Origin of the sequence: Pseudomonas fragi, from assembly GCF_002269505.1 — a bacterium.
In the GTDB taxonomy this organism is placed as follows: domain Bacteria; phylum Pseudomonadota; class Gammaproteobacteria; order Pseudomonadales; family Pseudomonadaceae; genus Aquipseudomonas; species Aquipseudomonas fragi_D.
Window position 1 is genome coordinate 170,909 of the sequence record NZ_NQKQ01000002.1, and the last position, 112,736, is coordinate 283,644.

Below are 112,736 nucleotides of genomic sequence, written 5' to 3' on the forward strand. Positions count from 1 at the left end.
GCAAGGTGGCGGTGTTGATGCTGCAGCCCTGGATGCCGCGCTGGCCCTGACTGTGCCATTTGTAGAGCAGGGTATCTGAGGTCCAGAACGCGCCGTTGTCTAGTAACGGCGCGTCGTTTGAATGATAAATGGGCGCCCTTTATGGGCTGAGGCTGCTTTGAAATGGCTTTGATCGTACAGAAATTCGGAGGCACCTCGGTCGGCACTGTCGAGAGAATCGAGCAGGTCGCCGATAAAGTTAAGAAGTTCCGCGAAGCCGGCAATGATCTGGTGATCGTGCTATCGGCCATGAGCGGCGAAACCAACCGCCTGATCGACCTGGCCAAGCAGATCAGCGATCAGCCGTTGCCGCGCGAGCTGGATATGATTGTATCCACGGGTGAGCAGGTGACCATTGGTCTGCTGTCCATGGCGCTGAACAAGCGCGGTGTGCCGGCGGTGTCCTACACCGGCAGCCAGGTGCGCATCCTCACGGACAGTTCGCACACCAAGGCCCGTATCCTGAAGATTGACGATCAGAAGATTCGCGCTGACCTCAAGGCCGGGCGTGTGGTTGTGGTTGCAGGTTTTCAGGGCGTTGATGAGTTCGGCAATATCACCACGCTGGGCCGTGGCGGCTCCGACACCACGGGTGTGGCGCTGGCAGCGGCCCTCAAGGCCGATGAATGCCAGATCTACACCGATGTCGATGGCGTTTACACCACCGATCCGCGGGTAGTAGCCAAAGCACAGCGTCTGGAAAAGATCACCTTCGAAGAAATGCTGGAAATGGCCAGCCTGGGCTCCAAGGTGTTGCAGATCCGCGCAGTTGAGTTCGCAGGCAAGTACAACGTTCCGCTGCGCGTTTTGCACAGCTTCAAGGAGGGTCCAGGCACCCTCATTACTATTGATGAAGAGGAATCCATGGAACAGCCGATCATTTCTGGTATCGCGTTCAATCGCGACGAAGCCAAGCTGACCATCCGTGGCGTGCCGGACACCCCGGGGGTGGCGTTCAAGATTCTGGGCCCGATCAGCGCGGCCAACATCGAAGTCGATATGATCGTGCAGAACGTTGCGCACGATAACACTACCGACTTCACCTTCACGGTGCACCGCAATGACTACAGCGCGGCGCAAAGCGTGCTGGAAAACACTGCCCGCGAAATCGGTGCACGTGAAGTGGTGGGCGACACCAACATTGCCAAGGTTTCGATTGTCGGTGTGGGCATGCGCTCGCATGCAGGCGTTGCCAGCCGCATGTTTGAATCGCTGGCCAAAGAGAACATCAACATCCTGATGATCTCGACCTCCGAAATCAAAGTCTCGGTGGTTATCGAAGAGAAATACCTGGAGCTGGCCGTGCGTTCCCTGCACACCGCTTTTGATCTGGATGCACCAGCCCGCCAGGGCGAGTAAAACGTTGTGCCAGGGGCGCGGTTGATCCGCGCCCTTTGTTTTTTTGGGCTTGTGTGGGCGTACGTCGCCATGCGGGTCAATACTAAGGAGCTGCGGGCTATAGCTATTTAGCTAGTAGTCCCAAGCCCCTTTTTTTTGCAGACTGATATCCCTGAAATGAAAGTGTGAGGAGAAACGTATGCTGATTCTGACTCGCCGTTGTGCGGAAAGCCTGATCATAGGCGATGGCGAAATTACCGTGACCGTTCTCGGCGTCAAAGGCAACCAGGTGCGCATTGGTGTGAATGCTCCCAAGGAAGTGGCTGTGCACCGTGAAGAGATCTACCTGCGGATCAAGAATGAAAAGGGCGAAGAACCAAGTCTCTAATTTTATTTAAGTTTTTAGTTGCATGCGGGGAAAAGGCTGGTTATTATACGCCCCGTGTTGCGGAGAGGTGGCCGAGTGGCCGAAGGCGCTCCCCTGCTAAGGGAGTACATCTCAAAAGGGTGTCGGGGGTTCGAATCCCCCCTTCTCCGCCATTATTCAGATAGCACGTTGGATCTGGAAGATTTCGATAAGTTGTTGAAATTATTGAAAAAAATCTTGCCAGAGAGATTCAACGGTCTATAATGCGCCGCTTCAAATGCACTCGTAGCTCAGCTGGATAGAGTACTCGGCTACGAACCGAGCGGTCACAGGTTCGAATCCTGTCGAGTGCACCATTTAAGAGTCAATGGCTTCGGCGATTAACTTGGCTTCAACCAGGGTGGTCTGGTCTACCAAACACAACTTGCACTCGTAGCTCAGCTGGATAGAGTACTCGGCTACGAACCGAGCGGTCACAGGTTCGAATCCTGTCGAGTGCACCATTTAAGAGTTAATGGCTTCGGCGATTAACTTGGCTTCAGCCAGGGTGGTCTGGTCTACCAAACACAACTTGCACTCGTAGCTCAGCTGGATAGAGTACTCGGCTACGAACCGAGCGGTCACAGGTTCGAATCCTGTCGAGTGCACCAAACACCAAAAAGCCTGCACCTTGTGCGGGCTTTTTGCTGTCTGCGATTTGACGATTGCTGTCATGCTGGCGACTTCTCTTGTGGTTATTCTGGTTTTTGCGGTGTATGTGATCGCAGCCTTCGTTCCTTGACAGCGACTACGGGTTGAGTTTCATCTTTGAGTTGTGTCCTGCGACCCTCATTCTGCGTCGCACAAGCAGTGCGCAGGCGCCGTCTGGCGGTGCCTCGCAAGCTTTTGTTATTGCCAAGATTTTTGCGTCATTAATTTTCAAGCCGTGTATGATTGCGCCCGTCAGCCCCGCCGGGGCTTGTGGAATACCTCCATGGACTTACCCAGTAGAAACTCAGCATCCCGTTTTTCCAATCATGAATTGACTGATTGATCCTTCCGGCGTGCCCTGCTGCTGGGAGTGGAGTTCGCCTATGACCGAAGTTGAAGTAAAGAAAACCCAAGAAAGCCTGCAAAGCCGCCTTGCTCAAGTTATTGAGCTGCTTAATCGCCAGCGTGTGGTCGAAGACCTGACACATCGTCAGGAAGGCCATCACCACGACCGGGTCGAGAACCTGGTCCATCGGCAGAACCTTGTTGAGCTCCAGCGCAAGCTGGAAGACCTGCACTCCGCAGACGTTGCCTATATCCTCGAAGCATTGCCCCTGGACGACCGCCTGACGGTCTGGCAGCTGGTCAAGGCTGATCGTGATGGCGACATTCTGCTTGAAGTATCCGATTCGGTCCGTGAAACCCTGATCGCCGACATGGACGATCACGAGCTCCTGGCAGCTGCCAAGGAGATGGATGCCGACGAACTTGCTGACCTGGCCCCTGAGCTGCCGCGAGACGTCGTCCATGAGCTGATGGAGACCCTGGATGGCCAGCAGCGTGAGCGCGTCCGCTCCGCACTGTCCTATAACGAGGATCAGGTCGGCGCCCTGATGGACTTCGAGATGGTGACCATCCGTGAGGACGTCAGCCTTGAAGTCGTACTGCGTTACCTGCGCCGCCTCAAGGAACTGCCAGGGCATACCGACAAGCTGTTTGTGGTCGATTACGACGGCGCCCTGAAGGGCGTGTTGCCGATCAAGCGTTTGCTGGTCAACGACCCTGAAAAGCAAGTGTCAGAAGTGATGGCCAACGACCCGGTGAGTTTTCACCCGGACGAAGATGCCTACGATGCTGCTCAGGCATTTGAACGTTATGACTTGATTTCGGCCCCCGTAGTCGACAAGAACGGCAAGCTGATCGGCCGTCTGACTATTGATGAAATGGTCGACCTGATTCGTGAAGAGAGCGAAAACGAAGTTCTCAACATGGCCGGTCTGCGTGAAGAAGAAGACATCTTCGCCTCGGTGTGGAAATCCTTGCGTAACCGCTGGGCCTGGCTGGCCGTCAACCTGGTGACGGCATTTATTGCTTCGCGGGTGATTGGCCTGTTCGAGGGCTCGATTGAAAAGCTGGTGGCTCTGGCCGCGCTGATGCCTATTGTGGCCGGTATTGGCGGTAACTCCGGCAACCAGACCATCACCATGATCGTACGCGCCATGGCCCTGGATCAGGTCAACACCGGGAGCACTTCGCGCCTGATGCGCAAGGAGCTGGCCGTAGGCCTGATCAATGGTCTGGTGTGGGGCGGGGTGATCGGCGTGGTCGCGTACCTGTTGTACGGCAGTTGGTCGCTGGGTGTGGTGATGACTGCGGCCATGACCCTCAACCTGCTGCTGGCAGCGTTGATGGGGGTATTGATCCCCATGACACTGGCTCGACTGGGCCGTGACCCGGCCATGGGTGCAAGCGTGATGATCACCGCCATGACCGACAGTGGCGGGTTCTTTATCTTCCTGGGGCTGGCGACCATCTTCCTGCTCTGATTATCGTGTAACGGGCGCGAACAGCGCCCATAAAAAAAGCCAGCATCCGCTGGCTTTTTTTATGCCTGAGATAAATCAGGATTATTCAGAGGCTGCTTCAGCGTCGTGAGCAATCAGGGATACCAGGGCGTTTTGCTGGCGGTGGGACAACTGGCGAAAGCGTTGCAGCAGCTCACGCTCATGCAGGGAAAGCTCGGGGCTGTCCAGGCGCATGCTGAGTTCGTCACCCAGTACACCTTCCTGGATAAGGCTTTGCTCAAGACGAGCAATGATTTCAGAGTTCATGCTGCGGTGATGGTTGCGAGCCACTTCGGCGATGCGCTCGCGCATTCCGTCTGGCAGGCGAACGACGAACTTGTCAGCCGTGCGGCTGGAGTAAATAGCCTGTTTCAATGGGCGCATTTTAGTTAACCGGTTAGTTCAGGGGAGCGGTTCTCGGGAATTGGCCGCAGGATGTGCTTAAGACCGTCCTTATAGCCAAATGTTCAACCTGAATTGTTAAGAGGCGCGCATCATGCCTCAAATCTGCCACTTCCCTGGCGTCAATTCTGTGACAAATATTGAACCGGATAAAGGCGTTATGCCAGCAGTGATTATCAAAAATATGCATTGGTTTTGATAGCGAAGAGTTTCACCGTTCATCCAAAAGGGCCTGGGCCCTTACCGGTTCACGGTTTTAGCGCAGCTGCGGGTCAAATTTGAACCTGCGCCCGATGATCAGGGCTACCAGCCAGCAAGCGAAAAACACAGCCGCAGCAATCAAGGGCAGATTGCCAAATTCGTTACTGGTGAATACATCCAGGGCAAGGCTCGATAGCGCCAGCATTAACAGACCCAAAGCTATTTTCGACATGATTTGCTACCCATCTCTCAATGTGCTTTTAAAAGAGCCAGCGTTCAGCCGCAGGGGCCCTGTCGGCGACGGGCTGATTGGTGGTCAGGTGAGGTATGACACTACCGGTTGCCTTCATTACCGCGACCTGTAGTAGCGGCTTCTTGTAGAAAGTAGCTGTCATTTCAACAGGCTGCTCGACCGAAACGGGTTCGGGTTGAAAGTGAAAAACCAGCAATACGGCCAGTGCAAGGGTGTTTAACAGTAGTAGCGTGCTGTTCATGGCGGTCATCTCTGAGAGCATGGACGGGATACTGTTGGTAGAGCAGTCTTCGTGCCAACTGTAATAAGGCAAAAAACCCATATAAAACAGCTAGTTGAGCCCTATATTCAAGAGGGTTTAATTGCATTATGCAATGATGGCTTTTTGATGTAGTGCAAATTGCACGATGGCAGCCTGAGCCTTGGCTGTGCTGCCAAGACAGTTGCAGCCCCGTGTTGCTGGTCAATGGCTATAAAAATCCTTTTCGGACATTGTCTTACGTTTAAAAAGACCACTCACGACATGACAAATAACGGCGTGCCCGTTACCATGCTTGCCGTTATTTGTCTCAGTAGCTCAATTGGATAGAGCATCCCCCTCCTAAGGGGAAGGTTGCAGGTTCGAACCCCGCCTGGGACACCAGATACGCAAAGGCCCCGCACTGTTGATCAGGCGGGGCCTTTTTTGTGGCTATCAATTACCCATTCAAGCCTGACCCAGCAGCCCGCGCTCCGCCAGGTTCTTCATCAGTGCACCGACCCCAAACGCCCATTGTGGCGCCTGGTCGCTGCCGGTCACGCGGTTGTGCAGGGCGCCCAGCGTCGGTGACGCAATGCTGACCACGTCATCCGCTTTGTGGGTAAAGCCCTGGCCCGGCTGGTCGCGATCTTCGGTGGGGGCGAACAGGGTGCCCAGAAACAGGACAAAACCGTCCGGGTACTGGTGGTTGGCGTTGAGCGTCTGCGCGGCGAGGTCCGCCGGGTCACGGCTTATCTGGTTCATCGAGCTTTTGCCGTTCAGTACATAGCCGTCGGTGCCTTCCACGCGCAAGGTCACTTCGCAGTGGCGTACGTCGTCGAGGCTGAAGTGTTCGTCAAACAGGCGGATAAACGGCCCCAGCGCGCACGATGCGTTGTTGTCCTTGGCCTTGCTCAGCAGCAGGGCGCTGCGCCCCTCGAAGTCGCGCAGGTTGACGTCGTTGCCCAGGGTCGCGCCGTGAATCCGCCCCTGGCTGTCGACGGCCAGCACCACTTCCGGCTCCGGGTTGTTCCAGCTTGAACCCGGGTGAATGCCGATGGCGTTGCCACTGCCCACGGCGGCCAGGATCGGAGCCTTGGTGAAGATTTCCGCGTCCGGGCCGATGCCGACTTCCAGGTATTGCGACCACATGTTCTGTTCGATCAATACCTGTTTCAGGCGCATCGCTTCAGGCGAGCCGGGGCGCAGGTCACGCAGGTTGTCGCCGATGACGTCTTGTACCAGCGCACGGACTTTCTGGGCGCGAAGGGCGTCGCCGCCGGCTTTTTCTTCAATCACCCGTTCGATCATGCTGGCGGCAAAGGTCACGCCCGCGGCCTTGATCACTTGCAGGTCGGCAGGGGCCAGCAGCCAGGGTTTGGCCATGTCGCGCTGCTCGCCGCTGTTGGCAAGCAATGCGTTAATCGTGCCCAGCGAAGTGCCCCTGATTTCGCGCACGGCTTGCAACGGGTTGTCGCTATCGAGCAGCAGGCTCAGGGTGGGGAAAAGGGCGGTGCAGTCGATGACTTCGCCGTCACGAATCACCACCACGGCCGGGCCGCCACGTTCGCCGGGCAACCACACGCGACCGACCAGGGTGGCGCGCTGCCAGTCATCGGGCAGGGTGTTTTCTATGGTCAGATTTAGCGTTTGCATAAGCGAGATCCTTGAAAAGAGTGCTTGGTGGGAGCGAGCCTGCTCGCGATCGAGTCAGCGCAGGTTGCCTGACCATCCGCAGCGTCTGCTTCGCGAGCAGGCTCGCTCCCACAGGTCATGTGCCCTGGTGTTTAGTGAGAGTGGCGCGGCGGGCCGTTTTCCGGGATTACGCGCCAGTACAGGGTGGCCGGTTCGAGGCAGCCGCCGGTGGAGAGTTGGCCGACCAGTTGGCGATACAGTTCCTGCCACGGGGTTTGTGACGGGGCCAGCGGTGGCAGCGGTTCCTGGCGACGTTCGTTGAGCACGCTTTCGTCCACCAGCAGGTTGACGCTGCGTGCGTTGAGGTCGACGCGCAGACGATCGCCGGTGCGCAGTAGCGACAGGCCACCGCCTACAGCGGATTCCGGGGACATGTTGAGAATCGACGGGCTGGCCGAGGTGCCGCTTTGACGGCCATCGCCCATGCACGGCAGGGAGTCGATGCCGGCCTTGATCAGGTTGGACGGCGGCGCCATGTTCACCACCTCGCCACTGCCCGGGAAGCCCACAGTGCCGCAGCCGCGAATCACCAGGATGCAGCGCTCGTCGATGTCCAGTGTCGGGTCGTTGATTCGCGCCGTGTAGTCTTCCGGGCCTTCGAACACAATGGCCCGCGCTTCAAAGCTGTTGGGTTGCAACGGGTCGCTGAGGTAGGTCTTGCGAAAGGCTTCGCCCACCACCGACATTTTCATGATGGCACTGTCGAAGAAGTTGCCGCTGAGTACGATAAAACCGGCTCGGTGCATCAGCGGGTCTTCGTAGGAGCGGATCACGTCGCGGTCGCCGGTGACGCAGTCGGCAACCACTTCACCCATGTTGCGGCCACTGACCGTGAGGCAGTCGCGGTGCAGGCGACCGACCTTGTCCAGCTCATGCATCACCGCCGGTACGCCACCGGCGCGGTGGAAGCTTTCGCCCAGGTACTCGCCGGCAGGCATGCAGTTGACCAGCAAGGGCACGTCTTCGCCCACGCGCTGCCAGTCTTCCAGTGACAGCTCGATACCGCTGTGACGGGCGATGGCAATCAGGTGGGGCGGGCAGTTGGTGGACGCGCCCAGCGCCGAGGCGACGGCGATGGCGTTTTCAAACGCCGCGTGGGTCATGATGTGCGACGGGCGTACGTCTTCGCGCACCAGATCGACGATGCGCATGCCGGTGGCATAGGCCATTTGCCCGCGCTCGCGGTACGGCGCCGGGATGCTCGCGCAACCGGGCAGGGACATGCCCAGAGCCTCGGCCAGTGCGTTCATGGAAAGCGCGGTGCCCATGGTGTTGCAGTGGCCCACGGACGGTGATGAAGCCGTGGTCAGGGTCATGAAACCTTCGTAGTCGATCTCGCCAGCACTGAGCAGATTGCGCGCATGCCACAGCACGGTGCCCGAACCGATGCGCTGGCCTTTGTGCCAGCCGTCGAGCATCGGCCCGCCGGACAACACGATGGAAGGCAGGTCAGTGGTGGCCGCCGCCATCAGGCAGGCCGGGGTGGTTTTGTCGCAACCGGTGGTCAGTACCACGCCGTCCAGCGGGTAGCCGTGCAGCACTTCGACCAGGCCCAGGTAGGCCAGGTTGCGGTCGAGGGCGGCGGTGGGGCGGCGCGACTGCTCGGCGATCGGGTGAACCGGAAACTCCATCGGAATGCCCCCCGCGTCACGGATGCCGTCCTTGACCCGCTTGGCCAGCTCGATGTGATGGCGGTTGCAGGGGGTCAGGTCGCTGCCGGTCTGGGCGATGCCGATAATCGGTCGCCCCGATTGCAGTTCGGCACGGGTCAGGCCCTGGTTCATGTAGCGTTCCACGTACAGCGCGGTGAGGTCGGCGTGGCTTGGATCGTCGAACCACAGCTGGCTGCGCAGGCGGCGTGGGGTTGAATCGGTCATGGCAGGCTCCAGCAGATTATTCGGGCAATGGGTTGTTGCGGCGCAGCTGGCGGATCAATCCGGCATGGTCGAGTTCGCCGTCACCGGCTTCGACCATCGCTGCAAACAGGCTGTCTACCAGGCTGCCGACGGGCAGGTTCAGGCCCAATTTTTGTGCCTGGGCGATGGCGGTGCGGGTGTCCTTGAGTTGCCATTTGGCCGGGCCACCGGGAGTGAAATCATTGTTGAGCATGCGTTGGCCGTGCTGGCGCCAGATCGGCGAGTCGACAAAACCGCCCATCAGTGCCTCGTGGACTTTTGTCGGGTCGGCGCCACCGCGTTCAGCCAGCAGCAGACCCTCGGCGACGGTGGCGATGGTGCTGGCAACGATCAGCTGGTTGACCAGCTTGGACAGCTCGCCGGTGCCTGCCGGGCCGACATGCACCGGGCGGCCCATGGCGGCCAGTACTTCGCGGCCCTGCTCAAAGGCGACCACTTCGCCACCCACCATGATTGCCAGGCTGGCTTCCCGCGCCCCGCGCTCGCCCCCCGACACCGGGGCGTCGAGGTAGCGCAGGCCGCGCCCGGCGCACAGGCTGGCCTGTGCGGCGGCGGTATCCACCGGGATCGAGCTCATCACGATGACCAGCGCACCGGGTGCCAGGGCCAGGGCGGCGCCGTTTTCGCCAAACAGTACCTCGTCACACGTGGGACCATCGCTGAGCATGCAGATCAGCACCTGGGCGCCTTGCGCGGCGGCAGCCGGTGTTGGCAGAACCCGGGCGCCCTGTGCACTCAGCTCCTGAGCTTTGGCGAGTGAACGGTTCCATGCACGTACTGCAAAGCCTGCGTTCAGCAGGTTACGGGCCATGGGCTGACCCATGATCCCGGTACCGATAAAGGCTACGGTTGGCAGGCTCATGCTTTACCTCCAGCGGCAGGGGCCAGTGCGGCACCAATCTGCGATTCTTTATTGCGCGGCATCAGCACCATGCCCAGGCCTCCCAGGCCAACCAGTGCGGCAATCACCAGGAAGCCCGGCGTATAGCTGCCAGTCACGGTGAACAGGTAGCCGGTCAGGTAAGGGCCGATAAAACCGCTGAGGTTGCCGATGGAGTTGATCAGGCCAATGCCCACGGCCGCGCCGACGCCGGTCAGCACTTGCCCGGGGACTGCCCAGAACACGTTGATCGCGCTATACACACCCATCGCCAGCAAGATAAAACCGATAACGATGATCCACGGCTGGTTGAGCCACAGCGCCACGGCAATCGACACCGCCGCGAGCATGGCGGCACCGCCGGCATGCCAGTGACGTTCCTGCAGACGGTCAGAGCGACGGCTCCACCAGATCATCGCCACTGCTGCCACCGCGTAGGGGATAGCGGTGATCAGGCCGTTTTGCATCAGGCCGATTTCCAGGCCGAAGGTACCGCGGAACGATGCCAGAACCGTTGGCATAAAGAAGTTCATCGCGTTGGAGCCCGAGGTGATGCCGAAATACACCAGCGCCAGCAGCCACACCTGACGGTTGCACAACGCTTTGCGGATCATCTGGCCCTTGGTCGGTTGTACCCCCACCAACAGCGGTTTATTGCGTTCTTCCTGGGCCAGGGTATTGATCAGCCAGGTGCGCTGTTTGTCGGTCAGCCAGTGAGCATCGGCCGGGTGGTCAGTGAGGTAGAAGTAACACACCACACCGAGGATCACCGCGGGTACGGCTTCGACGATATACATCAGGCGCCAGCCGACAAAACCCCAGGCATCGCCCATCTCCATCAGGCCAACCGACAGCGGTGCACCGATGATTTGTGCGATGGGAACGCCCAGATAAAAGCTGGCGATCATGCGCGCGCGGTAACGGCTCGGGAACCACAGCGACAGCAGATAGATCACCCCCGGGAAGAACCCGGCTTCGGCAATACCCAGCAGCACGCGCAGGGAGATGAAGTGTATCGGCGTCTGCAGGAAGCCCATGGCGCCGGCGATGATGCCCCAGGTCACCATGATTCGTGCGATCCATACGCGGGCGCCGTAGCGGTGCAGCAAAATGTTGCTTGGCACTTCGAACATGAAATAGCCGAGGAAGAAAATACCCGCGCCCAGGCCATAGATGGTCTGACTGATGCCGATATCCTCGTTCATGCGCAGAGCAGCGAAACCGACGTTGTTGCGGTCCAGAAAGGCGACCACAAACAGCAGGACCAGAAAGGGAATCATGCGCCTGGTCACGCGCTTGATCGTTTGTTGTTCGATGTCGGAGACATCGGGAAGTGGCGTTGTGGTCATATCGCTCGGCCTCAGTTTTTATTGTTGTGTAGTCGCTGCCGCAGGCTGCGAAGGGTTGCGCAGCAACCCGTTTTCTTGAAATCGCCACAACCCTTATCGCAGCCTGCGGCAGCGACTACAGGTTGCGAATTTAGCCGGCAGTATCCTCGATATGCGCCCGTACGATGGCGTCGAAATCCGCATCGGCGGTAAAGCCCAGGGCGCGGGCGCGCGGTGCTTCTACCTTGCTCGGCCAGCTCTCGACGATACGCTGGATGGTCGCGTCCGGCTCCCAGCGAATCAGTTTGACCACGTCATCACCGGCCACCCGTTGCAGCGCCGCAACCATGTCGGCCACGGTGGTGGTCACGCCCGGCAGCGGGATGATGCGCTGGTTGCCCAGGGTGTCTGGCGACAGGGTCATGCCCAGCAGCATCGATTCAACAATGCGCCGCGGCGAGGTGAGGTAAACCCGGGTGTCCGGGCGCACCGGGCACACGGCAGGCAGGCCTACCAGTGGCTCGCGGATGATCGAACTGAAGAAGGTCGAAGCCGCCTTGTTCGGCTTGCCGGGGCGCACGGCCACCGTTGGCAGGCGCAGCACGCGGCCGTCGACAAAGCCTTTGCGCGCATAGTCGGCGACCAGCAATTCGCCCACGGCTTTTTGCATGCCGTAGGACGATTGCGGGGTAAGTACGGTGTTGTCATCAACTACTGGCGGCAGGGCACCGCCGAATACCGCAAAACCGCTGGCATAGACGAAGCGCGGTGCGTTGCCTTGTTTGCGCAGGGTTTCGAGCAACAGCATAAGGCCGTGCAGGTTGACCTGCATGCCCAGGTCAAAGTCGGCCTCGGCTGCCGAGCTGACCACCGCTGCCAGATGCCACACCAGATCCACGCCATCGGTGACGCGGGCGATAACATCCGGGTCGGCCACATCACCGGTCACCAGTTCGATGCGCGGGTCGCTCGGCACATCTTCGCCGGCAAAGGCGTCAAACAGCACGATACGTTCAATGGTGCGGGGCGCCTGGCCTTCGAAGGTCAGGGTGTTCATGTCGAGCAGGCGCTGGGCCAGTTGTTTACCGATAAAGCCGGTGCCGCCAGTGATCAGAATGCGCATGTGTAGCTCCGTTTCTTATAGTTGTTTGAGCGTTGTATCAGTCAGCCTGCACGGTGAGCTGGCGCTGTTCGCCAAGGCCGCTGATGCCCAAATTCATGACCTGGCCAGCGCGCAGATAGATCGGTGTCGGCTTGATGCCCAGGCCTACACCCGGTGGCGTGCCGGTGGAAATCACGTCGCCCGGTTGCAGCGACATGCAGCGGCTCAGATAGGCAATCAGGGCCGGGATCTGGAACACCATGGTGCGCGTGTTGCCGTTCTGGTAGCGCTGTCCGTCGACCTCAAGCCAAAGGTCGAGCTGGTGCGGGTCGCTGATCTCATCGCGGGTCACCAGCCACGGGCCTAGGGGGCCGAAAGTGTCAAAGCCCTTGCCCTTGTCCCAGGTGCCGCCGCGTTCGATCTGCCATTCGCGTTCGGATACGTCGTTGATCACGCAGTAACCGGCCACGTGCTCCAGGGCGTTGTGCTCATCGATATTGCGTCCACCTTTGCCGATGACCACGCCCAGCTCGACTTCCCAGTCGGTCTTGGTCGAGTCGCGGGGGATTTCGACGTTATCGTTGGGGCCGCAGATGGCGCTGGTCCACTTGCTGAATACCACCGGCTCCGACGGTACGGCCAGGCCGGACTCAGCGGCATGGTCGGCGTAGTTCAGGCCGATGCAGATAAACTTGCCGACCTGGCCGACACACGCGCCGATGCGCGGTGAACCGCTGACCAGCGGCAGAGTGGCGGGGTCGATTTTGCTCAGTGTTGCCAGGCTTGCGGCTGACAGCGCAGCGCCTGCGACATCGGCGATATGCGCCGACAAATCGCGGATATTGCCTTGGGCATCTAGCAGACCGGGTTTTTCCTGACCTTTATCGCCGTAGCGCAGCAGTTTCATAAAAGCTCCTTTGGTGCATGGAAATAAATCTAGCGTGGGAGCGAGCCTGCTCGCGATTGCATCACTGCGGTGCCGCTTAAACACCCAGGTGCCTGCATCGCGAGCAGGCTCGCTCCCACAGGGTTTCCCACAAAATGCTTAGTTGCTCATCCCGCCATCAATCACCTGGACGGTGCCGGTGGTGTAGCTGCTGGCATCGCTGGCCAGGTACAGCGCCAGTTGGGCGATTTCTTCAGCGCTGCCGATGCGGCCCATGGGCTGGCGGTCAACAAAGGCCTGGTACACCTGGGCCTCGGAACGCCCTTGCTCAAGGGCCTGTTCGGCGATGCGCTGGCGCAGTGAAGGGGAGTCCACGGTGCCCGGGCAAATGGCGTTGCAGCGGATACCCTGGCGCACATAATCGGCGGCTACTGATTTGGTCAGGCCGATCACGGCGGCCTTGCTGGCGGTATAGGCGAATCGGTTGGGTACGCCTTTGACGCTGGAGGCCACCGAGGCCATGTTGATGATCGAGCCGCCACCGTTGTCCAGCATGCCCGGCAAAAAAGCGCGGATCATGCGGTACATGGCGGTCACGTTAAGGTCGAAAGAGAATTGCCAGGCCTGCTCGTCGCATTCGAGCAGGGCACCGCTGTGGACGAAGCCCGCGCAGTTGAACAGCACGTCGACGTTGCCGACCTGCTGGCGGATGGTGTCGATGGCGGATGCTTGAGTCACGTCCAGGGTCAGGGCCTGGATACCGGGAATGTCGTGCAAGGCTTCAATATGCAGGTCGGTGGCAATGACCTGCGCGCCGGCATCACGAAAGGCCAGTACCGAGGCGCGGCCTATGCCTTGCGCTGCAGCGGTGATCAGAACGCGTTTGTTGGCTAGGTTCATGACTGAAGTCCGTTGTTATTATTTGGCGCAACCACTGCACACTAATATTGCGCTGCGATAATCGCCAATGAGATATTCTCAGGACTTAATAACCGGGGGTTATCGGATGGCGGATGTCGGATTCAATCAGCTATGCAACTGGCTGCGCTTTCGCCATTTGGTGCTTGTCGACACCTTGGCGCGCACCCAAAACATGCATGCCACCGCGCAGGAAATGAGCATCAGCCAGCCAGCCGTGAGCAAGATGTTGCGCGAGATCGAGCACCAGCTGGGCTTTGAAGTTTTTGCCCGTTTGCCGCGCAGCATGACCCTTACCGACCTGGGCAGCCATGTGGCCCGTTTCGCCCAGATCGCCTTGAACGACACCGGTCAGTTTGTCAACCAGATCAACCATCTGCGCCAGGGCGGGCATGGCCTGATCAAGGTCGGCACTATCTATGCGGCCACGGCCCTGGCCGTGCCTGCTGCCATTGTGCGGGTCAAGCAGGACTGGCCGTTGCTCACCGTGCAAGTGCTCGAAGGCACCAGCGCCAACATGCTGACCCTGCTCGAACACAAAGAGCTGGACTTGGTGGTGGCCCGGTTTACCCTCGATCGTCATCGTGAGTTGTTCGAGTTCCAGGCGCTGGCGCCGGAGCCGTTGTGCCTGGTCACGGGCAGTCAGCATCCGCTGGCCGGGGCCAGTGAAGTGCCGCTCGCGGATCTGGGCAGTTGGCCGTGGGTGATCTACCCGACGGGCACGCCGATGCGCGCACGGGTGGAAAAAGCCTTTGTTGAAGCAGGCATGCAGACCCCGGAAAACACCGTAGAAACCGTGTCCCTGCAGACCACCATGCAACTGCTGCAAACCACGCCATCGGTGGCGATGCTGGCCGAGTCGATGGTCGAACCGGAAATCCAGGCTGGCCGGCTGACCCGGCTGACCTTGCCGTTTCCCCTGGTGCTGGCTGACTACGGGGTGATTACTCGGCGTAACGACGTCCCTCAGTGGTCGGCAAAAGCCTTTATCGATGCCCTGTTAAGTGGTCCCGATGCCCTGCGCGGCGCTCGCCAGACGCCTTGATAACGCAGGGTTATTAACTGATGGAATGATGTAATTGGGCACAGCTCAAACCGCCCTCTAAAGTGAGCGTCGCCCCACCTGTCGGGTAGGGGTGCAACCGCTCATGAGAGGCGCGTATGAGAACAATAAAAAGCTACAAGACGCTGACGATCTTCTTCCTGTTCCTGATTGGCGTGGTCAACTACCTTGACCGCAGTGCCTTATCCATCGCCAACACCACCATCCAGAAAGACCTGGCCATCAGCCCTATGCAAATGGGGGTGATGCTCTCGGCGTTTTCCGTGGCCTACGCTTTCTCACAACTGCCCCTGGGTGCCTTGATCGACAAGCTGGGCAGCAAACTGGCGCTGGGCGGGTCGCTGGTGGTGTGGTCAGTGGCGCAAGCAGCCTTCGGCCTGTTCAGCAGTTACGGTCATCTGGTCGGGCTGAGGGTGTTGCTGGGCATTGGCGAGGCGCCGGTGTTTCCTTCGGCAGCCAAGGCGTTGTCCGAGTGGTTTGATACCCAGGAGCGCGGCACGGCCACCGGCTGGGTGTGGTCTTCGACCTGTATCGGACCGTGCCTGGCACCGCCTTTGCTGACCGTGTTCATGGTGCATCTGGGTTGGCGCGGAATGTTTATCCTCACGGGCGTGATGGGCCTGCTACTGGCGGTGTGCTGGTTCAAATTCTACAAAAGCAAGGCGCAATACATGGCCGAGACCGGCCGTGCGGAGCCAGTGCCGGTGCAACAGGTCAAGGCGGTGAAAGTGCGCTGGACCTCGTTGTTCAAGGACCGCAACACCTGGGGCGCGTTTCTCGGCTTTATGGGCGTGATCTACATGATCTGGCTCAACCTCACCTGGTTGCCCGGTTATTTTGAGCGCGAGCACGGTCTGGATCTGTACCGCACGGCCTGGGTTGTATCGCTGGCTTATCTGTTCGGCGCACTGGGTACTATCGTTGCCGGTAAATGCTGCGACCGGCTGGTGGCACGGGGCATGCGGGTGCTTGCCAGCCGTAAAATGATGGTGATTCTGGGGCTGCTGGGCGGGGCGCTGTTTACCCTGATCGTGGCCTTTACCACCAACGTGGTGGCCTGTGTGATTCTGCTGTGCCTGACCATGTTCTTTATCAATATTTCCAGTGCAACGGCGTGGATGATCGTCAACACCATCGTGCCGTCGGAGCGGGTGGCATCGTTTGGCTCGATCCAGAACTTTGGCGGTTACCTGGCGGGCTCCATTGCGCCGATCCTGACTGGCTTCAGCGTGCAGCAAAGCGGTTCGTTTTCTTCGGCATTCGTGATCAGTGCGGTAGTGGCTGCGTGTTCGGCGTTCGCCTATTTCGCCCTGCTCAAGGAGCCGGGCGGTGAACCTGTTCCCATGGCTGAAGCGTATCTGTAGTCGCTGAGGAGCGTAGCGAGGCTGCGAAAAGTGCCGCAGGAGCTTCAAGAGGCCGGGCCTGCTGCGCAGTCCATCGCAGCCTCGCTACGCTCCTTAGCGACTACAGATCCTGCGAGAAATCACAACCACGATTCGCTGATCCGCCGGTCCAGCTCTTCCCAGTCGGCCATGCCCAGCACCCGGGTGGTGTTGAGGCCGCGCAGGTAGCCGCGCAGTTGCTGGGCGCTGGCCTGGATGTCGGCGGCCGGGGTGTTTTCGCTGTGCAGCGTCTCTTCGTAGAGGCTCAGGTATTCGTTTACGCGGTCGCGGTACTCGGGCAGTACCGCTTCACGGATCAGGTCGAAGGTGCGCAGTTTTTGATTGGTATTCACGGGTCACCCTTTGTGAGTTTACGGGCTGTTGTTTTGATTCCAACTGTTGCCCAATGTAGCTCACATGTGACCCGTGTTAATACCTCTGCGGCGTCAGTGTGGCGCAGGTGCAGGTGCCGGCAGTTTGCCCGGCTCGTGTCCGGCCCTGGCCGAGCGAACCAGCATCAGCGCACCCAACAATGCCATGCCCGCCAGAAAGTACATGCCCGCATGCGGGTTGTTGAAGTAGCCCTCGGCCCAGGTCTTGACGGTTGGCGCGAGAAAACCCCCGAGGTTGCCCAGGGCGCCGATCACGGCAATGCCACTGGCCGCCGCCGCGCCACCCAAAAAGCGCGTAGGGAGGGTCCAGAACAACGGTTGCACGGTGATAAAACCGGCCGCGGCCACGCAGAACGCCACAATCACCAGCACCAGATTGCCACTTAAGGTCGAGCCGATCATGCCCACTGCCGCCATTGCCAACATCAACGCGGCGTAACGGGTTTGCTGGCCCTTGCGGTCGGCATGGCGGGTCACCAGGTACAGCATGCACACGGTGGCAATCCATGGAATGGAGGTCAGTGCGCCGACCTTCAGGCCAATGCCGGTACCCAGCAGTTCGGCGATGCGCGTCGGCAGGTAGAACAGCACGCCATACACGCTGACCTGAATGGTGAAGTAGATCAGGGTGAAGTACAGCACCACCGGGTTGAACATCGCTGCACGCCACGACGACGGGCCTTTGTTGGCTTTTTGCAGTTGCTCTTTTTCCAGCTCGTGCTCGATCGCGGCCTTTTCTTCGGTGTTCAGCCACTTGGCATCCCGGGGTTTGTCGGTCAGATAGAAGAACGCGAACACGCCAATGATCGACGCCGCCAGACCTTCAGTGACAAACATCCACTGCCAGCCGGTAAGGCCGAATTGCGCGCTTTCCAGCAACCAGCCCGACACCGGCCCGCCCACCATCAGCGATACCGGTACGCCGAAATAGTAGATGCCATAGGCCGAGCCGCGCTGGTTCTGCGGGAACCAGTAAGTCAGGTACAACACCACCCCCGGCGACAGCCCGGCTTCGGCAACGCCCAGCAGAAAACGCAGGATGTAGAAGCTGGTTTCGTCGTGGGCAAACATCATCGCCGCCGACACCAGGCCCCAGGTCACCATGATCCGGCTCAGCCAGATTCGGGCGCCGATCTTGTGCAGCATCAGGTTGCTCGGTACTTCAAACACCGCATAGCCGATAAAGAAAATCCCCGCACCCAGGGCAAAGGCTGCGTTGCTCAGGCCGGTGTCCGCCTGGAGGGCGTGCTTGGCAAAACCGATATTGGAGCGGTCGATGATCGCCATCGCGAACATCAGGGCGACAAAGGGCAGGATGCGCCAGCGGATCTTGCTGAGCGCCTGGTGCAGTGCGGGGTTAGTCATGGGGGGCTCCGTTATTTTTTTTGTGGAGTTCAGCAATCAGATTTTTTTCAGGGCAGCACGGGCATAGGCTGCGACGATCACAAAGCAGCCCATCGGCAACAGGTAGGCCACGGCGGTGGAGGTGTGGTCGGCCACCAGGCCCATCACATAGGGCAACAGCGCACCGCCCACAATGGCCATGATCATGAAGGAGCTACCGCGCTTGGTATGCGGGCCGAGATTTTTCACGCCCATGGCAAACAGGGTGGGGAACATGATCGACATAAAAAAGAACGTCGCCACCAGTGCGACCACCGACACGCCTGCAACCCCCAGCACCACCACCGCGCACAGCGCCACGTTGATCAGCGCGTAGATCAGCAACAGGCGCTGGGCATTGACGCGGCCCATCAGCCAGGTACTGAAGAAGCGCCCGAACATAAAACTGAGCATGGCCACCGAGAGCAGATACGCCGCTTGCTGGCTGCTCATCTGCGCCCAGTGCTCGGTCACGTAGTTGATAAAAAACGCGCCCACGCCGACCTGCGCGCCCACATAAAAGAACTGGGTAATCACCCCGGTGACGAACTCGCGGTGCTGCCACAGGGTCTTGTGGTCGTGCTGTTGGGCCTGCACCTCTTGCTCGCGCAGATCGGGCAGCGGGGTGCGGGCGATCAGGATCGCCACCAGCAACACCAATGCGGCAATCACCAGATAAGTCATTTGCAGTGATTGTGTGGTGTCGGTGCTGTTGGCGCCGCTGAAGAACAAGGCGCCGCCAATCAAGGGCCCGAAAAACTGCCCCAGACCGTTGAACGACTGCGCCAGGTTCAAGCGCCGCTCGGCACCTGCGGGCTCACCCAGCACGGTGGCGTAGGGGTTGGCGGCGGTTTCCAGGCAACCCAGGCCGCAGGCGATCACAAACAGCGCGAACAGGAAAAACTGAAAACTTTGCGCTGCAGCGGCGGGCATAAACAGCAGCGCGCCAGTGGCGTAGAGGCACAGGCCCAGCAGAATGCCGGCCTTGTAGCCGTACTTGTCCATCAGCAAACCGGCGGGCAGGGCGATCAGAAAATACGCCCCGAAGTAGGCGCTTTGCAGCAAACCCGACTGCGCCTTGCTGACATGCAGGGTTTCCTGGAAGTGCTTGTTGAGGACGTCGAGCAGGCCATAGGACAGGCCCCAGAGAAAGAACAGGCAGGTGACCAGGATCAGTGCCCAGCGGTAGGACGTAACCGCCCGGGTAAAGGACGGTGCTGCAACGTTCGGGTGCTTGAGTGACATGACGCATCTCCTTTTTATTGTTGTTGGTTCGGCGTTGCGGTTTGCGTGGATCTACACCCTGTGGGAGCGAGCCTGCTCGCGATGCAGGCGGCTCGGTTTGCCTGACCACCGCGGTGATGCCATCGCGAGCAGGCTCGCTCCCACAGGGTCAGGGAGAATCGTTCAGGCTGAAAATCTGTACCATTGGCGCCCATTTTTCACCGGGCAAGGTCCAGGGCGTGGGCTGCTGGAAACGCCACATCAGTGCTTCCCATTCCTGCACCTTGGGGTCGCTGGCGCTGGCCCGTGCAAAAGCCTCGGTGCTGAAGCCGGGAGCGGTGTCCATTACCATGAACAGCCGCGTGCCCAGCCGCCAGATCTGCATGTCGAGCACGCCGTGCCGGCGCAAATGGGCGCTGATCTGCGGCCAGATCTGTTGGTGCAAACACTCGTACTCGGCAATCAATGCCGGGTCGTCCTTCAAGTCCAAAGCCAGGCACTGGCGGTTCATGTCAGTGCCCGGTCCAGATGGGTGTAGCCACCGTCCACCACCAGCCATTGCCCGGTGGTGTGGGAGGCACGCGGCGAGAGCAAAAACAGCACGCTGTCGGCAATTTCTGTGGCGGTGGTCATGCGCTGGCCCAGGGGGATTTTTTCGACAATGCTCGCCAGCTTGGCCTGCGGGTCGGTAAAGGTGTCGATCCAGCGCTCGTACAGCGGCGTCATGACTTCAGCGGGAACCACCGCATTGACCCGGATGCCGTCGCCCAGCAATGAAGTGGCCCATTCACGGGTCAACGACAGTTGCGCGCCCTTGGCCGCGGTGTAGCCGCTGGTGCCGCCTTGCCCGGTGAGGGCGGTCTTGGAGCTGATGTTGACGATGGCGCCGCGAGTGGCCTTGAGCGCCTCTACGCACAGGTGGGTCATCAGGTAGTAATGGATCAGGTTTTTTTCCAGCGATTCGACAAAGGCCGAACGCCCGGCATCAAGGCCCACGCCATCGTTGACTCCGGCGTTGTTGACCAGCCCGTCGATGCGCCCGAAGCGTTGCAGCACGCTGGCGACGGCTGCACGGCAGGCGTCTTCGTCGCGCAGTTCGACCTGCATGAACAGGCTGCGTGAACCGCGCTGGTCCAGTTGCCGCGCCAGATCATCGGACAGCGGGCTGTGGCCGAAAATGACCGGGATCGCGCCTTCATCGGCCAGCCCCAGGGTGATGGCCGCGCCAATCCCCGAGCCGCCGCCGGTGACGATAAACACCTTGTCTTGCAGCTGCAGATTCATTGCGTTGCTCCGTTTATGTTGTAGACACGGCATGCCGTTCCTCCCCAGATGGCCGCTTGTTGCGTCGGGCCAAGCGTGGAGGTCAGGCTGTCGAGCAAAGTGCAGGTGGCGCTGTAGTCGCTGGCCAGCAGGCACACCGGCCAGTCGGAGCCGAACATCAGGCGTTCGGGGCCGAACAGCTCCAGTGCGACGTGCAGATAGGGTGTCAGTTGCGCACTCTGCCAGTCGTGCCAATGGGCTTCGGTGATCAGCCCCGACAGCTTGCAACTCACGTGGGGCAGGGCAGCCAGCGGTGCAAGTTGGCGGGCCCAGGCTTTCAGGTCTGCGGCCTGGACGTCGGGTTTGCCCAAGTGGTCGAGCACCAGATGGTGGCGGTCATGCTGTTGGCACAGCTCGGTGACCGCGCCCAGATCCCGGGCCTTGACCAGTACTTCATAGACCAGCCCCCGGCGCTGCAGGGTGGCGAGGCCGCGCTGGAATTCGGGTTTTTGCATAAAGTCGGCAGGCGAGCTTTCGTCTTGCAGTTGATGACGAAAGCCACGCAACATCGGCGCCTGCGCCCAGCGCTCAAGCGAAGGCTCAAGGTCGCGGGCACACAGGTCGACCCAACCCACCACGGCGCGAATCCACGGGTAATGCTGCGCCAGTTGCAACAACTGATCGGTTTCGCTGGCACAGGCGCGGGCCTGCACGGCGATGCAACCGTCGAATCCTCCAGCATCGAGCAAGGGCCGCAGATCATCGGGGCTAAAGTCCTGGCGCAAATCGCTCATGTCGCGGCCTATCCACGGATAGGCCGCGGCGTCATAGCGCCAGAAGTGCTGGTGTGCATCCAGCCGAAGTGAGTGTGGGGACGACATTGTTGTTGTACTCCGTCCGTTTGCTTAACCCCGGTAGCGGTACTGCTCGCGGGAGGCGGCTTTCATCTGGATCGAGAACCCCGGCGCCTGCGGTGGCATATAGGCCGCGTTGCGAATCACGCAGGGGTCTTCGAAGTGCTCATGCAGATGGTCGACAAACTCCACCACCCGACCTTCGTGAGTCCCGGCAATGCACAGGTAGTCGATCATCGACAGGTGCTGCACGTATTCGCACAAGCCTACGCCGCCTGCATGCGGGCACACCGGCAGGTTGTACTTGGCGGCCATCAGCATCACGGCCAGCACTTCGTTGACCCCACCGAGACGGCAGGCGTCGATCTGCACCACGTCGATGGCTTCACGCATGATCAGTTGCTTGAACACGATACGGTTCTGGCACATTTCGCCGGTCGCGACCTTGACCGGGGCAACACCAAGGCGGATTTTACGATGCCCTTCGACATCGTCCGGGCTGGTCGGCTCTTCGATAAACCACGGCTTGGCAAATGACAGTTCACGCACCCAGTCGATGGCCGCATTGACTTCCCATACCTGGTTGGCGTCGATCATCAGCTTGCGGTTCGGGCCGATCACTTCGCGGGCGATACGCACGCGGCGGATATCGTCTTGCAGGTCGTGGCCAACTTTCAATTTGATATGGGAGAAGCCTGCATCCACCGCTTCCTGGCACAGACGGCGCAGTTTGTCATCGGCATAACCGAGCCACCCGGCGGAGGTGGTGTAGCAGGGGTAGCCTTGGGCTTCGAGCAACGCCAGGCGTTCGGCCTTGCCGTGGGCGCGTTCGCGCAGCAGGGTCAGTGCTTCGGCCGGTGTGATGCAGTCAGTGATGTAGCGAAAATCAATGCAGCGCACCAGTTCTTCGGGGCTCATGTCGGCCACCAGGCGCCATACCGGCTTGCCCGCGGCCTTGGCCCACAGGTCCCAGGCGGCGTTGACCACTGCACCGGTGGCCAGGTGAATGGCGCCCTTGTCCGGGCCGATCCAGCGCAGCTGGCTGTCGCTGGTCACGTGGCGCCAGAAGCGGCCCATGTCTTCGGCGATCCACTCCAGCTTCAAACCCACCAGCAGGCTGGACAGGGCCTTGATCGAAGCGCAGCAGATTTCGTTGCCACGGCCGATGGTGAAGGTCAGGCCATGGCCTTCGAGGTTGGGGGTGTCGGTTTCGAGGATGACATAGGCCGCCGAGTAGTCCGGGTCCGGGTTCATCGCGTCAGAGCCGTCGAGGGATTGCGAGGTGGGGAAGCGAATGTCTTCAACCCGTACGGCAGTAATAGTGGTCATGGTGCAGCTCCCTGTCAGTCGGCATTCACGGTGCGTTGCTGTTGTTCGCCCAGCCCGCTGATGCCCAGGCGCATGGTCTGGCCGGCACGCAGATATACAGGTGCGGGCTTGATACCCAGGCCGACGCCCGGCGGGGTGCCGGTGGAAATCACATCCCCCGGTTGCAGGCTCATGAACTGGCTGAGGTAGCTGATGATTTTCGGGATCTGGAAAATCATCGTGCGGGTGTTGCCGTTCTGGTAGCGATGGCCGTCCACTTCTAGCCACAGGTCGAGCTGGTGCGGATCGGCGATTTCGTCGCGGGTGACTAGCCACGGGCCCAGCGGGCCGAAGGTGTCGCAGCCTTTGCCTTTGTCCCAGGTGCCGCCCAGTTCCAGCTGGAACTCGCGCTCGGAAACGTCATTGATCACGCAGTAGCCGGCCACATGCTCAAGAGCTTCGCTTTCGCTGATATAGCGACCGCCTTTGCCGATGACCACGCCCAGTTCGACTTCCCAGTCGGTTTTGCGCGAATTGCGCGGGATTTCAACGTTGTCGTTGGGGCCGACAATGGCGCTGGTCCATTTGCTGAACACCACAGGCTCGGCGGGGATGGCGGCGCCGGTTTCGGCAGCATGGTCGGCGTAGTTCAGGCCGATGCAGATAAATTTGCCGACCTGACCGACGCAGGCGCCGATACGAGGTGAGCCCTCAACCAGTGGCAGGGTCGACGGGTCGATATCTTGCAGGCGGGCAATGTTTTCGGGGCTCAGGGTTTGGCCTGCGATGTCTGCGACCACTGCCGACAAATCACGCAGTTGGCCGTTGTTGTCGAGCAGGGCAGGGCGTTCCTGGCCTTTGTCACCGTAGCGCAGCAGTTTCATAAACAATCCTTTTAGGAGGCGAGGTCAAAAGCGATGGAGTCAGTTGCTCCAGCCGCCATCAATGATTTGTGCCGTGCCGGTGGTGAAACCGCTGGCACTTGAGCCCAGGTACAGCGCCAGCTGGGCGATTTCTTCGGCGGTGCCGATGCGGCCCATGGGCTGGCGTGCGGCAAAGGCGGCGTACACCTCGTCGACGCTGCGGCCTTCGCGTTCGGCCTGTTCACGGATACGCTGGCGCAGCGAAGGGGAGTCGACGGTGCCGGGGCAGATGGCGTTGCAGCGGATGTTCTGGCTGACGAAATCAGCCGCCACCGAACGGGTCAGGCCGATCACCGCGCCCTTGCTGGCGCAGTAGGCAAAACGGTTGGGCACGCCTTTGACGCTGGAGGCCACTGAGGCCATGTTGATGATCGAACCGCCGCCGTTGCCCAGCATGCCCGGCAAGAAAGCGCGGATCATGCGGTACATGGCGGTCACGTTGAGGTCCAGGGCGAAGCTCCAGTCCTTCTCTTCGCATTCCAGAATAGTGCCGCTGTGTACCACGCCGGCGCAGTTGAACAGCACATCCAGTGGGCCAAGTTGAGTGGCCAGGCGCTCGATGGCGGCGGCGTCGGTGACGTTGAGAACATGTTTGTGCGCGCCTTCAAGGGCGTCGAGGGCACTGGCATTGATGTCGGCGGCGAAGACTTCGGCACCGGCGGCGAGGTATGCCTGGACGGTGGCCTGGCCAATCCCCTGCGCAGCGGCAGTGATCAGCACACGTTTGCCGGAAAGATCCATGGGTGCTCCGTTACGATGTCATTGTTTTTATAGTTGGCCCAATGGTCAGGCCATTAAAGGCGTAGCAAATGGCAAAACGACACAAGTTCAGGGATAAGGTTTGCTATGATCGCTTTACCGTATCCATCCAATGGTCAGGCCATTGGGCCTTTTGTAGCATGCACCTTAGCCTTCAACAAGCGTCTTTTTTTGCCCCAAGTGCTTGTCGAATGCTGTCCAAACCAGAGCTTATTTCCTGATGCCATTTCAAGTTATTGATAACCAACGGCTTTATCGGCAAATCGCTGATCAGCTACGCGCCTTGATCGACAGCGGTGAATTCCCGCCGGGCAGCCGCTTGCCGGCTGAGCGTGAACTGGCCAAGTTGCTGGGGGTCAGTCGCGCCTCGGTGCGTGAGGCGATGATTGCGCTGGAAGTCATAGGGCTGGTGGATGTGCGCGTCGGTAACGGGGTGCTGGTCTGTGAGCCGCCGGTGCAAGCGGTGTCAGATGAACCGGTAATGGCCCAGGCCACGCGCAACCAGTGGAAAGAACTGGACCCTGAGCTGAACCTTGAAATCGACTTCAATGCCGAAATTCCACCGTTCGCGCTGTTACAGGCCCGCCGCCTGATAGAGCCCGAAGCGGCTGCACTGGCGGCGATCAATGCCAGTGACGAAGAGTTGGCGGGCATCCGCGAGGCTTTTGAGCGCAACGTCCAGGACAATCGCGAAGGCTCGCACACCCACCCCGGCGACCGCCTGTTCCATATCCGCATTGCCCAGGCCTCGGACAACCCGGCCTATGCCCTGATGATCCAGCACCTGCTGGGCCATCGTTACGGCAGCATGTTCCAGCGTCTGCAAAACCACTACACCCCGCAGGACATGACCCACCGCTCGGAAGATGAACACCGCCGTGTCCTGCAAGCGCTGGAGCAGCACGATGCGCCCGCCGCACGGCAGGCAATGGCCGAGCATCTGGATGAAGTGATCCGTATCTTCAGCCGCAGCGCGCGTTGATCTTCAGTAGCCCGGCGGGTGGAAATGGGATTAGTCCTACATTTATGGGGATTTTCCCTAGGTGAAAACCTTGCAGCTCTCGAGATAATGGACCTACACCGTTTCTCGATGGGCCATCGTAATGTCCGGAAATCCCCTGCGTATCCTGATTCTCGAAGATGACAGCTTCCAGCGTGCCGTGGCGGTGCGCATGTTGCGTTCTCTGGGTTGTCATGAAGTATTCGAGGCCAGTGACGGCAGCCAGGCGCTGGCGGTTCTTCAGCAAGTGGGGGCTGTGGATATCGCCGTGTGCGATTTGCAGATGGAGGGCATGGACGGCCTTGCGTTTTTGCGCCGTGTGGGCCGGTCGGGGCAAGTCCGGTCGATCATTGTCAGCAGTGCGCTGTCAGCCGATTTGCTGACTGCCGCGCACCAGCTCATTGCCCTGTTGGGGCTTGAGTTGCTGGGCGATGTCGGAAAACCGTTATATGCCGATGTGCTGCAGCCTCTGTTGCACAAGTATCAAAGCATCTGCACGTTCGAGCCTGTGCCGGGCAACACACAGTCACTGGCCTGCGAGGACGAGGTCCGTCAGGCCCTGGCCCTGCAGCAATTGCACGCCTGGTATCAACCCAAGTTAAATCTGCAAACCGGTGAGGTGTGCGGTGTCGAGGTGCTCAGCCGCTGGTTGCATCCCGACAAGGGCGTGTTGCCGCCCGCGTTGTATATCCCGGTGCTTGAGCGTTGCGGGTTGATGGACGAGTTGTTGTTTGCCCAACTCGATCAGGCGTTGAGCCTGCAAGAACAAGCCCGGACTCGGGGTTACCCGTTGAACATGGCGTTCAACCTGCAAGCGGCGCAACTGGCCAACAGTCAGCTGACTTACACCCTCAAGGGGATTCTGACCCGTCATGTCACGCCGGGCTCCAGGTTGACCTTTGAACTGACTGAAACCGGCCTGCTACAAGCGCCGGCAGCCAGCCTGGAAAACCTGGTGCGCCTGCGCATGATGGGTTGCCGGCTATCAATTGACGATTTTGGTGCCGGATTTTCTTCACTGCAACGCCTGTGTCAGTTGCCGTTCAACGAAATCAAACTGGACGGCGAATTTGCCCGCAACCTGGAGCATGAACCGCGTTGCGCAGCTGTGATCGCCAGCTCTCTGGCCCTGGGTAAAGCCTTGGGTATGTCGGTGGTTATCGAAGGGATTGAAACCGATGCCCAGTGCCAGCGTTTGCTGGCCATGGGGTGTGTTGAAGGGCAGGGTTACGGGTTGGCGCGGCCCATGAGCGGGCAGGACTTGCTGCACTGGTTACAGCAACGTGAAACAAGCCCTGTCCTTGCCGCTGCTAGTTGAAGGTGTAGGGCGTGAGGGCGGTGGGGTCGATGTTCTGTTCGACCTTGACCATCGCAGCCTTGAGCGGGCAGAGCAGGCCCGCGCTGGTTTTGCGGCAGTCCCCGGCGCTCTGGAAGTCACTTTTGAGGGGCTTTTGTGTGCCGGTCAGCTGGGTCAGGTTACGGATCTGATCCATTGACTGGGCCTCAAAGGCGATGCGCAAAAAGTACTCGCCGGTTTTGACTTCCTTGTAGCGCTCGAACTGCAAGGTACCCACGGGCGGGATATTGTTGGCGATGTAATCTCCCTGCTTCCAGCCGAAGCCGAGCATGGTGCGCAGGTAAGCGATATTGGTGTCGTGAGCCACCAGCAGCATCAGCGGTACATCGGGTGGGGTACTGGGCACGTCTTGTTGCGCCAGAGGGGTGCCCTGCTTGAGCTCCAGGGCAATCTGGTTCATCAGCTCGGAGGCACCGCGACTGGCGATATAGGGTATGTCGTTGAGGTAGTCGTACTTGGCCTTGGTCAGCACCATCAGGCTAGACACCTCGGCGGCGGTGCGGGCATTACCGAACGCGACCTTGTCCAGTGGCAGGCCCTGGCTGTATTCCAGGCGAAACACTTCGCCCATGTTGGCACCGGCGCTCAGGCCCTTGATCGCGAAACGGCCCTTGGCATTTTGCTCCAGTTGCCAGTCCTGTTTGCCGTAGGGGCAATCGGTGGCGGGCAGGCAGACGGCCTCCCTGAGTTTCTCTTCAAAGGGCCTGTAGCGTGCCTGTGCGGCTTCGACGCTACCGCCCAGGGCCTTGAGAATTTCGGCTTTGGCCTTGACCGGATCGAGAGCGGCAAAGGGCATTTCATTGGCCTGGAACAGAGCGTCCTGCTTGCCGCTGACATAGGTCGGTTGCAGGCCGCAGCCGGGGAACATGCCATCGAGCAAGGCCTGGGCCGTGGCCTTGGTGCGTTGCAGGGGGCTTGCGTGTACCAGCAACTGGCTGGCATCCGGACAACCTTGGGGGATCAAACCGGCGGCCCGCAGCACTTCGCCACGGTAGCGGCCCATTTCCACCGCGCCGGTGTAGCCGTGGCCGGTCAGGTTGCCAAAGGGCACCAACCAGGTCGGCCATTTGCGTTGGGTGACCGAGGTCAGCAGCTTTTCATTGGACTCGGTAGGCGGGCGCACTCCGTGGCGGCTGACCTGCACGACTTTATCCAGTACATAACCGTCGCTGGTGGGCGTCTGGGCCAAGGCTGCGGGGCTGAACAGGCTGGCCAGCAACAGGCCGGTATAAAGCGGGGGCAGCGTCTTCATCGATCTTCCTTTGGTCTTCCTGACTGGGTGGGCGCAGTGTAGTCGCTGACGAGCGGAGCGAGGCTGCGTGAAATCAATCAAAATCTCGCAGCCTTCGTTCTTTGTCAGCGACTACCCAAAAGTCAAAGCAGTGCGTATTTTGTAGCCATTGCCCACCGCGGGCTGCACAACAACAAGGACAGTGGCATGACAAGCGATGGCCAGGGCTCACTCGCACAGCGATTGGCGGGTATTGATGAAGTTGAGTGTGTCACCCCCGATCTCAATGGTGTACCGCGCGGCAAGGTAATGACCGCTGCCGGGTTCCTTGAAGGCCGGCGCCTGCAGATGGCGCGTGGGGTGCTGCTGCAATGCATCATGGGCGGCTACCCCGAATCGCGCTTTTATGGCAGCGAGGACGGTGACCTTGCATTGGTGCCAGACCTCACCCGGCTTTATCGCCTGCCCTGGAGCCAGCCACCCCGGGCCCTGGCCATTTGTGATGCCGATGAGCTCAGCGGTGAAAGCTCGCGGCTGTCGACCCGTGGCCAGTTGAAGGCGGTGATCGCCCGCTACGCGGCTCGGGGGCTCGCACCGGTGGTAGCGACCGAGCTGGAGTTCTTTGTGTTTGCGCCCAACACTGATCCGACCCAACCGTTCCGCCCACCAGTGGGGCTGGACGGGCGTCGCGAGGACGGCTTTTCAGCGTTCAGCATCAGTTCCAACAACGGTTTGCGGCCATTTTTCAGCGAAGTCTATCAATGCATGGCAGCACTGGGCCTGCCTCGCGATACCTTCATGCACGAGATGGGCGTCAGCCAGTTCGAGATCAACCTGTTGCACGGCGATCCTCTGTTGCTGGCCGACCAGACTTTTCTGTTTAAGCACTTGCTCAAGGAAGTCGCCCTTAAACATGGTCTGACGGTGGTGTGCATGGCCAAGCCGCTGGCGCACACGGCCGGCAGCTCGATGCATATTCACCAGAGCGTGGTACAGGCAGGCAGCGGGCAAAACGTGTTCAGCGACGAAAAAGGGCAGCCGACGGCAACCTTTCGCCACTTCGTTGGTGGGCAGCAAGCGTGCATGGCGGACTTTACCGCGCTGTTTGCGCCGAACGTGAATTCCTATCAACGTTTGTTCCACCCTTATGCGTCGCCCAACAATGCCTGCTGGTCGCACGATAACCGCTCCGCGGGCTTGCGCATTCCGGCCAGCTCACCTGCGGCGCGGCGGGTCGAAAACCGTTTGCCGGGGGCAGATGCCAACCCGTATCTGGCGATTGCCGCCAGTCTCGCGGCAGGGTTGTATGGTATTGAGCGAGGGCTTGAGCCAACCGCTGCGAACCAGGGTGAGTTACAGGTGCCCGAGGCGCTGACATTGCCCTGCACCTTGCACGCGGCACTGGCACGCCTTGCCCGTAGTGAAATGGCGATTGAACTGTTCGGCACTGAGTTCATCGAAGGTTACGTTGCGTCCAAGACGCTGGAGCTGACCAGCTTCCATGACGAAATCACGCCCTGGGAACGTCGCGTTCTGGCGGCTCAGGCTTGACCGTTTAAATCTGTGGCGCCGGGCCTGTTCCCGGTGGCAGACACAAGGAGCCGTACGGAAAGCCAATGCACCAGATCTGGAAGTCCTTTAGAGCGTTGTATTTTGCCTCGCTGATGATGTTGATCGGCTCCGGCCTGTTGAGTACTTATCTGGCGCTGCGCCTCGCAGCAGACAATGTCGACGGCCTGTGGATCGGCGCGCTGATGGCGGCCAACTATTTTGGCCTGGTGCTGGGTGGCAAGATCGGCCACCGGCTGATTGCCAGGGTCGGGCATATTCGTGCCTACGCCACGTGCGCCGGTATCGTCGGTGCGGCGGTGTTGTGTCACGGGCTGACGGACTGGTTGCCGATCTGGCTGCTGCTGCGGGTGATTGTCGGTCTGGGCATGATGTGCCAGTACATGGTCATCGAAAGCTGGCTTAACGAGCAGGCCGAGGCCCGGCAGCGCGGCGTGGTGTTCAGCCTTTACATGATCGCCTCCTATTTGGGCCTGGTGCTTGGGCAATTGATCCTGGCGGTTCACCCGCAGCTCGGTCTTGAGTTGCTGATGGTTGTGGCCTTGTGTTTTGCCCTGTGCCTGGTGCCTGTGGCCATGACCCGGCGTATTCACCCGGCGCCTTTGCATCCGGCGCCGATGGACCCTAAATTCTTTATCAAGCGTGTGCCGCAGTCGTTGATCGCGGTGATGGGGGCGGGTTTGCTGGTGGGCTCGTTTTACGGTCTGGCGCCGCTCTACGCATCGCAGCAAGGGCTGTCCACCGAGCTGGTCGGCTTGTATATGGGTAGCTGCATTTTTGCAGGCTTGCTGGTGCAGTGGCCGTTGGGCTGGTTGTCCGATCGCTATGACCGGCCGTTGCTGATCCGTATCTTCGCCGGCTTGCTGGCGGTGGCGGCGCTGCCGTTGGCGATCTTGCCAGCGGTGCCCATGCAGGTACTGTTTATTGCCGGTTGCCTGGCGGCTTTGCTGCAATTTTGCATCTATCCGCTGGCCGTGGCCTTTGCCAACGACCATATCGAGCCGGAGCGCCGTGTGTCGCTGACGGCCATGCTGCTGGTGACTTACGGCGTGGGCGCAAGCGTGGGGCCGTTGGTGGCGGGGGTGCTGATGAAACTGTTCGGCAGCCAGATGCTCTATGGGTTTTTCAGCGTGGCGGGGTTGATCCTGGTATGGCGGATTCGCCCGAATGCAGTGACCAACCTGCACCAGGTCGACGATGCGCCGCTCCATCACGTGGCCATGCCCGACAGCATGTCCAGCTCGCCGCTGGTCGCCGCCCTTGACCCTCGGGTGGATGAGCAGGTGGTGCAGGAGCAAATGGTGCAGGAGCCGGTGGAGGAGGTTGAGACCGGGTCGCCGGATACACCCTCACCCCAGCCCTCTCCCGGAGGGAGAGGGAGCTAGAGGCAAAAGCAGGTCTGCGTAGCGCCACCCATCAGTCCCCTCTCCCTTTGGGAGAGGGTTAGGGTGAGGGGCTTTTAGTAATCATCGTCTTTATCGAACTGGCGCGCCTCGCGCTGCAGTTGATAGACAAACCGCTCGACCTGGCGCTGCACGGCGCCGCTGATGTTGTGAAAGCGCATGCCGGCAAAGGTGATGTTCAGGCGCTCTTCAAAATGCAGGTAGCGCAGCTCCACGGGCGTGGACATCAGGCCGAACGGCAGGTCGGCGCTGAAGCGCTCATACACCTGGCCCAGTTGCATGCCCTGGCTGATGTCCCCCTCAAAGCGCAATTTGCAGCCGGTTGCCGAAACGTCCAGCAACTTGCCCTTGATCGGGGCCTTGAGCTTGTCACCCGCCACTTGCACATTGACCAGATTGGCCAGCCGCAGGGCCGCTCGAAACGCATTTCGGCGCTGGTGGTACACCACTTCGCGGGGTAAGGCGCCGCGATAGCAACGGTGGTCATGGCTGTCGTCGATGGTCAGCGGTGTGGTGCATTCCCAGGCGATGCGCACGCCGTCATGGAAACCCTCAACCTTGAACGGCACTCCCGCTTCAAGAAACCGCTCACCGTCACGGGGGATCATTTCGTCCAGGGCCATGGCGTTGCTCTCGCGATTGACATCCACCACATAGCTCTGGAAACGCTGAGTGCGGTCCTGGAAAGTAATGATCAGCGGGTCATGGCTCTCTTGCAGCATCCGCAAGTTGGAGGCAATTTCCAACGGCGTGGTGAGCACCTTTGGTGGTTGCGGAGCATCTTGGGCGTCGAACACGGTTGATCAATCTCCAGACAAAATACAGCGACACGCAAAAGAGGCATTCTGCCATCATGTTGCGTGTCTCGCTACAGAGGGTGGTTACGCGGGCTCAAGCCTGGCTGTAGGCACGGTGCCGGTTGAGCATCGAGGTGCTGCCGCGTGCGTCATACAGCGATGGGGCTTCGCCGCCATGCAGGATGCGCAACTGATTGGCGGTGATCGCCTGCTGGGTCTGGATCGATTGGCCATTGAGCAGGTTGGCAGCCTGGCATTGAGCCAGTAGCTGGTTCAGCACATCGCTCTGGCTGAGCAACTGCGTGCCCACGCTGGAGTGGCTGGCCAGGCTTTCGAGGCCGCTGCGGTTGGTGGCCAGGCCGAGGCTGGCGAGAATCTCGCTGCGTCTGCGGCCATGCTGCTCAAGCAAAATGATCAGCGACTGTTTACGCGCCAGAATGTTTTCCAGCACCTGCATGTCGCGGCCCTTGAGGGCGATGGACTCGTCCTGCAACAGACCGAGCAATTGCTCGGCGGGGGCGAGGTCATCGTTGATCAGTTGCAGTAAATTTTCGTCGTGCATAACGGGCTCGGGGAATTAAGCGTCCATAAGCCTGCACCGGCCGTGGGGCCTAGCGCTGGGCTTCCATGTCTAGCAGTTTGCTGGCGACCCGGTTGCTGTCGACTTTGTAGCTGCCATCGGCAATGGCCTGTTTAAGCTCTGCCACGCGACTTTTGTCGACTGCAGGTTGGTCACGCAACGAGTCGCTGATCTTCTGCAACTGTTGAGCCTCTTGGCTGAGGTGTACAGATTCCCCGCTCGGGGCGCTCGCGCTGGTTTGCTCAGGGCTGTTTGCCGGGGCCGCTTGCGTGGCGCTGCCGGTTTCCTGGCTGGCGTTGCTGCGCGTACTGCCCGCCAGGGGAGGGGCGCTGTTGAGACGACTGAAGTCGATGACCATAACGAAAAACCTCGGGGTATTTGGACGCTTGCCATGTTTTCGGCCAAACCCGGAAAAACTTTAGGCTCGATTAATCATAGCTTCACACAGAACTGTACTGATCTGCGTCAAACCACAGTGTAGGAAAGTCGCGAGACTGATGCCAACTTTCCTACAATGCCACTTCTACTTGCCCGGGTGCCGTCACCCTGGCGCGGATAACACGTTTGGAATTCAGGTTTTTTACCCGGATCTGCTCACTGAGGCCACCGTCTGACAGCGCTTCGCCTGGCATCTTGACACTTAAAGAGCCGCTGCGGGCGCTGATGACCACATGATCACCCTTGCGCACGGTGGCCGCCTGCTCCAGATGGGTGAGGGTCAGCACTTGATCGGTCACCATCGGGCGCAGCAGTTTCTGACCGACGGCCAGCTCGGTGGCCGTCAGGTAACCCTGGCTGATCAGGCTGACATCGCGTTCGCGCAGGGTCACGTCGGGGTAGTCGATAACCATGCCGCGCTTGAGCGGGTGGTTGACGGTGACCACGTCACGAAACAGTTTGACCTGGGCCGGCACGAAGATGGTCCACGGCGACAGCCCTTCGCAGCGTACGCGCACGATCACGCGGCCCATGGGTTGCGCCGGACTTTCGAGGGAGGCTGTCAATTCCTTGTCGCAATGGGCCAGGCGCAAACGCGGGTCGAGGTTGTTGACCTGGATCTGGTATCGGCCCTCGGTCTGGCTGGTGGCCAGGTAGTCTTCAACCGTGAATTCAAGAAAGCCCTGGGTCACGCCGATAAGCTGTTCAGGCGATGTAAACGCGTCAGCCCTGCTATAAGTGCTGAGTGCAAGCAAAGTGCCCGCCGCCAGCAGCCGCAGAGTCTGTAGGAAAAGTCGGTGGCAGGAATTTGTCGTTTTGGCGTTCATGGTCGATAAAAAGCAAGCCCCGTGCCGTTTATGGAACTCGCGGGGTGAAACTTGAAGTTTTTAAGAGGAGCTGAGTATGGCCGGAGTGATGGATGCGGTTAACCAGCGCACTCAACTGGTGGGGCAAAACCGCCTGGAGCTGTTGCTGTTTCGTCTGGATGGGCCACAGCTCTACGGGATCAATGTGTTCAAGGTTCGCGAGGTGCTGCAATGCCCCAAGCTGACCCTGATCCCCAAGTCGCACCCGGTGGTGTGTGGTGTGGCGAGCATTCGCGGTGCGACCATTCCGATTCTCGATCTGGCGATGGCCACCGGTGCGGGTGCCTTGAAAGATCAAAGCAACCCCTTTGTGATCATCACCGAGTACAACACCAAGACTCAGGGCTTTCTGGTGCGTTCGGTCGAACGTATCGTCAACATGAACTGGGAAGACATTCATCCGCCACCCAAGGGCACCGGGCACGACCACTACCTGACGGCCGTTACCCGTATGGACGAGCAACTGGTCGAAATTATCGACGTGGAAAAAGTGCTGGCAGAGGTTTCGCCATCGTCTGAAACCATCAGCCAGGGCGTGGTGGATGTTGAAACCCAAAGCAAGGCGCTGTCATTGCGGGTGCTGACCGTCGACGATTCGTCGGTGGCGCGCAAGCAGGTTGCCCGTTGCCTGCAATCGGTGGGCGTTGAAGTGGTGTCGCTCAATGACGGCCGTCAGGCGCTGGACTACCTGCGCAAGCTGGTGGAAGAGGGCAAGAACCCGTCTGAAGAGTTTCTGATGATGATCTCGGATATCGAGATGCCGGAAATGGACGGCTACACGCTTACAGCTGAAATCCGCAACGACCCGCGGATGCAAAAATTGCACATCATTCTGCATACTTCGTTGTCCGGGGTATTCAATCAGGCGATGGTCAAAAAAGTCGGTGCCGATGACTTTTTGGCCAAGTTCCGCCCTGATGACCTGGCATCCCGGGTAGTAGACCGGATCAAAGCAGCAGACCACAGCTAGGGGCGCAGCCCTTGGCGGTCAAAACGATTTAAGAGGCAGGATCATTTGTCGACGGCTAATTTGGATTTTGAACAGTTCCGGGTATTCCTGGAAAAAGCCTGTGGCATTTTGCTGGGTGAAAACAAGCAGTACCTGGTCTCCAGCCGCCTTAACAAACTGATGGAGCAGCAGGGCATCAAGTCGTTGGGCGAGCTGATTCAACGAATCCAGGCTCAGCCGCGCAGCGGGCTGCGCGAGCAGGTGGTCGATGCCATGACGACCAACGAAACCCTGTGGTTTCGTGATACCTACCCCTTCGAAGTACTGAAAAATAAAGTGCTGCCGGAGCAAATCAAGGCCAATCCGGGGCAGCGCCTGCGTATCTGGTCGGCGGCCTGCTCTTCGGGGCAGGAGCCGTTTTCGCTGTCGATGGCGATTGACGAGTTCGAGCGCAGCAACCTTGGGCAACTGAAAGCGGGCGTGCAGATTTTTGCCACCGATCTGTCAGCCCAGATGCTCAACACCTGCCGTACCGGCGAGTACGACAACCTGGCCATTGGCCGCGGGCTGTCGCCGGAGCGCCTGCAGCGCTATTTCGACCCCAAGGGGCCGGGGCGCTGGGTGATCAAGGCGCCGATCAAGAACCGGGTGGAGTTTCGCCCGTTCAACTTGCTGGACAGCTACGCCAGTTTTGGCAAGTTCGACATCGTGTTTTGCCGCAACGTGCTGATCTACTTCTCGGCCGAAGTGAAAAAAGACATCCTGCTGCGTATTCACAGCACCTTGAAGCCGGGCGGGTATTTGTTCCTGGGTGCTTCGGAAGCGCTGAACGGGTTGCCGGACCACTACCAGATGGTGCAATGCAGCCCGGGGATCATCTACCAGGCGAAATAAAATCCGCGTGGCTCCTTGTAGCCGCTGAGGAGCGCAGCGAGGCTGCGATCGATTGCGCAGCGATCGCAAAACCTGAAACCGCGGTTTGCCTGACAAACCTCGTGGGTTGATATTGCGGCCGCTTCGCGCCCGATCGCAGCCTCGCTGCGCTCCTCAGCGGCTACACGGCATTACAGGCGGCAGAAAAACGGCACTCAGCGGTCAAGCGTTGCCGCTTTTCTGCCATTGCCGCCTTCCACCTCCCGGCAAACCCTTGTGTTACGGGGCTGTAAAAACTGGCACGGGGTTTGCTCTATCTCTGCCATGTAGAACCTGAATCACATTCTCAGGTCAGCCCACAAAGGTTTTTCGACATGAGCATCAGCTTCGATAAAGCGCTTGGTATCCATGAGCAGGCCCTGGGCTTTCGCGCCCAGCGTGCAGAAGTCCTGGCCAACAACATCGCCAACGCCGACACCCCGAACTACAAGGCTCGGGATCTGGACTTTGCCTCCGTGCTCGCGGCACAAAGTGACAAAACCCAGAACGGCACTTTTGCGCTGAACAAGACCAATACCCGCCATATCGAAGCCCAGGGCCTGAGCAGTGGCGACGAGTCGCTGCTGTACCGCACGCCGATGCAGCCATCCATCGACCAGAACACCGTGGACGCTCAGCTTGAGCAGTCGAACTATGCAGAGAATGCGGTCAACTTCCAGGCCAGCTTCACCCTGCTTAACAGCAAATTCAAAGGGCTGATGTCGGCCCTGCGCGGGGAGTAATCCATGTCTCTATCCAGTGTTTTCAATATTGCCGGTAGCGGCATGAGTGCCCAGACCACGCGCCTGAACACCGTGGCCAGCAACATTGCCAACGCCGATACGGTGTCGTCGAGCATCGACCAGACCTACCGCGCCCGCCACCCGGTGTTTGCCACCCTGTTTCAAGGCGTGCAAGGCAGCAGCGGCGATTCGCTGTTCCAGAACCAGGACGCCGCCGGGCAGGGCGTGCAGGTGTTGGGCGTGGTTGAAGACCAGAGCGAATTGCAGGCCCGCTACGAGCCTAACCATCCTTCTGCCGACGCCAAGGGCTACGTGTATTACCCCAACGTCAACGTGGTTGAAGAAATGGCCGACATGATTTCCGCCAGTCGTTCGTTCCAGACCAACGCCGAGCTGATGAATACCGCCAAAACCATGATGCAGAAGGTCCTGACCCTCGGTCAGTGATAAGGGGCGAAGCAAATGAGTGTGACCGATTCCACCAGCGGCTTGACCCTTAACCAGGTGCTCGCCAACTCCGCCCAGGCCAAGACCACGGACACCAGCCTGGCGGCAGCTTCCAAGGCCGTGTCCGGCAGCACGTCGCTGGGCAAGGATGCGTTCCTGCAATTGCTGGTCACCCAGCTGAAAAACCAGAACCCGCTGGACCCCCAGGACAACACGGCGTTCGTTGCGCAACTGGCGCAGTTCAGCAGCCTGGAAGGTATCACCACGCTCAACGACACAGTCAATTCCATCTCCGGCAACTTCCAGTCTTCGCAGGCGTTGCAGGCGTCGTCGCTGGTAGGTCGCTCGGTGATCGTGCAGACCGGCGAAGCCTATGTGGATCCGGCCAGCGACAAGCCCTTCAACGGCACCGTGGTGGTCAAGGACGCTGACTCCAAGCCCGTCATCACCATTACCGATGCCGATGGTGAAGTGGTACGCACCATCGAGATGGGCACCCAGAAAGCCGGCAATGCGGACTTTACCTGGGACGGCAAGGACGACGACGGCGTGCTGCTGGACAAGGGCTCCTACACATTCACCGCCGCCAGCAAAACCGATACCGGCACCACGGCGCTCACCACCTATCTGCCGGCCACGGTCAACAGCGTGACGCTGAGCAAGACCGGCGGCGAAATCATGCTCAACCTCGCAGGCCTGGGCAGCATTGGTATATCCAAAGTCCAGACCATTGGCCTCTAAGCCGACTCATACGCCTCAAGGAGAGAAACATGTCATTTAATATCGGCCTTAGCGGCCTCTATGCGGCGAACAAGCAGCTCGACGTGACCGGCAACAACATCGCCAACGCCGCGACCACCGGTTTCAAGGCTTCGCGTGCAGAGTTTGCGGACATCTACTCGGCCAGCAAGCTGGGCACCGGCAGCAAGACCATCGGCAGTGGCGTGAACCTGGCAGCGGTCTCGCAGAACTTTGGTCAGGGTTCGGTCAACAACACCGGCAACCTGCTGGACATGGGCATCCAGGGCAGCGGCTTTTTCGTGCTCAGCGACAACGGCTCCCTGAGCTACACCCGCGCCGGTACATTCAAGGCCGACAAAGACGGTTTCGTCACCAGCTCTGATGGCACTGCGCGTTTGCAGGGCTATGGCGTGGATGCCAACGGCAATATCGTCAACGGTGTGCTGACTGACCTGCGCATCGACACCTCGAACCTGGCACCCAAGGCGACGGGCTCGGTAACGTCAGAGATCAACCTGAACTCCAGCTCCGATGCGATTGATCAGAGCAAGATCCCGTTCGATCCGAACGAATCCACCAGCTACACCAAAAAATTCAGCACCATGGTCTATGACACCCAGGGCAACTCGCACCCGATGGATCAGTACATGGTCAAGACCGGTGGCAACACCTGGAGCACCTACACCCTGATCGACGGCCGCAACCCCGATGGTACTCCTGTGTCGGGTAAAGACGCCGTAGCGCCAGTGCCCTCAACTCTGGAATTTGACTCGGCCGGTGCACTGACCGACGTCACGCAGCTTGATCCGGTTGAGGATCAGCTTAAAAACACCTTGGTTGTCACTGGCTGGAAGCCGATGGCCATGATCAATGGCGAGTGGAAAACCAATGGTGCCGAGGCCAAAGACGGTGGCATCGTCATCAATATGACCAAAACCACCCAGTACAACACCGACTCTTCGCGCAACCCGCCGACCCAGGACGGCTACGCTACCGGCCAGATCAACAACCTGACCATCGACGGTTCGGGCGTGATGTTTGCCAACTTCAGCAACAACCAGAGCCGCGCCATTGGCCAGATCTCCCTGGCCAGCTTTACCAACGAGCAAGGCCTGCAACCGGTGGGCGGTACTGCCTGGAAAGAGACCTACGCTTCGGGCGTGGCGGGCTACGATGCACCGAAGATCGGTACCTTGGGCGCCATTCAGTCCAACTCGCTGGAAGACTCCAACGTCAACCTGACCAACGAGCTGGTGGACCTGATCAAGGCCCAGAGCAACTACCAGGCCAACGCCAAAACCATCTCGACCCAAAGCACCATTATGCAGACCATCATTCAGATGACGTGATGGGTGTTATCGGTCGTGTAGATACAATCAATAGCCCCTCACCCCAACCCTCTCCCGGAGGGAGAGGGAGCTGATTGTCGGTGATATTGAAACCGCGTGCGGTCAGTCCCCTCTCCCTCCGGGAGAGGGCTAGGGTGAGGGGCTTTCAGCCATCACTTTTCCTCAGCGGCTACGGATTCAGGGGCAAGGTCTCAGCTGAACTCAACCTGCTCCGGTACCCGCGTCATCAAAACCTTGCCGGCGCGGATCGATACCCGCGCTTTGGCCTGGCGTCGCACCGCTTCGTAATCACTTTCGGCATCCAGCACCACCAGGTTCGCCGGGCGACCCACTGCAATGCCGTATCCTTCACCCAGGTTCAGCGTACGCGCACTGTTGTCAGTGACCAGGTCCAGGCTGCGCGCCAGGTCCTCAAAGCCCATCATGTGGCAGATATGCAGGCCGGCATCCAGTACCCGCAGGATGTTGCCGTTACCCAGTGGATACCACGGATCCTTGATCGAGTCCTGACCGAAGCACACGTTCATCCCGGCACGGTCGATTTCGGCCACCCGGGTTACGCCACGGCGTTTCGGGAAGGTGTCAAAACGACCCTGCAAGTGGATGCTTTCGGTCGGGCAAGATACAAAGTTGATCTTTGATGCCTTGAGCAAACGGAACAGCTTGGAGCAGTAAGCGTTGTCGTACGAACCCATGGCTGTGGTGTGGCTGGCGGTCACCCGGCTGCCCATGCCGCGTACGCGGGCTTCTTCGGCCAGCACTTCAAGAAAGCGCGAATGCGGGTCGTCGGTTTCATCGCAATGCACATCCACCAGGCAGCCGGTGCGCTCGGCCAGGTCCATCAGGAACTTGATCGAGCTGACCCCTTGTTCGCGGGTGTTTTCAAAGTGCGGAATGCCGCCCACCACATCGGCGCCCAGTTCTACGGCGAGGGTCATCAGCTCGCGGCCGCCGGCATAGGATTCGATGCCTTCCTGGGGGAACGCCACGATTTGCAGGTCAATCAGATGGCGAGCCTCATCGCGTACTTCAATTATCGCCCGCAAGGCCGCCAGCGTCGGATCAGTCACGTCGACATGGGTGCGCACATGCTGGATACCGTGTTCGGCCAGCATGCGGATGGTGGCGTGGGCGCGTAGCTTGGTGTCTTCGTGGGTGATGGTTTCCTTGCGCTGGGCCCAGCGTTCGATGCCCTCGAACAGGGTGCCGCTCAGGTTCCACTCGGGCTGGCCTGCCGTCAGGGCTGCGTCCAGATGAATATGGGGCTCCACAAATGGCGCGATCAGCAACTGGCCGCGGGCGTCGATATCGCCGGCTTGCGCAGGTATATGCGCAGATTGCAGGGTAATGGCGCTGATCTGTGCACCCTCACACGTGATCGTGTGCAGGCCCGGGGTTTTACGCAGCGTGGCATTGATGATTTTCATGGTCGTTCCTGTCGTTGAGCTTCGGACATGCGCCACACCAGCAGGGCCACCGAAGCATTCATTCTGAATAGGGGGTCATCGATCGACTGGGCGCTGTGTTGCTCGATGCGTTGCATGCGTTGATTGATGGTATTGCGATGAATGTTAAGGCGTTGCGCGGCCTTGAGTGCGTTGCCGTTTTCCTGGAGCAGGGCATCCAGAGTATCGATCAGGGTATGGGGTTGCTTGCGGTTGGGTTCGATCAACGGGCCCAGGGTCTGCTGCACGAAAGCATCGATCACCGAGCGCTCGCCCACCGCTTGCAGCAGGCGCAATACCCCCAGTTCGCTGAAATCGCAGAGGCCGGTGGCCGGGCGCAGGTTTTCTGCGACATCCAGCGCCTGGCGTGCCTCGTTCAGGGCCCGGTGATAGTGTGCGCAATCCTCCACCTTGCTTGCCAGCCCCATAAACAGCGCCAGATTGCCGATGATGGCCTGCAAGTTTTTGTACAGGTTCGCCAGTTCTGTGCGCAGAGTGCTGTGTTCGGCGAGTAACAGGATAAACAGATCACCCTGCACGATCACCGGCAGCGCCCAGGGCTGGGCACGGCTCCAAACGTCGAGGTGATCCTGTACGGTTTGGCGGGTGTGCTGCAACAGGCGTTCTGCCTCCTCGGGTGCGTGGCTGGCAAACAGTACACTGACTGCTGACAAGCGTAGCGCAACCAGGCGACGTGGTTGGTCCAGCGCCAGTTTCAAGTGCGCCGCGCGCTGGCGGGTGGTGGCCAGGCTGGGGTAATCACCACTGAGCAATTGCGCCAGAATGTCGTGGCGCGAGCGTTTGGTCTGCGCCATTTGTACCAGTGCAGTGCCAATCAAGTGGGTGACAATGACCATTTTCAGCAGGTAGGGCTGTTCGATCAGGGGCAGGCCGCGGGCTTCAGCCAGGGCAATCACCGATGGGGGAATGCTGTGGATGAACGCTTCGCCGGTAAGGATCACCAGCCCGCCAATGGCACAGTCACTGCCTTCGTCGATCAGGCGCAGCAAGTTGGCTTCGTCACGGGGGTGGTTGATCCCGGTGACAAACACCAGCTCACCGCCCATGACCCAGCCGGCGATGCCTTCGTTCTCGGCCACATACGACCAGCGCACGCTGCGCTGGCGGTTGCGAGCACCTGCTCGCAGGGTCATCTCTTCGAGGCCGGGCAGGGCCAGGATCTCCTCAACGGTCAGGCTCAAAGGGGCTCCTGAACGGTGGGCAGCACCGCCGGTTGACGGCTGAGTTTCAACAGCACGATATAAACGATGGCCGATGCGCCAATGCCTACCAGGGGCGCAATCCATGGCGACAGATAGGCCAGCAAGGCGCCCACGGCATAGGCCGTCAGCCCTGCCAGGTTGTAGCGAGGCAACTGGACACTGGCCAGGGCCGGGTATTTTCCGCGATGGCGAAACCAGAAGTCGGCCATGATCACGCCGCCAATGGGCGGGATGATCGAGCCCAGCAGCACCAGAAACGGGATCAGCATTTCATACATGCCGCCCATTGCCAGCAGCACACCCACGGCGGCCGCGATCAGGGTCATGGTGCGTCGGCGTTCGCTGCGCACCAGGTGGCAGGTGGCAGCGGCCACGTTGTAGATGGTCGGGCCCTGGATCGTCCACAGATTCAGGCACAGCATGATCACGGCGGCAAACGACAGGCCTTGCAGCATCATCACTTCAACGATATCGGCCTGTTGATAAACCATGGCGCACCAGGCCCCGGCCACGATCATCAGGCCATTGCCCAGCAGAAAACTGACCACGCTGGCGGTCACGGCGATGCGCCCGCTGCGCGACAGTCGTGTCCAGTTGGTGGCCTGGGTGGCACCGCTGGCAAAAGTGCCGAAGACCATGGTGATGGCTGCCGAGACGGTCATGGTCTGATGCGGGATCACCGCCGCCAGTCCGGAAAATCCGCCGACATGCTGCGTGGCGATAAACATGGACACGATCAGCAGGACAAACATCAGCGGTACCGAAACCCGCGACAGCACATCCAGGCCTTTATAGCCGATGATCGCCGTGATGCTGAAGCCCATGCCGAAAAACACCATCAAGGGCAGGGTGAAGCCTTCGGCCAGGCCGAGCATCTTTACCAGCACGATGGCCACCGTTGCCGTGCCCCAGGCGTACCAGCCGAGTTCGGCAAAACCGAGCAGAAAGTCAGAGAGACGGCTACCGGCCTCACCAAAGCACAAGCGTCCCATCAGCACCGTGTTCAGGCCGCTGCGCGAAGCGATCAGGGCCAGAGTGGCGGCATACAACGCCAGCAGACTGTTACCAATGGCCGCAATCCACAGCATGTCGACAAAGTTGAAGGCCATGCCCAACTTGCCGCCGGCAAACATGGTGCCGGTGAAAAAAGTGAAACTGAACAGCACCATCGAAATCGACAGCAGCCCCTTGCGGGCTGAACGCGGGGCTTCGCTCAAAGGAAAATCGCCGGGTGAACTCATGGTCTATTTCTCCGCCTCGAATGGGGTGCGCCGATATCGGTGCCACCTCGGGGCTAGAGCAATAAGTGGGCCTGTTTTGTCTGGGCGGGTAAACCGGAGAAAAGCGGGCACACGGCATATTGCCGGATGTGCGGAGTGCATATTGATTAGCGAATATCAGGATGAAGAATGTGCAGAGTGATTCATTTTGTGGCGCAGGCGCACTGTTTAGGGTAGGTGGTGTGGGGGGATTGATCTCTAAATATCAAGCCGCTATACAAAGAAATGCGTATGACATTGTTTTTATACGAGGTTCCCATGGCCTACTTTTCCGAGAGCCTGGATGCCCTGCCAGGGCTGGCTCATACATTTGGTAATGTCAGCAGCCGTACACCAGCGACCCTTTTTTGTTGTGCTCAGGTGCATGGTGCCAAAGTCATTGAAGTAGGCGATGGGGATGAGTCCGGCATCATCGCCGGGGACGCGATTTTCACACGTACAACCCGGCCCATAGGAATCGTGACAGCAGATTGCCTGCCCATTTTGATAGGTTCAAAAAAAGATAAGTTCGTTGCAGCCATTCATGGTGGCTGGCAAGGATTGGCGGCGGGTGTCATCGAAAATTCCTTCCTGGCTTTGCGCCTCGCAGGTGTTTCCTTGGATCACTTACAGATTGCAATAGGCCCGGCCATACAAGCCTGTTGCTATGAGGTTGGAAAGGCTCTTGTTGACAGAATAGAACTCACACATGGCCATCTCTGGCTTGGGAGGCAGGCGCCATGGTCTACAACCCGAGCAGAGTCAGTACCTATAGTCGGTTCTTGTCGAGCACCAGTCAGTCACGGTGAGGCCTGGCTTGACCTCACTCTTTATTGTTTTTATTTGTTGGAGGCTTCAGGAGTGAAGCACGAGCAAATCCAGACTGCCGGCCTGTGTACCTATTGTTCAGGACCAGAATGGGGAAGTTACAGGAGACGAACTCATAGAAGTGAGGCGAAAACATATCAATATTCCTGGATTCGTCTGGAAGACTATTGACGTTTAAGGTGTGGAAATAAAAGCTTCCTATCCTGAGTGAATGCTTGTGGGCAATTTGGATTATTGATCAGTCACAACCTGCGGTTGGTTTTGCTCCCTAAAAAAACAAAACCCCCGCCAAACCCAACTGTTGCCAGGGTTTAACGGGGGTTTTGGGTCAGGCGGTTTGACCCGCCTGCCAGCTCAGCTTATTGGCAAGCTTCGCAATCCGGCTCGTCAATGGCGCAAGCCTTTGGCACCGGTGCCGGGCCGGCTGGGGCCGCGGCAACGTCTTCACTGTTTTTGCCGCTCGATACTGCGTTGAGCTTGCCGGTGTTGACGGTGGACTTCTCGGTGCTGGTCGCAGCCAGGGCACGGAGGTAGTAAGTGGTTTTCAGACCACGGTACCAGGCCATGCGGTAGGTCACGTCCAGCTTCTTGCCCGATGCACCGGCGATGTACAGGTTCAGCGACTGAGCCTGGTCGATCCACTTCTGACGACGGCTGGCGGCGTCAACGATCCACTTGGTGTCCACTTCGAACGCGGTGGCATACAGCTCTTTGAGCTCTTGCGGGATGCGTTCGATCTGCTGCACGGAACCGTCGTAGTACTTCAGGTCGTTGATCATGACCGAGTCCCACAGATCGCGCGCCTTGAGGTCGCGAACCAGGTACGGGTTGATCACGGTGAATTCGCCCGACAGGTTCGATTTCACATACAGGTTCTGATAAGTCGGTTCGATCGACTGCGATACGCCAGTGATGTTGGCGATGGTCGCGGTCGGTGCGATGGCCATGATGTTGGAGTTGCGAATGCCTTTTTGTACACGGGCGCGAACCGGTGCCCAGTCCAGGGATTCGTTCAGGTCAACGTCGATGTACTTCTGGCCGCGCTGCTCGATCAGGATCTGTTGCGAATCCAGCGGCAGTATGCCTTTGGACCACAGCGAACCCTGGAACGTCTCGTAAGCGCCACGCTCGTCAGCCAGGTCGCAGGACGCCTGGATCGCGTAGTAGCTGACCGCTTCCATCGACTTGTCGGCAAACTCCACGGCGGCTTGCGAAGCGTAAGGAATGTGCTGCAGGTACAGGGCGTCCTGGAAGCCCATGATCCCCAGACCAACCGGACGGTGCTTGAAGTTCGAGTTGCGCGCTTGCGGTACCGAGTAGTAGTTGATGTCGATAACGTTATCGAGCATGCGAACGGCTACGTCGATGGTGCGCTTGAGCTTGTCGGTGTCCAGCTTGCCGTTGACGATGTGGTTCGGCAGGTTGATCGAGCCCAGGTTGCAAACGGCGATTTCGTCCTTGTTGGTGTTCAAGGTGATTTCGGTGCACAGGTTCGAGCTGTGAACCACGCCAACGTGCTGCTGCGGGCTGCGCAGGTTGCACGGGTCTTTGAAAGTCAGCCAAGGGTGGCCGGTTTCAAACAGCATGGACAGCATTTTGCGCCACAGGTCTTTGGCCTGGATGGTCTTGAACAGCTTGATCTTGCCCGGGTACTGGGACAGTGCTTCGTAGTACTCGTAACGCTCTTCGAAGGCCTTGCCGGTCAGGTCGTGCAGGTCAGGTACTTCGGACGGCGAGAACAGGGTCCACGGGCCGTCATCGAAGACGCGCTTCATGAACAGGTCCGGGATCCAGTTGGCGGTGTTCATGTCGTGGGTACGACGACGGTCATCACCGGTGTTCTTGCGCAGCTCGATGAACTCTTCGATGTCCATGTGCCAGGTTTCCAGGTAAGCACATACAGCGCCTTTGCGCTTGCCACCCTGGTTAACGGCTACGGCGGTGTCGTTCACCACTTTCAGGAACGGTACAACGCCTTGCGACTTGCCGTTGGTGCCCTTGATCCACGAACCCAGTGCACGTACCGGAGTCCAGTCGTTGCCCAGGCCACCGGCGAATTTGGACAACATGGCGTTGTCGTGGATCGCGTGGTAGATGCCCGACAGGTCGTCCGGCACGGTGGTCAGGTAGCAGCTGGACAGCTGCGGACGCTGGGTGCCGGCGTTGAACAGGGTCGGTGTCGAGGCCATGTAGTCGAAAGACGACAACAGGTTGTAGAACTCGATGGCGCGATCTTCTTTTTGCTTCTCTTCGATCGCCAGGCCCATGGCCACGCGCATGAAGAAGATCTGCGGCAGTTCGAAACGTACGCCATCGTGGTGGATGAAGTAGCGGTCGTACAGGGTTTGCAGGCCCAGGTAGGTGAACTGCTGATCGCGCTCGTGGTTGATCGCCTTGCCCAGTTTTTCCAGGTCGAAGGTGGCCAGCACCGGGTTCAGCAGGTCGAACTCGATACCCTTGGCGATGTAGGCAGGCAGGGCCTTGGCGTACAGGTCAGCCATCTCGTGGTGGGTGGCGCTGTCAGCTACTTTCAGGAAGCTCAGGCCTTCGGCACGCAGGGTGTCCATCAGCAGGCGAGCGGTCACGAACGAGTAGTTGGGCTCACGCTCTACCAGGGTGCGGGCGGTCATCACCAGGGCGGTGTTGACGTCGCTCAGCGCTACGCCGTCGTAGAGGTTTTTCAGGGTTTCACGCTGGATCAGATCGCCGTCAACTTCTTCCAGACCTTCGCAGGCCTCGGTGACGATGGTGTTCAGGCGGCCCATGTCCAGGGGTGCAAAAGTACCGTCAGCGAGCGTGATGCGGATCGACGGGTGAGCATTCACGGCGTCTTGGGCCGGAGCGCGGATGGCGCGTTCCTTGGAGCGGGCGTCACGGTAGATCACATAGTCGCGGGCCACTTTTTGTTCGCCGGCGCGCATCAGGGCCAGTTCTACCTGGTCCTGGATTTCTTCAATGTGGATGGTGCCGCCCGATGGCATGCGACGTTTGAAGGTTGCGGTGACCTGTTCGGTCAGGCGCGCAACGGTGTCGTGAATGCGCGACGAAGCGGCAGCATTGCCGCCTTCAACTGCGAGAAACGCCTTGGTGATGGCAACGGTGATCTTGTCATCGGTGTAAGGAACCACAGCCCCGTTACGTTTGATCACGCGCAGCTGGCCTGGCGCGGTCGCAGACAGATCCAGATTTGAATCGGAACCCTGCGAGTTCTCGCGAGTTGTATCGGTTTGCATGGGGGTGTCTCCACATTCTCTATGTTTGTTTGGGCGCCTTTTGGGTGCCCACCGTTCCGTCCTGAAGCACTACAACCGGTAATGAACCGGGCATAACAACTTCGGGACGTACAGAAGGGGGTTAAGCCACTTCCGTGCCGAAGTCTTGTTTCACGCAGACCGCGTGAAACCGTATTCCTGTTGGATGACAGTATTTTTACTGCAACACCCGGGCCGCTTTCCGACCTTTGGGTTGGAAAACGGTTGCCATCCGCACAAGCGGTTTGGACTTTGAAAACTGCGTTTGGTTTAACCCGACAGGCGCGAGAAAAGGGCTTGAAATTCTCGTCTGAGTTGTGTTGGGTTTTTGGCCTAAAACCCTACATATGGGGTTTTTTGGCGGAGCTGATACAAGATATGCGTTTTATAGGGGTTGTGCAACGTACTGCCTGTGGATAACCCTGTGTGTAAATTGTGTGTGAAAGCTTGAAGATCCACGTAGGCCGCACTGCACCGGCATTTAGCCGTTTGTCACCGGATTTAGACGGAACAAATCCTGTGTGCCGGATTTTGAGGGCGCGAACCCTACCACAAAAAACAGCGCTGTCCGAACGCATTTTCAGGCGGGTGCAAAGATAGCGAAAAGACGTGCCGGGAGGCTGCATGGAGCCTTCCCGGCAATTGCGCGAAATTACTGCAGCTGGAAGCTGTTTTGCTGGACGTTTTGCGAGTCCAGGCCGATTTGTACGTTGAACTCGCCAGGTTCGGCAATATGCTGCAACTGCGCGTTGTAGAACTTCAGGTCGTTCTCGCTGAGGGTGAATTGCACGACTTTCTGCTCGCCCGGTTTGAGCATGACCTTCTCGAAGTTCTTCAGCTCTTTTACCGCTCGGCTCATGGACGCGGTAACGTCCTGGATATACAGCTGAACCACCGTTTCACCCGCACGCTTGCCCGTGTTTTTCACGGTGACGCTGGCCGTCAGGGTCGCGCCCGGCTTCAGGGTTTTGGCCGACAGGCTGACATCCGACAGGCTGAAGTCGGTGTAGCTCAAACCATAGCCAAACGGATACAGCGGGCTGTTGCCCTCATCGAAGTACTGCGAGGTGTAGTTGCCCGGTTTGCCCGGCGTGAACGGGCGGCCAATGCTCAGATGGCTGTAGTAGGTAGGGATCTGGCCAACGGAGCGTGGGAAAGTGATAGGTAACTTGCCGGACGGGTTGTAGTCGCCAAACAGCACGTCAGCAATGGCGTTGCCGCCTTCAGTGCCACTGAACCAGGTTTCCAGCACGGCATCGGCCTGCTGCTGTTGCACATCGATAGACAACGGGCGGCCGTTCATCAATACCAGCACCAACGGCTTGCCGGTGGCCTTGAGGGCCGTAATCAGGGCACGCTGGCTGGCAGGAATGTCCAGATTGGTGCGGCTCGACGACTCGTGGGACATACCGCGAGACTCACCCACCACCGCAACCACTACATCGGCCTGCTGCGCTGCCTTGACCGCTTCGTCGATCATCGCCTGCGCCGGGCGCGGGTCGTTGACCACTTCGGGGGCATCGAAGTTGAGGAAGTTGAGGTAGTCGACGATTTTCTGGTCGTCGGTGATATTGGCACCGCGGGCATAGATCAGGTTGTCCTGCTGGCCGATGGCATTGCGCATGCCGTCAAACACGGTCACCGATTGAGCCTGCTGACCGGCTGCGGCCCAGCTGCCCATGATATCGATCGGGGCTTTGGCCAGCGGGCCGACCAGAGCAATTCGCGCCTGCTTTTTCAGGGGCAGGGTTTCGTTCTGGTTTTTCAGCAGGACCAGGCTCTTGCGCGCCACTTCACGCGCTTCGGCGCGATGCAGGCGGCTGTCGGCCTTGACGTCCGCCGGGTCATCTTCAGCCTTGCCGATACGCAGGTACGGGTCGGCGAACAAGCCCATGTCGTACTTGGCGCCGAGCACTTCGCGTACGGCATTGTCCAGATCGCTCTGCGGTACTTCGCCGGACTTGAGCAGGTCCGGCAGTTCTTCACCGTAGGCCTTGTCATTCATGCTCATGTCGATACCGGCCTTGATCGCCAGCTTGGCGGCTTCGCGGCTGTCCTTGGCCACGCCGTGCTTGATCAGCTCGTAGATCGCGCCGTGGTCGCTGACCGCCACACCTTTGAAGCCCCACTCCTTGCGCAGCAAATCCTGCATCAGCCACATGTTGGAGGTGGCGGGCACGCCATTGATCGAGTTCAGGGCCACCATCACGCTGCCCGCACCCGCTTCAATCGCCGCATGGTAGGGCGGCAGATAGTCCTGGAACATGCGTGTCGGGCTCATGTCCACAGTGTTGTAGTCCCGCCCACCCTCGACGGCACCATACAAGGCGAAGTGCTTGACGCTGGCCATGATATTGCCGGGCAGGGCCGGGGAGGCGCCCTGATAGGCCTGCACCATCACCTTGGCGATGCGCGAGACCAGGTAGGTGTCTTCGCCAAAGCCCTCGGAGGTACGGCCCCAGCGCGGGTCACGGGCGATGTCGACCATCGGCGCGAAGGTCAGGTCGATACTGTCGGCGCTGGCTTCCTTTGCGGCGATGCGGCCGCTGAGGCCGATGGCATCCATGTCCCAGCTGGAGGCCAGGGCCAGGCTGATCGGGAAAATGGTGCGGTGACCGTGGATAACGTCGTACGCGAAAAACATCGGGATTTTCAGACGACTGCGCATGGCGGCGTCTTGCATCGGGCGGTTTTCGTCGCGGCTGATGGAATTGAATGTACCGCCGATACGGCCTGCGGCGATTTCCTTACGGATCATCTCGCGGGGCATTTCCGGGCCGATACTGATCAGACGCAATTGGCCGATTTTTTCATCGACGCTCATCTTCTTCAGCAGCTCAGCGACGAACACGTCTTTGGGAGGCAACGGGGCCGCCGGGGCTTGAGCCCACGCGGTGTGACTGGCCAGGCTGATGACGATGCCCAGCAAACACATATTTCTCATTGGATTCTTCTGCGCAGCCGCTCACTTGAAGCGAGGGAAGCCCACGCTCGTGCAGCGATATTGTTCTGGGGAGGTATCAGGAGTACTCGAATTAAAGAATTGACCTACCTTTAGAACGTAGTATTCCTGCATGACTGGCAGTCTTTTAGCTGATTCGCCGCGAGCAATCCAGTGTTGCCGGGAGTTTTTAGGCGTGGTGTGTGGTCAATAAACTTAATGTCGATATTTCGGAGCATCACAAGCATGGGTATACAAAGTATTAGCGCCCCGGGCTGGAAAGTTATCGCCCTGCTGGCCTTGAGCAGTGTGCTGGCCGGGTGCGGGATCAACACCATTCCCACCCTCGACGAGCAGGTCAAGGCGGCCTGGTCACAAGTGCAGAACCAGTATCAGCGTCGTTCCGACCTGATCCCCAATCTGGTCGAGACAGTCAAGGGCGCGGCCAAGCAGGAGCAGGCCACCCTCACAGCGGTGATTGAAGCGCGGGCCAAGGCCACTTCGATCCAGGTTGATGCGAGCACGCTGAACAATCCGGAAAAGCTCAAGCAGTTCCAGGAAGCGCAGAACCAGCTGACCGGAGCCTTGAGCCGGTTGATGGTGGTATCCGAGCGTTATCCGGATCTCAAGTCCAACCAGAACTTCCTGTCGTTGCAATCGCAGCTGGAAGGCACGGAAAACCGCATCAGTGTGGCGCGGCGTGACTTTATCCTCGCCGTTGAGCGCTACAACACCGAGATCCGCACCTTCCCGGGTCGTTTGTGGCATGCCGTGATGTACAGCGACCTGCCAGTGCGCTCCACATTCGAAGCCACCACCCCGGACGCCGACAAAGCGCCTGAAGTGAAGTTCTAATTGCTTGTGTGACGTTGTAGTCGCTGCCGCAGGCTGCGAAGGTTTGCGGAGCAAACCGTTACCTCAAAGACCCTGCGAACCCCATCGCAGCCTGCGGCAGCGACTACAAGAACCCGGGCTTTCAATACCGAGGTAGCGATGCGCGTATCAAAACTGGGGCTGGGCCTGTTGCTGTGGCTATTTATAGCTACGGCCCAGGCGCTGACCTTTCCCGCGCTCAGCGGGCGGGTGGTGGACGAAGGGCAGATGCTAGACCCCGCCACCCGTGAACACTTGACGCAAACCCTGCAAGCCCACGAAAAAGCCACGGGCGAGCAAGTGGTGGTGGTCACCGTACCCGACCTGCAAGGCACGCCCATCGAGGATTTCGGCTACCAACTGGGTCGTGCCTGGGGCATCGGGCAAAAGGACAAGAACAACGGCGCCCTGCTGATCGTGGCCCGCGATGACCGCAAGTTGCGCATCGAGGTCGGTTATGGTCTGGAAGACCGCCTCACCGATGCCCAGGCTTCGGTCATCATCAATCAGGTCATCACGCCTGCCTTCAAGGCCGGTAACTACAACCAAGGTATCAGCGACGGGGTGGGTGCCATCCTGCAAGTATTGGGCGGCACTGCCCTGGCCGAGCCGGCCTACGCGAGCGGGCAGGGCAGTGGCGATGACTTTATGGCCGAGCACCCGGGCGTGGTCGTGCTGCTTTTTATACTGTTTGTTCTGGTCGTTGCGGTCTGCCAGTTCTATGGCATTTGCAACTCGGGCGGCGGCGGCTCGCGTTCGGGCGGTTTTGGCGGTGGCGGCTTTGGTGGCGGGGGAGGCGGTGGTTTTCGCGGCGGTGGCGGCAGTTTTGGCGGCGGCGGTGCTTCCGGTGGCTGGTAATTCATCTTTCAACGAGTATCGATATTTATGGCTTTGTTAACCCAAGAGCAACAACGGCAAGTTGAAGAAGCGGTCACCCGTGCCGAACTGCGTACCGACGCCGAAATCGTCACCGTGCTGGCCCCCCGTGCCGATGATTACAGCTATATCCCCTTGCTATGGGCCAGCCTGATTGCCCTGGTGCTTCCCGCCGTGGTGCACTTTTTAAATAGCGGCCTGGCGACTTACACATTGCTGATGTTGCAATGGGCCTGTTTTGTCTTTCTTAGCCTGATCTTTCGCATCCCGGCCATCACCACTCGCCTGATTCCGCCCCGTGTGCGGCATTGGCGTGCCAGTAACCTGGCCCGGCGCCAGTTTCTCGAACAAAAACTGCACCACACTGCAGGGCGCACCGGCGTGCTGATCTTTGTCAGCGAAGCCGAGCGTTATGTCGAAATCCTGGTGGATGAAGGGGTATCCCGCCATCTGGACGACAGCGACTGGGGCACTATCGTCAGCGATTTCGTGCGGCGCGTGGCGCTGGGGCATACGGCCGAAGGTTTTATCACCTGCATCGATGCCTGCGCTGAAGTGCTCGCACAGCACATACCAAAAACCCAAACGCGCAACCAACTGCCGAATCGGTTGGTGATGTTGTAATTGCGCGGTTTTTGATTTTTGATATTTCCGACACTTTTCTCAGAAGTGTCGGACTTTATAATGCTCGGTTTATACTCTTGTTTCTTATGTATTTGTGGGTTAATTCCTGTTTGTTAGTGGTGTCGGTTCTCGATATTTCTGATGCTTAATTTTATGAGAATTCTTGTTGTCATTTTTTTAAATGATGGCTAGGTTTTATTGTGTGTCGGTTTTTTGAATGTGAATTGGAATGTCGTTGCTGCATAGGGATGGCAATTGGGGAGAAAGGGATTGAGTCTCACCTGCAGAGAAAAGCAAGTGCTTGATTTGCTGATGCAAGGGCACACAAACAAGAAGATAGCGCGGAGCTTGAGTATCAGTAACTTTACGGTCAGGGATCACGCTTCATCATTGCTGGCCAAGTATGGGGTTGAAAATCGCATGATGTTAATAGTGCTTGTAGGTCGTATGGGAGCAGAGGGCATGCCTGACCCCCTACATTGTTAGGGTTGTTGGTCTGGGCTCTGGAGTTTAATTTAAGTTTGTCTTGATTTGAGGCTGAAGTGAAGAAATCATCTTTTTATATTCCACCTGGGTATGTGGCGACCCGTTGTGAGCTGGTGTTTATGTTTATGGGTTGTCTGCTTATGTTTTGGTTGGGTTTTAGGATGTGGGATGCTCTGATAGAAATACCGGTAGTGCCAGAAAAGCTGGTGTTGCGCAGTGCTTATGTTACTCGGCTTTTGAATGTTTCCAAGGCAAAAAAAAGTTTACATTTTAATGTGGTGTGCGATAGAGGGGAATACAGCTATAAGATTGAGTTTTCTCATGCCGATACGGGCGAGCTGAATGTTCACAAGTTTAAGGGGTTGTGGGTGGCTGTAGATTCGGGCAGTGATGATCAGTTTGTATGGGCGGTTTATGATGATGAGTTTCGATTGGTGATGAGTCGTCAGCAGATAGAGTGGTGGGCAAAATATAGTAATGGTAGCAATTATTTTATGATTGTTTATGCGTGCTTGGCTTCAGGTTATTTTGTTTTTTTTATAATTAGGTGCGGTATTTGTAATCGAGGTCGCTATAAGAAGGTGCTCAATGAGGATAGAAAGAGTTGACGAATCAATTTGTGTCATTGATGATTTTTTGACGGAGGCTGAAGAGAGTGAAATCAATATTCTACTCAAGGGAGAAGTGTGGCGGTATAACTGGCCAAACTATGAGGCTTTACCCTTTGTGAGACCATGCTGGCATGTTTTTATAGCAGGCAAGGGGCGCCCGTTGGGTCAGTCCAGTCTAGAAGAATTAAGGGGTAATCAGTCTTGGAATTTTTTGACTGGTGTGTGGGAGCGAACTCTGGCATTGCATGAATTTAAAGTAACCTTGCTGGGTGTTTATGCAAATGGACAGACATTCGGGCAGGACACGATTATTCATCGAGATAATAAGGTCCATCCGGGTTTGACCACTATCGTGTTTTGCAATGAATATTGGCCGACCTCATGGGGTGGCGAACTGATTTTTTATGATGATACCAAAGAAAACATTATTAAGGTGGTGCTACCTAAGTCAAGGCGAGTGGTGGTATTCGATGGGCGAATCCCCCATGCCGCTCGATCACCTTCAGTCAAATGTGATCAGGTTAGGATGACTCTCGCGTTTAAAACAATAATTGAGGATTAACAGATGGTAGGGAAGGCTGAAATAATTGTAGGTGTTTTGAATGATGGTGTTACTGTCGGTGCGGGTTCGGCAGCAGTGGCTGATCAGTTTATAGTAAACAGCGATGGCATGGTTCTTTTGAATCAATCTGCGCAGACCGGAGCAGTCGTTGCGAGTGTTACTTCAGTCACCAAGTTGGCGGGCCCCTATGTGCCGATTATTAGTATGCCGGCGAATGTAGTTGCAGGCACCATAACCTTTTTGAAGATTGGAATTGACGTGAGAGAGGGGGAGGGTATCAGCGATGGTGATGTTGTAAGCTTGGTCGGGAACGTCGCTGGAGTAATCGGTACAATGACTGTGTTGGCAGGTGCAGCGCTGGGCTGGTAGGTTTTTTTACATTGGTTTCTGTAAGTGCAGGTTTGTATTCAATTAGAGAATCTCAATCAGTTGATAAAATCATAAAGTCCGCTCGTGATTTTTTTGTAAATAACCCTTCCGACAATTACCTCGATTATGTATGCGCGCCAGACATGAGGATTGTTGATCGAAATACTATCAGAATGGCATATGCCAATATGATGTTGTCCTGCAACTGGAAGTCGGATACAGGTGAGCTGCTGCCATCTTCTGTGGTAATGCCCGATGAACCCGACAAGCGAGGTGGCGGTGGCGGCGGTAGTGGTTTTATAAGTGGTACGTACAGTCCGCCGGGGCCGACCATTCCTTCCCCGGCACCTCCTCCTCATGACGTAGCCAATGTGGGCATCAGTATTATTGTCGCAGGTAAAACCTATGATGCTGGCGATCAATATGGATGTTGCACAGGAACCAGTGATGGTTATATGTAGTTTGTCAATGTGGAAGATGAAGTGACTCGTTGGTTTTGATAATGCTTCTCGCTCATGGGCTCTCTGAATATATGCCGGCCGGCATCTGTTTTGTTTCACTGATATGCGAAGGCAACACGTGCGGCTCTAACCGGGCCCTGCAATATCGTGTCTGAAAAATTACCCCGTGCCCTGCGCGCCCAACACGCCTAAAATACCCGCCATTCGTTTTCTGATTTTCCCTCCTGCATCCCCGAGGCACCTTTTTCAATGTCAGTGACTGCTACCACCGCCGCGTCTGTGCCGGATCATCGTGCGCAATTTTTGAACCTGCTGGAAACCGGTCTGGCCCAGAATTCCTTTATCAAGCTGGTGCTGGCCAAATACGTCGGCTCCGAGGCTGAATTGCAGCGGGTGATCATCAAGCAGGTGACGGTCAAGGAGCAGCCTTGCCTGTCCTTTGTATATCGCTATAAAACCCGCGATATCACCAAGAATTTCCCGCTGGACGAAGGCGTGGCGATCATTGCCGGCCTGCTGCCCGAAGCGTTCAAGAATGCCCACCTGCTGACCCTCACCGACGAAGTGCAGCTTGAATACAGCAAAAAGGGTAAAAGCTCGCTGTTCAAAGGCAAAAGCCAACAAGAGCGCGAAGTACCGTCGGCAGAACATAATCGTGAGAAAAATCGCTTTCTGGATCTGACCCGGCCGTTTCTGGCGGACCTGGGGGTGACCAACAAGCAGCAAGAACTGATCCCGGCGATGTCGCGCAAGTGGAAGCAGATCAATAAGTTTATCGAGGTGTTTTCCCACGCCCTGAGCAATTCGCCGCTCAAGCTCGATCAGCCGGTCAAGGTCGTGGATTTTGGTTCCGGCAAGGGTTACCTGACGTTTGCCATTCACGATTACCTGCGCCACAGCCTGCAAGCTGAAGGCCTGGTCACCGGGGTTGAGCTGCGCGAAGACATGGTCACGCTGTGCAACAACGCTGCTCAGCGCCTGGAACACCCGGGCCTGACCTTCCAGCACGGCGATGTGCGCAGTTTTGCACCCACCCCGATCGACGTGATGATCGCACTGCATGCCTGTGACATTGCCACCGACTACGCGATTCATATGGGCATTCGTTCCGGGGCGGCAATCATCATGTGCTCGCCGTGCTGCCATAAACAGATCCGCCTGCAAATCCAGAGCCCGGCGTTGCTCAAGCCTATGCTGCAATACGGTCTGCACCTGGGCCAGCAGGCCGAAATGGTCACCGACAGCCTGCGTGCGCTGTACCTCGAAGCCTGCGGCTATGAAACCAAAGTGTTCGAGTTCATCTCGCTGGAACATACCAACAAAAACAAGATGATCCTCGCGGTCAAACGTGCCGAACCTGCTGACCCGGCGCAGTTGCTGGTGAAAATCCAGGAGCTCAAGGCGTTCTACAATATTCAGGAACATTGCCTCGAAACCCTCCTGCAAGCAGACGGTTTACTGAAATAAACCTGTAAGTGGCATCCGGCGGGTACGTAGTACGTGGCTATTACCCGCCCGGGCGCTCAGGGGTTACCTTGGCTACTCTTACTGGCCCAAGGTCTTACCCCACAGGAGCACGCACCATGGCGGCGAAAAAAATTCTGATGCTGGTTGGCGATTACGTCGAAGACTACGAAGTGATGGTGCCGTTTCAGGCGCTGCTGATGGTCGGCCATCAGGTACATGCGGTGTGTCCGGGCAAGACTACGGGCCAGACCGTGCGCACTGCCATCCACGACTTCGAGGGCGACCAGACCTACAGCGAGAAGCCCGGTCATCTGTTTGCCCTGAATTTCGATTTCGACAAGGTTAAAGCCAGCGATTACGACGCCCTGTTGGTCCCGGGTGGCCGAGCGCCGGAATACCTGCGTCTGAATGAAAAGGTGCTGGAGCTTGTGCGTGACTTCGACAAGGCGGGCAAGCCGATTGCGGCTGTGTGCCACGGCGCGCAACTGCTGGCGGCTGCTGGCACGCTGGAAGGCCGTGAGTGCAGCGCTTACCCTGCGTGTGCGCCGGAAGTGCGTCTGGCGGGCGGTACCTATATCGATATCGACGTGACCAAGGCCCATGTACAGGGCAACCTGGCCACAGCCCCTGCATGGCCGGCACATCCTGCGTGGCTGGCGGCGTTCTTGGGGTTGCTCGGTACTAAAATCACTCTGTAACCAGAGGCTGTGACCATGTGTGAACTGTATGTAAAAGCCGATCCGATTCTTTACGAGTCACGTTCGCGCTCATTGCGTATCTGTGGCGTGGTCACCACTTTGCGCCTGGAAAACCAGTTCTGGGACATTCTCAGCGAAATTGCCGAAACAGACGGGATGACCACCAACCAGTTGGTGGCCAAGCTCTATGAAGAGGTGATGGATTATCGTGGCGAAGTCGTTAACTTCGCCTCGTTTTTACGTGTGAGCTGTACCCGGTATTTGAGCCAGCGTCGGGTGCAGGCGCCAGAGCTAAGTGTGGTATCTCGTTCTGTCCGAGGCCAATGAAACCCTTGCCCTCACCCCGACCCACTCCCAGAGGGTGAGGGTGCTTTTAGAAGAACCGCGTCACGCTGATCTTGGCATTGCGGCCCTGGCTGTAGGCGTTTTCGCCACTGAGCATCGGCTGATAGTTTTTATTGAACATGTTGTCCAGGGTGAAGTTGACTTCAGTGCCCTTGAGGTACGGCTGCTGCGGCTTCCAGTTGGCAAACAGGCCCTGCACGTTGTAGCTGTCGTTGGGGAACTGGTCCCAGTAGCGGTCGCCCAGCGCACTGATCGGGCTGCTGTAGTAGTTGTCGCTCGGCAGACGGTCGGTTTTGCGTACGAATTCTCCCTTCCAGCCAATCCGGGCATCCAGGCTCGGGATCTTGGTACCCAGTACGGCAATCCACTTGGGAGCGGGTATGTCACGCGCCCAGACGTTGGGGCCCCAAGGGTTGGTGTAGGCGCCTTGGTGTTTGCCGGTCATCCATGCGTATGACAGTGATCCGAACACGTACGTGGACTCGTAGAAGCTCTCGATTTCGAAGCCTTTGATGGTCACGCTGCCAATATTGCGGTAGTTGGGCATGTTGGGCCCGCACGCATCGCTCATGCTGAGCGTGGGAGTTTGCGCGGCGCAGCCTACGCCCGTGGCCTTGAAAATCTCGTCGTCGACGGTGTTGCGGAACAGGGTGGTGCGCACAAGGGCGTGGTCGTTGTCGCCAAAAATCTTGTCGAAGGTGGTGATGTTGCCGCCACGCCAGCCGGTGATGCGTTCCGGATCAAGGCCCAGGCTGCTGGAGGTGCGGCTGCCGACGCCTTGAACTTCGTATTGCTCGTCAATCACCGGGGCGCGCCAGGTTTTGCTGTAGTTCAGGAACAGGGCGGTTTGCGGGGTGATTTTCCAGAAGGCTGACAGGCGAGGCGACCAGCCTGTGTAGGTTTTGTCGCTGTAGTCATGACCCAATTCCGGGTGGTTGTAGTACGGCGCGTCGTTTTCCTGGCCGCGATTGCGTACATGGTCGTAACGCATGGACGGCGTGAGGGTGAAGTCACCCCAGGTGATGGCGTCCTGAATATAGAAGCTGTTGGTGTCGACCTTGCCCCGGGGCATGAAGTTGGGCTGGTAGTGGCCGTAGTTGTACTTTTCGACGTCGTAGATGCCGCCCGGCATCCACATGTTCACATCACGCTGGTGCTTGCGAAATTGCACGCCGGTGGTCACTGCATGGTCCAGCGGGCCGCTGGCAAACAGGCTGATGTTCTCGACCTGGAGCATGTCATCGGTGTAGCCGGTTTCCATCTTGCGCCCGCCGCTGGTGGGCTGGGTATAGGCCTGGGCGTCACGCTTGTCGATTTGTTCGGTGTTGGAGTGCGAGTACTTGATCTCCAGATCCACCAGCGGGTTGTCCAGGGGTTCGTATTTGTATTTGGCCGACCAGGTGGTGTCGATCGTCGAGCGGTTGGACAGGTAGCGCCGCGCTGCTATGTCGTAACCAAATTTGTCGATATTGGCCTGGCTGGGTGGCGCCGGGTAACTGACGGCCGAGAAGGGCACCCACAAATAGTTGTTCGAGCGCGAGTAAGACATGCCCACGCTGTGTTCGTCATTGAGGTGCAAGTTGAGCTTGAGCAGTTGGCCATCCAGATCCTGGGCCGTATTGGGCAGACGCTGGGGGTTAACCGGGTAGACATTGCCGGGGTTGGGCATTTTACCGGCCAGCTTCATATCGTCGCCGTCGCGCTTGGTGTAGTAAAACAGGGCGTCGGCGCGACCATCTTCGGTGCGACCGTAGACTGCGCCGCTGTAGACCTGTTGATGGTCGTTGCTGCTGTAGCCGTACTTGAGCATGGCGCCGGTGTTCTTGCCCTCTTCGAGCAAGTCGGTCGCGTCCTTGGTTTCCATATGCACTACACCGGCGAAGCCGCCATTGCCGGTGTGGATATCGTGGGGGCCTTTTTCGACTTCCAGGCGTTTGATCAGCTCGGGTTCGATAAAAATCGTGCCCTGTTTGTAGCGTTCAAAGCCGCTTTTGGTCGCGCCATCGACGGTCATTTGTACGTCTTCGGCTTCACCCATGCCCCAGATATTGATGGTCTGGCCACCGGGCTTGAGCGAGCCGCCGAGGTTGATGCCCGGCAGGGTGGCGAGCAGGCTGGGGATGTTATTGGCCTGATACTGATTGATCTGGGTTTGCGTCATGGTGGATTTGCCAACGTTGCTGGAGTCCACCTCGTTGCCGCTGCCCACCACGCTGACAGCACCCAGTTCCAGGCTGTTGCTGGTGGTGCTGCGGTCTTCCTTTGGCCGTACAACGTAGGTGCGCCCGACCTGTACCAAGCTGAAATCGGTGCCCTTGAGCAACTGTTCAATGGCCTGTTGGGCGCTGTAGTCGCCGCTGAGTGCAGGGGCATTGATGTTGCGCAACAAGGCTTCATCGAACAGCAGCTGGATTTTTGCCTGCTGCGCCACCTCACTTAACGAACTGGCCAGCGATTGGGCTGGCAGTTGCAACTGGATCGACTCTGCGTGCGCTTGCAGGCTGATTGCCAGGCAAGCCGCCAGCAGGGTCGGGCGGGTGCAAAAGTGCGAAAAGTAATGTGGTGCGCGAAACATGTAATCCCCCGGTGTGGCAACAAAGGCCAAAAAAGACATGCGTTAGCAACGCAGACCGAAGGAAGACGCGGCACACTGAAAAACCACATATGCGAATGCAAAATATTCGCATATGTTTTTTAGCGGGACTCGATACGGATTTTTCCGTTGTCCTGCAGCACGTTTTTAACCGGGATCAGGGCAGGGAGAGCTTTGACCAGCGCCAGCGGATCACTGACATCCAGATTGCCCGAGACCTTGTAGTTTGCGATCGGACCTTCGGCCAGCTGGATTACACCGGGGCGGTATAAATCCAGTTCGTCCACCAGGCTGGCCAGTTCGCGGTTGCGAAACGACAAATGGCCGCTGCGCCAGTCCGCCACTTCGCCCGTATTCAAGGTTTGTTCTTTTAGTGCCCCCCTGTTGTAGTCCCAGGTAGCGCGTTGTTGAGCACCAAGCAGTGCTGCAGACTTGGCGTCAGGCATGAACGCAACCTCGCCGTGGGCCACGCTGACCACTAATTGGCGCGCGCTGCGGCGTACATCAAACCCCGTGCCGACCACCCGGATGCGCGCATCCCCGGCATGCACTACCAGTGGTTGCTCCTTGTTGGCCGCGACTTCGATGTAGAGCTGGCCCTGGTCCAGATAAATGTCACGCTGGTGTGCGCTGAAGTCCAGGCTCAGGCGGGTGTTGGCATTCACGTTAAGGGTGCTGCCGTCGGGTAGCAATACAGTGCGCGCGCCCTGGGCCAGTGTGTTGATCTGCTGTTGATGCAGCGCCACCGGGGCGCCCAGATTCAGTGCAAAGACGGCGCAAAGCACGGCGGCGGCAGTGGCCAGCGCAACACGTGCACGCCTGGGCTTAACCGGTAGCGGTACGGGCGAGTTGATCTTTTCAAGTTCACCCAAATCTGCCCACAACGATTCAAATTCGGCGTAGGCCCGGGCATGGCTCGGGTTGGCGTGCCAGGCGTCGAATTGGTCGCGATTGTCTTGATCGCGGGTATTACGGTTGCGTGTAAACCAATGGGCCGCCTGCTCATCGATGCTGGCGTGACCGGCTGTGTGAAAAGGGCTCATTGTGGCTGCTCCTTGCCGCTGTCCCGTTGTAGATGTTGCTTGCAGTGCAGCAAGGCCAGGGCAATGTGCTTTTCGACCATGCTCACGGAAATCCCCATGCGTTCGGCAATCTGTGCCTGACTCAAACCTTCAAAACGGTGCAGCATAAGGGCTTCGCGGCGTCTGGGCGAGAGGTCTGCGAGCAAGCGTTTGAGGTGCTCCAGGCGTTGCAGACGCTGGGCTGCGGCCATCGGGTCATCCCTCTCATCGCTCATGGGCTCGGATTCACTTTCGCTGTGCTCACCCTGTGCGGCGTGTCGGACTTGCTGTCGACGCCAGTGATCGCGCAACAGATTGCGCGCCATCTGGAACAAAAACGCCCGTGGCTGTTCGATTTTGCCCCGGTCCTGATAGCCCAGCCATTGGGTGAAAACATCTTGGGTCATGTCGGCTGCATCGCAGGTGTTGTCGGTACGCTTGCGCAGAAAGTGCAAAATTTGCGTATAGAACTCGCGAAAGTGATCGGCCGCGGGCGGGTCGGGTTTAAGGCCAGACATGAGGATCCTTATAAACACAGCGATGCAAATAAGCTGCGAATGGTATCGATAACCATTGCTATTTGTCTCGTTGAAAATGCCGGTTTCGTTCATTCCTGTCGATAAATGGATAAATAGCCCATGGCGTCTTTACTGAATAAGCGCGGTAACCCTTAATTTCAGGAGAAAGGCTATGTCGGGTTGGTACGAGTTGAGCAAGACCAGCAGCGGGCAGTTCCGGTTTGTACTGAAGGCGGCGAATGCCGAAACCATTCTGGTCAGCGAGCAATACACCACGCTGGCGGCGGCCAAGGGCGGGATCGCCTCGGTGCAGGTCAACAGCCCGCTGGATGAGCGCTACGAGAAAAAAGTCGCCAAGGACGGCAAACCGTACTTCAACCTGAAGGCGGCCAATCACCAGATCATCGGTACCAGTGAGCTGTATTCCTCTGAGGCCGCACGGGATAAAGGCATTGCCAGCGTCAAGCACAATGGCCCGACCACGGTGATCAAAGAGAAATTTTGAACCTGTAGTCGCTGCCGCAGGCTGCGAAGGGTTGCACCGCAACCCGTTCAAATGAGATCCCCAGGGGCCATCTCGCAGCCTGCGGCAGCGACTACAAAGCTATTACACCTCCACAGGCACCGAATGCTTTGTATTGCCCAACGGATGGGTTTTTGAATCAAAGAAGCGCAGTTCAAGCTTCTTGTCGGCAAACAGCGCTGTGTAATGGTTTTTCTGAAAGCGGATAAACGCCTCGCTTCGCGGGTAAATTGCGATGCACAGGGTTTTCAGCGGTGCCTGGCGCAAGGCATCGATCAGGTGTTGATCCTGCTCGCCCAAGCTATGACCGAAGATGCACAGCGCGTCTTTATGGTTCATCAACTGTTCATGGCAAAAAGACAGGTAATCGGACTGTCGTATGGATTTGCGCTTGTCATCGCTGCTGGTTTCGCAGACAAACAACGGCACATCGTCCAGAGCGCTGATCGAGTGGTTGATCGCAAAGTTGCTCAAGAGTGTGGGCTCGCTGGCTATCAGTTTGCGCGCCTGGCCTTCCTGGTTTTTTACCAGATGCAGGGCGCCGTGCAGATACAGCACCCGCGTGGCCTTGCTTTTGGCCTGCGCCGCGCCAGGCTCGAAAGTTGCCCGGGGGGTGTTGAACAGGTCATTGAAGCTTTTGGGTGCCTGCATCACGGCCCAGGGCGCGAGCAGGTCGTAGTTGGTGCAGTACACCGTAGCGTAGCGCGCCAGTTCTTGATTCCAGCAGGCCAGGGTTTCAGGCTGCATCAGGCGCCAGGGAATATGCACGTCCTGGGTGCAGTTGATCAGTGCTTCTTTGATCGCGTAATAGCGTTTGCGCGGCGAGGCCGAGTTGATGGCCAGGGCCTTGTTGACCTTGCTCGCGGTTTTCAGGGCGCTGAGCACATGCTCGAAGTTACGGGTGCTCAGGGCCTCGAACACGCTGAGTTCGGTCTGGCTGAGGGGCTTTTCGGCGACGCTCTTGGCTTTTTCGAACAGCGAGTCGTAATAAAAGTCGTGCCACACGGCCATGCTGGCACCGTTGCCGATCAGCAGCCCGCTGCACGGTGTGCTGGTACGTAACAGGTTCCAGTCTTCTAGCTGGGCATCAAATTCCTGGAAGGGTGTCATCGCAAATATCGTCTCGGGGCGTGGGCGGTAGCGGACTTTATCACGCTCAAGTATTGAGCCAGATCAACATTGCTGCTTTGCCATTGGAGGAAGCTGTGGAGACCGAATTAGCCAATGACCCGCGAAGAGGACTCGACATGACCAGCACTTTCTTTATTCCTGCTGTAAATATTATGGGTAACGGTTGCCTGGACGAGGCCATGACTGCGATTCGCAATTATGGTTTTCGCAAGGCCTTGATTGTGACCGACGCGGGGTTGGCCAAGGCGGGGGTTGCGACGCTGATCGCCGAGAAGCTCGCGTTGCAGGATATTGATTCGGTGATTTTCGACGGCGCCAAGCCCAACCCGAGCATTGCCAACGTCGAGGCGGGTTTGAAGGTGCTCAAGCAGCATCAGTGCGACTTTATTGTGTCGCTGGGTGGTGGTTCGCCCCATGACTGCGCCAAGGGCATTGCGCTGTGTGCCACCAATGGCGGGCATATCCGTGATTACGAAGGTGTCGACCGTTCGGCCAAGCCGCAATTGCCGCTGGTGTCGATCAATACCACGGCGGGTACGGCCAGTGAGATGACGCGCTTTTGCATCATCACTGATGAAGAGCGCCACGTGAAAATGGCCATTGTCGATCGCAACGTGACGCCTTTGCTGTCGGTTAATGACCCTGAGTTGATGGTGGCGATGCCCAAAGGCCTGACTGCCGCCACGGGCATGGACGCATTGACCCACGCCATCGAGGCGTATGTGTCGACGGCAGCCAACCCGATTACTGACGCCTGTGCGATCAAGGCGATGGAACTGATCAGTCAAAACCTGCGCCAGGCGGTAAGTGATGGCAAGAATCTGACGGCGCGGGAGAATATGGCTTACGCGCAGTTCCTCGCGGGCATGGCCTTCAACAATGCCTCGCTGGGCTTTGTGCATGCGATGGCGCACCAGTTGGGTGGTTTCTACGACCTGCCGCACGGTGTGTGCAACGCAGTGTTACTGCCCCATGTGCAGACCTTCAACGCCAGTGTGTGCGCAGCGCGCCTGACCGATGTGGCCCATGCGCTGGGTGCCGATGTACGTGGCTTGAGCCCGGAAGAGGGCGCGCAGGCAGCCATTGCGGCGATTCGTACCCTGGCCAAAGACGTCGAGATTCCTGCCGGGCTGCGGGATTTGGGCGCCAAGCTGGATGACATCCCGATCCTGGCCACCAACGCGCTGAAGGATGCCTGTGGCTTTACTAACCCGCGCAAGGCTGATCAGGGGCAGATTGAAGAGATCTTCCGTAACGCGTTTTAACGGCTTGCCCTCACCCCAACCCTCTCCCGGAGGGAGAGGGGGCTGATCGGCGGTGTCTTCTGCCTTTAGTCCCCTCTCCCTCCGGGAGAGGGCTAGGGTGAGGGGTTTTTGGGCAGGTATAAAAAAGGCCGGGTTAATAACCCGGCCTTCTCATGTCTGGCTAAAAAAGCGCTTATTGCACTTCTACGGCCAGGCTGTCGCTGATTTTCTTCTGCCAGATCGCCGGGCCGGTGATGTGTACCGACTCGCCGTTGCTGTCGACTGCCACGGTTACCGGCATGTCTTTGACGTCGAACTCGTAGATCGCTTCCATGCCCAGTTCGGCAAAGGCCACCACGCGCGACTTCTTGATCGCCTGGGCGACCAGGTAAGCAGCACCACCCACGGCCATCAGGTACACGGCTTTGTGTTCCTTGATCGCTTCGATGGCGGTAGGGCCGCGCTCGGATTTGCCGATCATGCCCAGCAGGCCGGTCTGATCAAGAATCTGACGGGTGAACTTGTCCATCCGCGTCGCGGTGGTCGGGCCGGCAGGGCCAACCACTTCGTCACGCACCGGATCAACCGGGCCAACGTAGTAGATAAAGCGACCCTTCAGGTCGACCGGCAAGGTTTCACCCTTGTTGAGCATTTCGACCATGCGCTTGTGCGCCGCGTCGCGACCTGTGAGCATTTTGCCGTTAAGCAGGACGGTTTCGCCCGGCTTCCAGCTCTGTACGTCTTCCGGAGTCAGGGTGTCGAGGTTGACACGGCGGGCCGACGGGCCTGCTTCCCAGACGATTTCCGGGTAGGCGTCGAGCGGTGGCGCTTCGAGGGCTGCCGGGCCGGAGCCGTCGAGCACGAAGTGGGCGTGACGGGTGGCCGCGCAGTTCGGGATCATGCACACCGGCAGCGAAGCTGCGTGGGTCGGGTAGTCCATGATTTTGACGTCGAGCACGGTGGTCAGGCCGCCCAGGCCCTGGGCGCCGATGCCCAGCTGGTTGACCTTCTCGAACAGCTCGATGCGCATCTCTTCGATACGGTTGGACGGGCCGCGCTTGATCAGGTCGTGAATGTCGATGGATTCCATCAACACTTCTTTGGCCATCACTGCGGCTTTTTCCGCGGTGCCGCCGATGCCGATGCCGAGCATGCCCGGTGGGCACCAGCCCGCACCCATGGTCGGAACGGTCTTGAGCACCCAGTCAACGATCGAGTCGGACGGGTTGAGCATGGCCATTTTCGACTTGTTCTCGGAACCGCCGCCCTTGGCTGCCACGTCCACTTCCACGGTGTTGCCCGGGACGATGGAGTAGTGGATGACCGCAGGGGTGTTGTCCTTGGTGTTGCGACGGGCACCGGCCGGGTCGGCCAGGATCGAAGCGCGCAAGACGTTTTCCGGCAGGTTGTAAGCGCGACGCACGCCTTCGTTGATCATGTCGTCCAGGCCCATGGTGGCGCCATCCCAGCGCACGTCCATGCCGACGCGTACGAATACGGTGACGATGCCGGTGTCCTGGCAGATCGGGCGGTGGCCGGTGGCACACATGCGCGAGTTGATCAGGATTTGCGCCATCGAGTCACGGGCCGCTGGCGATTCTTCGCGCAGGTAGGCTTCGTGCATGGCCTGGATGAAGTCAACGGGGTGGTAATAGGAAATGAATTGCAGGGCGTCAGCAACGCTCTGAATCAGGTCGTCTTGCTTGATCACGGTCATGGGTCGCGCTCCTCTATAAGACGGGAACATACAATCAATAAGGTGTTTGCGACCTTGGTGTATCGGTCTGTCGGAAACATCTTCGCTGGGCATACCGGGCACGCATGACCGGTACAAAAACGGCGCGGCAGTATAACCCGGTACACTGCCTGATACACTCGTCGTAGCTCAATCAATGGTCGCAGACGTGGGAACGAGCCTGCTCGCGAACGACCTTCGCGAGCAGGCTCGTTCCCACATCAGAACTTCTACAGCCCTACTTTGCCACAGGAACCCGCAAGTGCCCGAATTACGCGTTGCCGACCGGCATTGGTCGGTTGCCGATGGCGCCAACCTGCTCGACGCTCTCAATCAGGCCGGTGTGGCGGTGCCCTACAGTTGCCGGGCGGGCAGTTGCCATGCCTGCCTGGTGCACTGTGTGCGTGGTGAACCCGCCGATCTCAAGCCCGAGGCCCTCGGTCGGGAGCAGCGTGAGCAGGGCTGGCGCCTGGCGTGCCAGTGCCAGGTGGTCGCAGATTTACAGGTGGAAACCTTCGACCCGTTGCGTGATGGCTTGCCGGCTGAAGTGGCGGCCCTCGACTGGCTGAGCCCCGGCGTGCTGCGCTTGCGTCTGTCGGTGCCGCGCCCGTTGCGTTATCGCGCAGGTCAGCATGTGGTGCTGTGGGCCGGTGGCATTGCGCGCCCCTATTCGTTGGCCAGTCTGCCCGATGAAGACCGCTTTCTGGAGTTTCACCTCGATTGTGCGCACCCCGGTGAGTTCGTCGATGCGGCGCGGCAGTTCAAGGTCGGTGACGTTGTGCGACTGGGCGAGTTGCGTGGCGGCGCGCTGCGCTATGACCCGGACTGGCAGGAGCAACCGCTCTGGCTACTGGCGTCGGGTACCGGCCTGGGGCCGTTGTATGGCGTATTGCGCGAGGCCTTGCGCCAGGATCATCAAGGCCCGATCCGGCTGGTGCATGTCGCCCGCGACCAGACTGAACATTACCTGCGCGATGAACTGCAGGCCTTGGCAGGGGCTTGTCCACAGCTTGTGGTCGAATACCTTGAGCGCCCGCAGTTGCCCGACTATCTGTTACAGATGCGTATCGTCTCGCGCCAGACCCACGCCCTGGTCTGCGGCCACCCCGACACGGTCGATGCCTTTGCCAGGCGCCTGTTTATGGCGGGCTTGGCGCGCAATCAGCTGTTGGCCGATGCCTTTTTGACGCGAAGCTGAGGGCACAAAAAAGCCCCGTCTGATCACTCAGGCGGGGCTTTGGGTTCAAGCTTTACAGGGCTTAAACCATTTTGTCGCCGACATGCAGGATCTTCATGCCGTTGGTGCCGCCGATGGTGTGGTAGCTGTCGCCCTTGGTCAGGATGACCCAGTCGCCTTTCTCCACAACGCCACGCTTGAGCAGCTCGTCAATCGCGGCCTGGCTGACCTGTTCTGGCGGCAGCGATGCCGGGTCGAACGGTACGGTGTAAACGCCACGGAACATCGCTGCGCGCGCCTGGGTCTCACGGTGCGGGGAGTACGCGTAGATCGGCACCGAAGAACGGATGCGCGACATGATCAACGGCGTGTAGCCGCTTTCAGTCAGGGCGATGATCGCTTTGACACCCGGGAAGTGGTTGGCGGTGTACATGGCCGCCAGCGCAATGCTCTGGTCGCAGCTTTCAAACGTTTTACCGATACGGTGGCTGGACGTTTTGCTGGTCGGGTGCTTTTCAGCGCCGACGCAAATACGCGCCATGGCCTGCACGGCTTCCAGTGGGTAGGCACCGGCAGCACTTTCAGCCGAGAGCATAACGGCGTCGGTGTAGTCGAGAACGGCGTTGGCAACGTCGGACACTTCGGCACGAGTTGGCATCGGGTTCTGGATCATCGACTCCATCATCTGGGTTGCAACGATCACTGCCTTGTTGTGGCGACGTGCGTGCAGGATGATTTTTTTCTGGATGCCCACCAGCTCGGCATCGCCGATTTCAACACCCAGGTCGCCACGGGCAACCATGACCGCATCGCTGGCCTTGATCAGGCCGTCGAGGGTTTCGTCATCGGCTACGGCTTCGGCGCGTTCAATCTTCGCGACCAGCCAGGCAGTACCGCCTGCTTCGTCGCGCAGTTGGCGGGCGTATTCCATGTCGGCAGCGTCACGCGGGAACGACACGGCCAGGTAGTCGACCTGCATTTCGGCAGCCAGCTTGATGTCGGCCTTGTCTTTTTCAGTCAGGGCCGGCGCGGTCAGGCCGCCACCGCGACGGTTGATGCCTTTGTGGTCGGACAACGGGCCGCCGATCAGCACGGTGCAGTGCAGCGCGTCGTCGGTGGCGGTGTCTACACGCATGACCACACGGCCGTCGTCGAGCAGCAGCTCGTCGCCGACGCCGCAGTCTTTAACCAGATCCGGGTAGTCGATACCGACCACTTGCTGGTTGCCTTCGGTCAACGGATGGCTGGTGGAGAAGGTGAATTGATCACCGATCTTCAGCTCGATCTTTTTGTTGGCGAATTTGGCGATACGAATTTTCGGGCCTTGCAGGTCGCCCAGCAGGGCGACGAAACGACCGTGCTTGGCAGCAATGTCACGTACCAGCTTGGCACGAGCCTTGTGCTCGTCGGGGGTGCCGTGGGAAAAGTTCAGACGGGCAACGTCCAGGCCAGCGAGGATCAGCTGTTCCAGCATTTCCGGTGAATTGCTGGCAGGGCCAAGTGTGGCAACAATTTTGGTTCGACGAACAGACATGCAAAGACTCCTGAGTTCAAGCGCTGCCAAAGGCTACTATGGTCTTTGGCTGTAGTCATTGTTCCTCTGCACTACTTTCTGCTTAAGTTGTGGTGCATCGGGTCTGTTGTCTGAAGAATCTGGCCGTGGGGTCGATACACTGTTGTGAACAGGAGATACCCCATGCGAATCATGCTCGTTTTATTGTTGGTCGCCAGCGCGACAGGTTGCACCCGTTGGTCGATGAACCACCATTTGAACAATGCTTACCGTGCTTACGACCGGGGCAATTGTGAAGCTGTAATGCTTGAGTTGTCCGAGGTTGATCGCGACAGCCGCAGTCGCCCGTACATCTGGCCACAAACAGCTATGCTCCGGGGACTGTGCCTTGAGCGTACGAAGTTTTACCTGGATGCGGCCCAGACTTACCAGTACATCATCAACGAATTTCCCAAGAGCGAGTACGCCTACCGGGCCAAGGCGCGGATCGAGACCCTGCGCATTCTCAAGTTCATCCCGGGCCCTGGTACAACCGCCCAGAGCGTACCGTTGACCATTCCATGATGGTCGAAATTTAAACTGGTCATTTGTAACCGGTTGGCTACTATTAAATTCGTTTGAGTGCCTTTTGTTTTCTGCTGTACTCAAAAGGTTGTTTATTCCTTCGGTTGTTTGATATGTCGAGCTTCAGGTGAAGGTGGCGAGCAGATTTACACGTAATCGTTGAACCGGGTGTGTGGGGCAGGGCGTTTCTAGACGCCAGCGCGGCCATGCTGAATGGCCTCTTTTTAGTGAAATCGAACATGGTCATAGAACGGCTTATCCAGCGGCACCAACTGAAGTTTTTCCTCCAGGTGTTCAATCGGTTCACAGATCAGCCCATTGGTTCTTTGGGCAATGTGTCCGATGGCGGGTTGATGCTGATCAGCCAGTTACCCATGTTGGTGGACGCCAATTTCGAGTTTCGTATAAAACTTCCCGACATTGACGGATTCCCGCCGTTTATTGATCTGACGGCGCGCTGCCTGTGGTGTCGCGAAGATGCAACGCCCAATTATTACGATTGCGGGTTTATCCTGTATCAGCCGCCTGCCGACTATGCCGGCTTGATCAGTGCCTTGCAGCGTTACTTCAGCTTTCAGCCCCTGCAGGCCTCTGCCTAGCGCAAGGGCTGGTCTTGCGCGGGTTTGAGCGCCTAGACTGTCGAGGTCTACTGCTCAGGAACCCCCCGTGACCTCTATCTTCTGGTACGACTACGAAACCACTGGCATCAACCCGCGCTGTGACCGGGCGGTGCAAGTGGCCGGCATCCGCACCGACCTTGATCTCAACGAAATTGATCATCCGGTCAATCTCTATTGCCAGCCCAGCGACGATATTCTCCCGCATCCGATGGCCTGCCTGATCACCGGTATCACGCCCGCCCGTCTCGAAGACAAGGGCCTGGGCGAGGCCGAGTTCATGACCCGCACCCATGCCCAGCTGGCATTGCCCGGCACCTGCGGGGCGGGCTACAACTCGCTGCGCTTCGATGACGAGGTTACCCGCTATAGCCTGTACCGAAATTTCTTCGACCCCTATGCGCGGGAATGGCAGGGCGGCAACAGTCGCTGGGACCTGATTGATGTGGTGCGCACCGCCTATGCCCTGCGACCTGACGGGATCGTCTGGCCTGAGGACGACGGGCGGGTGACCCTCAAGCTTGAGCGTTTGACGGCCGCCAACGGGATCGATCATGGCCAGGCCCACGATGCGTTGTCCGACGTGCGGGCTACCATAGCCCTGGCCCGGCTGATTCGTGACAAACAACCCAAGTTATATGATTGGTTATTCCAGTTACGCAGCAAACAACGGGTGCTTGATCACATTCGACTGTTGCAGCCCATGCTGCATATCTCCGGGCGTTTTTCGGCGGCCAGGCATTATGCCGGTGTGGTCTTGCCGCTGGGCTGGCACCCAAAGAATCGTAATGCACTGATTGTGTTCGATCTGCACTTTGATCCCCAACCTTTACTGGACATGGACGCCGCGGCATTACGCAAAATGCTCTATACCCGGCGTGAAGATTTACCCGACGGTCAATTACCCATTGCGCTAAAGCTGATTCAAATTAATCGTTGCCCGGTGGTCGCACCCTTGAATGTAGTGCGGGCCCAGGACCAACAGCGTTTGCAACTGGACATGGACCTCTATCACGCCCGAGCCCGTAGCCTTGTTGAGGCTCAGCAAGTTTGGCAAGACAAGTTGTCGGCCATTTATGCCCATGAAGACTTTACCCCCAGTGAAGATCCCGAGCAGCAATTGTATGACGGCTTTATCGGCGATCGAGACCGTCGACTGTGTGAGCAGGTCAGGCACAGTGACCCGGAGCAGTTGGCCAAAGATGCATGGCCATTTGATGATGAGCGTTTGCCCGAATTGTTGTTTCGCTACCGTGCCCGTAACTTTGCGCATACCTTGAGTGAACAAGAACTGCAGCGTTGGCAGGAGTTCTGCCAGCAACGTTTGACAGACCCGGCCATGGGCGCGCCTTTGACCCTGGACAGTTTTATGCGGGCAGCAGACGAACTCTCACGCAGTGCCACGCCTGCCCAGCTGAAGCTTCTGGCCGAGTGGCAGCGCTATGCGAAGGCATTGAGCCGACGCGTCGGGCTGAGCCCGCCAGACGAAAGGGGTGACTAAAAGTCAGGCAATAAAAAACGCCAGCAAGCTGGCGTTTTTAGTGGCATCGCAAAAAGAGTTGCGGGCCCGGTGTCACTTAGTCGAGCAAAGTAGCCCAACCTTCAACCACGTCGCCGCCCCACTTGGCTTTCCACTCTTTCAGAGTTTTGTGGTTGCCACCTTTGGTTTCAATCACTTCACCATTGTGTGGGTTTTTGTATTGTTTAACCTTACGGGCACGTTTGGTGCCGGTAGTTTTAACAACGCCACGCGGTGCTTTGCTAACTTTGGATTCTGGATCCAGCAGAGCGATGATATCGCGTAGCGATTTTTGGTATTCGCCCATCAGCGTACGCAGTTTGCCTTCAAATTCCAGCTCGGTTTGAAGTTTGTCGTCTTCGGACAGGTTCTTCAGGCGGGCTTGCAGTTCTTTGATGGCTTCTTCGGTTGCACGATATTCGTTGATCAAGGACATGAGGATAACCTTATGTTGAAAAGGATGTCAGGGAGACAGTGGCGCAATAGTAGTCAGACAGTTACTGCAAGTAAACATGAAAGGGCTATTTAATTTAAATTTTTATTCATTAACTTAGCCTCGCCAATATGCGCGCTATTAAATAGACCGCAGTACAGTGAGGTTAATAAGGACGATCAATAACATCGGTAATTGTCCGTCCTTTGCAGTGCAGGCCGCGTCGATGCTGGCGTGGCGCCTGTGGTGCGCGACCCGATGGCGCAGGCAGCGAGCCGCAACGAATACTGCAGTTTTGCTGCGCACTCGCTAGAATGGCGGCCTTAGTAAAGTTTTTGGAGTTTTCCCCTCATGCGCACTTTTCGGTTGGTGATTGCGTGCCCCGACGGCGTCGGCATTGTCGCCAAGGTCAGCAATTTCCTTGCCTCCCACAATGGCTGGATCACAGAAGCAAGCCACCACTCGGACGACCAGAGCGGTTGGTTCTTTATGCGTCACGAGATTCGTGCCGATTCCCTGCCGTTCGGCCTGGAAGCGTTTCGTGAGGCATTTGCCCCGATCGCCGAAGAGTTCTCGATGGAATGGCGCATTACCGATACGGCGCAGAAAAAGCGCGTGGTATTGATGGCCAGCCGCGAATCCCACTGCCTGGCAGATTTGCTGCACCGCTGGCACAGCGACGAGCTGGACTGCGATATTTCCTGCGTGATTTCCAATCACGATGACCTGCGCAGCATGGTCGAGTGGCATGGCATCCCGTTCTATCACGTACCGGTTGACCCGAAGAACAAAGAGCCGGCGTTTGCCGAGGTATCGCGACTGGTCAAGCATCACGATGCCGAAGTTGTGGTGCTGGCGCGTTACATGCAAATCCTGCCGCCTGATCTGTGCCGCGAATATGCAGGCCAGGTTATCAACATCCACCACAGCTTCCTGCCGTCGTTTGTGGGCGCCAAGCCTTATCACCAGGCATCGATGCGAGGCGTGAAGCTGATCGGCGCAACCTGCCATTATGTGACTGAAGAGCTGGATGCCGGTCCTATCATCGAGCAGGACGTGGTACGCGTCAGCCACAGTGACAGCATCGAGGATATGGTGCGTTTCGGTCGTGATGTCGAGAAGATGGTGCTGGCCCGTGGCCTGCGTTATCACCTTGAAGATCGCGTGCTGGTGCATGGCAACAAGACGGTCGTATTCTGATCGGTTATTGATTAACACAGTGGGAGCGAGCCTGCTCGCGAAGGATTGCAAGCGGAGGATGTGATGAGCGATCCACTCGACAAGGCGACATCCAGTGCTCCACTGACCTTGGGCGAGGGCTGTCTGAGTCGCTACGACCCGGATGCCCTCAGTCCTGAGGACGGCACCGATTTCCCCGGTGCCGCCGAGCTTTGGGAGCAGGAGCTACAAGCTGCAGGGCTGCAGCTTGTTGTGCCTGAAGCTTAAATCCTGAAACTGCCCACCAGATGTTTCAGGCGTGCAGCCTGCTGTTCCAGATCGGAACACGCGCGAAGGGTTGATTGAAGGTTTTCGACGCCTTCCTGATTCAGCGTATTGATCTCGGTAATATCCATATTGATCGACTCGACTACCGAGGTTTGCTCCTCGGTTGCCGTGGCGACAGACTGGTTCATGCCGTCGATTTCACCAATGCGCTCGGTCACGCTGATCAGGCGCTCTCCAGCACGGTTGGCGATCTCCACGCTGTCCTGGCTATGACGCTGGCTTTCTTCCATGGTGCTCACCGAACCGCGGGCACTGACCTGCAATTCCTCGATCATTTTTTGCACTTGCTGCGCCGATTCCTGGGTGCGGTGCGCCAGATTGCGCACTTCATCCGCGACTACCGCAAAGCCGCGGCCGGCTTCGCCTGCGCGGGCCGCTTCGATGGCCGCGTTCAGCGCCAGCAGGTTGGTTTGCTGGGAAATACTGGTGATCACTTCCAGGATCTGACCAATGTTCACCGTCTTGTCATTCAGTGACTCGATATGACCGCTGGATGTGCCAAGCATTTGCGACAGTTTTTGCATCGAGTTGATGCTGCGTTCTACCACTTGCTGGCCTTCTTCGGCCAAACCCCGTGCGTCGCTGGCCTGGTGCGAGGCCTGGGCGGCGTTGCGGGCGATTTCCTGTGCGGCTGCACCCAGTTCGTTGATGGCTGCCGCGACGCTGTTGGTGCGGCTGGCTTGCTCGTCAGAGTTGAGCATCGATGAGTTGGAGGCGCTGACAACTCGCAGGACCACCTCGTTGACTTGACCGGTGGCTGAGGCCACTTCGCTGATAGAGGCGTGAATGCGCTCGACAAAGCGGTTGAACGCGCTGCCCAGGGTTCCGAACTCATCCTGGGATTCCACGACCAGGCGGCGGGTCAGGTCGCCTTCGCCTTCGGCGATGTTCTGCATTGCACGGGTCATCACGTGCAGCGGTTGCATCAGCAGGCGAATCAACAGGCCGAGCAGGGCGATGATCGAAACCACGGCAATAACGGTGGCAATGATTGCCGACGTACGAAATTCAGTGAGCGCAGCGAAAGCCTGTTCCTTGTCAATCGACAGGCCGATGTACCAGTTGGCCGAGCCCAGCCCCTTGATCGGGGTAAAGCTGACGATCCGGGTTTTGCCATTGGCCTGGATCTCGCTGAACGCTGTGGTGATCGCGGGAGTATCCTGTGGATAGATATCCTTCAGGTTTTTGGTCGCCAGGCTTTTGTCCGGGTGCACCAGGATTTCACCGTCGGCGTCGATCAGAAAGGCGTAGCCCATACCGTTGAAATTCAGCGCATTGATACTGTCGATAATGGCTTGCAGGGTCATGTCGGCGCCGACTACGCCCAGGGTTTGCCCGGCCTTTTTCACCGGGGCCCCGATGGTTATAACCATCTGTCCGGTGGCCGCGTCTATATAAGGTTTGGTCAGGCTTGAGGCGCTGCTGTTGAGCGCATCCTTGTACCAGGGCCGGGTGCGCGGGTCGTAGCCATCAGGCATTTTGCTGTCAGGGCGAATGGTAAAACCGCCTTGGCTGTCACCAAAATACACTGACATAAAGGTACTGCTCAGGGTTTTTTGTTCCAGCAGGCTGGCCACTTGGGCGGGCTCTGGAGTCAGGGCGATGGATTCGGCGAGGTTTTGCGCCAGCAGGATCCGGCCGCCGAGCCAGGTCTGGATATTGTTGGCGGTGACACTGCCCATCTCGTGCAGGTAGTTGTCCAGGTTGTTGCGGATTGCATTGCGTTGCAGGTAGTCGTTGTACAGCGTAAATAGCGAAAAGGCGGCTATTACGATCAGGGACGCGGCAAGCAGGATTTTATGGCTGAAACGCAGGTTTTTATTCATGGCTTGAAGGGTCCGCTAAGGTCTAAAAGTGTGCGACATACACTCTGGTAAAGCGCGCGCTTGACAAGGCACTGCCAAAACACGGCAAGTTGCCTGGATATCAAGGCGCTTTACGACGCTAAATCCGGTTTTTTGTGGTCTAGCATTCAGTGTGTATCGACCCGCGATCGCGAAAGATTAATCAAAGGTGGCAAAATGCCTGACTCTTCTGCTCTAGTAATCGGCGCTGACCTTTCGGGCCAGCCCATCGCCCAGTCCTTGCGCCTGGCCAATCGCCACGGTTTGGTGGCGGGCGCCACGGGTACGGGCAAAACCGTCACGCTTCAACGTCTGGCGGAGCAGTTCAGCGATGCCGGAGTGGCTGTCTTCGCCGCCGACATCAAGGGTGACTTGTGCGGTCTTGGCGCTGCCGGCAACCCCCAGGGCAAAATCGCCGAACGGATTGCCGGGATGCCCTGGCTCAATTACCAGCCCAAGGCTTATCCGGTAACGTTGTGGGATATACAGGGCAAAACTGGCCATCCATTACGGACAACCTTGAGTGAAATGGGGCCGTTGCTGCTGGGCAGCCTGCTGGAGCTGACCGATAGCCAGCAGTCGGCCCTCTATGCGGCCTTCAAGGTGGCTGATCGGGAAGGCTTGTTGCTGCTTGATCTCAAAGACCTCAAGGCACTGCTTAATCACCTGCGTGACAACCCTCAAGTGCTTGGCGATGACGCGGCCCTGATGACCACGGGCTCCAGCCAGGCGCTGCTGCGACGTTTGGCGACCCTTGAGCAGCAGGGCGCTGAGGCCCTGTTCGGAGAGCCAGCACTGCAACTCGAAGATATTCTGCAGCCGGCCAAAGACGGTCGCGGGCAGATCCATCTGCTGGATGCCAGTCGCCTGGTGCATGAGGCGCCAAAGGTCTACGCCACGTTTTTGCTGTGGCTGCTGGCAGAGCTTTTTGAGCAGTTGCCCGAGCGTGGTGATACGGACAAACCTTTGCTGGCGCTGTTCTTCGACGAAGCGCACTTGTTGTTTGCCGGGACACCAAAGGCGTTGCAGGATCGTTTGGAGCAAGTGGTAAGACTGATTCGTTCCAAAGGTGTAGGGGTGTATTTCGTCACGCAATCACCGGCGGACTTGCCCGACACGGTGCTGGCGCAGTTGGGGTTGCGTATCCAGCACGGGCTGCGGGCCTTTACGGCCAAAGAGCAAAAATCCCTGAAAGCCGTGGCAGATGGCTTTCGTCCCAACCCTGCCTTCAGCGCGCTGGCCGTACTGACGGAGCTGGGCACGGGCGAGGCGCTGGTGGGCATGCTCGAGGAAAAAGGCACGCCGGCGATGGTTCAGCGCGTGCTGATTGCGCCACCGCAATCGCGCATAGGCCCACTTACTGAGGCAGAGCGGGCGGCACTGATCAGCAGTTCGGCGTTACTGGGGCGCTATGACAAGCCGGTTGACCGGGAGTCGGCTTACGAAATCCTTATGGCCCGCAAGGGCGTGGCACCGCAAGATCAGGCACAGACCCAGGCTGCGCCGCACGAGCCGGGGTTTCTTGATCAAGCGGGAGATTTTTTGGGCACGACAGCAGGCAAGGCCTTGCAGTCGATGGCACGCCAGGCAGCGAGCCAGATGGGTCGTCAGCTGGTGCGCGGCTTGCTGGGGTCGTTGCTGGGTGGCAGTAAGCGCAAATAAAAACGCTGTAGCCGCAGCCGCTGGCTGCGCCAACCGCAACAGGAAAACTGCAACTGTGGGAGCGAGCCTGCTCGCTCCCACAATAGGGCCAGGATCAGTCGGGTTTTGGCCGCGCGTGGCTCGCCAGGCGCTCAAGGGCGGCGCGCAGCGCAGGGTCGGTAATGCCTTCGGCCGTTGCCTGGATGGTCTGGGCGGCGTCGGCGGACAAATCCAGCGTGTGACCGGCGACCTTGGCCTGCACCGTTGGCGGCTGTACCTTGAACAGAATGCGGGTCAGGCTGGCAAACTCGTCAAAGGCCTGAAGTTGACGCAGCAAGCGTTTTTGCTGATAGCGCAGGCGAGTGGCCCAGTGGCCGTCTGTCACGATCAGCAACAAACTGCCTTCGCGCCATGAGGCAACGTGGCAATGCTCCCTCGCAGCTGGCTGAAGCTGGCTTTCGAGCAGGCGTTGCAGGTGTGCCAGGCGCTTGGCATGGCCGAAAATAGCTTTTAGGGGCTTGGCCTCGCGGAGCAGGACGGAGGGTGCCCGTGCTGGATGTGGGCGAAATGCCATGTTCAAACACCTGATAAAACAGAGCTGCAATCTTAGCAGATGCCTGCCTCTGACTGGTCCGGGCTAAGGTAAATCTGAATTTATTTATGAAATCAATGAGTAACTTCTTGTGCAAACGGGTTGAAGTTCAGCAAAAAGCCCTTATTTTAGGGAGGCCCCTTCACAACGCAGTACCAGTATCGTGGAATAACGCCACTTTCCTCACCGCCGTTTCCGGGTAGAATGCTCGTTCGCATGCGGCCATCAGGGCTGCTCGGGCGACTCTCGGGGCCGCCCTCCATCCCTATGTGTGGAAGATCCTGCCGATATGTTTGCGCCTTTGTTAAAGAAACTTTTTGGAAGCAAGAACGAGCGCGAAGTTAAACGCATGCTCAAGACAGTACAGGTCGTCAATTCCTTCGAAGAGCAGATGGTTGCCCTGACCGATGAGCAATTGCGCGCCAAGACCGAAGAGTTCAAGGCCCGCATAGCCAAAGGTGAGACCCTCGACCAACTGCTGCCAGAAGCCTTTGCGGTCTGCCGTGAAGCCGGCAAGCGTGTCATGGGCATGCGTCACTTCGATGTACAGCTGATCGGCGGCATGACCTTGCATGAAGGCATGATCGCAGAAATGCGTACGGGTGAAGGCAAGACCTTGGTAGCAACCCTGGGCGTTTACCTCAATGCGTTGTCCGGCAAGGGCGTACACGTTGTAACCGTGAACGACTACCTGGCTCGCCGGGATGCCAACTGGATGCGTCCGCTCTACGAATTCCTGGGCCTGACGGTCGGTGTTGTCACGCCGTTCCAGCCACCTCAGGAAAAGCGTGAAGCTTATGCGGCCGATATCACTTACGGCACCAACAACGAATTCGGTTTCGACTACCTGCGCGACAACATGGCTTTCAGCATGGAAGAAAAATTCCAGCGCGAGCTTAATTTCGCCGTAATCGACGAAGTCGACTCCATCCTTATCGATGAAGCCCGTACCCCGCTGATCATCTCTGGCCAGGCCGAAGACAGCTCCAAGCTGTACATCGAAATCAACAAGCTGATCCCGCGCCTTGAACAGCACATCGAAGAAGTTGAAGGCGAAGTCACCAAGGCTGGCCATTACACGATCGATGAAAAAACCCGCCAGGTTGAGCTGAACGAAGCCGGTCACCAGTTTGTAGAAGACATGCTGACCCAGATCGGCCTGCTCGCCGAAGGCGAAAGCCTGTACTCGGCACACAACCTGGGTTTGTTGACCCACGTATACGCTGCACTGCGTGCTCACAAGCTGTTCCATCGCAACGTTGAATACATCGTTGAAGACGGTCAGGTATTGCTGGTCGACGAACACACCGGCCGTACCATGCCGGGTCGTCGTCTGTCCGAAGGCCTGCACCAGGCGATCGAAGCGAAGGAAGGCCTGAACATCCAGGCCGAGAGCCAGACCCTGGCCTCGACCACCTTCCAGAACTACTTCCGTCTGTACAACAAGCTGTCGGGTATGACCGGTACTGCAGACACCGAAGCGTTCGAATTCCACCAGATCTACGGTCTGTCGGTGATGGTTATCCCGCCGAACAAGCCGCTGGCGCGTAAAGACTACAACGACCTGGTGTTCCTCACTGCGGACGAGAAGTACGCCGCGATCGTGGCCGACATCAAGGACTGCATGGCCAAGGGCCGTCCGGTGCTGGTGGGTACGGCGACCATCGAAACCTCCGAGCACATGTCCAACCTTCTGAAGAAGGAAGGCATCGAGCACAAGGTTCTGAACGCCAAGTTTCACGAAAAAGAAGCTGAAATCATCGCCCAGGCCGGTCGTCCGGGCGCGCTGACCATTGCTACCAACATGGCCGGTCGTGGTACCGACATCCTGTTGGGCGGTAACTGGGAAGTGGAAGTAGCCTCCCTGGAAAACCCGACCCCTGAGCAGATCGCGCAGATCAAGGCTGACTGGCAAAAACGTCACCAGCAAGTGCTGGAGTCGGGTGGCCTGCACGTGATCGCTTCCGAGCGTCACGAGTCGCGCCGTATCGACAACCAGTTGCGTGGTCGTGCCGGGCGTCAGGGTGATGCCGGTTCGAGCCGTTTCTACCTGTCGCTGGAAGACAGCCTGATGCGCATCTTCGCCTCTGACCGGGTGAAGAACTTCATGAAGGCCCTGGGCATGCAGTCCGGCGAAGCGATTGAGCACCGCATGGTGACCAACGCGATCGAGAAGGCGCAGCGCAAGGTTGAAGGTCGCAACTTCGATATCCGCAAGCAATTGCTGGAGTTCGATGACGTCAACAACGAACAGCGTAAAGTGATTTATCACATGCGTAACACGTTGCTGGCAGCCGAAAACATCGGTGAGACCATCGCCGACTTCCGCAAGGATGTACTGGACAGCACCATCAGCGCTCACATTCCGCCACAATCGTTGCCGGAACAGTGGGACGTCAAAGGTCTGGAAGCAGCCATCGAAAGCGGCTTCGGGGTGAAACTGCCGATCCAGCAATGGCTCGACGAAGATGATCACCTGTACGAAGAAACCCTGCGTGAGAAGCTGCTCAGCGAGCTGAACGCAGCTTACAACGAGAAAGAAGAGCAGGCCGGTGCTGAAGCATTGCGCACGTTCGAGAAGCAGATTGTGCTGCGCGTTCTGGATGACTTGTGGAAAGACCACCTGTCGACCATGGACCATCTGCGCCACGGTATCCACTTGCGCGGTTATGCGCAGAAGAACCCGAAGCAGGAGTACAAGCGCGAGTCGTTCAACCTGTTCTCCGAGCTGCTTGACTCGATCAAGCGCGACTCGATCCGTGTGTTGTCCCACGTACAGGTTCGTCGCGAAGATCCGGTTGAAGAAGAAGCACGTCTGCGTCAGGAAGCTGAAGATCTGGCCTCGCGCATGCAGTTCCAGCATGCCGAAGCGCCGGGCCTTGATCAGCCGGATGCGATGGCCCAGGTGCTGCAAGGTGCTGACGTCGAAGATGTTGTGGCGGCAACCGAGCCTGCTCGTAACGAGCAGAGACTGGGTCGCAACGAGCTGTGCTACTGCGGCTCGGGCAAGAAATACAAGCACTGTCACGGGCAAATCAACTAAAGCCCGCTTCAACTGCTGAAACACCTGCGCCGCGACCGGCATTAGCCGTCGCGGCGTTTTACCATTGAATTCCCGTCCTTTTGCGGCGGCGCACAGAACTTTTTAGGAGCGCGTCATGGCTGTTGGTCTTGGTCCTTTGCCTGTTTTGCACCCGGTGGCCGGTTTTGAACTGGGTATCGCTTCTGCCGGTATCAAGCGCGCAGGGCGCAAGGACGTGGTGGTTATGCGCTGCGCCGAAGGCTCCAGCGTAGCGGGTGTTTTCACCCTGAATGCGTTTTGCGCGGCGCCTGTGATTCTGGCCAAACAACGTGTGCAAGGCCCGGTTCGCTACCTGCTGACCAACACGGGCAATGCCAACGCCGGCACCGGCGAGCCGGGGCTGATCGCTGCAACCCGAACCTGCGCCAGGCTGGCTGAGCTGACCGGCGTCGATGCCAGTGCCGTGCTGCCATATTCCACCGGGGTGATTGGCGAGCCGTTGCCGGTTGAGAAGATTGAAGGCGCACTGCAGGCTGCCTTGGACGATCTGTCCGAGAACAACTGGGCTGAAGCTGCAACCGGCATCATGACTACCGACACTCTGCCCAAGGGTGCCAGCCGCCAGTTTGAACACGAAGGCGTGACCATCACCGTGACCGGTATCAGCAAGGGTGCGGGCATGATTCGTCCAAACATGGCCACCATGCTGGGCTATATTGCCACCGACGCCAAAGTTGCTCGCGACGTGTTGCAAAACCTGCTGCTTGACGGTGCGAACAAGTCGTTCAACCGCATCACTATCGATGGCGATACCTCGACCAACGACTGCTGCATGCTGATAGCCACCGGCAAGGCTGCCCTGCCTGAAATCAGCGAAGCCAGCGGCCCGCTATTTGCCGCGTTGAAACAGGCGGTGCTGGAAGTCTGCATGGAAGTGGCACAGGCCATTGTGCGTGACGGTGAGGGTGCTACCAAGTTTGTCACCGTTGAAGTGAATGGCGGCGCCAATCACCAGGAATGCCTGGACGTGGGTTACACCGTTGCTCACTCGCCACTGATCAAGACCGCCTTGTTTGCCTCGGACCCGAACTGGGGTCGCATTCTGGCCGCGGTCGGCCGCGCTGGCGTGCCGGATCTGGACGTCAGCAAGATCGATGTGTTCCTGGGTGAGGTGTGCATTGCCAGCGGCGGCGCCCGTTCGGCCACTTACACCGAAGAGCAGGGCTCGGCAGTGATGGCGCGCGAAGAAATCACCATCCGCATCGAGCTGGGTCGTGGTGCCTGCAGCGAGACCATCTGGACCACTGACCTGTCCCACGAATACGTGAAAATCAACGCCGAGTACCGTACCTAAGTCGTCTCGACATCACGGGGTTGTCAGCCGATCCTGCGCGGGCAGCACCGTGATGCCTTGAGGGCATCAGATCTTCCCCCTATTTTTCAAGGTGTCTGTGTATGAGCTTCCACCTGATCATTGGCGACAAGTTGCACTCATCGTGGTCCCTGCGTGGCGCGTTGGCGCTGGATCTGGCGGGTGCTCCCTACACTGAGACACTGATAAAACTGGGTCAACCGGATACCCGGGCACTGATCCTGCAGCATTCGGCAACGGGCAAAGTACCGTTGCTCAAGACCGAGCATGGCACCATTGCCGATACATTGGCGATTGCCGAATACCTCAACGAACGCTTCCCGGCGAGCCAATTATGGCCAGCAGACGTGGCTGCGCGGGCGCAGGCGCGATCGGCCTGTGCACAAATGCACAGCGGCTTTTTTGCCTTGCGAGGCAATCTGCCATTTGATTTGAGCCATGATCAGGCGCTGGTACCCATGCCGGCCGAGGCGCAGGCCGACATCGAACGCATCACTGCCCTGTGGGCAGAGTGCCGTGCCGTGGCTACCGAGAGCGGGCCGTATCTGTTTGGGCGGTTGAGTGTGGCTGATGCGTTTTTCGCGCCGGTTGCCGTGCGCCTGCGTACTTATCGCGTGGAGCTGTCAGCAGAAGATCAAGCGTATATCGACGCCATTTACCAATGGCCTGCGTTCAAAGCCTGGCAACAGGCCGGATTAGAGGAAGTACAAGGGTGAAACGAGTTCATGTGGCTGCGGCCGTTATCCGAGGCGCAGACGGCAATATTCTGATCGCTCGTCGCGCGGACACTCAGCATCAGGGCGGCCTGTGGGAGTTTCCCGGCGGCAAGGTCGAGGCCGGGGAGTCGGTCGAAGCTGCACTGGCGCGCGAGCTGAAAGAAGAACTGGGCATTGTGGTCGAGGCGGCCCGGCCTTTGATCAAGGTTCAGCATGACTATCCGGATAAGCAGGTTCTGCTGGATGTGTGGGAAGTCTCGGCGTTTGCCGGCGAACCTCATGGTGTAGAAGGTCAGCCATTGGCTTGGGTCAGTCAGCGCGAGTTGGTGGACTACAGGTTCCCTGAAGCCAACCAGCCCATTGTGGCGGCTGCCCGCTTGCCCGATCAGTACCTGATTACCCCGGATGGCCTGGAAACCCCAGAGCTGTTGCGTGGCATTCAGAAAGCCATTGCCGGCGGGATCAAGCTGGTTTCGCTGCGTGCGCCCAATGGCTACGACCCCAAGTACCGTGACCTGGCTGTGGATGCGACCGGTCTGTGTGCCGGTAAGGCACAGTTGATGCTCAAGGGGCCGCTGGAGTGGTTGGGAGATTTCCCTTCGGCCGGCTGGCATCTGACCGCCGCGCAACTGCGCAAGTACGCCGCCAAGGGTCGGCCATTGGCCAAAGACCGCTGGCTGGCCGCTTCCTGCCATAACGCCGAAGAACTGGCGCTGGCTGAACAGATGGATGTGGACTTTGTGACCTTGTCGCCGGTGCTGCCGACCCAGACTCACCCGGATACACAGCCACTGGGTTGGGAGCAGGCGCAGCAACTGATTGCCAATTTCAGCAAGCCGGTATTTTTGCTGGGTGGACTCGGCCCTGATGATCGCCAGCAGGCGTGGCAGATCGGTGCCCAGGGCGTGGCGGGTATTCGGGCGTTCTGGCCGCAGGTTTGATGTGATCCGCAGGCTGTTGCAGGGCCTGCGGCGGCATGCACGCTCTGTAGTAGCTGACGAGTAGAACGAGGCTGCGTTCGGTTTGGTGCGCCACTGCGACGCAGCAGTCGTAAAACCATGCGGCTCGGTGTTTCAGAGCTACCGCGTCTATTGGGTTTACGACGACTGCGTCGTCGGACGCAGCCTCGTTCTACTCGTCAACGACTACAAATGAACGTTATTAAGCCTTTGGTTTGGCTGCCGCCTGCCAGAGGATCTCGGCAACGCCCTGGCGCTTGGCAATCAGGCGCGCGGCGACAAACAGCAAGTCAGACAAACGATTGATATACGCCAGCCCCGCACCTGCCAGTGGCTCCAGTGCATTGAGCTGCTGGCAGCGGCGTTCGGCACTGCGGGCCAGGCTGCGGCAAATATGGGCCTGGGCAATCAGACTCGAACCGCCGGGCAGAATGAAGTTCTCAAGCGGCCCTAATTCCTCATTCCAGCGATCTATCGCGGTTTCAAGCCGTTCGATCTCAGCCGCGTTGAGTGCCTGATACTCTGGCATCGCCAATTCCCCCCCCAGGTCAAACAAGCGGTGCTGACAGGGCTCAAGCACTTCGATCAGCTCATTGAGCCCTGGCTGGCTGGCACTGTGCTCGATGAGCCCGGCCAGGAGCAGGCCGACCTGACTGTTAAGCGTATCGACTTCGCCGATGGCTTCAATGCGCGGGTGATCCTTGGGAACGCGGCGGCCGTCGCCAAGCCCTGTTTCGCCCTTGTCGCCGGTGCGGGTGTAAATTTTCGATAAGCGAAAGCCCATGTTTACAGTTCCACGGTGGTTGGTTCGGGGGAGGCCGGCGGGTTGCCGGCCAATGGCAGGCGCAGGGTAAAGCAGGTGCCTTGGCCCTGTGTTGAGTGCACTTCCATTTGGCCCTTGTGGTTGTTGGTAATGATGAAGTACGACACGGACAAGCCAAGCCCCGTGCCCTGGCCAACTTCCTTGGTAGTGAAGAAGGGTTCGAAAATACGTTTGCGTACAGCCTCGGGCATGCCGATACCGTTGTCTTCGACCTGAATTTCAGCCCAGGGCGGATTGAGCCTGGTGCGCAGGATTATGCGCCCCGGCTCGCTCTGGTCGGCACGCTGATGAATCGCCTGGGCGGCGTTCTTCAGCAAATTGAGCAACACCTGCTCCAGCTCGTTGGGGATACCGGGCACCGGCCCCAGTTGTGGGTCGAACTGGCGAGTGATGGCTTGCCCCAAAAAGTCAAAACCAATGGCCAAGTCGAAATCATTGCTGGCGATGTCCAGAGCCTGATCAATCAGGGCCGACAGATCACAGGGGCTCATCTGCCGGTTGCTGCGGCGGCTGAAGCTGAGCATGTGGGTGACGATTTTCGCGGCACGTGCTCCAGCCTGTTGAATACCATCTAATAACTGCGGAATTTCCCGGGCCTGCAGGTAGTGATTGACCACTTCCAGGTCTATACCGGTCTGTTCGGCTTGTTCGATGTTCTTGGGCAGGTCGCTGGACAGGCGTCGGCGAATGTTCTGCACGTTATGCAGGATGGCTCCCAACGGATTGTTGATTTCGTGGGCCATGCCGGCAGCCAGGCCCCCAACGGAGAGCATTTTTTCCGATTGCACCATCATATCTTCCAGCGACAGGCGCTGGGTGATGTCATCGATACGGATCACCACCCCGCGCCCACCACCGCCCATGAGGGGGTAGAAGGTCAAGGCATAATGGCGGGCGTCTTCGCCCTGGGCCCAGGTAACCCGTTCGATTTTTGCGACCTGATGGTGCTCAATCGTGTCCTTGAGTTGAGGGAGGAACGGCTTGAGAGGTGCAAATGCCAACTCTACGGGCTTGTTCAGCGCTTCATCCAGTTGTGTACCGGAGAGGGCGCTGGCCTCCTGGTTCCATTGGGTCACATAGAGCTGTTCGTCCAGTGCAATCAGCGCCGAAGGCATGGAGTCGATGATGCAGTTGAGGTAGTTCTGAAAGCCGGTGAGTTTTTTCTCTATTTTGCTGCGTACCTGTACTTCCAACTCCAGTTTGCGATTGGTGTTACGGGTTTCTTCGGCCAGCGACTGCGCCTGATCGTACGCCTGGCGGGCTTCGTCACGTGCGCGCTTGAGCGCTTGATCCCGTACTTCAATGCGCGACAACATGGTGTTGAATGCCTCGGCCAGGCTGCCGATTTCATCGTTGTTGCCGGGCGCCGCGCGCAATGCGTAGTTTTCTTCGCGGGTAACCTGACGAGACAATTCTTCGAGGCGATGAATGGGTTGGGTGATCAGGTGCTTGATCTGGCGGGCCACCACGAACCAGAGCAAGACGCTGAACACCAGGATGCCCAGGCTGGCCGTCAGCGTGCCGGTGTAGAACGCCATCGGCAGTTCACTGCTGGCGATCAGCAGCAGATGCCCGGGCGGTTGGTCGCCGTGGTGCAGACGGGTGATTTGATGGCTGCGCAGTTCGGTAAGGCTCCAGGCCTCAAGCTGGCGATAGTGCTCGGGGAGCGGCAGATGTTCGCCATGCTGCAATTGCACCAGCAGGTTGCCCGCGCTGTCATACACCGCCGCTGCACGCAGGGGGGCGTAGCTGCCGATCTCGTTGAGCAGCGCTTTGGCGCTCTGCGGCGAGTCCAGCGCGTGGGTGATCAGATCGGGGTTTGCAGTCAGCTTGCCCAGGGTTTGCAGGGCTTGCGGAGCGGTGCTCTCGTGGGAAATCCAGTACGCCACGCTGATAAACGTCAAGTTTGCCACCAACAATACGGTGGCCAGCAAGGCGAGCAGGGCGGCCAGCAACTTCTGGCCTACCGGGAGGTTTTCAAGGCGCTGGCGCAAGGGCATGAGATGGCCATTTGATAAAAAAACAGAAGGTCAGGGTAGCGCGCCCCTCAGTTGCAGGGCAATCCGCGCTGGCGCAGGAGCTCGCTCAAGCGTTGGTGCAGATCATGCAAATGCGCTGCGGCGAACTGTCGGTTGCGGGCGGCAGTGCAAGCGTAGCCCAGCAAGTAACCGATTTCGGTGCGTCGGCCCTGGCTGACATCTTGATGCATCGATGAGTAATTGTTGGCCGTGGCCTGGATTACTCGGTGAACCTCGGTCGCCAGGTCGATGGCGGCTTCTGCCTGGCCGCAGTGTTCCAGCAAGGCGCTGAGTTCGGCGCACAGGGTGTTCACTTCGTCTTCATGGGCTTGCAAGCCGCCATTGCGGCAATCATGGAGCACCGTCAGAGGGTTGATCGCACAGTTGAGGGCCAGTTTGCGCCACAAGCGGCTCAGAATATTCTCACTCCATTCGTGGGCGATACCACTGAGCTCAAGCGCTGTCAGCCATTGTGGGGCAGGGCCCTGCTGGGGGTCGCCCAACCAGGTATGGCCACGCCCGGCAAACACTACCCGCCAGTCGCCATCGCGATAGGCGCCTTCAGTGCTGGAGGCGAAGATGCAGCGTGCGTGGGGCACCTGAGCGGCAACGGCCTGCTGGCTGCCGAGGCCATTTTGCAAGAGGATCAGTTCGGCATCCGGGGTCAGGCGCCCGGAGATTTTCTTGACGGCCTGCTCGGCGTCGTATGCCTTGCATGTGACCAGCAAGCGCTGAATCGGCTCTTCGGTTTCAGGTGTTTGCGCACTGATGGACCATTGTTGCGAATCTTGGTCTTCAATCAGGGTCAACCCTTGCGCGGCTTTATAGGCTTGTAGGCGGTCGTCATTGCGCAGGATGAGGGTGACGGGCAGGCCGGCGCGTGCCAGTCGTGTTGCCCACAGCATTCCCATGCTGCCTGCACCTAAAATGTGCCAGGTCGTGCCAGCCTGTGCCGGTGCGTTTGAGGGCGTTTGTGGGATGGCCGAATCTGGCATGTGAGCTCGCAAGTGAATGAAGTCGAAGAACCGCTATAATGCCCGCGCATTTTAACTGTCAGGTCAGGCGTGCTCCATCTGTGTTGAGCGCGCCCTTTATTATTGGAGAAATTACATGCCGTCGTTCGACGTGGTATCCGAACTGGACAAGCACGAAGTCACCAACGCCGTCGAGAACGCCGTCAAGGAACTGGACCGTCGTTATGACCTCAAGGGCAAGGGTACTTTCGAGTTCAAGGAAAAGGATTTGACGGTCAACTTGACCGCTGAAGCCGACTTCCAGCTCGAAGCCATGATCGAGATCCTGAAGCTGGCACTGGTCAAGCGCAAGATCGACGTTCAGTGCCTTGAGGTCAAGGACGCTTACGCTTCGGGCAAATTGATGAAGCAGGAAGCGGTGCTTAAGGAAGGTATTGATAAAGAGCTGGCGAAAAAGATCGTCGCTCATGTCAAGGACGTCAAGCTCAAGGTTCAGGCCGCCATTCAGGGCGAGCAAGTGCGTATCACTGGCAAAAAACGTGATGACCTGCAAGAAGCCATCGCTGCGTTGCGTGCCAAAACGTTCGACATGCCGCTGCAGTTCAACAACTTCCGCGACTGATCACCGCCCGGGGAACCTCTGGCGATCATTGACGTCCGATTTTCCTGGGCGCTGCACAAACGATTGAGCTGCCAGGGTGGCTCGATCGTTTTGCTGAATAAATGACGCTGGCAGGTAATGGCGTGAGGAGATAAAAATGGATTTGAACACTGAAGTTGATCAATTGATCAAGGCCTCCCAGGCCTGGGTTCCGATGATCATGGAGTACGGCAGCCGCGTGCTGCTGGCACTGGTTACGCTGGCTGTCGGCTGGTGGCTGATCAACCGGCTGACGACCAAGATCGGTCAGTTGCTGGCGTTGAGAAAGGCTGATCTTGCGCTGCAGGGCTTTATCAGCAGCCTGGCCAATATCATTCTCAAGATACTGCTGATTGTCAGCGTTGCCTCGATGATTGGTATTCAAACCACTTCATTTGTGGCGGCCATTGGTGCTGCGGGTCTGGCTATTGGCCTGGCGCTGCAGGGTAGCCTGGCCAACTTTGCCGGCGGGGTACTGATTCTGTTGTTCCGCCCGTTCAAGATCGGTGACTGGATCGAAGCACAGGGCGTGAGCGGGACTGTCGACAGCATTCAAATCTTCCATACCGTGCTGCGCACCGGTGACAACAAAACCGTCATCGTGCCAAACGGTAACCTGTCCAACGGCATCATCACCAACTACAACCGTCAGCCGACGCGCAAGGTGGTGTTTGATGTGGGCGTGGACTACGAGGCGGACCTGCAGAAGGTGCGTGAAGTGTTGCTGGCGCTGGCCGATGACCCGCGCGTGCTGAAACAGCCTGCTCCGGTTGTGGTGGTGACTGCCCTGGGCGAAAGTGCGATCACCATGTCGCTGCGCGTTTGGGTTAACACGCCGGATTACTGGGATGTGCTGTTTATGCTTAACGAGCACTCCCGTGATCGCTTGAAGGCCGAAGGTGTTGATATTCCTTTTCCACAGCGTGTAGTTCGTGTGGTTCAGGAAGTAGCGGCACAATAAGGCCGGACACTGTATCTGATTGTTGAGTCAGGTTCGGGTAAACAATTAAAGGGGCTGATGCCCCTTTAATTGTTTTTGTCGCTTGTGGTCACCGTTGCGAATGCAAGATCGGACACATATCTATAACTGATAATTAGTTGCATTCGATGTTGTTAGTTAGCTTGCTATATAACTTGGTTTTATGTCGGCCAATAAAAAGCCACGCCCTGAGACAGGTGCGTGGCTTTCACTAAACAGTGTGTTTGCAACTAGAGCCCTAAGGCCTTGGTTACAAGATGTTCAGTGGGTACTCGGCAATGATACGTACGTCGTTGTTGTCTGTGCCGTTTACGCTGTTGTTTCCGTTGGTGCGGTAAACCGCGCTACGCAGACGCAAGGACAGGTCTTTGGCCGGGCCTTCCTGCAATACGTATTTGGTCTCGAAGTCGAACTCGTGCTCTTTGCCTTCGCCCGTGCTGGTGGAGATGTTGTCACCTTTCACGTAGCGCGCCATGAAGCTCAGGCCTGGCACGCCGTAGCTGGCCATGTTCAGGTCGTAGCGACCCTGCCAGGAGCGTTCGTCACGCTGGTTGAAGTCGGAATATTGCACGGAGTTGGCAAGGAAAATGGTGCCGTTGCCGTCTACGCCGTAGTAGTAAGCGCTGTCACCGGTAGAGCGCTGGTGAGCGATGGTGAACTTGTGAGCGCCCAGGCTGTAGGCGGCTGCCAGGCTCCAGATCTTGTTGTCCACGTCCCCAGCACGTTCCTGGCCCTGGCTGGAAGTTCTATAGCCGTTGAAGTCGAAGTTCAGGGCTTGAGACTCTGCGATTGGCAGGGTGTAGTTCAGGTTGATGTACTGCTTCTTGAAGTAGTCATCAACATCGGATGCGGCAATGCCACCAACGAAATTGTCAGTGAACTGGTAGGTTGCGCCGGCAATGTTGGCGGCGGTCAGGCCTGGTTTGCCCTTGCCGTTGATGCTGTCGCGCGCCATGCCAGTCTGGGAGCTCAGTGCGGTGAAGCGACCTGCGTTCAGCTCCAGGCCTTTGATTTCCTTGCTGGTGATCAGGGTGCCGGTAGCAACCTCTGGCAGCAGACGGCTGTCGTCAGTGGAGAAAACCGGGCTGGCGACGAACTGGTTGCCGTATTTCAGCTCAGTGTCGGACAGGCGGAATTTGACCGCACCGCCGATTTTACCTTGAGAGTCTTCTGGAGAACCGTCGCTTTTGCTGGCGAACAGGCCGTTGCCCTGGCGCCCAGCGCCGCCATCCAGGCGCACTGTGCCCATGGCAAAAGCATCAACACCGACACCAATGGTGCCTTGGGTGAAACCGGACTGGTAGTTGAGCAATTCGCTCAGGCCCCAATCTTCACGGTAGCCGCTTTTGCCACCGTTGGTTGGGTTGCTGGCGCCGTTACGGAAGTCGCGGTTCATGTACAGCATGCGGGTTTTGGAAGTCAGTGTGCTGTCTTCAACGAAACCTTTTGCGTCGTCCTGGGACGAGGCCATTGCGAACTGCGTAGTACCGGCTGATACAGCCAGGGCGATCATGCTCCACTTCATCACGCGCATCGTGATTTGCTCCTTTGGTTTTTAGGAAGAGTACTGCCGTCCCACCTTGGTTTATTATCTGGGCGGCTCTTTCTTTTTGTGTCGGCGCAAACTTATATCACGCCGGCAATATTGGCGATACTTGCTCTCATAAGCTTTCAGCTTCTTTACAGCTATGTCGCAAATGGCACCCCGCATGTCGCTAACGCTTAGCTTAGAGCCGTTTTTCAGCATCTATTCAGTGCTGTTTTCAGTGTTGGCAAATGATTGATTTCATGTGGCCTACAATGAAAATTCAAAATTCCTACAATTTAGCTAGTGTTATTTATCGTCAGTCTGCTGTGCTCCTGCTCAGGCCTGGCGAAGGTGTCAATGGTCTATGCAACAAGCATGCTCAAATCTGTGGCTAGATGAAAAATAAATAATATTGTGCGTTTTTGAGCTACGAGGCCTGATCTTGCTTGGGTCAAACGGCGATAAAGCTGTGTCCGGGGTGTTGTTTTTTGTTGCAAGGAGTAGTGCTTGTCCCGGATTTACGTCTGAAGCGTTACCGGTTAACACCTGCTGGGGTGGCCGGTGACGTTTTTGCGCACTAAAAGCACTCGTTTTGTGCAGTTTTGGTGCACAAGTGTCCGAATACTGTTGATTGGGCGTGCAGTGCAGCATTTCACCCGTACTTATAGGGCCGGCGACGTGATGCCGGTCGCAATCAAGGGTATCCTTGAATGCTGTCATCTGGCCTGCGGTGAATAACACCGGGGGGCGGGTTGTACTGAAATGAACGGTCAAACAGGAGATCTCCCAGTGTTCGCTTTGGATACACGTCTTCAAGAGGATACCTGGCTGATAGGGGACTTCCCCTTGTGCCGCTTGCTGCTTTCCAATGATTCGAATTACCCCTGGTTTATCCTGGTTCCGCGACGCGAGGGTATAACCGAACTGTTTCAATTGGATGACGCCGACCAGCAACGCATGTGGGCTGAGACCACTGCTTTGGCGCGGGTGCTGAAAGAGCTGTTCGATGCGGATAAAATGAATGTTGCCACGCTTGGTAATGTGGTCAGTCAGTTGCACATGCATGTGATTGTTCGTTATCAGGCCGATGTGGCGTGGCCAGGGCCGGTCTGGGGCAAGCATCCTGCAGAGCCTTATGCGCCGGCAGATGTGCGTGCTATCCGGGACAGGCTGGCGTCGGCTCTTGACGCAAGTTTTACTATTTCGGAGGGTTGATCGTGACGCTTGAAGCGCGAGTGATGGACCTTGAGAGCCGCTTGGCTTTTCAGGATGACACTATTCAGGCATTGAATGATGTGCTGGTGGCCCAGCAAAATGCAGTGGATCGTCTGCAGATGCAGATGGCCGCCTTGCTCAAGCGCCAGGAAGAAATGGGCGGGCAGTTCGAGTCTTTTGAAGAAGAGGCTCCGCCACCGCACTACTGATTGTTTTGTGCAGGCATAAAAAAACCGCGATTCAGCCCGGCTGATCGCGGTTTTTTTCAGGCTTGAATCAGCGGCGCGGCAATGCTGCGATCACGTCTTCGGCCTGCAGGCCCTTATCGCGGTTCATGACCGAGAACTCGACACGTTGCCCTTCCACCAAAACACGGTGGCCTTCGCCACGAATAGCGCGAAAGTGTACAAAAATATCATCGCCGGAATCGCGGGAAATAAAGCCGAAACCCTTTGAGGTGTTAAACCATTTGACAGTTCCCGTATCGCGGTTGGTCATGTCATAGCTTTGCGAGGACGACGAAGGTGACGATTTATAAAAGCTGACAGCAAGATGAAGCAGCACGGCAATAACAGCAGGCGTCAGGCCCAGGAGTACAGCGGGCTGATCCCCGATCGGTAGAAGCAAGCCGAACAGGGTCAGTGTTTGCAGGACAACGGACAGTACCAGCAGCGCACTGACCAGATTCTGCAATTGATGGCGAGGGCCTTTATTCCAGAATGGAATAACTGGGGCCAGTGTCAGGTTCAGCAGGCCAAAAAACGCCAGGTAAAGGGCATCAGGATGTTGGAGGTAAGGTAAAGCTTCGGGTTGCAGGCTGGGAATAAAGGACAGCAGCAAAGCCGCTGCACCCGTTATCAGGTGGACGATTTTCAACATTTCTATGACTCACATTAAGATAGATCACAAGGAGGAGCTGATTGCGCACGGTTCGCTTCAGAAAAAATGGAGGCGCCGGACACGTGAGTTCATCAGCCTATGCGCCCTCGCCGGAGGCGAAAATTGGGCAACACGCTGCCTATTTAACAGCAAAGCTTGGGTCTACTCAAATTATGCGTATTAGGCTATCGGTGAGCGAGATTGTTCGATGAGGCTTAGGTGAAATCTTCTTATTACGTAAGCCTTGTCTTAGACGTGTGTAGTCCTCAGATCTGGGTGTTGAGGATATAGCCTTATAGGTTGCTGGCGCGGCCCGCCTCAGCAGTGTTTGTTGTGGTACCAGTCCTGGTGATGCTTGATTGTGGTTGCTGCTTTACGAGTGCGTGACGGTCATTTGCCTAAGGTTGGCTACGGGGTGTCAGGCTTTTTTAAAGTTCTGCGCGCGGATGGGGTGTGATGTTTTGTTGTTGCTACAGGTGCTTGTGCAGCTGCCTGCCCGGGCTTGTCGCGCAGCACCGGCCGTGACCATATTCTCCGCTCGTAGCGAGAGCGCTCCTACAAATTTGCGGGTTTGATCCGCTGGATAAGAATTTTTACATGTCGTTTTATGAGGCGAGTTCTTTGAAAAAAGATAAATCAAATCCAATGATGCGCAATGGAGTGCTTTACGATGGGGCGATTGATTCGGCAAGAAAATGCCGGGTGCAGATTAATGCAAAGAGCCCGGATTGATCCTGGGGTTCTGGATTTCGGCATCACGCTGGCTCGGCCATTATCACGTTCAGTGCGGCTGAACGGCTTTGCCACCTGTTTGCGGCTTGAAGAGGTGTATTGGGAGGTTTTGTCCGATATGTCCCGTATCAACAATTGCTCAATCAATACGCTGCTGTCTTATATCGATCTGGAAGTCCACTTGCGCCATGGCGGGGTGAAGAACTTCAGCGGGTTCATTCGGGTCGTCTGCGTAATGCATTTGTTGAAAAGGGGGCGCGGCCTTCAAGAGGTTAAACAGCAGCAGGTGTTTACGGGTTGAAGGTGATGGCCTGCTGGAGGTGCATGCTCGACGGCTTGTAATCGCCCACTATTTATGATGCATTTAGGCGCTTCTGGCTGTTCATGCGGCTGCAATGGCTCGATTTACCAGATATAATCTCGCTCTTTGCTGTGTGGCCCTGCTTAAGGGTTGCCGCTAACGGATTGTCGAGACACGCCAATGCCCATGTACGATTACCAGTGTGCTTCCTGTGGTCATCAGCTGGAAGCCATTCAAAAGATCAGTGCTGCACCGCTGGTTGATTGTCCTGCCTGTCAGGCCCCCGAGCTGAAGAAGATGCTGTCCATGCCGGGTTTCCGCCTTAGCGGTACAGGCTGGTATGAAACAGACTTCAAGACAGGCTCGAAAAAGAATCTGGCAGGCGGCGATAAATCCGACTGAGGTCGAGCGAAAGCAGTCAGAACACAAGCGGGCTCTTGCAAGGTTACCAGCACCCACGGTGCGCAAGACCTCCACCGAATTTCGAATTACGAGAAGTGAAACCACTACCATGATGCGCAGCCATTATTGCGGCCAACTGAACGAAAGCCTGGACGGCCAGGAAATTACCCTTTGCGGATGGGTTCACCGTCGCCGTGACCACGGTGGGGTGATTTTCCTCGATATCCGTGATCGTGATGGTCTGGCCCAGGTGGTTTTCGACCCGGATCGCGCTGAAACCTTCGCTGCCGCCGACCGTGTGCGCAGTGAGTATGTAGTCAAGATCACCGGCAAGGTGCGCCTGCGTCCGGCCGGCGCCGGCAATACCAACATGGCGTCGGGCATGATCGAAGTGCTGGGCTATGAGCTGGAAGTGCTGAACGAAGCGGAAACCCCGCCGTTCCCGCTCAACGAGTTCTCCGACGTTGGTGAAGAGACCCGTCTGCGCTATCGCTTTATCGACCTGCGTCGCCCGGAAATGCTCGAGAAGCTGCGCCTGCGTTCGCGCATGACCACCAGCATTCGCCGTTACCTCGACGAAAACGGTTTCCTGGACGTTGAAACACCGATCCTGACCCGTGCCACCCCTGAAGGCGCACGTGACTATCTGGTGCCTAGCCGTACTCACGCCGGTTCGTTCTTTGCACTGCCGCAATCGCCACAGCTGTTCAAGCAGCTGCTGATGGTTGCCGGTTTTGACCGCTACTACCAGATCGCCAAGTGCTTCCGCGACGAAGACCTGCGTGCCGACCGTCAGCCTGAGTTCACTCAGATCGACATCGAAACCAGCTTCCTCGATGAAAAAGACATCATGGGCCTGACCGAAGGCATGATCCGCAACCTGTTCAAGGAAGTGCTGGATCTGGAATTCGGCGAATTCCCGCACATGACCTTCGAAGAAGCCATGCGTCGCTACGGTTCCGACAAGCCCGACCTGCGTAACCCGCTGGAACTGGTTGACGTTGCCGACCAGCTTAAAGACGTGGATTTCAAGGTGTTCAGCGGCCCGGCCAACGACCCTAAATGCCGTATCGCAGCCCTGCGGGTTCCGGGTGCTGCAAGCATGCCGCGCAAGCAGATCGACGACTACACCAAGTTTGTCGGCATCTACGGTGCCAAGGGCCTGGCGTACATCAAGGTCAACGAACGCGCCAAAGGCGTGGAAGGTCTGCAATCGCCGATCGTTAAAAACATCCCTGAAGCCAACCTGAATGTGATCCTCGATCGCGTGGGTGCTGTCGATGGCGACATCGTGTTCTTCGGTGCCGACAAGGCCAAGATCGTTAGCGAGGCCCTGGGCGCGCTGCGGATCAAGGTGGGTAACGACCTGAACCTGCTGACCTGTGAGTGGGCCCCGATGTGGGTTGTCGACTTCCCGATGTTCGAAGAGAACGACGACGGCAGCTTCAGCGCCTTGCACCACCCGTTCACCGCACCGAAGTGCTCGCCTGAAGAGCTGGAAGCCAACCCGGCAACCGCGATCTCGCGCGCTTACGACATGGTCTTGAACGGCACTGAGCTGGGCGGCGGTTCTATCCGTATCCACCGCAAGGAAATGCAGCAAGCTGTCTTCCGCCTGCTGGGTATCGAAGAAGCCGAACAGGAAGAGAAATTTGGCTTCCTGCTGGACGCACTGAAGTACGGCGCGCCGCCGCACGGTGGTCTGGCCTTCGGTCTGGACCGTCTGGTGATGCTGATGACTGGCGCCCAGTCGATTCGTGAAGTGATTGCCTTCCCGAAAACCCAGAGCGCTGCCTGTGTCATGACACAAGCGCCTGGCGTTGTAGATGCCAAAGCGTTGCGCGAACTGCACATTCGTTTGCGCGAACAAGCCAAGGCAGAGTAAGTCTGACCTGCAAAGGCGCATCTTCGGGTGCGCCTTTGTTTTTGGGGTCGAGAATTTTTATTGTCAGGCCCTGGCCTGGCAAGGTTTTTAAAGGGATTCGGAGTGCGTTATGGCAGGTCATTCTAAGTGGGCGAACATCAAGCACCGCAAAGAGCGTCAGGATGCCAAAAAAGGCAAGATTTTCACCAAGTGGATCCGTGAGCTGACCGTTGCAGCCCGCCAGGGCGGCGGTGATCCGGGGTCCAATCCGCGTCTGCGTCTGGCGCTGGACAAGGCCCTTGGTGCAAACATGAGCCGCGATATCATTGATCGCGCGGTGGCCCGTGGCGCTGGCGCAGCTGACACCGACGACATGGTCGAGTTGAGCTACGAAGGCTACGGCCCGGGTGGTGTTGCCGTGATGGTTGAGTGCATGACCGACAACCGCAACCGCACCGCAGCAGCTGTGCGCCACGCGTTCAGCAAGTGTGGCGGCAACCTTGGCACTGACGGCTCCGTCGCTTATCTGTTCGAGCGCAAGGGGCAGATCTCCTACGCCGCCGGCGTCGATGAAGATGCGCTGATGGAAGCGGCGATGGAGGCCGATGCTGACGACGTGGTGACCAACGAAGACGGTTCGATCGATGTGTTCACGTCGTTCTCCAGCTTCTATGCCGTGCGTAACGCACTGGAAGCGGCAGGTTTCAAACCCACGGATGCTGAAATTGTGATGTTGCCGACCACCAGTGCCGAGCTTGATCTGGAGGGCGCTGAAAAGGTGCTCAAGATGATCGACATGCTTGAAGACCTGGATGACGTACAAAACGTATATTCCAACGCTGAAATCCCTGACGCCGTCCTGGAACAGCTTGCCTGAGACCAGGTCGCGTCAATCAAGAGGCCGGAGGAGCTCCGTCGCGACAATCGCGGCGCTGGGCACCTCCGGCTTCTGCCTTTAAGCTGTCCGGGTATGTGCCGGTGGGCGTCACTTCATAAGCTGCAGGCGTTATGACTCTTATTCTTGGTATCGATCCGGGTTCGCGAATCACGGGTTATGGCGTAGTGCGAGACACTGGGCGTGGCTGTGTGTACGTGGCTTCGGGATGTATTCGCACAGGTAGTGGCGAACTGCATGAGCGGTTGCAGATCGTCTATCGCGGTGTGCGTGAGGTTATTCAGACGTACGGTCCTGTCACCATGGGTATCGAAAAGGTGTTTATGGCCCGCAATGCCGATTCGGCTCTCAAGCTGGGGCAGGCCAGGGGCGCGGCCATTGTTGCGGGAGCCGAAGAAAACCTGGAGATCGCCGAATATTCGGCAACCCAGGTCAAACAGGCCGTGGCGGGCACAGGTGGCGCCAATAAAGAACAGGTGATGATGATGGTCATGCACCTGCTCAAGCTGACCAGCAAGCCGCAAATCGATGCGTCGGATGCCCTTGCGATTGCCTTGTGCCATGCCCACACTCGCTCGAGTTTGTTGCCCCACGGCCTGGGTGCGGCTCGTAGCCGTGGTGGGCGTTTGCGCCTGTGAAACGCAATTTATAACTGAATTGAGCTTCCTGGCAGGGCTTCATCTGTAATGATGCGGCTCTGTCTTTGTATTTGTCAGCCATTGATCTGGCCAGAGAAAGGATCTGAAACGTGATTGGACGCTTGCGCGGCACTCTGGCTGAAAAACAGCCGCCGCACCTGATTCTCGATGTAAACGGCTTGGGCTATGAGCTGGAAGTACCCATGACGACGCTTTATCGACTGCCGTCTGTCGGCGAGCCGCTGACCCTGCATACCCATCTTGTGGTTCGCGAAGACGCCCAGTTGCTCTATGGTTTCATAGGCAAGCGCGAGCGCGACTTTTTTCGTGAGCTGATCCGGCTCAACGGCGTCGGCCCCAAGCTGGCCCTTGCTTTGATGTCCAGCCTGGAAGTTGATGAACTTGTTCGTTGCGTGCAGGCGCAGGATACATCGGCCTTGACCAAGGTTCCGGGGGTAGGCAAGAAGACAGCTGAGCGACTGCTGGTAGAGTTGAAAGATCGCTTCAAGGCGTGGGAGCAAGTACCCAGCATGTTCGCCCTGGTTCCTAATCAGCCGGATGCTCCGGCACCGGTGGCCAGTGCTGAAAGTGATGCGGTCAGTGCTTTGATCTCCCTGGGCTACAAGCCCCAGGAAGCGAGCAAGGCGGTTTCTGCGATCAAGGATAAAACGTTAAGCAGTGAAGACATGATTCGCCGCGCCCTCAAGGGGATGATTTAAGTGATTGAAGCTGATCGACTGATTACGGCCTCAAGCGGGCGGGACCGGGAAGAAGTTCAGGATCGGGCGATTCGCCCTCTGAGTCTGGCCGACTATATTGGTCAGCCCACCGTGCGTGAGCAGATGGAACTGTTTATCCAGGCTGCGCGCGGGCGTTCCGAGTCGCTGGACCACACGCTGATTTTCGGGCCGCCAGGTTTGGGCAAGACCACGTTGGCCAACATCATCGCCCAGGAAATGGGGGTGTCGATTAAAAGCACCTCGGGTCCGGTATTGGAGCGTCCGGGTGATCTGGCCGCTTTGCTGACCAATCTTGAGCCTCACGACGTGCTGTTTATCGATGAGATCCATCGCCTGTCCCCCATTGTTGAAGAGGTGCTGTACCCGGCAATGGAGGACTTCCAGCTCGATATCATGATCGGTGAGGGGCCGGCTGCGCGCTCGATCAAGCTCGACCTGCCGCCATTCACCCTGGTGGGGGCGACCACGCGCGCCGGGATGCTGACCAACCCATTGCGTGATCGTTTCGGGATTGTTCAGCGACTGGAGTTCTATAGTACTGACGACCTGGCGACGATTGTCAGTCGCTCGGCGGGCATCTTCGGTTTGCCGCTCGACCCTGAGGGGGCGTACGAAATTGCCCGGCGGGCTCGCGGTACACCGCGTATTGCCAATCGGTTGTTGCGTCGCGTGCGCGATTTTGCCGAGGTGCGCGCCAAAGGTCATATCACCAAGCCGGTGGCTGACCTGGCGCTGAACCTGCTCGACGTTGATGAGCATGGTTTTGATCATCAGGACCGGCGTTTACTGCTGACCATGATCGAGAAGTTCGATGGTGGGCCGGTAGGTGTCGACAGCCTTGCTGCAGCCATCAGCGAAGAGCGTCATACCATTGAAGATGTGCTGGAGCCGTATCTGATTCAGCAGGGTTACATCATGCGTACGCCGCGTGGTCGCGTGGTGACCCGGCATGCGTATTTGCACTTCGGTTTAAACATTCCGTCACGATTGGGCGATATGCCTGTGGTAGACGAATTTCTGAATGCTTTGGATGATTAATAAGCCGTTAGCGGTCGATTTTTTTAAGGTTTTTGCTGTCTCAAGGACTGGCGCTGAAAATCTTCGGTCATAAAGGCCAAGAAGCGTAAAAAACAGTGGTTTGGCGGATTGGCAACCTGAGGAGTAAGCACTAGAGTATGCGCGCGCAAAACAGGCTTGAGCCGTTCGCACATCGCTGTCGCGTTTATTACGAGGACACCGATGCGGGTGGCGTCGTGTATTACGTAAATTATCTAAAGTTTATGGAGCGGGCTCGAACCGAAAGGCTGCGGGAATTGGGGTTTTCCCAGTCCGCGCTGGCAGGCGAGAACCTGTTATTTGTCGTGCATTCCAGCGAGGCGCGCTACCACGCACCGGCGCGACTGGACGACGAACTGTTGGTAAGTGCGCAAGTGATGGAACTCAACCGTGCCAGCCTGCGTTTCAAGCAGCAGGTCTGGCGGGCTGCAGATGCAACGCTGCTCTGTGAAGGGCAGTTTTTGGTGGCCTGTGTGCGCGCCGATAGTTTTAAACCCCGAGCCATTCCCGAAGCTTTACGTACGGCCTTTGCCGACGTGAGCGGCGCGGGTAAACATTTAGAGCAGGAGATAAAGCGTGGAAGCTAACGTCGTCGACCATTCCTCCATGTGGAGCTTGGTCAGCAATGCCAGCATTGTTGTGCAGTTGGTAATGTTGACCCTGCTGGCCGCATCGGTTACCTCGTGGGTCATGATTTTTCAGCGCAGCACCATGCTGCGCGCCGGTCGACGTGCCCTGGAAAGCTTTGAAGAGCGTTTCTGGTCGGGTATCGACCTGTCGAAGCTGTATCGTCAGGCGGGCAGCAATCCTGATCCGGACTCTGGCGTTGAACAAATCTTCCGTGCCGGTTTCAAAGAGTTCTCGCGTCTGCGTCAGCAGCCGGGCGTTGACCCTGAAGCGGTCATGGAAGGCGTTGCACGTGCCATGCGCGTGGCCATCTCCCGTGAAGAAGAGAAGCTTGAGCAAAGCTTGCCGTTCCTGGCGACCGTAGGTTCCGTGAGCCCGTATATCGGCCTGTTCGGTACCGTATGGGGCATCATGAACTCCTTCCGTGGCCTGGCAACTGCCCAGCAGGCAACCCTGGCGACCGTAGCGCCCGGCATTGCCGAAGCACTGATCGCAACGGCCATCGGCTTGTTCGCGGCCATCCCGGCAGTTATTGCCTATAACCGTTTTGCTGCCCGCAGCGAAACGCTGATCAGCCGCTATTACACCTTCGCCGATGAATTCCAGGCGATCCTGCACCGCAAAGTGCACACCAGCGAAGAATAAGCAGGTAATTTCCAATGGCTTTAATCGCTCGAGCGCGCAAAAAGCGCAAGCCGGTCGCCGAGATGAACGTAGTGCCTTACATCGACGTGATGCTGGTGCTGCTGGTCATCTTCATGGTGACCGCACCGATGCTCAACCAGGGTGTGAAGGTTGATTTGCCCAAGGTCTCCAGCGAGGCCTTGCCGCAAGACAACAACACTCAGGTTCTGACCATTTCGATCAAGGCTGACAAGACCTACTTCTGGAACCTTGGCAGTGAAGTCGACACCGACAAGCAGATGGACAAGGCAATGACCTTGCCCCAGATGACTGATGCCGTGACCAAGATCATCCGCGCAGGCAATGAAGGCGGCAAGCACACCCAGGTCTTCATTCGTGGCGACAAAACTGTGGATTACGGCGCGGTCATGGGTGCTATGGGTGGTCTGCAAAAGGCCGGGGTCGGTAACGTTGGCTTGATAACCGAGGCTCCCTGATGCGCGAACAGCGGGAGCCGTCCGCCTCTGAAAACTATTTTTGGCCTACAGTCTGGGCGGTAGGGCTGCACGTTCTGATTTTTGGCATGCTGTTCGTCAGCTTTGCCATGACACCGGAACTGCCGCCTTCAAAGCCGATTGTTCAGGCGACTTTGTACCAGTTGAAGTCCAAAAGTCAGGCGACCACCCAGACCAATCAAAAGATTGCGGGTGAGGCGAAGAAATCCGCCGCGCGTCAGACCGAAGTCGAGCAAATGGAACAAAAGAAGGTTGAGCAGGAAGCTGTAAAGGCTGCGGAACAAAAGAAAGAACAGGCTGCCGAAAAAGCTGCAGAAGCCAAGAAGGCTGACGAAGCTAAAGCGAGCGAGGCCAAAAAGGCAGACGAGGCGAAGAAGGCTGATGAATCCAAGAAAGCCGACGACGCCAAAAAGGCCACTGAAGCCAAAAAAGCCGAAGAGAAAAAACTGGCTGACATAGCCAAGAAGAAATCCGAGGAAGAGGCCAAGAAGGCTGCTGAAGAAGAGGCCAAGAAAAAGGCCGCTGAAGACGCCAAGAAAAAAGCGGCTGAAGATGCGAAGAAAAAAGCAGCTGAAGACGCCAAGAAAAAGGCCGTAGCCGACGAGGCGAAAAAGAAATCCGCCGAAGACGCGAAGAAAAAGGCCGCTGCCGATGCCGCCAAGAAAAAGGCCGTAGAAGCAGCACGTAAATCGACCGAAGAGAAAAAGGCGCAAGCCTTGGCTGATTTGCTTTCCGATACGCCGCAACGCCAGCAAGCACTGGCAGATGAGCAAGGTGATGAAGTCGCCGGCAGTTTTGATGACTTGATTCGTGCTCGTGCAGCAGAAGGGTGGGCTCGTCCGCCGTCGGCGCGCAAAAACATGACAGTGGTGCTGCAAATCGGCATGTTGCCAGATGGCACGGTCACGTCTGTGACGGTTGCCAAATCCAGTGGTGACGGGCCTTTCGACAGCTCAGCTGTGGCAGCGGTCAAGAACATTGGCCGTTTAACGGAAATGCAGGGTATGAAGCCCAGCGATTTTAATCCTTATCGATCGTTCAAGATGACATTCACACCTGAGGATCTAGCCTTGTGATTAAACTTTTTCGAGGACTGCTGGTCGTCGTCTGCTGCCTGGCAGGGATGGCTGTAGCAGATGAAAAGAACATCCTGGTCACCAGTGGCAGCGATCGGGCAACACCCATTGCCGTAGTCCCTTTTGGTTGGCAGGGCGGTACCGTATTGCCGGACGACATGGCTGAAATCATCGGCAATGACCTGCGGAACTCGGGTTACTACGCGCCGATTCCAAAGCAGAACATGATTGGCTTGCCGACTCAGGCCAGCGAAGTCATTTTCCGCGACTGGAAGGCCCTGGGTGCCCAATACGTGATGGTCGGTAATATCGTGCCAGCAGGCGGTCGCTTGCAGGTGCAATATGCCTTGTTCAACGTGGCCACCGAGCAACCGGTACTGACCGGCAGTGTGTCGGGCACGGCTGAGCAGCTGCGGGACATGGCGCATTACATCTCCGATCAGTCGTTTGAAAAACTGACCGGTATTAAAGGTGCATTCTCAACCCGTCTGCTTTATGTGACGGCTGAACGTGCCAGTGCCACCAACACCCGCTACACCTTGCAGCGTTCGGACTACGATGGTGCTCGCGCCGTTACCCTGCTGCAATCGCGTGAGCCGATCCTGTCGCCTCGCTTTGCACCTGATGGCAAGCGCATCGCTTATGTTTCGTTCGAGCAGAGACGTCCGCGTATCTTTGTGCAGAACATCGACACTGGTCGTCGCGAGCAGATCACCAACTTTGAAGGCCTGAACGGTGCACCTGCGTGGTCGCCGGATGGTTCCAAGCTGGCGTTCGTATTGTCCAAGGACGGTAATGCCGAGATCTACGTGATGGATCTGGCTTCCCGTGGGTTGACTCGTGTTACCAATAACCCGGCAATTGATACAGAACCTTTCTGGGGTAAAGATGGTTCCACCATCTATTTCACCTCCGACCGTGGCGGCAAACCGCAGATTTACAAGACCAATGTGGGTAGCGGCAACGCTGAGCGTGTGACCTTTATCGGCAACTACAACGCCAGTCCGAAGCTTTCGGCTGACGAAAAGACCCTGGTAATGATCCATCGTCAGGACGGTTTCACCAATTTCCGTGTTGCGGCGCAAGATTTGCAGCGTGGAAGCGTGAAAATCCTCACAGATACCAACCTTGATGAGTCTGCTACTGTTGCGCCCAACGGCACCATGGTAATCTACGCCACCCGCCAGCAGGGCCGGGGAGTCTTGATGCTCGTGTCCATTAATGGACGCGTAAGGCTCCCTCTTCCTACCGCTCAAGGCGAAGTCAGAGAACCTTCCTGGTCCCCTTACCTGAACTGACGTGGTGATAGCTGTACGTTGCACATAACACTTGGGGTTCATTAGGAGTTTTACGATGGAAATGCTGAAGTTTGGTAAATTTGCTGCGCTGGCACTGGCCATGGCTGTAGCTGTAGGTTGCTCGTCCAAAGGCGGCGACAATGCCGGTGAAGGCGCTGCTGTTGATCCAAACGCTGGTTACGGCGCAAACACTGGCGCTGTTGATGGTTCCCTGAGCGAAGAAGCTGCTCTGCGCGCTATCACTGTTTTCTACTTCGAATACGATTCTTCGGACCTGAAACCAGAAGCAATGCGCGCTCTGGACGTTCACGCCAAAGACCTGAAAGCTAACGGCGCTCGCGTTGTTCTGGAAGGTAACACTGACGCCCGTGGTACTCGTGAGTACAACATGGCACTGGGCGAGCGTCGTGCGAAAGCCGTTCAACGCTACCTGGTACTGCAAGGCGTTTCTCCAGCACAGCTGGAGCTGGTGTCCTACGGTAAAGAGCGTCCAATCGCTACTGGCAACGACGAACAGTCGTGGGCTCAAAACCGTCGCGTCGAACTGCGTAAGTAATTCGTCATGCGAACGTGCCGCCGTGCTGTAACTATTCTGACTCTCAGCCTCATGCCGCTAGCGGCATGGGCTGCGGTTCCTGTGGTCGATGACAACTCTGGCTATAACAATAGCGGGGGGAGTTATCCGTCACCGGGTTATGGTGCGAGCGGCGCCTATGCCGGGGGAGGGGTTTCGACCCCTGTCTCGGCACAGGGCGAGCTGTTCAACCAGCTGCAACAAATGCAGGAGCAGATTGCACGCCAACAGGGTGTGATCGAAGTTCTGCAGAACGATATTTCGCGCATGAAACAAGAAAGCCTGGAGCGATACCAGGAACTTGATCGGCGTATTGGTGCTGGCATTGCTCCTGCTGCCGCTCCTGATAATTCTTCTGCTGGTGGCGCAAATGCTGCCGGTAATACAGCAGCGCCTGCTTCTCAGGCCGCTGCCAGTTCCGAGCCTGGTGATCCGGCGAAAGAGAAGCTCTATTACGATGCTGCTTTCGACCTGATCAAAGCCAAGGACTTCGACAAGGCCAGTCAGGCGTTCACCGCCTTTCTGCGCAAATACCCAAATAGCCAGTACGCAGGCAATGCCCAGTACTGGTTGGGCGAAGTGAACCTTGCCAAAGGCGACTTGCAAGCGGCAGGCCAGGCATTTGCCAAGGTCAGCCAGCTGTACCCCAAGCATGCGAAAGTGCCGGATTCATTGTATAAGCTCGCTGATGTAGAACGTCGCCTGGGTCATACCGACAAGGTAAAAGGCATTCTGCAACAGGTTGTAGCTCAGTATCCGGGTACTTCGGCTGCACAGTTGGCACAACGCGATCTGCAGCGCATGTAGCACAGACGATGCTTTCATCGAGAAACCCGCGCCTGCCGCGGGTTTTTTCGTTAGAATCCACGCCCTTTTATGAAATACGCTCTTTTGAGTCCTGCGCAAGCAGATTCCCTGGAGTGCCTGACGGAGGCGGACAGCCTGTTTAGCTGTTACGCCCGTGGCGGATATGCAAGACACATTGAGAATTACCGAAGTTTTTTACTCGTTACAGGGTGAAACGCGAACGGCTGGCCTGCCCACCGTTTTTGTACGCCTGACCGGCTGCCCTTTGCGCTGCGGTTACTGTGACAGCGCCTACGCCTTCAGTGGCGGGACCGTGCGCCCTCTGGACGACATCCTTGAGCAAGTTGCCAGCTTTCGCCCGCGTTATGTGTGCGTAACGGGTGGCGAGCCGTTGGCCCAGCCCAATGCCATTCCTTTGCTCAAGCAGCTTTGCGATGCAGGCTACGAAGTCTCGATCGAGACCAGTGGGGCGCTGGATATCTCTGCAGTCGACCCGCGCGTCAGCCGCGTGCTCGATTTGAAAACGCCAGGTTCCAAGGAATCCCATCGCAACCTCTACGAAAACATTGCCTTGTTGACACCCAACGATCAGGTCAAGTTTGTTATCTGCTCGCGGGAAGACTATGACTGGGCAGTGTCCAAGTTGATTGAATACGGGCTGGAGCGACGGGCAGGCGAAGTACTGTTTTCGCCGAGCCATCATGATTTGTCTGCCCGTGACCTGGCGGACTGGATCGTGGCGGATAACCTGCCAGTACGTTTGCAAATGCAACTGCACAAATATCTGTGGAATGACGAGCCGGGGCGCTGAAATGACCGAACAAAGTGTTATGACTGAAAAACGGGCCGTGATCCTGCTGTCTGGCGGTCTCGATTCAGCAACTGTCGTGGCCATGGCTCGTGCCGAGGGCTACAGCTGCTACACCATGAGTTTTGACTACGGTCAGCGCCACCGTGCAGAGTTGGACGCTGCAGCGCGGGTTGCTCGCGATCTGGGCGCTATCGAGCATAAAGTCATCGGCCTGAACCTGGACGGTATTGGTGGCTCGGCATTGACCGACAGCTCCATTGACGTGCCAGAAGCCCCGAGTGAAGGCATTCCGGTAACTTATGTGCCGGCGCGCAACACCGTATTCCTGTCCCTGGCATTGGGTTGGGCAGAAGTGCTGCAGGCGCGTGACATCTTTATCGGTGTCAATGCGGTGGACTACTCGGGTTACCCGGACTGCCGCCCGGAGTTTGTCGAAGCGTTTGAAGTCATGGCCAACCTGGCGACCAAGGCCGGGGTAGAGGGGCAGGGCTTCAGTATCAAGGCGCCTCTGCAAAACCTCAGCAAGGCACAAATCGTACAAGCGGGTATAAAGCTGGGCGTGGACTATTCGCTGACGGTTTCTTGCTATCAGGCGGACACCCAAGGTCGGGCCTGTGGCAAATGCGACAGCTGCCGCTTGCGTGCAGAAGGCTTTGCAGCTGCCGGAATCAGCGACCCAACCCGTTATTTTTGAATTATTTCCGATTTATTTCTGAGCAGGTATTGAATTCTCGTTAGAAATCAGTATTATACGCCCCACAACGAAGCGGGTCGTTAGCTCAGTTGGTAGAGCAGTTGGCTTTTAACCAATTGGTCGTAGGTTCGAATCCCACACGACCCACCATATCGCTACACCAAAACAGCCGGTTTAATCCTCAGGGATGACCGGCTTTTTTGTGCCCGGGATTTGGCGGGGCGGGGGCTGACCGTCGTAATCACATAAAAACCTTCGCAGACGCAGCCGTCTCCTGCCAAACATTAGTGTTGGCTTTTTTTGATGTCAATGTGGTGTAGCTGTTTTTCAGCTATTTTCATCAAAATACGAAGTGTCTGGCAGATGTTATTTCTTGCGCCGTAGGAAGTTGGTGTGAGTGTAGGAGGAGGGTTCATGTTCATGACGTTGCTTAAGCTGCGTCGTGACACTGGCATGTTGTGAGCGGGTGTCACTTCGCCAAACTGGCAAACCTTAACCCCAGTCGTAGCATTTCATTCCCTCTCGAATGCTCATCAATGCAAACAGTGTCGAAGCGTCTGATCGTTCATCTACCGATGGCGGTGGTGGCAAACTCAAGTCCTTCCACCAGGTCCCGGGTCCATCCCAGGCCAGTTCGTGAATAAGTCCCGTGCCCACCGGGAGAATGGCCTGATCCAGCGAGTAGCGTTCCGACGGCAGACTCGCCACCTGTGTCAGATGCTTCGAGTGCGGTGATGACACAGGTTTTGGCGGTGGCGTCTCTATGCTGATGCTCTCGATCGGCGCGAGGGAGGCGGGCGCAGGAGTGAATTCTATAAGGACTGGCGTTGAAGGTTGCTCAGGTGGTTCCGGGCACACTGGAGGCGGCATCTGCTCATCCACATACCTTTCAAATGTGATCGCCCCCTGAGCCAGGCTGCGCTGATGCAGCGCGGCGCGTATCACATCGTAATCGGCCTCGATATAGCCCATCGTTGTAGCGATGTTGGAGTGGTTCAGCAGGCTTTTGGTCAGGTGGATATTGCGTTCGGGTTGACGCATTAAATCCGTTGCCAAGGTGTGCCTGAAACGGTGCGGTGTCATGCGCGTTTTGAATTTCTCCATCAGCTTGCGATACATCCCCTCTACCTGATCAGTGTTCATGGTTTTGGAGCGGTAGTGGATGGAAAAACGATTCACATTGAACAACTGGTCATCAGGCAGAAAGCCAATGTTATCGGCTGCATTCATTAGTCTTTGCAGATGTGGTTCCAAGCCTGGGGCGATCGGTATGGCGTATTCGCGATGGGTTTTTTCAGTCTCGGCGCGCACATAAATCCTGCCATTTTCCCAGTTGATATCGCGATACCGCAGGTGAAGTAGTCCGTTGAGGCGTATGCCTGAGTAATAAAACATTTCGTATACGGCCAGCCAAAACCAGGCTGGGGTTATCTGGCTGCGTTGGTGAGTACTTTCTTCTTCGATCACCAGCAACTTGAGCCATTCACGGCCAGTTCTTATCGCTTCACGGTCGATGGTTTTGCTGGAGCGTCTTGGCGGGATGACCGCTGTTTTCTTGAACGGATTGATTGTGGTGCAAGTCAGAGTGCCCTGTTCAATGGCATAGCCCCAAACGGTGCGCATATGGTTTGAGTAAGTATTCCAGCTTTGCTTCGATAGACCGTTTGCCAACACCTTTTTGCGCCATGCCAGCACGGCACGGTGGGTAATGGCCTCAACCGAGACCGTCTGCCCAAAATGCCTGAGCAGCGCCCGCGTGGAACCGAAATAGATCGCTACAGACGCGTCTCTGAGGTCGTGAGTCGCAATATAGTCGTGGGTCAGCTCCATTGGCGTATTCATGCGCAATCCTCTGCAGTCTCGGTAACAAGATTCAGGCTTGGATTGTCGAAGGGCATTTCACTAAGGGCTGTCAGGGCATTATTGAGCAGGTAACCGCGAAGTTGTTTGGTGCTGCGGGGGCCGATCACTTGGCAGGTCCATATGTTGAGGCTTTTGCCCGTTTTTCGATGCAATTTCAGCTTCTCGAAACCGCGTTGCACCATCTGCCAGGCATTCAGATTTTGAGCCTTTGCTTGTGCTTCCAAGGTGGGGAACTCCTGCACATAGCGCTTGAAGATGCCCGGCGTAACCAGCATCACCGTGCCTGATACGGTATGTACCAGTGCCTTGGCGTCATTGATGATGATTCGCCGTGAGGCGAGGCCGTCCTTTAGCCAATCCATGAACTCTTGGCCTAACTCGGTCTTTGAAATGGGCTGGGTACTGGTGTCTGTACAGGCTTCAGTGCCTGGCGGTAGTTTGCTTTCACCGTCGGTTAACAAAGCCAACAGTGCGGCCGTTTCATCGGGTGTAGGGGGGCGGCTGGGCACTGGCTCGACAGTAATAGCCGGAGCTGAGACTGGATCTGCACTCGTCTGATCTTCAGATACCTGTTCTAGGGTGCTTGCGGTCTGGACTTGCACCGTGCCGCTAAAAACCGAAGGGCGCTCGTTCGGGTCGCCCCAGATCAGTGCCGGCGCCACCTTCAGCAAGGTAAAGGTGTTGCGCCAACCACATGCATTGTCGATCGTCGCTTTCCAGATCGCCTTGTCCTGATCATTGGTCTGGACGACACCCTGGTCCTGGAGCATGTTGAAGAACGGCGCATTTGAACTAGGGATGCCCTCAATTCCCTGGGTCAGCAGATAGGCTCGCAACTGGTCAGCAATAGGCTTGCTCACCAGCCACAGCGCGTCCTGTGTCAGCCAACCATCAGATGGCCCGTCGGGTTGATTCAGTTTGTAGGTCTCGCGCACCAAGTAACGTAAGCCGTCGGCCAATTGTCGTTGTAGCGATTGCTTGGGTGCTGCCAGTGCGCGTGCCGGATTACCTCCCAATTCCTGGGCGACCGATGCCTGGTCAGCCTTGACCACAATTTCGCCAAGAATCTCGGCGTGCTCATAGTGGCCGGACAGCACAAAGATCAGTTGCGACCATAACTCCTGAAAGCCGCTGAGCCAGTCCAGAATGCTTGGGGTAAGGATCTGCATGTAGATCAATGCGGCGGCTGCGCCATGCAGTTGGTAGCTGCGCCCCTTCATATAGCGAAACCGGTAGGGTGATTTGATAGGGCCGTGCCACGGGTGCCAGCTTTTTCCGTCTTCAAGCTCGACATGCAGATCAACGGCAATTTTGCCGAGATCGTGTATCAGGGCGCTATAAGCTGCGGCAGCCGTCCAGGCTTCTGCTTGTGCCGATTGAGATTCCGGTGGCGCGCCAATGGGCAGCAGGTAGGTCTGCCGGATTTTCAGGGCATAGGCAACAATCTCCAGCCCGTGATCAAGCATTCCTCCGGGGTGGGCATGGTGGTGGTTCTGCGAGGCAGGAAGCTGCTGGACCAGCTCAGCGTAGCGATTCAGTGGGCCCTGGTAGAGATCAGTAAATTGCGGGTGAGATAGGGAGGCACGCTGCCAGATATTTTCCAGCAGCTTTTGGCGTCTTGGTGATGCGAGCAGTGCCTGGGCGCAGGCAGGTTGCATAAAGCCACTTGGCGCAGATGCCAGAAGGGGAGCGACTTTGTTGCGGCGGAATAAAGAAAACATGGCTAGCTCCAGTAGTAATCATGGGGCGGCCTTTTCCTCTATGTGGCGCCTGATGCTCAATGGAAAAGCATCATTAGCAGCGCATCATGTTTTTAGGGGCAATCTGCCATGAAGTCCCGATGGCAACAGATATTGAAGAGTCCTGATGCGATTATAAATCGGAGTGTTCTTTACTCTCAGTCGGTGGGATCCGGTTCTGATGTGAGTATTTTGGTTTAAACCAGTATCGAATTTGGTCGTGAATAACTTATACGGCTCATTGGAGCGAAGCAGGGTGCCCTTTGCCGTATAAAGTCCTTTCGGGTAGGGCTTTTACCCTTGGGATCCCTTCCATTGGCTTGAAGAGACCCTTTCCCTTTGGGCTGGCCATTTCAGGTTTCGGTTATTTGCATGCCCAGATCAGAGATATAACGCTCAAGTTTTGCGTCTTGAACTTCGGTGAAACGACCGTGCTCAAGGTCCTTTAGCCCGGTCATAATCGCGTGGCGCGTGGCGCAGGGCGGTCACTTTTGCGCTTTTTTCTGGTTTACTCTGTGCCTGCTGCGCAGTGGGTACTGCTTTGCGATTCCACATGGTTACCCCCTGCCTGGCGGTTAATCTCGTTGAGCTCTTTTCAAGGTTGAAGTGGCATCAATATCAAAATACGAAGATGGGAAATTTCCCCTGTATATGTGGGATTTGTCTTTTATGATCCTAGTGACTGCATGGTTGGTTTACGGAAGGAAGATTCGCTGCCAATTTTATAGAGAGTTTGTTGCGGTTGAACGCAGAGAGCGATTCAGGTTCGCTATAGGAACCTGCAAAATCCCATGCATCTGGTCTATAGCTTGGCAGCTTGCATCCCAGCCTTAGGAGGGACTCAGTATGAAGTCAGTCAACGCAAATGAGGTAGGGCGTGACGCTTGGAAATACCTGAAAAGGCTTTATGCCTGGATGCCGCCAAGGCGGAATACTCCGATCGCCAGAACACTAAAGTTTTGTGGGTTTCTTTCGGTCATCAGTTTGTTTTTCTATTTTTTCGGTGTCTGGCTTATAAATCTATTGGTTGCAGCGATATTAGTCTTAGGTGGTTTGGTATTGGTGGTCTCGGGTTTTTTTGCCCAAGCTGGAAAATCAAAATTATTTTCAGAAGGTTATGACCCCTATGGTGACGATCCATATGACAGTTCAAATAGCCCTCACGGACATGATGCGTATGGAAATCGCTTGGAGTGTGGTCAAGATTCAAAGAGGTCCTATTGAGATTTAAATTTGATTAAGTAAGTGTTTTATTTTTTCAATCCTTTGGCTGCTGACGCTACGGTGCTAGCACCTTTGCTACCGGCACTTTCTACTTTGTTGGTTCCCGCTGCCAGCCCACTTAAGACATTACCCATTTTGACTCCGGTCCATCCTAATGCCGCAACCCAAAATATCGGCATGATGATAAACATAGCCCCCATGACATAGTTCAGAACCACGTCTTGCGCTGTATTAAGGGTACCTAGCAGCGGGTCCAGGTTTTTGTATGGGGAACCTGATCCATACAGCGTATTAAGAATGGTGCTGTCCAGCCAGCGTGCCAACTGGAACCAGAAATCTACGAACATCAAGGCGAAAAACACCACTGTAACGGTCATGGCTGTTTGTAGCTGAAATGCTCCAACGATGAGAATCAGTGGTATACAAATCACCAAGGCCATTTTTAAAAAGGCCATGACCATTGGCAGTGCTTGCCGGACGATATCCATAGCCGGGAAGTAGGCAGCGGAACCAACACCAACGCCGATGTATCCTGCGGAGCGTGTGAGTGCTCTTGATGTTGGAGCCCAAACAAAGGCATCGTTTTGGAGATAAGCAGCGCCTATATCCCCTCCGTAATCTGTGTAAACATTTCCGCCCACTTGTTGCCGTGGGGATACTACTTCGCGAATGACCGCCTCTTTGACCTCATCTGTCGATAACCACTTCGCCCAGCCCAAAAATTGAGTCATCAAATCCGGGTCCACTTGAGCCTGAACTCGATCTTTGAGTCCGATGACCCCGTCCGCCCACCATTGCTTGCAAGTGGGGTAGCCTCCGCCTCCAGTAACCTGAGGTAGTCCTGCATCACGCGTTGAGTCATATGGCCATGGGGTTCGAGGGGATCTTGAGTAATCCGTATCGTAATAACCGGCCGTATTCAGGAAAAACGTTGAGCCAATCCAGCCCAAATCCCGCAAGGTTTCAGTTTCGCTTGCCACTGATCCAAGATTTGGCTGACGCATAAACAATCGCGCCCGCGACGACCCGTAACAGTCGCGAGTAAAGTCTGCGACCTCTTGAGCCAGCAGTGGGTTGTTGATGCGGGCGTTGTTGACGTCCATGCGCATCTGTCGAAGGTCGTTACCGCAGGGGATGGCAGCCACAGCGCCGCTGGTCGTCGCCTTGGAGAAAGCGTGCATAAACCCCCACCACACTGGCATCTGTGCGCTCTTTCCAGCCAGGGTGCTAAAGGACGCTGCCCATCCAGTGTTTTGGGGTTCGGGCAATTGGTATTGGCATTGACTGGCACGGGACTGATCAAAGGCCAAGGTATCGAAGCCGACATGTATCACCGGTACACCGCACAGCGTAACCACGATATAGCCGACATAAACGTTGGTTTCGATACGTGCGAGAGACAAGATACCCTTGTTGCCTTCATCCGCACCTTCACCTCGGACCTTCAGCCACTCGCGTAACACAATCACGGCAAAAGGCACTGCAAACAGGCCAGTGTCTTCAATCATTCCCCAGAGGCCGTTATTGATCAGCCAGCCGACGAGGGTCAGGTAATACTCAAGGTAGTCGTT

General features: G+C 57.6%; 108 protein-coding genes, 6 tRNA genes and 1 pseudogene (2 of these 115 running past the window's edge). 68 read left to right on the plus strand and 47 right to left on the minus strand.

Annotated elements, in window-relative coordinates:
* The 8 genes from alaS to mgtE form a co-directional block, all read left to right on the plus strand.
* Nucleotides 1-79 carry the 3' end of an alanine--tRNA ligase gene (gene alaS / locus CJU81_RS03285; RefSeq protein ID WP_095035478.1) on the plus strand. It extends 2,540 nt beyond the left edge of the window, so only the last 79 of its 2,619 coding nucleotides appear in the window; the start codon falls outside the window, past its left edge; it ends in the stop codon at nt 77-79.
* An 83-nt stretch (nt 80-162) separates the two neighbouring features.
* Nucleotides 163-1,398, plus strand: a complete 1,236-nt coding sequence (locus CJU81_RS03290) for an aspartate kinase (protein ID WP_095035479.1) — start codon at nt 163-165, stop codon at nt 1,396-1,398.
* A gap of 178 nt (nt 1,399-1,576) precedes the next feature.
* Nucleotides 1,577-1,765, plus strand: a complete 189-nt coding sequence (csrA, locus tag CJU81_RS03295; protein WP_016782140.1) for a carbon storage regulator CsrA — start codon at nt 1,577-1,579, stop codon at nt 1,763-1,765.
* Nucleotides 1,766-1,826: 61 nt separating this feature from the next.
* Nucleotides 1,827-1,917: transfer RNA gene (locus tag CJU81_RS03300), tRNA-Ser, on the plus strand.
* A gap of 106 nt (nt 1,918-2,023) precedes the next feature.
* A tRNA-Arg gene (locus CJU81_RS03305) sits at nt 2,024-2,100 on the plus strand.
* A 70-nt stretch (nt 2,101-2,170) separates the two neighbouring features.
* Nucleotides 2,171-2,247 (plus strand) — tRNA-Arg (locus CJU81_RS03310).
* 70 nt (nt 2,248-2,317) lie between these two features.
* Nucleotides 2,318-2,394: transfer RNA gene (locus tag CJU81_RS03315), tRNA-Arg, on the plus strand.
* Between the two features lie 423 nt (nt 2,395-2,817).
* Complete coding sequence (mgtE, locus tag CJU81_RS03320; protein WP_016782141.1) at nt 2,818-4,260, plus strand: magnesium transporter; 1,443 nt, start codon at nt 2,818-2,820, stop codon at nt 4,258-4,260.
* Between the two features lie 81 nt (nt 4,261-4,341).
* On the opposite strand, the gene CJU81_RS03325 is transcribed toward mgtE, so the two are convergent.
* From CJU81_RS03325 to CJU81_RS03330, 3 genes are all read right to left on the minus strand, one after another.
* On the minus strand, nt 4,342-4,662 hold the full coding sequence (locus CJU81_RS03325) for an Arc family DNA-binding protein (protein ID WP_019823397.1): 321 nt from the start codon (nt 4,660-4,662) through the stop codon (nt 4,342-4,344).
* Nucleotides 4,663-4,936: 274 nt separating this feature from the next.
* On the minus strand, nt 4,937-5,113 hold the full coding sequence (locus tag CJU81_RS24010; protein WP_176464729.1) for a PA3371 family protein: 177 nt from the start codon (nt 5,111-5,113) through the stop codon (nt 4,937-4,939).
* Between the two features lie 28 nt (nt 5,114-5,141).
* A complete protein-coding gene (locus CJU81_RS03330) occupies nt 5,142-5,375 on the minus strand; it encodes a hypothetical protein (protein ID WP_095035565.1) in 234 nt (77 codons plus the stop codon).
* 325 nt (nt 5,376-5,700) lie between these two features.
* Between CJU81_RS03330 and CJU81_RS03335 the strand changes: the two genes are divergently transcribed.
* A tRNA-Arg gene (locus CJU81_RS03335) sits at nt 5,701-5,777 on the plus strand.
* 63 nt (nt 5,778-5,840) lie between these two features.
* Here the strand turns inward: CJU81_RS03335 and CJU81_RS03340 are convergent.
* From CJU81_RS03340 to CJU81_RS03370, 7 genes are all read right to left on the minus strand, one after another.
* Nucleotides 5,841-7,028 carry a fumarylacetoacetate hydrolase family protein gene (locus CJU81_RS03340; RefSeq protein ID WP_095035480.1) on the minus strand — a complete coding sequence of 396 codons (1,188 nt, stop codon included), beginning with the start codon at nt 7,026-7,028 and terminating at the stop codon, nt 5,841-5,843.
* A 131-nt stretch (nt 7,029-7,159) separates the two neighbouring features.
* Nucleotides 7,160-8,944, minus strand: a complete 1,785-nt coding sequence (locus tag CJU81_RS03345; RefSeq protein ID WP_095035481.1) for an IlvD/Edd family dehydratase — start codon at nt 8,942-8,944, stop codon at nt 7,160-7,162.
* Between the two features lie 16 nt (nt 8,945-8,960).
* Nucleotides 8,961-9,845, minus strand: coding sequence for an NAD(P)-dependent oxidoreductase (locus tag CJU81_RS03350; RefSeq protein WP_095035482.1), 885 nt, complete (start codon nt 9,843-9,845; stop codon nt 8,961-8,963).
* Nucleotides 9,842-11,212 (minus strand): MFS transporter, encoded by a 1,371-nt coding sequence (locus CJU81_RS03355; RefSeq protein WP_095035483.1) that lies wholly within the window; start codon nt 11,210-11,212, stop codon nt 9,842-9,844. Before CJU81_RS03355 ends, CJU81_RS03350 begins: the two co-directional genes overlap by 4 nt.
* 130 nt (nt 11,213-11,342) lie before the next feature.
* Nucleotides 11,343-12,314: a D-erythronate dehydrogenase gene (denD, locus tag CJU81_RS03360; RefSeq protein WP_095035484.1), complete on the minus strand. Its 972-nt coding sequence runs from the start codon at nt 12,312-12,314 to the stop codon at nt 11,343-11,345.
* 37 nt (nt 12,315-12,351) lie between these two features.
* Entirely contained in the window at nt 12,352-13,200 is an 849-nt protein-coding gene (locus CJU81_RS03365; RefSeq protein ID WP_095035485.1) for an ureidoglycolate lyase, read from the minus strand.
* Nucleotides 13,201-13,338: 138 nt separating this feature from the next.
* Nucleotides 13,339-14,079, minus strand: a complete 741-nt coding sequence (locus CJU81_RS03370) for an SDR family oxidoreductase (RefSeq protein WP_095035486.1) — start codon at nt 14,077-14,079, stop codon at nt 13,339-13,341.
* Nucleotides 14,080-14,185: 106 nt separating this feature from the next.
* Here CJU81_RS03370 and CJU81_RS03375 point away from each other — a divergent pair, with 106 nt between their 5' ends.
* Together CJU81_RS03375 and CJU81_RS03380 are read left to right on the plus strand one after the other, a co-directional pair.
* The gene (locus CJU81_RS03375; protein ID WP_095035487.1) at nt 14,186-15,142 is read left to right on the plus strand and encodes a LysR family transcriptional regulator; all 957 of its coding nucleotides are present in this window, start codon (nt 14,186-14,188) and stop codon (nt 15,140-15,142) included.
* A 116-nt stretch (nt 15,143-15,258) separates the two neighbouring features.
* A complete protein-coding gene (locus CJU81_RS03380) occupies nt 15,259-16,524 on the plus strand; it encodes an MFS transporter (protein WP_095035488.1) in 1,266 nt (421 codons plus the stop codon).
* 119 nt (nt 16,525-16,643) lie between these two features.
* Here the strand turns inward: CJU81_RS03380 and CJU81_RS03385 are convergent, their stop codons facing one another.
* The 9 genes from CJU81_RS03385 to CJU81_RS03425 all read right to left on the minus strand — a co-directional run bounded on the left by CJU81_RS03385 (nt 16,644) and on the right by CJU81_RS03425 (nt 24,630).
* Nucleotides 16,644-16,895 (minus strand): hypothetical protein, encoded by a 252-nt coding sequence (locus CJU81_RS03385; RefSeq protein ID WP_095035489.1) that lies wholly within the window; start codon nt 16,893-16,895, stop codon nt 16,644-16,646.
* A gap of 93 nt (nt 16,896-16,988) precedes the next feature.
* Nucleotides 16,989-18,299 carry an MFS transporter gene (locus tag CJU81_RS03390; protein WP_095035490.1) on the minus strand — a complete coding sequence of 437 codons (1,311 nt, stop codon included), beginning with the start codon at nt 18,297-18,299 and terminating at the stop codon, nt 16,989-16,991.
* A 36-nt stretch (nt 18,300-18,335) separates the two neighbouring features.
* Nucleotides 18,336-19,562 (minus strand): L-fucose:H+ symporter permease, encoded by a 1,227-nt coding sequence (gene fucP, locus CJU81_RS03395; protein WP_095035491.1) that lies wholly within the window; start codon nt 19,560-19,562, stop codon nt 18,336-18,338.
* Between the two features lie 148 nt (nt 19,563-19,710).
* On the minus strand, nt 19,711-20,052 hold the full coding sequence (locus CJU81_RS03400) for an L-rhamnose mutarotase (protein ID WP_095035492.1): 342 nt from the start codon (nt 20,050-20,052) through the stop codon (nt 19,711-19,713).
* Complete coding sequence (locus CJU81_RS03405) at nt 20,049-20,825, minus strand: SDR family oxidoreductase (protein WP_095035493.1); 777 nt, start codon at nt 20,823-20,825, stop codon at nt 20,049-20,051. Before CJU81_RS03405 ends, CJU81_RS03400 begins: the two co-directional genes overlap by 4 nt.
* The gene (locus CJU81_RS03410) at nt 20,822-21,685 is read right to left on the minus strand and encodes an amidohydrolase family protein (RefSeq protein WP_095035494.1); all 864 of its coding nucleotides are present in this window, start codon (nt 21,683-21,685) and stop codon (nt 20,822-20,824) included. Before CJU81_RS03410 ends, CJU81_RS03405 begins: the two co-directional genes overlap by 4 nt.
* Before the next feature lie 24 nt (nt 21,686-21,709).
* Complete coding sequence (locus CJU81_RS03415) at nt 21,710-22,987, minus strand: L-fuconate dehydratase (protein WP_095035495.1); 1,278 nt, start codon at nt 22,985-22,987, stop codon at nt 21,710-21,712.
* 14 nt (nt 22,988-23,001) lie between these two features.
* Nucleotides 23,002-23,850, minus strand: a complete 849-nt coding sequence (locus tag CJU81_RS03420) for a fumarylacetoacetate hydrolase family protein (protein WP_095035496.1) — start codon at nt 23,848-23,850, stop codon at nt 23,002-23,004.
* Between the two features lie 39 nt (nt 23,851-23,889).
* The gene (locus CJU81_RS03425; RefSeq protein ID WP_095035497.1) at nt 23,890-24,630 is read right to left on the minus strand and encodes an SDR family oxidoreductase; all 741 of its coding nucleotides are present in this window, start codon (nt 24,628-24,630) and stop codon (nt 23,890-23,892) included.
* A gap of 238 nt (nt 24,631-24,868) precedes the next feature.
* On the opposite strand from CJU81_RS03425, the gene CJU81_RS03430 reads away from it, so the two are divergent.
* Entirely contained in the window at nt 24,869-25,630 is a 762-nt protein-coding gene (locus CJU81_RS03430; RefSeq protein WP_095035498.1) for a FadR/GntR family transcriptional regulator, read from the plus strand.
* Nucleotides 25,631-25,751: 121 nt separating this feature from the next.
* Complete coding sequence (locus tag CJU81_RS03435; RefSeq protein WP_095035499.1) at nt 25,752-26,966, plus strand: EAL domain-containing response regulator; 1,215 nt, start codon at nt 25,752-25,754, stop codon at nt 26,964-26,966.
* Here the strand turns inward: CJU81_RS03435 and CJU81_RS03440 are convergent.
* Nucleotides 26,959-28,257: a histidine-type phosphatase gene (locus CJU81_RS03440; protein WP_095035500.1), complete on the minus strand. Its 1,299-nt coding sequence runs from the start codon at nt 28,255-28,257 to the stop codon at nt 26,959-26,961. The genes CJU81_RS03435 and CJU81_RS03440 overlap by 8 nt on opposite strands.
* A gap of 288 nt (nt 28,258-28,545) precedes the next feature.
* Between CJU81_RS03440 and CJU81_RS03445 the strand changes: the two genes are divergently transcribed.
* Nucleotides 28,546-29,787, plus strand: coding sequence for a glutamine synthetase family protein (locus CJU81_RS03445; RefSeq protein ID WP_176464793.1), 1,242 nt, complete (start codon nt 28,546-28,548; stop codon nt 29,785-29,787).
* Nucleotides 29,788-29,852: 65 nt separating this feature from the next.
* The gene (locus tag CJU81_RS03450) at nt 29,853-31,190 is read left to right on the plus strand and encodes an MFS transporter (protein ID WP_095035502.1); all 1,338 of its coding nucleotides are present in this window, start codon (nt 29,853-29,855) and stop codon (nt 31,188-31,190) included.
* Nucleotides 31,191-31,264: 74 nt separating this feature from the next.
* On the opposite strand, the gene CJU81_RS03455 is transcribed toward CJU81_RS03450, so the two are convergent.
* The 4 genes from CJU81_RS03455 to flgA all read right to left on the minus strand — a co-directional run bounded on the left by CJU81_RS03455 (nt 31,265) and on the right by flgA (nt 33,850).
* Nucleotides 31,265-32,005: a flagellar brake protein gene (locus CJU81_RS03455; RefSeq protein WP_095035503.1), complete on the minus strand. Its 741-nt coding sequence runs from the start codon at nt 32,003-32,005 to the stop codon at nt 31,265-31,267.
* A gap of 94 nt (nt 32,006-32,099) precedes the next feature.
* Nucleotides 32,100-32,567, minus strand: a complete 468-nt coding sequence (locus CJU81_RS03460) for a flagella synthesis protein FlgN (protein WP_095035504.1) — start codon at nt 32,565-32,567, stop codon at nt 32,100-32,102.
* 49 nt (nt 32,568-32,616) lie between these two features.
* A complete protein-coding gene (gene flgM / locus CJU81_RS03465; RefSeq protein ID WP_095035505.1) occupies nt 32,617-32,943 on the minus strand; it encodes a flagellar biosynthesis anti-sigma factor FlgM in 327 nt (108 codons plus the stop codon).
* Nucleotides 32,944-33,094: 151 nt separating this feature from the next.
* Complete coding sequence (gene flgA, locus CJU81_RS03470; protein ID WP_095029685.1) at nt 33,095-33,850, minus strand: flagellar basal body P-ring formation chaperone FlgA; 756 nt, start codon at nt 33,848-33,850, stop codon at nt 33,095-33,097.
* A gap of 76 nt (nt 33,851-33,926) precedes the next feature.
* On the opposite strand from flgA, the gene CJU81_RS03475 reads away from it, so the two are divergent.
* From CJU81_RS03475 to flgE, 6 genes are all read left to right on the plus strand, one after another.
* Nucleotides 33,927-34,859 (plus strand): chemotaxis protein CheV, encoded by a 933-nt coding sequence (locus CJU81_RS03475; RefSeq protein WP_095029684.1) that lies wholly within the window; start codon nt 33,927-33,929, stop codon nt 34,857-34,859.
* A 45-nt stretch (nt 34,860-34,904) separates the two neighbouring features.
* Nucleotides 34,905-35,732: a protein-glutamate O-methyltransferase CheR gene (cheR, locus tag CJU81_RS03480; RefSeq protein WP_095029683.1), complete on the plus strand. Its 828-nt coding sequence runs from the start codon at nt 34,905-34,907 to the stop codon at nt 35,730-35,732.
* Nucleotides 35,733-36,085: 353 nt separating this feature from the next.
* Entirely contained in the window at nt 36,086-36,493 is a 408-nt protein-coding gene (gene flgB / locus CJU81_RS03485; RefSeq protein ID WP_095035506.1) for a flagellar basal body rod protein FlgB, read from the plus strand.
* Between the two features lie 3 nt (nt 36,494-36,496).
* A complete protein-coding gene (gene flgC / locus CJU81_RS03490) occupies nt 36,497-36,940 on the plus strand; it encodes a flagellar basal body rod protein FlgC (RefSeq protein WP_095035507.1) in 444 nt (147 codons plus the stop codon).
* Nucleotides 36,941-36,955: 15 nt separating this feature from the next.
* The gene (gene flgD / locus CJU81_RS03495; RefSeq protein WP_095035508.1) at nt 36,956-37,681 is read left to right on the plus strand and encodes a flagellar hook assembly protein FlgD; all 726 of its coding nucleotides are present in this window, start codon (nt 36,956-36,958) and stop codon (nt 37,679-37,681) included.
* Nucleotides 37,682-37,710: 29 nt separating this feature from the next.
* The gene (gene flgE / locus CJU81_RS03500; protein WP_095035509.1) at nt 37,711-39,030 is read left to right on the plus strand and encodes a flagellar hook protein FlgE; all 1,320 of its coding nucleotides are present in this window, start codon (nt 37,711-37,713) and stop codon (nt 39,028-39,030) included.
* 191 nt (nt 39,031-39,221) lie between these two features.
* Here the strand turns inward: flgE and codA are convergent, their stop codons facing one another.
* Genes codA through codB form a run of 3 tightly spaced genes read right to left on the minus strand, consistent with a single transcriptional unit; the run spans nt 39,222 to nt 42,939 of the window.
* A complete protein-coding gene (gene codA / locus CJU81_RS03505) occupies nt 39,222-40,457 on the minus strand; it encodes a cytosine deaminase (protein WP_095035510.1) in 1,236 nt (411 codons plus the stop codon).
* Entirely contained in the window at nt 40,454-41,677 is a 1,224-nt protein-coding gene (locus tag CJU81_RS03510; RefSeq protein ID WP_095035511.1) for a PucR family transcriptional regulator, read from the minus strand. The genes codA and CJU81_RS03510 overlap by 4 nt, the downstream gene beginning before the upstream one ends.
* Nucleotides 41,674-42,939: a cytosine permease gene (codB, locus tag CJU81_RS03515; RefSeq protein WP_095035512.1), complete on the minus strand. Its 1,266-nt coding sequence runs from the start codon at nt 42,937-42,939 to the stop codon at nt 41,674-41,676. The genes CJU81_RS03510 and codB overlap by 4 nt, the downstream gene beginning before the upstream one ends.
* A gap of 270 nt (nt 42,940-43,209) precedes the next feature.
* On the opposite strand from codB, the gene CJU81_RS03520 reads away from it, so the two are divergent.
* The gene (locus CJU81_RS03520; protein WP_176464788.1) at nt 43,210-43,956 is read left to right on the plus strand and encodes a polyphenol oxidase family protein; all 747 of its coding nucleotides are present in this window, start codon (nt 43,210-43,212) and stop codon (nt 43,954-43,956) included.
* Between the two features lie 188 nt (nt 43,957-44,144).
* Here CJU81_RS03520 and CJU81_RS03525 read toward each other — a convergent pair whose 3' ends face one another.
* Both CJU81_RS03525 and bglX read right to left on the minus strand, forming a co-directional pair.
* A complete protein-coding gene (locus tag CJU81_RS03525) occupies nt 44,145-47,018 on the minus strand; it encodes a ribonucleoside-diphosphate reductase subunit alpha (RefSeq protein ID WP_095035514.1) in 2,874 nt (957 codons plus the stop codon).
* Between the two features lie 670 nt (nt 47,019-47,688).
* Entirely contained in the window at nt 47,689-49,980 is a 2,292-nt protein-coding gene (gene bglX / locus CJU81_RS03530) for a beta-glucosidase BglX (protein ID WP_095035515.1), read from the minus strand.
* 243 nt (nt 49,981-50,223) lie between these two features.
* Here bglX and CJU81_RS03535 point away from each other — a divergent pair, with 243 nt between their 5' ends.
* The 11 genes from CJU81_RS03535 to CJU81_RS03580 all read left to right on the plus strand — a co-directional run bounded on the left by CJU81_RS03535 (nt 50,224) and on the right by CJU81_RS03580 (nt 57,331).
* Nucleotides 50,224-50,832 (plus strand): LemA family protein, encoded by a 609-nt coding sequence (locus tag CJU81_RS03535; RefSeq protein ID WP_095035516.1) that lies wholly within the window; start codon nt 50,224-50,226, stop codon nt 50,830-50,832.
* 138 nt (nt 50,833-50,970) lie between these two features.
* Nucleotides 50,971-51,708, plus strand: coding sequence for a TPM domain-containing protein (locus CJU81_RS24335; protein ID WP_095035517.1), 738 nt, complete (start codon nt 50,971-50,973; stop codon nt 51,706-51,708).
* A gap of 27 nt (nt 51,709-51,735) precedes the next feature.
* Nucleotides 51,736-52,350, plus strand: a complete 615-nt coding sequence (locus tag CJU81_RS03545) for a TPM domain-containing protein (protein ID WP_095035518.1) — start codon at nt 51,736-51,738, stop codon at nt 52,348-52,350.
* Nucleotides 52,351-52,620: 270 nt separating this feature from the next.
* Nucleotides 52,621-52,836 carry a LuxR C-terminal-related transcriptional regulator gene (locus CJU81_RS03550; protein ID WP_095035566.1) on the plus strand — a complete coding sequence of 72 codons (216 nt, stop codon included), beginning with the start codon at nt 52,621-52,623 and terminating at the stop codon, nt 52,834-52,836.
* Between the two features lie 56 nt (nt 52,837-52,892).
* Nucleotides 52,893-53,444 (plus strand): hypothetical protein, encoded by a 552-nt coding sequence (locus CJU81_RS03555; protein WP_141232559.1) that lies wholly within the window; start codon nt 52,893-52,895, stop codon nt 53,442-53,444.
* Entirely contained in the window at nt 53,425-54,009 is a 585-nt protein-coding gene (locus CJU81_RS03560; protein WP_095035520.1) for a 2OG-Fe(II) oxygenase, read from the plus strand. Before CJU81_RS03555 ends, CJU81_RS03560 begins: the two co-directional genes overlap by 20 nt.
* 3 nt (nt 54,010-54,012) lie before the next feature.
* Entirely contained in the window at nt 54,013-54,378 is a 366-nt protein-coding gene (locus CJU81_RS03565; RefSeq protein ID WP_095035521.1) for a hypothetical protein, read from the plus strand.
* 11 nt (nt 54,379-54,389) lie between these two features.
* Entirely contained in the window at nt 54,390-54,839 is a 450-nt protein-coding gene (locus CJU81_RS23655; RefSeq protein ID WP_141232560.1) for a hypothetical protein, read from the plus strand.
* 249 nt (nt 54,840-55,088) lie between these two features.
* Nucleotides 55,089-56,306, plus strand: coding sequence for a class I SAM-dependent methyltransferase (locus CJU81_RS03570; RefSeq protein WP_088377899.1), 1,218 nt, complete (start codon nt 55,089-55,091; stop codon nt 56,304-56,306).
* Between the two features lie 116 nt (nt 56,307-56,422).
* Nucleotides 56,423-57,004, plus strand: coding sequence for a DJ-1/PfpI family protein (locus CJU81_RS03575; RefSeq protein ID WP_095035522.1), 582 nt, complete (start codon nt 56,423-56,425; stop codon nt 57,002-57,004).
* A 15-nt stretch (nt 57,005-57,019) separates the two neighbouring features.
* Entirely contained in the window at nt 57,020-57,331 is a 312-nt protein-coding gene (locus tag CJU81_RS03580; RefSeq protein ID WP_095035523.1) for a ribbon-helix-helix domain-containing protein, read from the plus strand.
* 46 nt (nt 57,332-57,377) lie between these two features.
* Here CJU81_RS03580 and CJU81_RS03585 read toward each other — a convergent pair whose 3' ends face one another.
* The 3 genes from CJU81_RS03585 to CJU81_RS03595 all read right to left on the minus strand — a co-directional run bounded on the left by CJU81_RS03585 (nt 57,378) and on the right by CJU81_RS03595 (nt 61,521).
* Nucleotides 57,378-59,924, minus strand: a complete 2,547-nt coding sequence (locus CJU81_RS03585) for a TonB-dependent receptor (RefSeq protein ID WP_095035567.1) — start codon at nt 59,922-59,924, stop codon at nt 57,378-57,380.
* Nucleotides 59,925-60,043: 119 nt separating this feature from the next.
* Entirely contained in the window at nt 60,044-60,985 is a 942-nt protein-coding gene (locus tag CJU81_RS03590; protein ID WP_095035524.1) for a FecR family protein, read from the minus strand.
* Nucleotides 60,982-61,521 carry an RNA polymerase sigma factor gene (locus tag CJU81_RS03595; protein ID WP_095035525.1) on the minus strand — a complete coding sequence of 180 codons (540 nt, stop codon included), beginning with the start codon at nt 61,519-61,521 and terminating at the stop codon, nt 60,982-60,984. Before CJU81_RS03595 ends, CJU81_RS03590 begins: the two co-directional genes overlap by 4 nt.
* 172 nt (nt 61,522-61,693) lie before the next feature.
* Here CJU81_RS03595 and CJU81_RS03600 point away from each other — a divergent pair, with 172 nt between their 5' ends.
* Entirely contained in the window at nt 61,694-62,026 is a 333-nt protein-coding gene (locus CJU81_RS03600) for a YegP family protein (RefSeq protein WP_095001804.1), read from the plus strand.
* A 102-nt stretch (nt 62,027-62,128) separates the two neighbouring features.
* Here the strand turns inward: CJU81_RS03600 and CJU81_RS03605 are convergent, their stop codons facing one another.
* A complete protein-coding gene (locus CJU81_RS03605) occupies nt 62,129-63,154 on the minus strand; it encodes a DUF4917 family protein (RefSeq protein WP_095035526.1) in 1,026 nt (341 codons plus the stop codon).
* Nucleotides 63,155-63,291: 137 nt separating this feature from the next.
* On the opposite strand from CJU81_RS03605, the gene yiaY reads away from it, so the two are divergent.
* The gene (yiaY, locus tag CJU81_RS03610; RefSeq protein ID WP_095029665.1) at nt 63,292-64,440 is read left to right on the plus strand and encodes an L-threonine dehydrogenase; all 1,149 of its coding nucleotides are present in this window, start codon (nt 63,292-63,294) and stop codon (nt 64,438-64,440) included.
* A gap of 172 nt (nt 64,441-64,612) precedes the next feature.
* Here yiaY and CJU81_RS03615 read toward each other — a convergent pair whose 3' ends face one another.
* A complete protein-coding gene (locus CJU81_RS03615) occupies nt 64,613-66,136 on the minus strand; it encodes a fumarate hydratase (protein WP_016782200.1) in 1,524 nt (507 codons plus the stop codon).
* Between the two features lie 280 nt (nt 66,137-66,416).
* Between CJU81_RS03615 and CJU81_RS03620 the strand changes: the two genes are divergently transcribed.
* Nucleotides 66,417-67,352, plus strand: coding sequence for an iron-sulfur-binding ferredoxin reductase (locus tag CJU81_RS03620; RefSeq protein WP_095035527.1), 936 nt, complete (start codon nt 66,417-66,419; stop codon nt 67,350-67,352).
* 61 nt (nt 67,353-67,413) lie between these two features.
* Here CJU81_RS03620 and pyk read toward each other — a convergent pair whose 3' ends face one another.
* A complete protein-coding gene (gene pyk / locus CJU81_RS03625) occupies nt 67,414-68,865 on the minus strand; it encodes a pyruvate kinase (RefSeq protein ID WP_088377893.1) in 1,452 nt (483 codons plus the stop codon).
* Between the two features lie 162 nt (nt 68,866-69,027).
* Here pyk and CJU81_RS03630 point away from each other — a divergent pair, with 162 nt between their 5' ends.
* The 3 genes from CJU81_RS03630 to sbcB all read left to right on the plus strand — a co-directional run bounded on the left by CJU81_RS03630 (nt 69,028) and on the right by sbcB (nt 71,526).
* Complete coding sequence (locus CJU81_RS03630; RefSeq protein WP_095029663.1) at nt 69,028-69,408, plus strand: tetratricopeptide repeat protein; 381 nt, start codon at nt 69,028-69,030, stop codon at nt 69,406-69,408.
* 239 nt (nt 69,409-69,647) lie between these two features.
* Nucleotides 69,648-70,007, plus strand: a complete 360-nt coding sequence (locus CJU81_RS03635) for a PilZ domain-containing protein (protein ID WP_095035528.1) — start codon at nt 69,648-69,650, stop codon at nt 70,005-70,007.
* A 67-nt stretch (nt 70,008-70,074) separates the two neighbouring features.
* Nucleotides 70,075-71,526, plus strand: coding sequence for an exodeoxyribonuclease I (sbcB, locus tag CJU81_RS03640; protein ID WP_095035529.1), 1,452 nt, complete (start codon nt 70,075-70,077; stop codon nt 71,524-71,526).
* Nucleotides 71,527-71,602: 76 nt separating this feature from the next.
* Here the strand turns inward: sbcB and mvaT are convergent, their stop codons facing one another.
* Nucleotides 71,603-71,980, minus strand: coding sequence for a histone-like nucleoid-structuring protein MvaT (mvaT, locus tag CJU81_RS03645; protein WP_048363549.1), 378 nt, complete (start codon nt 71,978-71,980; stop codon nt 71,603-71,605).
* A gap of 348 nt (nt 71,981-72,328) precedes the next feature.
* Between mvaT and purU the strand changes: the two genes are divergently transcribed.
* On the plus strand, nt 72,329-73,177 hold the full coding sequence (gene purU / locus CJU81_RS03650) for a formyltetrahydrofolate deformylase (RefSeq protein WP_016782207.1): 849 nt from the start codon (nt 72,329-72,331) through the stop codon (nt 73,175-73,177).
* Nucleotides 73,178-73,240: 63 nt separating this feature from the next.
* Nucleotides 73,241-73,423 (plus strand): hypothetical protein, encoded by a 183-nt coding sequence (locus tag CJU81_RS03655; protein WP_095035530.1) that lies wholly within the window; start codon nt 73,241-73,243, stop codon nt 73,421-73,423.
* On the opposite strand, the gene CJU81_RS24425 is transcribed toward CJU81_RS03655, so the two are convergent.
* Both CJU81_RS24425 and CJU81_RS24430 read right to left on the minus strand, forming a co-directional pair.
* Nucleotides 73,420-74,184, minus strand: a complete 765-nt coding sequence (locus CJU81_RS24425; protein WP_440974963.1) for a methyl-accepting chemotaxis protein — start codon at nt 74,182-74,184, stop codon at nt 73,420-73,422. The genes CJU81_RS03655 and CJU81_RS24425 overlap by 4 nt on opposite strands.
* Before the next feature lie 90 nt (nt 74,185-74,274).
* Nucleotides 74,275-75,309 (minus strand): annotated as a pseudogene (locus tag CJU81_RS24430) (HAMP domain-containing protein); the annotation flags it as partial.
* Between the two features lie 195 nt (nt 75,310-75,504).
* Here CJU81_RS24430 and CJU81_RS03665 point away from each other — a divergent pair.
* Nucleotides 75,505-76,989 (plus strand): helicase HerA-like domain-containing protein, encoded by a 1,485-nt coding sequence (locus tag CJU81_RS03665; RefSeq protein WP_095035532.1) that lies wholly within the window; start codon nt 75,505-75,507, stop codon nt 76,987-76,989.
* 94 nt (nt 76,990-77,083) lie between these two features.
* Here CJU81_RS03665 and CJU81_RS03670 read toward each other — a convergent pair whose 3' ends face one another.
* The gene (locus tag CJU81_RS03670) at nt 77,084-77,542 is read right to left on the minus strand and encodes a DUF721 domain-containing protein (protein ID WP_095029657.1); all 459 of its coding nucleotides are present in this window, start codon (nt 77,540-77,542) and stop codon (nt 77,084-77,086) included.
* 307 nt (nt 77,543-77,849) lie between these two features.
* Between CJU81_RS03670 and secA the strand changes: the two genes are divergently transcribed.
* The 4 genes from secA to CJU81_RS03690 all read left to right on the plus strand — a co-directional run bounded on the left by secA (nt 77,850) and on the right by CJU81_RS03690 (nt 83,611).
* A complete protein-coding gene (secA, locus tag CJU81_RS03675) occupies nt 77,850-80,603 on the plus strand; it encodes a preprotein translocase subunit SecA (RefSeq protein ID WP_095035533.1) in 2,754 nt (917 codons plus the stop codon).
* Nucleotides 80,604-80,718: 115 nt separating this feature from the next.
* Nucleotides 80,719-81,936, plus strand: a complete 1,218-nt coding sequence (gene argJ / locus CJU81_RS03680; protein WP_095035534.1) for a bifunctional glutamate N-acetyltransferase/amino-acid acetyltransferase ArgJ — start codon at nt 80,719-80,721, stop codon at nt 81,934-81,936.
* A gap of 101 nt (nt 81,937-82,037) precedes the next feature.
* A complete protein-coding gene (locus tag CJU81_RS03685; RefSeq protein ID WP_095035535.1) occupies nt 82,038-82,670 on the plus strand; it encodes a glutathione S-transferase family protein in 633 nt (210 codons plus the stop codon).
* Complete coding sequence (locus tag CJU81_RS03690) at nt 82,667-83,611, plus strand: Nudix family hydrolase (protein ID WP_095035536.1); 945 nt, start codon at nt 82,667-82,669, stop codon at nt 83,609-83,611. Before CJU81_RS03685 ends, CJU81_RS03690 begins: the two co-directional genes overlap by 4 nt.
* A 220-nt stretch (nt 83,612-83,831) precedes the next feature.
* On the opposite strand, the gene CJU81_RS03695 is transcribed toward CJU81_RS03690, so the two are convergent.
* Genes CJU81_RS03695 through CJU81_RS03705 form a run of 3 tightly spaced genes read right to left on the minus strand, consistent with a single transcriptional unit; the run spans nt 83,832 to nt 87,375 of the window.
* Nucleotides 83,832-84,413 (minus strand): cob(I)yrinic acid a,c-diamide adenosyltransferase, encoded by a 582-nt coding sequence (locus tag CJU81_RS03695; RefSeq protein WP_095035537.1) that lies wholly within the window; start codon nt 84,411-84,413, stop codon nt 83,832-83,834.
* Nucleotides 84,414-84,415: 2 nt separating this feature from the next.
* The gene (locus tag CJU81_RS03700) at nt 84,416-86,452 is read right to left on the minus strand and encodes a sensor histidine kinase (protein ID WP_095035538.1); all 2,037 of its coding nucleotides are present in this window, start codon (nt 86,450-86,452) and stop codon (nt 84,416-84,418) included.
* A gap of 47 nt (nt 86,453-86,499) precedes the next feature.
* The gene (locus CJU81_RS03705; RefSeq protein WP_441007398.1) at nt 86,500-87,375 is read right to left on the minus strand and encodes a putative 2-dehydropantoate 2-reductase; all 876 of its coding nucleotides are present in this window, start codon (nt 87,373-87,375) and stop codon (nt 86,500-86,502) included.
* Nucleotides 87,376-87,580: 205 nt separating this feature from the next.
* Here CJU81_RS03705 and CJU81_RS03710 point away from each other — a divergent pair, with 205 nt between their 5' ends.
* On the plus strand, nt 87,581-88,066 hold the full coding sequence (locus CJU81_RS03710) for a YajQ family cyclic di-GMP-binding protein (RefSeq protein WP_095035540.1): 486 nt from the start codon (nt 87,581-87,583) through the stop codon (nt 88,064-88,066).
* A gap of 136 nt (nt 88,067-88,202) precedes the next feature.
* Nucleotides 88,203-89,045 (plus strand): mechanosensitive ion channel family protein, encoded by an 843-nt coding sequence (locus CJU81_RS03715; RefSeq protein ID WP_095035541.1) that lies wholly within the window; start codon nt 88,203-88,205, stop codon nt 89,043-89,045.
* Between the two features lie 268 nt (nt 89,046-89,313).
* Here the strand turns inward: CJU81_RS03715 and CJU81_RS03720 are convergent, their stop codons facing one another.
* Nucleotides 89,314-90,597, minus strand: a complete 1,284-nt coding sequence (locus CJU81_RS03720; protein WP_095035542.1) for an OprD family porin — start codon at nt 90,595-90,597, stop codon at nt 89,314-89,316.
* A gap of 783 nt (nt 90,598-91,380) precedes the next feature.
* Here CJU81_RS03720 and CJU81_RS03725 point away from each other — a divergent pair.
* Together CJU81_RS03725 and CJU81_RS03730 are read left to right on the plus strand one after the other, a co-directional pair.
* Nucleotides 91,381-91,806 (plus strand): HIT family protein, encoded by a 426-nt coding sequence (locus CJU81_RS03725; RefSeq protein ID WP_095035543.1) that lies wholly within the window; start codon nt 91,381-91,383, stop codon nt 91,804-91,806.
* 2 nt (nt 91,807-91,808) lie between these two features.
* Complete coding sequence (locus tag CJU81_RS03730; RefSeq protein ID WP_029611570.1) at nt 91,809-92,015, plus strand: SlyX family protein; 207 nt, start codon at nt 91,809-91,811, stop codon at nt 92,013-92,015.
* A gap of 67 nt (nt 92,016-92,082) precedes the next feature.
* On the opposite strand, the gene CJU81_RS24340 is transcribed toward CJU81_RS03730, so the two are convergent.
* Nucleotides 92,083-92,685 (minus strand): cold-shock protein, encoded by a 603-nt coding sequence (locus tag CJU81_RS24340; protein ID WP_095035544.1) that lies wholly within the window; start codon nt 92,683-92,685, stop codon nt 92,083-92,085.
* A gap of 670 nt (nt 92,686-93,355) precedes the next feature.
* Here CJU81_RS24340 and CJU81_RS03740 point away from each other — a divergent pair.
* The 17 genes from CJU81_RS03740 to CJU81_RS03820 all read left to right on the plus strand — a co-directional run bounded on the left by CJU81_RS03740 (nt 93,356) and on the right by CJU81_RS03820 (nt 106,489).
* The gene (locus tag CJU81_RS03740; protein ID WP_095035568.1) at nt 93,356-93,718 is read left to right on the plus strand and encodes a ribbon-helix-helix domain-containing protein; all 363 of its coding nucleotides are present in this window, start codon (nt 93,356-93,358) and stop codon (nt 93,716-93,718) included.
* Nucleotides 93,719-93,898: 180 nt separating this feature from the next.
* Nucleotides 93,899-94,120, plus strand: a complete 222-nt coding sequence (locus CJU81_RS03745) for an FmdB family zinc ribbon protein (RefSeq protein WP_029611571.1) — start codon at nt 93,899-93,901, stop codon at nt 94,118-94,120.
* 109 nt (nt 94,121-94,229) lie between these two features.
* Entirely contained in the window at nt 94,230-96,005 is a 1,776-nt protein-coding gene (gene aspS, locus CJU81_RS03750) for an aspartate--tRNA ligase (RefSeq protein ID WP_016782225.1), read from the plus strand.
* A gap of 109 nt (nt 96,006-96,114) precedes the next feature.
* Nucleotides 96,115-96,861 carry a YebC/PmpR family DNA-binding transcriptional regulator gene (locus CJU81_RS03755; RefSeq protein WP_095035545.1) on the plus strand — a complete coding sequence of 249 codons (747 nt, stop codon included), beginning with the start codon at nt 96,115-96,117 and terminating at the stop codon, nt 96,859-96,861.
* Nucleotides 96,862-96,992: 131 nt separating this feature from the next.
* Complete coding sequence (gene ruvC, locus CJU81_RS03760) at nt 96,993-97,517, plus strand: crossover junction endodeoxyribonuclease RuvC (protein ID WP_029611572.1); 525 nt, start codon at nt 96,993-96,995, stop codon at nt 97,515-97,517.
* Nucleotides 97,518-97,627: 110 nt separating this feature from the next.
* The gene (gene ruvA, locus CJU81_RS03765) at nt 97,628-98,236 is read left to right on the plus strand and encodes a Holliday junction branch migration protein RuvA (protein WP_095029641.1); all 609 of its coding nucleotides are present in this window, start codon (nt 97,628-97,630) and stop codon (nt 98,234-98,236) included.
* Nucleotides 98,237-99,295 carry a Holliday junction branch migration DNA helicase RuvB gene (gene ruvB / locus CJU81_RS03770; RefSeq protein WP_086798289.1) on the plus strand — a complete coding sequence of 353 codons (1,059 nt, stop codon included), beginning with the start codon at nt 98,237-98,239 and terminating at the stop codon, nt 99,293-99,295.
* Between the two features lie 137 nt (nt 99,296-99,432).
* The gene (ybgC, locus tag CJU81_RS03775) at nt 99,433-99,900 is read left to right on the plus strand and encodes a tol-pal system-associated acyl-CoA thioesterase (protein ID WP_088377878.1); all 468 of its coding nucleotides are present in this window, start codon (nt 99,433-99,435) and stop codon (nt 99,898-99,900) included.
* On the plus strand, nt 99,890-100,585 hold the full coding sequence (gene tolQ / locus CJU81_RS03780; protein ID WP_016782231.1) for a protein TolQ: 696 nt from the start codon (nt 99,890-99,892) through the stop codon (nt 100,583-100,585). The genes ybgC and tolQ overlap by 11 nt, the downstream gene beginning before the upstream one ends.
* A gap of 23 nt (nt 100,586-100,608) precedes the next feature.
* A complete protein-coding gene (tolR, locus tag CJU81_RS03785) occupies nt 100,609-101,061 on the plus strand; it encodes a protein TolR (RefSeq protein ID WP_162200692.1) in 453 nt (150 codons plus the stop codon).
* Complete coding sequence (gene tolA / locus CJU81_RS03790) at nt 101,061-102,155, plus strand: cell envelope integrity protein TolA (RefSeq protein WP_095035546.1); 1,095 nt, start codon at nt 101,061-101,063, stop codon at nt 102,153-102,155. The genes tolR and tolA overlap by 1 nt, the downstream gene beginning before the upstream one ends.
* A gap of 47 nt (nt 102,156-102,202) precedes the next feature.
* A complete protein-coding gene (gene tolB / locus CJU81_RS03795) occupies nt 102,203-103,453 on the plus strand; it encodes a Tol-Pal system beta propeller repeat protein TolB (RefSeq protein ID WP_217902728.1) in 1,251 nt (416 codons plus the stop codon).
* Nucleotides 103,454-103,508: 55 nt separating this feature from the next.
* Complete coding sequence (pal, locus tag CJU81_RS03800; protein ID WP_003441254.1) at nt 103,509-104,009, plus strand: peptidoglycan-associated lipoprotein Pal; 501 nt, start codon at nt 103,509-103,511, stop codon at nt 104,007-104,009.
* 6 nt (nt 104,010-104,015) lie between these two features.
* Entirely contained in the window at nt 104,016-104,834 is an 819-nt protein-coding gene (gene ybgF / locus CJU81_RS03805) for a tol-pal system protein YbgF (protein WP_095029637.1), read from the plus strand.
* Between the two features lie 163 nt (nt 104,835-104,997).
* Complete coding sequence (queE, locus tag CJU81_RS03810; protein ID WP_095029719.1) at nt 104,998-105,645, plus strand: 7-carboxy-7-deazaguanine synthase QueE; 648 nt, start codon at nt 104,998-105,000, stop codon at nt 105,643-105,645.
* Between the two features lie 19 nt (nt 105,646-105,664).
* On the plus strand, nt 105,665-106,339 hold the full coding sequence (queC, locus tag CJU81_RS03815) for a 7-cyano-7-deazaguanine synthase QueC (RefSeq protein ID WP_095035569.1): 675 nt from the start codon (nt 105,665-105,667) through the stop codon (nt 106,337-106,339).
* Nucleotides 106,340-106,413: 74 nt separating this feature from the next.
* A tRNA-Lys gene (locus tag CJU81_RS03820) sits at nt 106,414-106,489 on the plus strand.
* 342 nt (nt 106,490-106,831) lie between these two features.
* Here the strand turns inward: CJU81_RS03820 and CJU81_RS03825 are convergent.
* Together CJU81_RS03825 and mobH are read right to left on the minus strand one after the other, a co-directional pair.
* Nucleotides 106,832-108,181 (minus strand): site-specific integrase, encoded by a 1,350-nt coding sequence (locus CJU81_RS03825; protein ID WP_095035547.1) that lies wholly within the window; start codon nt 108,179-108,181, stop codon nt 106,832-106,834.
* Complete coding sequence (gene mobH / locus CJU81_RS03830; protein WP_095035548.1) at nt 108,178-109,923, minus strand: MobH family relaxase; 1,746 nt, start codon at nt 109,921-109,923, stop codon at nt 108,178-108,180. The genes CJU81_RS03825 and mobH overlap by 4 nt, the downstream gene beginning before the upstream one ends.
* Nucleotides 109,924-110,787: 864 nt before the next feature.
* Here mobH and CJU81_RS23660 point away from each other — a divergent pair.
* Entirely contained in the window at nt 110,788-111,165 is a 378-nt protein-coding gene (locus tag CJU81_RS23660) for a hypothetical protein (protein ID WP_141232561.1), read from the plus strand.
* 26 nt (nt 111,166-111,191) lie between these two features.
* On the opposite strand, the gene CJU81_RS03835 is transcribed toward CJU81_RS23660, so the two are convergent.
* Nucleotides 111,192-112,736, minus strand: partial view of a conjugal transfer protein TraG N-terminal domain-containing protein gene (locus CJU81_RS03835; protein WP_095035549.1) — the 3' portion only. It continues 15 nt past the right edge of the window; 1,545 of the gene's 1,560 nt are visible here — the last part of the coding sequence; the start codon falls outside the window, past its right edge; the stop codon is at nt 111,192-111,194.

Excerpts from the sequence above, each read along its gene's own strand:
- CJU81_RS03290 (WP_095035479.1), top strand. The coding sequence starts at position 163 with ATGGCTTTGATCGTACAGAAATTCGGAGGCACCTCGGTCGGCACTGTC.
- csrA (WP_016782140.1), top strand. The coding sequence starts at position 1,577 with ATGCTGATTCTGACTCGCCGTTGTGCGGAAAGCCTGATCATAGGCGAT.
- mgtE (WP_016782141.1), top strand. The coding sequence starts at position 2,818 with ATGACCGAAGTTGAAGTAAAGAAAACCCAAGAAAGCCTGCAAAGCCGC.
- CJU81_RS03325 (WP_019823397.1), bottom strand. The coding sequence starts at position 4,662 with ATGCGCCCATTGAAACAGGCTATTTACTCCAGCCGCACGGCTGACAAG.
- CJU81_RS24010 (WP_176464729.1), bottom strand. The coding sequence starts at position 5,113 with ATGTCGAAAATAGCTTTGGGTCTGTTAATGCTGGCGCTATCGAGCCTT.
- CJU81_RS03330 (WP_095035565.1), bottom strand. The coding sequence starts at position 5,375 with ATGAACAGCACGCTACTACTGTTAAACACCCTTGCACTGGCCGTATTG.
- CJU81_RS03340 (WP_095035480.1), bottom strand. The coding sequence starts at position 7,028 with ATGCAAACGCTAAATCTGACCATAGAAAACACCCTGCCCGATGACTGG.
- CJU81_RS03345 (WP_095035481.1), bottom strand. The coding sequence starts at position 8,944 with ATGACCGATTCAACCCCACGCCGCCTGCGCAGCCAGCTGTGGTTCGAC.
- CJU81_RS03350 (WP_095035482.1), bottom strand. The coding sequence starts at position 9,845 with ATGAGCCTGCCAACCGTAGCCTTTATCGGTACCGGGATCATGGGTCAG.
- CJU81_RS03355 (WP_095035483.1), bottom strand. The coding sequence starts at position 11,212 with ATGACCACAACGCCACTTCCCGATGTCTCCGACATCGAACAACAAACG.
- denD (WP_095035484.1), bottom strand. The coding sequence starts at position 12,314 with ATGCGCATTCTGATCACTGGCGGCACCGGCTTTATCGGTAAACAACTG.
- CJU81_RS03365 (WP_095035485.1), bottom strand. The coding sequence starts at position 13,200 with ATGAAACTGCTGCGCTACGGCGATAAAGGTCAGGAAAAACCCGGTCTG.
- CJU81_RS03370 (WP_095035486.1), bottom strand. The coding sequence starts at position 14,079 with ATGAACCTAGCCAACAAACGCGTTCTGATCACCGCTGCAGCGCAAGGC.
- CJU81_RS03375 (WP_095035487.1), top strand. The coding sequence starts at position 14,186 with ATGGCGGATGTCGGATTCAATCAGCTATGCAACTGGCTGCGCTTTCGC.
- CJU81_RS03380 (WP_095035488.1), top strand. The coding sequence starts at position 15,259 with ATGAGAACAATAAAAAGCTACAAGACGCTGACGATCTTCTTCCTGTTC.
- CJU81_RS03390 (WP_095035490.1), bottom strand. The coding sequence starts at position 18,299 with ATGACTAACCCCGCACTGCACCAGGCGCTCAGCAAGATCCGCTGGCGC.
- fucP (WP_095035491.1), bottom strand. The coding sequence starts at position 19,562 with ATGTCACTCAAGCACCCGAACGTTGCAGCACCGTCCTTTACCCGGGCG.
- CJU81_RS03400 (WP_095035492.1), bottom strand. The coding sequence starts at position 20,052 with ATGAACCGCCAGTGCCTGGCTTTGGACTTGAAGGACGACCCGGCATTG.
- CJU81_RS03405 (WP_095035493.1), bottom strand. The coding sequence starts at position 20,825 with ATGAATCTGCAGCTGCAAGACAAGGTGTTTATCGTCACCGGCGGCGGC.
- CJU81_RS03410 (WP_095035494.1), bottom strand. The coding sequence starts at position 21,685 with ATGTCGTCCCCACACTCACTTCGGCTGGATGCACACCAGCACTTCTGG.
- CJU81_RS03415 (WP_095035495.1), bottom strand. The coding sequence starts at position 22,987 with ATGACCACTATTACTGCCGTACGGGTTGAAGACATTCGCTTCCCCACC.
- CJU81_RS03420 (WP_095035496.1), bottom strand. The coding sequence starts at position 23,850 with ATGAAACTGCTGCGCTACGGTGACAAAGGCCAGGAACGCCCTGCCCTG.
- CJU81_RS03425 (WP_095035497.1), bottom strand. The coding sequence starts at position 24,630 with ATGGATCTTTCCGGCAAACGTGTGCTGATCACTGCCGCTGCGCAGGGG.
- CJU81_RS03430 (WP_095035498.1), top strand. The coding sequence starts at position 24,869 with ATGCCATTTCAAGTTATTGATAACCAACGGCTTTATCGGCAAATCGCT.
- CJU81_RS03435 (WP_095035499.1), top strand. The coding sequence starts at position 25,752 with ATGTCCGGAAATCCCCTGCGTATCCTGATTCTCGAAGATGACAGCTTC.
- CJU81_RS03440 (WP_095035500.1), bottom strand. The coding sequence starts at position 28,257 with ATGAAGACGCTGCCCCCGCTTTATACCGGCCTGTTGCTGGCCAGCCTG.
- CJU81_RS03445 (WP_176464793.1), top strand. The coding sequence starts at position 28,546 with ATGACCGCTGCCGGGTTCCTTGAAGGCCGGCGCCTGCAGATGGCGCGT.
- CJU81_RS03450 (WP_095035502.1), top strand. The coding sequence starts at position 29,853 with ATGCACCAGATCTGGAAGTCCTTTAGAGCGTTGTATTTTGCCTCGCTG.
- CJU81_RS03460 (WP_095035504.1), bottom strand. The coding sequence starts at position 32,567 with ATGCACGACGAAAATTTACTGCAACTGATCAACGATGACCTCGCCCCC.
- flgM (WP_095035505.1), bottom strand. The coding sequence starts at position 32,943 with ATGGTCATCGACTTCAGTCGTCTCAACAGCGCCCCTCCCCTGGCGGGC.
- flgA (WP_095029685.1), bottom strand. The coding sequence starts at position 33,850 with ATGAACGCCAAAACGACAAATTCCTGCCACCGACTTTTCCTACAGACT.
- CJU81_RS03475 (WP_095029684.1), top strand. The coding sequence starts at position 33,927 with ATGGCCGGAGTGATGGATGCGGTTAACCAGCGCACTCAACTGGTGGGG.
- flgB (WP_095035506.1), top strand. The coding sequence starts at position 36,086 with ATGAGCATCAGCTTCGATAAAGCGCTTGGTATCCATGAGCAGGCCCTG.
- flgC (WP_095035507.1), top strand. The coding sequence starts at position 36,497 with ATGTCTCTATCCAGTGTTTTCAATATTGCCGGTAGCGGCATGAGTGCC.
- flgD (WP_095035508.1), top strand. The coding sequence starts at position 36,956 with ATGAGTGTGACCGATTCCACCAGCGGCTTGACCCTTAACCAGGTGCTC.
- flgE (WP_095035509.1), top strand. The coding sequence starts at position 37,711 with ATGTCATTTAATATCGGCCTTAGCGGCCTCTATGCGGCGAACAAGCAG.
- codA (WP_095035510.1), bottom strand. The coding sequence starts at position 40,457 with ATGAAAATCATCAATGCCACGCTGCGTAAAACCCCGGGCCTGCACACG.
- codB (WP_095035512.1), bottom strand. The coding sequence starts at position 42,939 with ATGAGTTCACCCGGCGATTTTCCTTTGAGCGAAGCCCCGCGTTCAGCC.
- CJU81_RS03520 (WP_176464788.1), top strand. The coding sequence starts at position 43,210 with ATGACATTGTTTTTATACGAGGTTCCCATGGCCTACTTTTCCGAGAGC.
- CJU81_RS03525 (WP_095035514.1), bottom strand. The coding sequence starts at position 47,018 with ATGCAAACCGATACAACTCGCGAGAACTCGCAGGGTTCCGATTCAAAT.
- bglX (WP_095035515.1), bottom strand. The coding sequence starts at position 49,980 with ATGAGAAATATGTGTTTGCTGGGCATCGTCATCAGCCTGGCCAGTCAC.
- CJU81_RS03535 (WP_095035516.1), top strand. The coding sequence starts at position 50,224 with ATGGGTATACAAAGTATTAGCGCCCCGGGCTGGAAAGTTATCGCCCTG.
- CJU81_RS24335 (WP_095035517.1), top strand. The coding sequence starts at position 50,971 with ATGCGCGTATCAAAACTGGGGCTGGGCCTGTTGCTGTGGCTATTTATA.
- CJU81_RS03545 (WP_095035518.1), top strand. The coding sequence starts at position 51,736 with ATGGCTTTGTTAACCCAAGAGCAACAACGGCAAGTTGAAGAAGCGGTC.
- CJU81_RS03560 (WP_095035520.1), top strand. The coding sequence starts at position 53,425 with ATGAGGATAGAAAGAGTTGACGAATCAATTTGTGTCATTGATGATTTT.
- CJU81_RS03565 (WP_095035521.1), top strand. The coding sequence starts at position 54,013 with ATGGTAGGGAAGGCTGAAATAATTGTAGGTGTTTTGAATGATGGTGTT.
- CJU81_RS03570 (WP_088377899.1), top strand. The coding sequence starts at position 55,089 with ATGTCAGTGACTGCTACCACCGCCGCGTCTGTGCCGGATCATCGTGCG.
- CJU81_RS03575 (WP_095035522.1), top strand. The coding sequence starts at position 56,423 with ATGGCGGCGAAAAAAATTCTGATGCTGGTTGGCGATTACGTCGAAGAC.
- CJU81_RS03580 (WP_095035523.1), top strand. The coding sequence starts at position 57,020 with ATGTGTGAACTGTATGTAAAAGCCGATCCGATTCTTTACGAGTCACGT.
- CJU81_RS03585 (WP_095035567.1), bottom strand. The coding sequence starts at position 59,924 with ATGTTTCGCGCACCACATTACTTTTCGCACTTTTGCACCCGCCCGACC.
- CJU81_RS03590 (WP_095035524.1), bottom strand. The coding sequence starts at position 60,985 with ATGAGCCCTTTTCACACAGCCGGTCACGCCAGCATCGATGAGCAGGCG.
- CJU81_RS03595 (WP_095035525.1), bottom strand. The coding sequence starts at position 61,521 with ATGTCTGGCCTTAAACCCGACCCGCCCGCGGCCGATCACTTTCGCGAG.
- CJU81_RS03600 (WP_095001804.1), top strand. The coding sequence starts at position 61,694 with ATGTCGGGTTGGTACGAGTTGAGCAAGACCAGCAGCGGGCAGTTCCGG.
- CJU81_RS03605 (WP_095035526.1), bottom strand. The coding sequence starts at position 63,154 with ATGACACCCTTCCAGGAATTTGATGCCCAGCTAGAAGACTGGAACCTG.
- yiaY (WP_095029665.1), top strand. The coding sequence starts at position 63,292 with ATGACCAGCACTTTCTTTATTCCTGCTGTAAATATTATGGGTAACGGT.
- CJU81_RS03615 (WP_016782200.1), bottom strand. The coding sequence starts at position 66,136 with ATGACCGTGATCAAGCAAGACGACCTGATTCAGAGCGTTGCTGACGCC.
- pyk (WP_088377893.1), bottom strand. The coding sequence starts at position 68,865 with ATGTCTGTTCGTCGAACCAAAATTGTTGCCACACTTGGCCCTGCCAGC.
- CJU81_RS03630 (WP_095029663.1), top strand. The coding sequence starts at position 69,028 with ATGCGAATCATGCTCGTTTTATTGTTGGTCGCCAGCGCGACAGGTTGC.
- CJU81_RS03635 (WP_095035528.1), top strand. The coding sequence starts at position 69,648 with ATGGTCATAGAACGGCTTATCCAGCGGCACCAACTGAAGTTTTTCCTC.
- mvaT (WP_048363549.1), bottom strand. The coding sequence starts at position 71,980 with ATGTCCTTGATCAACGAATATCGTGCAACCGAAGAAGCCATCAAAGAA.
- purU (WP_016782207.1), top strand. The coding sequence starts at position 72,329 with ATGCGCACTTTTCGGTTGGTGATTGCGTGCCCCGACGGCGTCGGCATT.
- CJU81_RS03655 (WP_095035530.1), top strand. The coding sequence starts at position 73,241 with ATGAGCGATCCACTCGACAAGGCGACATCCAGTGCTCCACTGACCTTG.
- CJU81_RS24425 (WP_440974963.1), bottom strand. The coding sequence starts at position 74,184 with ATGCTCAACTCTGACGAGCAAGCCAGCCGCACCAACAGCGTCGCGGCA.
- CJU81_RS03665 (WP_095035532.1), top strand. The coding sequence starts at position 75,505 with ATGCCTGACTCTTCTGCTCTAGTAATCGGCGCTGACCTTTCGGGCCAG.
- CJU81_RS03670 (WP_095029657.1), bottom strand. The coding sequence starts at position 77,542 with ATGGCATTTCGCCCACATCCAGCACGGGCACCCTCCGTCCTGCTCCGC.
- secA (WP_095035533.1), top strand. The coding sequence starts at position 77,850 with ATGTTTGCGCCTTTGTTAAAGAAACTTTTTGGAAGCAAGAACGAGCGC.
- argJ (WP_095035534.1), top strand. The coding sequence starts at position 80,719 with ATGGCTGTTGGTCTTGGTCCTTTGCCTGTTTTGCACCCGGTGGCCGGT.
- CJU81_RS03685 (WP_095035535.1), top strand. The coding sequence starts at position 82,038 with ATGAGCTTCCACCTGATCATTGGCGACAAGTTGCACTCATCGTGGTCC.
- CJU81_RS03695 (WP_095035537.1), bottom strand. The coding sequence starts at position 84,413 with ATGGGCTTTCGCTTATCGAAAATTTACACCCGCACCGGCGACAAGGGC.
- CJU81_RS03700 (WP_095035538.1), bottom strand. The coding sequence starts at position 86,452 with ATGCCCTTGCGCCAGCGCCTTGAAAACCTCCCGGTAGGCCAGAAGTTG.
- CJU81_RS03705 (WP_441007398.1), bottom strand. The coding sequence starts at position 87,375 with ATGCTGTGGGCAACACGACTGGCACGCGCCGGCCTGCCCGTCACCCTC.
- CJU81_RS03710 (WP_095035540.1), top strand. The coding sequence starts at position 87,581 with ATGCCGTCGTTCGACGTGGTATCCGAACTGGACAAGCACGAAGTCACC.
- CJU81_RS03715 (WP_095035541.1), top strand. The coding sequence starts at position 88,203 with ATGGATTTGAACACTGAAGTTGATCAATTGATCAAGGCCTCCCAGGCC.
- CJU81_RS03720 (WP_095035542.1), bottom strand. The coding sequence starts at position 90,597 with ATGCGCGTGATGAAGTGGAGCATGATCGCCCTGGCTGTATCAGCCGGT.
- CJU81_RS24340 (WP_095035544.1), bottom strand. The coding sequence starts at position 92,685 with ATGTTGAAAATCGTCCACCTGATAACGGGTGCAGCGGCTTTGCTGCTG.
- CJU81_RS03740 (WP_095035568.1), top strand. The coding sequence starts at position 93,356 with ATGGGGCGATTGATTCGGCAAGAAAATGCCGGGTGCAGATTAATGCAA.
- CJU81_RS03745 (WP_029611571.1), top strand. The coding sequence starts at position 93,899 with ATGCCCATGTACGATTACCAGTGTGCTTCCTGTGGTCATCAGCTGGAA.
- aspS (WP_016782225.1), top strand. The coding sequence starts at position 94,230 with ATGATGCGCAGCCATTATTGCGGCCAACTGAACGAAAGCCTGGACGGC.
- CJU81_RS03755 (WP_095035545.1), top strand. The coding sequence starts at position 96,115 with ATGGCAGGTCATTCTAAGTGGGCGAACATCAAGCACCGCAAAGAGCGT.
- ruvC (WP_029611572.1), top strand. The coding sequence starts at position 96,993 with ATGACTCTTATTCTTGGTATCGATCCGGGTTCGCGAATCACGGGTTAT.
- ybgC (WP_088377878.1), top strand. The coding sequence starts at position 99,433 with ATGCGCGCGCAAAACAGGCTTGAGCCGTTCGCACATCGCTGTCGCGTT.
- tolA (WP_095035546.1), top strand. The coding sequence starts at position 101,061 with ATGCGCGAACAGCGGGAGCCGTCCGCCTCTGAAAACTATTTTTGGCCT.
- tolB (WP_217902728.1), top strand. The coding sequence starts at position 102,203 with ATGGCTGTAGCAGATGAAAAGAACATCCTGGTCACCAGTGGCAGCGAT.
- pal (WP_003441254.1), top strand. The coding sequence starts at position 103,509 with ATGGAAATGCTGAAGTTTGGTAAATTTGCTGCGCTGGCACTGGCCATG.
- ybgF (WP_095029637.1), top strand. The coding sequence starts at position 104,016 with ATGCGAACGTGCCGCCGTGCTGTAACTATTCTGACTCTCAGCCTCATG.
- queE (WP_095029719.1), top strand. The coding sequence starts at position 104,998 with ATGCAAGACACATTGAGAATTACCGAAGTTTTTTACTCGTTACAGGGT.
- queC (WP_095035569.1), top strand. The coding sequence starts at position 105,665 with ATGACTGAAAAACGGGCCGTGATCCTGCTGTCTGGCGGTCTCGATTCA.
- CJU81_RS03825 (WP_095035547.1), bottom strand. The coding sequence starts at position 108,181 with ATGAATACGCCAATGGAGCTGACCCACGACTATATTGCGACTCACGAC.
- mobH (WP_095035548.1), bottom strand. The coding sequence starts at position 109,923 with ATGTTTTCTTTATTCCGCCGCAACAAAGTCGCTCCCCTTCTGGCATCT.
- CJU81_RS23660 (WP_141232561.1), top strand. The coding sequence starts at position 110,788 with ATGAAGTCAGTCAACGCAAATGAGGTAGGGCGTGACGCTTGGAAATAC.